The following is a 114,213-nucleotide window of genomic DNA, read 5'->3' on the forward strand; positions in this document are numbered from 1 at the left end:
GGTTGAATATTAAAAAAGAGAGAGATGAAAAAGATTTTATTTGTATGGATGCTGTGTTGCGGGCTGGCGGCTTGTAACCGGGATGATCAGGATACTCATGTTTCTTACAAGGATATGGAGTGGTACGTGGTGGAGGATAGCGATGACGAGTTGGACCATTTGATTTATGAGGTTTATAAGTCCACGGGGATTCCTCTTTTTTACAAGGATACGATTCGGAGCCGTACGGAGGTGAATGAATGGGGTGGGGAGTACACGCTTTACTCGATATTGAACCCGAATTACATGATAGAGAGTATGTCTAAGTTGTGGACATTCACGAAGTCGACGGACCGGGAAAAATTGAAGAAGGGGGTAGAGTTGTTCCGGGATAAGGTGTATCCCAAGCTCCCGAAGGGGTATCGCTCGGCGTGTTATCTTTTGGTGGACCAGTTGCGTCAAAAGGAGTTTTATACGGATGTCGTGGGAGCTCGCAAAGGGATGAATACGACGGTTATCGGCCGGGTGGCAGAAATGGATGCGATGTCCGAGGAGGAGCAGGAGCGTTTGGCTTGGGAGGTGGTTGCCGAGGAGGTGTATGATAGTATCCAAGCGTATTATCCCAAGGATTTGGATGCATTTTTCAACGTGAGTTTCGTGTTGTGTAAAAAGAAAGACGTGTATTCGGATCTTATCACGAAATTTAAGACGAATATCCCGAATTATAATGCCGGATCAAATGGTGCGGCTACGGACCCGAGGGAAGCCGGTTTCTTGCGCTGGTGGCAGAGTAAGAGGTATACCCCGGAGTACAAGGATGACGTGTGCGGTTACCTGATAGAGGTGTTGCTGGGCGATGACGAGGGATTCGCGGAGCGGAACGCGGGTTTCAACGGATGCCTCGAAAAATATGATATGATCAAGGCGATCGCCGTGGATATGGGGCTTAGGAGGTAAGTTTAGTCTATAAAGTTTGTAAGGTCCATAAGGTCGAAGGTCCATGGACTCCTGTGGCTTTATGGATCTTATAGACTTCCTGTATAAGAAATAATATGTTGTATGTAAATGAATTGTATGAAAAATCCAATTGTAAGAGTGGAACATTTATCTCATCGTTACGCGGTGCAGTGGGCGATAGAAGATATTAATTTTGAGATTGAAGCAGGGGGTATCGTGGGGTTGTTGGGATCGAACGGCGCGGGTAAGTCAACCACGATGAATATTATTTGCGGGGTATTGAATCAGACTCGCGGAGAGGTGTTCATCGACGGGGTTAATTTGAGGGAACATCCCGTGGAGGCGAAGAGGAATATCGGTTTTTTGCCTCAAAAACCGCCTCTTTACCCGGATTTGAATGTAGAGGAGTATTTGCGGTTTTGTGCGGATTTGCGGTTTGTCGCTAAAAAAGATATTCAATCGGCGGTGAACCGGGCGATGGCACGTTGCGGCATCACGCATTTCAAGGACCGTCTGATACGGAATTTATCCGGGGGTTACCAGCAAAGGGTGGGGATCGCGCAAGCTATCGTGCATGATCCTAAGTTTGTGATATTGGATGAGCCGACCAATGGTTTGGACCCGAACCAGATCGTGGAGGTCCGTAATTTGATTCGAGAGATCGCTTCGGACCGTACGGTTTTGCTTTCCACTCATATTTTGTCGGAGGTGCAGGCTACTTGCCGGGATATAAAGATGATCGAGTGCGGGCGTGTTGTTTTCTCCGGCACGGTGGATGATTTTGATAATTATATCAAGCCGAACACGCTTTTGGCGTGTTTCGGGCGTCCGCCTCTGGAGGAGGAGTTACTGGCAGTGGAGGGAATCACCCGGGTGAAGAAGGTGAACGAGAGGAGTTATCGCTTGTGGTTTGATGGCGGGCGGGATGCGTCCAAAGAGGTGGTGAAGAGCAGCGTGAAGCATGGCTGGGAGTTGGAAGAGATTCATTTCGAGAAGAGTTCTTTGGATGCGGTGTTCGCCAAATTGTCAAATAAAGAGATTCGTGAATTATAAAAAGTGGAAGGATGAAAACAATATATAAGATAGCGAAATTAGAGTTAGCTAACCTTTTCTATTCCCCGATAGCGTGGTTTATACTGATTATTTTTATGTTGCAGATGGGGATAAATTTCGGGGAGATGATGGGGTCGTTGGGACGCTTCCAGGAGTTGGGGCGGCATTTAACGAATTTGACGGCGAGGGTATATTACGGGGGAATGGGTGGTCTGTTGCGTGGGGTATCCAGTTCTTTGTATCTTTATATTCCTTTGTTGACGATGGGGTTGTTGAGCCAGGAGTTTAGCCGGGGTTCCGTGAAATTGCTTTTCTCTGCCCCGATCAGCAGTTGGCATATTGCGCTTGGGAAGTATGTCGGTATTATGATTTACGGGTTTATTTTGATACTTGTTCTCGGGGTGTATGTCAGTATCGGTTGGGTGACGATTGAAAATTTTGACTGGCGACCGGTGTTGATCGGGTTGTTGGGGTTGTATTTGTTGCTGGGCGCTTATGCGGCTATCGGGCTTTTTATGTCCTCGTTGACTTCGTACCAGATTGTTGCCGCTTTGGGTACTTTTGTCGTGTTCACCTTGTTGAATCTGGTCGGGAAGGTAGGACAGGATATCGAGTTCGTGCGGGATATCACGTATTGGCTTTCTCTTGGAGGCCGGGTGAGCACGTTCTTGCGAGGCATGGTTTGTAGCGAGGATGTGTTGTATTTCGTTATCGTGATCACGATGTTTCTTTCGTTTTGTTTTTTGAAAATCCAGTTGGGGCGAGCCCGTTATTCCGGTTTGTCCAAGATGGCGCGTTACGGGGGAGTGTTCGTGGTGGCGATGCTTGCCGGATACGTGACTTCCCGCCCGGTGTTGAAGGGGTATTATGACGGGACTTACACGAAGGCGAACACGATTTCCGAGGAGAGCCAGGATATCGTGAAACGGCTGGATGGAGGAATGACGATCACGACTTACGTGAATCTTTTGGATAATATTTATTCTTTTTCGAAGAAGGGTGTTTTGGGGGATATGGCTTTGTTCGAGAAGTATATCCGGTTTAAGCCGGATATCGAGATGAAGTATGTTTTTTATTATGACGAGGTGGATAACCCGAAACTGGAGCAGATGTATCCCGGTATGAGCGCCGAGGAGAAGGCGAAAAAGGTGGTGAAGGCGGCTAACCTGAATCTGGATGATTATTTGACCCCGGAGCAGATACGGGAACTCGTGGATCTCTCGGGGGAGGGCAATCATTTTGTCCGTATACTGGAAAGGGATAACGGTCAAACCGCTCGTTTAAGGATATTTAATGATATGCAGAAGCATCCTTCGGAGACGGAGGTTTCCGCAACGTTGAAGCGTATGGTGATGAAGTTGCCTAAAGTGGGTTTCTTGAAGGGGCACGGGGAGCGTTCTATCACGAAAAACAGGAATCGGGATTATTCTTTGTTCGCATACGGGCGATATTTCAGGTATGCGTTGTTGAACCAGGGGTTTGATGTGGTAGAGTCCGAGTTGCAGCCGGAAAAGGATAATTTGCGGGATATTGATATTCTCGTGATCGCCGACCCGTTGGAAGCGTTTGAGGAGTGGGAGCTGGAGCAGTTGTCGGATTATATTGACCGGGGGAATAATTTGATTGTAGCCGGGGAACCGAAGCACGATGAGCATTTGGCTCCGGTATTGGAGAAGTTCGGGCTTCGGTATGTTCCGGGTACTTTGGTGCAACCGATGGAGGAGTATCCTGCCGATTTGCTGGTGGTTCGCTCGACGTTGGCAGGAGCGAGGTTAAGCAGGGTGAATGCCGGTTGGCGGCGTATGATCTTTACCATGCCGGGAGCTATGGGGATTGATTCGGTGGCGGATAAGGGATTCCGGATGGTACCTTTGTTGGTATCCCGGGATTCCGGTTGCTGGAACGAATTGGAAACAAGTGATTTCGTGAATGAAACCGTGAGGTTGAATCCCGCGGCAGGGGAGAGGGAAGCCCAAATGGTGACGGCGATGGCCCTTGAAAGAGAGTGTAACGGGCGAAACCAACGGGTGTTGGTACTGGGTGATGCCGATTGTATTAGCATGGGTGAGCTTTCTGCAGCCCGGCGAGGTATTCGGGCTTCTAATTTTTCGTTGATTCAAGGGGCATTTTGTTGGTTGTCCGACGAGGAGTTGCCGGTAGATATACGGCACCCGAATCCGATAGACAATAAAGTGTATTTGGGAATCACTTCGGGGACGTGGGTGAAGGTGTCCGTGAAGTGGATTCTTCCCGCTGTTTTGTTGTTGTTCGGGATGATTTTGCTTTTGCGCAGGCAAAGGAAATAGAATTATTTTTTGAATTCCTTTCATGTTTTTTTGAAAAACGGGATTGAAAATAGAAGAGGTGATCTGATAGGTAAGACTTTTTCAGATCGCCTCTTTTTCTGTTTTACCCGGGAATCGGGGTTATTTTTTTGCCGTTACGGGTGTAGTTGCCGCTTCTTCTTGGGCTTGCTCATCTTCTGCCAGAACAAGGTTGATTTTGTACTGGTTTTTCCCGTTGTAAACGTTCAGGGCTTCCGGTTTCATCGTTTCTACCCGGAGGTTTGCCGCGGGTATTCCTTGGCTGATGAGGTATGCGGTGGCTTTTTGGTTTCTCAGGCTGATAAAGCGGTCGATTTGATCCTGTAAGGTTTGTGTCGGGACGAGAGTCAATGCTTTGTCGGTTACGGAATTGTTTTGATGTTCGGGGGCGACGATCCCGGAAAGATAGGTGTTCAGTCCCGGGTCTTTGGTTTCGATCTCCATGATCTTGGCGTAGTCGATTGCCACGAGGGTCGAGTCGCTTTTTTCCGGGTGCTGGGACAGGTAATATTTCTTTTTGGCGTTGAACAGAGCCAGTTCTTCCCGTGCTTGCGGGAGGTTGATCTGTTGCTCTAACACGAGGGTCATGGCGGGTTTGCTTTGGATGATTTTTGCCAGGTCGTTGAGCGTGGAGAATTGTTCGGAGGTAAATTCCCATTGGCAAGCTTCGAGCGGGATGGATTGCAATTTATCCGGGGATAATCCTAATGAATTTGCCATGAAGGTGACCGGGGAAACGGCTATTTTCACAAGCAGGTTGGTCAATGTCTTGAAGATCAGTTTCCGGTAGGAAAATTCCGGGGAGGTAATGTTACCTTTCACCGGGAGTTCCATGTTGATTTTGTCGTCCTTGTCCTTGATCAGGTAAAGGGCGGTTTTCATCGGGAGGTTATATTCCGGTTGCAATTCCTTGCGTTTGTTTTCCAATTCGAAACGGAAGGCGTCCGCCGTGTTGCGTCCTTCAAGCATATTGTTGTTGATGACGTTCACGCTGGTGAAGGCAAGTATCCCCTTGCGTATCGGGTAGGCGAAGTAGTCGAGGCAATACGGGTCGAAACCACGCAGGTCGACGTTCTTGATACTTAGCGTCAGCATCAGGTTGCTGATGTCGTCGAGTTTCCCTTTCCAGTTGAGGAATGCGTTTCCGCCTTGCCCCATGTCCATCTTCATCACGATGTGGTTCGTTCCGGATAATGTGACGGAATCCGCTTGCACGGAGATGTGTGTCATCGGGAAAGTGAACGGTTTCGTCAGGGTGTGGTCGTTGAACGTGAACGAGCAATCGGCGATGTCGAGTTTGCCCAATTTCAAGTGCATGGGTGTTTCCGGCACGGTGTCGGTAGCTGTCGTGTTTTGGGTGGTGTCGGCGGGAGATGCTTTCATGAGGTCGGTCAGGTTGTTGTGATCCTTGTACAGGTCGAACGAGGTCGATAGTCCTCGCAGAAGGAGGGTGTTGAAGTAGAAGATACTTGTCGACGGGTTGATCTCCTGTATATCGATCCCAATGGTATCGAGGGTGAGCACGTTCTTTTGGTATGTATCCGTAAGGGATAGGTTTTTCAGTCCGGTTTGTCCTTTGACGGAAAGGTCGAGAAGGTGGTTCACGTTGCCCGTGATATCCATGTCTGCGGATAGTAGCCCGTCGAGTTTGCTGATATTCAGATAATCGGTCAGGTAGGCTTGCAGGTTGTCAATGGCAAGGTCTTGGAGATTCAAGTGAACGAGGTAATCTCCGTCCGTCAGGTTGTACTCGGTTTGAGTTTGCAGGCTTCCGCCGTTGCTGAAATTCAAGTTGATACCCACGTTGGTGTTTTCCCCGCTGAAGTAAATGCCGGGAATATGGAGGTTCATGTCTTCCATGTCCCAAACGGATTGGCGTACCCGGTCTTCATAGTATACCCGCCCTTCCCGCAAGTTTATATTGTTGATGGCTATTGCCATCGGGGAGAAGGTGGTGGTGTCTTTCGGGACGGCGACTTCCGTGGTGTCGGATGAGGCTAGTGCCAGCAAGTCGTTGAAATTGAACGTGTCGCCCTTTTGCCATACCATGATTTGTGGGTGCACGAGGGTGATTTCATTTACCCGCAATTCATTGGCGAGCAGGCGATACAGGGATAAGTCGACCACAAGGGTGTCAAATGACACGAACGCCGTGCTGTCATCCGGTTCGTAGAGGGTAAAGTCCGTCATCCGGTTGTAGCCCGTGAAAAGGTTCGAGTAAAGCCCGTTGATCTGGATTTTCCTGCCAACGAGTTCTTTCCCGTGTTTGTTAATATAGTTTTTAGCGATAGGCGGTGCGATAATTGCACAAATTATAACTAAAAATGCAATAATTATCAACGTGATGCCTAGTATTTTAATAAACTTCTTCATGATTTTTTCTAAAATAAAATGTTCAATATATATAAGAGCAAAACTAGAGTAAAAAGGTGAAACCTTATCGGTTTTATATACGTATTTAACAGTGTTTACGTTACCATTTTCTCTGAATAAATGAAAAGAGGTCTAAAGGTTATAGATTTTTATTTAAGCGGGGTGTTTGGTTTCGTTTTGTAAGTAAAATAATTAATTCATGTTAAATATTAAGTTAAAATGCCGTTTAGAGTCACCCTTTTTGCCCTTTTGGGTGTTATAAGGATGTAGTTCAAATTAATGTATCAAGTAGTATGTTGAAAATTGTATTAATCGTAGGAGTTTTATTATTCAATCTTGTTGGAGTGCAAGCTCACGAGAAGGAGATGGATTCATTGGATAATTTAGTGAAGAGGTTCGAAGCGAATCCTGCGGACCCACAGACCACCATCAAGTTGTTGAAGGAGTTGAAGAGTCAGGGCAAACCGAGTGGTGACGTTGTGAACAAGTATTTTCAGACACAACAGGAAGCTGATTATCTGAAAGATTATAATTGGTCGATTATCCGTGACTTTGTGGATGACGTGAATGCGCCACAAATTAAATATGTGTTTAACAATCAATCAAAGTTTATACAGCGTTTTTCCAAAGACGATGTGTTCCAGAAACTGGATAACGTGTTCGTGGGGCACTTGGAACGGTATTATAACAGTAACCGGACGGAGTATAACAAGTACCTGGATTTCCTGAAGAACACGGGTTACGAGCATTATGACGTGGTTTCGGATTATTTTTACATCAAGCAGTTGCGTGCGGAACGGAAGTCTGAAGATTATTTCTACAAGGCTCGTAAGTTGTTTCGTTATTTCCCGGAAAACCGGAAAATGATTAAAGAGATCACCGATGGTGCTCTGGAGATCATGAATGACGTTTCCCGTTTGAAGGTTATCCAATTGTGGGCAGGCAAGACGGTGGAGTCTAAAAAGGATTTCGATGCCATTTATAACTATGTCTTGATTTCAAGCAAATGCGGGTTCGGCGATGTGGCAAAGAAATACGCTCAAATCGCAACTTCCGTGGCAGAGCAGTCTTCTAACCAGGTGTTGTTGGAGAAAGCAAAGAAGTTGTCGCAGATGATTAATTAGGATAAATCAAAATGAATTTGAAGGGCTGTCCGAAACTAACGGACAGCCTTTTTTCGTGTAAGTGATTATATTTTTCCTTTTAATATCTGTTTTAATAATTGCTCTTTACTTGTTTTTTCTTGTTTGTTCCCCTTTTCCCGTTTGTTTATTTTTTCCCACTTGATGGCGTCTGCGACGACTAAATGTTCCGGGTTGGACCCTTTGTCGTTCAGGATGACTTTTACTTCCCCTTTAAGTAAATTGAATTCTCCAATGGAAAACCAACCTCTAGGTTGGTTTTCCATATCGATTTCGATGTTTTCTTTCTGATGCCCGTGAATAACGGTGTAATGATAACGTGTATCTTTGGCATGGGTATTTATTTGTCCTATGGTCTTTTCTACTACATAGGCTTGTAGAAGATAAAGCCCCGAATCCGGGATATTTACACGCCATTCGGCTTCATAATTGCCTCTGTCACAGAATTTGTAAAAAGCACTTTTAATGGTATCCCCGTAGAGTATGTCGGAAATTAGTTTGCCCCAACCTGTTATTCCCGGTTGAATGTAGTTACTTGCTTGCCTGGTTTCCGTTCGTCCCCATAATTGTTGAAGCCAACCTATCGTTGCCCCTTTCAAATGAAAATTCGAGTTTTCGTTATCTACTATGATTATCTCTTTTTCGGAATTGAATTCGTCCGGCGAAATATCGAAAACACCACAAATACTGTCTTGCGTAATCTCGTGTGCGGTTCTCATGGAAGAGCTCCAACGGGCAGGAGTGATTATTCTAGGACGGTTGAGCGAGAGTCCCATGTGTATTTGACATTCGCTGTCCAGAAGTAATTTGATTTTTTTACTTGTCTTGGGAGGAATGTAATACGTGTATAGGTTGTAAAAGTCGCCAAGAGAGATGAAACCTCCGCAAGCTGACGGGTTGTATATTTTCACTGAACTTTTTATTCTTGGTTTTCCTTGAATTTTAATGAGTTTATTCTTGATATCTTTTACTAGAAATACAGGTAATTGTTTGGAGGTGTACCATTCTTCCAAGTAACCGGATAAATCGGCATGGAGGGTTGATTTTAGGTCTTGGTTGAATTCTTCAAAAGAAACTTCATGTGGGAAACGAAGGTAAAAATCTTCCATGTAGTTGGAAAAATTAGTCCACGTGATCCCTTGTGCCATAATGTAATTTCCTAATTCGAATCCTTTTTGCTTGATAATCTCGTTTAATAACCACGGGTCTAACCGGGAGTCCTTTACCGCATCCTCCAAGCTTCGTGTCGAGAGGTATTCGCATACTTCTTCGTGTTCGTGGCTGTTCATGGAAGCGGAACCTTCCTTCAGTAATCTTTTTAAGGCAATATTTAACACGGGATAGTGCGGGGAGTAGATACAACCCGTGGGTTCTCTGAAAATGGGATTGGAAGAAAGTAAGTTCCCTTCGCTTTTTCGGTTATGTGTTCGAAATAATGTTTGAATGAAGGGATTGCTTCGTGGAAATTCCCACACGTCATCCAAGTCGTCCACGAGTGATGCTAAATATCGTGCTTCTAAATCGGTAATACCTTGTTGGCTTTTGTTGTGTTTTTTTAAAAAGATGAAGTCAGATAGCCAGGGTAAATAACAACCGTATTCGGGATAAAACAATATTTCGGGTTGCACGTATTCGCTTTTCCCGCGAGCGACTCTGAAGTAAGAAGCGAAGGTTAGGGGTGTTTCTACAATGAGTAGTTTGTTTGCGGGGTAAAAGAAACTACCGCCAATACCAACTTGCTTTTCTATGGTTTCCCGAACAAGTGATGTGTCGAGATGCGAGAATGACGTCGTGAAAAAATCATGTCCTTTAAAATAGTATAACTCGATTTGGAAAGGAGATGTGATTTGTGTCTGGTCGTTGCTATACGTGTTTATTTGTCTATTTTTGAAAATGGTAAAATCACTTACCCGGATAGATTTTTTTTCGTAATGACCTATGCATACCGAGAGCCCTTCCATGTTTTTATTGCTGGAGAACGACCATTTGTTTCCCATGTGTGAACAGTCGCCTCGCGAAAGGACAATTTGTTCGTTTTGTGTTTCTACTTCCAGGTGAAACCGGGTGTAATCTCGATGAGGCATGATTGTTTCCGCTAGATTCACGGGAGGGATGAGAACCGGGTACCATAGGCATTCGGGGAGTAATAAGGTGAATTTTTCATCGGTAAAGATGTAACGGCGTCCGTAGCGATAGACGTCATCTCCTCTGGTCATATTGTAGTACTCGTCGTCGGTGATGTCTAGGTAACAAATGCGTTCGTCTATGCTGCCGGAATAGTCGATATTCAAGACGAGGGAGTCACCGGGAAGGATTTGTCGGTCGATCACGATGGCTTGGTGATCCCTGGTAAATGGGGCGGGGGTGTTGTTCACGGTTAACCGGGTGACCTGCAAGTCGGGGTTCAGGTATAGCGTATAGCGTGGGATGGCGTGGCTTTTTTCGTTTAGCAGTACTAGGCGATTGGAAAATTTTAGCGTGTTTTTTTCCCGAGTGAAGGTGATGTCGTGGGTCGGTATTTTTAATTCGTGTGTTTGTGTATGGTATTTTTGGTAAATAGAACGATAGGTTGCACGAACGGACTGCTCATGTCTGAAAGGAATTGCCCGTGTATTAAGAATACCTATTGCCGCAACAATGAATAAGAGTCCGGTAAGGTTGTATGAACGGTGGTCGGATAATGCATTGGAAAGACGCTTGTGAACTCGTGTCGCGAGGAATAAGCAACCTCCTGCTAATAGAATGTAAGCTAACCGATGTAAAAGATAAGTGTACAAATCCGCATGTCCATACATGGGTGAAAAAATATTGGCTTGATTTATAGCTAGATAATCGAAAGCATCCCAACGTATCCCGGGTAAATATTTGATTGTGCCGAAAAGAAAAATTAGTAAAAGAACAAGAGCCGGGAAACGGTGGCGGAAAAGGTGTAGAATTAAAATGGAAAAAGCCGTGATAAAAGCTATAGAAGGGATGATCCATGTAAAGTAGTAAAATATATAGAGGAAGAAGTTGAACGGGGCATTACTTGAAAATAGATTGATACATCCTCCCACGATGATACCTAACAAACTGAGCCCGAAGAATCCAAGGCATATTCCCAGATATTTGCCGAGCAGGTATTCCAGGTTACTTTCTGGACGCACGAGCATAACCTCCGTGGTATCATGTATTTTTCTCTGCACACGTTCAGTCATCGTGAATATTACGGTAAAAGATAGAACCAGACAGAGGAGAAAGGCGTTTACCCAGGGAATGGATGAAGCGAGGGCAACCATGCTCCAGCTGTAAACTCCATATGTGCTCTGTGTTGTTATGTGGAATAAAAATATGCTGCATATTGCAATGAACGCTAATACCCGAAACGTCCAACTTCGGTTCAATAATTTGAGTTCGTAATTCGCAATGTGAAATATGTAATGCCAGTTCATCTTCTTCCTGCTTTAGGTTAAGTGAGGGTTATTGAAGAGGGTTTTAGTGCGTCTCCGATATTTAAGCAAAGTAAATGATTGTATTGTGTGGAGGATGCGGGAGCTTCCCATGCATCCCAAGATATCATATCTATTTGGATCGGTTCGCATGGTATGATTTTTCCATTTTTATCTAATGGTGCATAGAAGTCAATGTGTTTTGATACATAACCAATACCATAGAACGTGACCGTGTATAATCCCGGTTGATCACATTCCATTTCAAAAGTTCCATTTCCGAAAATGATAGTGGCGTTCGCTCCCGGGGGAATATTCATGAATATTGTAGCTTGAATACCGGAAGGTGGTGTGATGGATGCTGTAAATTTGACCCAGTATCCAGTAGCCGCAAAACATAAATTTGTTGTTCCGATAAAAAATACCAAAAGTAATAATGATTTTATTCGAATTCGTTTCATAAATGTAAATTTAAAATGATAAATAAAATAAACCTGATGCCACTCACGCTTATTGTTGTTTGAGGGCATGATAGAGATTGCTTTCGGGTATTATTCTTTTAAGACGACGTATTCGAAATATCGCCTGAATTCGTCATCTAATAATTTTTTGATAGCGAGTATTTTGTCCAGTTCCAATTGGCGGAATTGTAATTCGGCTGCAACGAATTTGGTGATGAATTGCTCTTGCCCGAGATTTTCGATTAGCCGTAGTTTGCCGTCAAGTTCTTGGTTATAAATTTCTCTTAATTGATTTGTTCCCTGGGCATCTAATTTTAGAAGAATGGCTTGTGCTTTGACAATACTGTCTAGGTTCGCCTTGTTTTTCTTGATGTTTGTCAGCATCATTTCTCGTACGGTGGCATCATCTCCCAGTTGTTCTTTTAGGTTATTGACTTTTTTTAGTTGTTCTTCCGCGGGTATCTCTTTTTTAGATGCCATGGCTTCTTTCTCTTTGTTTAGTCCCTGGAGGTATCTCGTAAAAGATTCCGCTATTATTGGATCCAGAGGAAGATTTACCGCGTCAAGTTTACCGGCATACCAAACTCCCTGAGTTTTCCTGAAACGGACAGGTTTTCCGTTTATCATAGCAGGTTCCCACTTGGGATAATTTTTGACGGCGTTGAATAACAACGAATCTAGTGCCGGGTAAAAAGATTCAAGAAATGTGACGTTTGAGACAGAGCCATCTTTTTCTATAATAAAGGAAACAGTTACATTGCCTTTGAGGTTTTTTCCTGCCAAGTGACTAGGATACATCGTGCGTTTACTGATCCAACTTCGGTCGCCCGTGAAGCGAGGTTCCCGGTCTGCTTTTTCGTACACCGTGGTGTCCTCTTCCGGGAGGAGGTGACAAGAGTTTTTTGTCGTAAAGCAAAATGACGGACTTGTTAGAAATAGGTAACAAAGTATTATTCCAATTTTCATGAATATTGTTTGTCTTTTTCCGGAATGGTTAATTGTAGGTTTCATGATATCTTAAATTTATAGTATATAGCTTTTATTTTGCAATTCTAATTTAGAAATATGTCTTTAAGAGCAACTTGATAATAACAAAATTAAACAAAAATGAAATATACGTATCTTTTAAAATTTAATTGTTATATAATTTTAACACTTTATACTGGGATTGATTGTGTATTTTACTGTATGTTTAGTTGGTTGCTCTCTTTTTCTTTCTGCTTTATTCTTTCGTTTTTATTCTTATCTTTGTATGAAATCAATAAAGGGATGAATATGAAAAAAATTCTACTATTAGCAGTTTACTTGCTGACGTTGGGGAGTTTGACGGGTTTGAAAGCACAGGCAAAAGAGACGTTGGTGAAAGTAGGGGACGATGTTCCGGAGTTCGTGGTTGATATGTTCGACGGGAAGAAAATCAATATTAAGGATTTGAAAGGGAAGATCGTGTTGATTAATTTTTGGGCAACGTGGTGTCCGCCTTGCCAGGAAGAGTTGAAAAGGGTACAAAAAGAGATTATAGATAAGTTTAAGGGAAAAGATTTCGTTTTTTTGGCTATTTCCCGAGAGGAAACAAAAGAACAAGTGGCTAAATTCCGGGAGAAGAACGGGTATACTTTTCCCATGGGATTGGATCCGGAACGCAAGATATTCGAGAAATTTGCGACAGCTACTATTCCTCGCAGTTTTATTATCGATAAGAAGGGAATGATTGTGGCTATCGAAGTCGGATACACGAAAAAATCTTTTGATGAATTAATCAAGAAGATTGAGAAGTTGTTGGAATAGGAATTAGGTAGGGATTCGTCTACCTTGCGTATTGGATTCCCTAGACCATGAACGTTTTATAGACATAGTATCAACGGAGCATCAATAGTAATACTGTTTGTGTTCCGTTGTTATTTTGTAGACATTATAATTAAGGTGTAGGGTATCTATCGTGAAGCTTGAAGTCAGATGCTAAAAATTGATAATTAAGAATGTAGCAGATATTCGGAAAATGTAATATCTTTGTCTTGCAAGATATGAATAAAGGATCGTTTAAAAACACTCATAAAAATGGAAAATTATGAATGATTTCGTATGTTTTGAAAAAAGTAATTACTTAGATATAAGAATTATACACGATCTTCTCTTTTTCGAGGTAACACTATCACTAAACGATCGTTTATTTATATATAATGGCTAGTAATACAAAAATAGATATACGGCAAAAAGGTGTGTTTGATAAATGCTTTCGAGTTTATTATCAGACTCTTTGTTATTTCGCATATAATTATTTAAAGGAACAGGAGGGGGCGGAAGATGTTGTACAGGAAGTTTTTATAAAATTACTTGATACGACAGAAGAGTTTGAAAATGAGGAACATTTGAAGCATTATCTTTATAAGTCGGTTCGGAACGCTTGCTTGAATCAAGTAAAACTTTTGGGAATCCGGTCTGAAATTCTGAATAACATACAAAAAAATGTATCACAAGATGAGAATGATTTTTTTGTTAACGTAGTCCGGGCTGAGGTGTACGGGGAAATTATGGAAGCCGTGCGAGAGTTGCCAAACGAGTGTGGGCGTGTTTTTAAACTGGCATATATTGACGGGTATAATAACGAGGAGATTGCCGATCAATTGTCTATCAGCGTGAACACGGTAAAATCTCAAAAAAATAAAGCGAAGATCCAGTTACGGGAAAGATTAAAAGGATTATATCCCGTGTTATTGTTTTTCTTCAATATATAGATGATTTTTTCTTTCTTTTTATTTCGTTGAAAAATAGGTGTTTATAAAAAAGTGATGATTTTTTTTGAAAAAAATCCGATTTTGCGTAATCCTTTTTTTGAAGTTATTTGTAATAGGGCAAATTTAAAGAAAGAGATGAAGAATCCATTTGAGTTTGCAAAGAAACTATTACGGTATAGTCGGGAAGAACTTTCGGGTCAGGAAGGGGACGAGGTGGAGAATGTGCTGAAGGAAAATGAAGAGTTGGAGGTGTTAGCCCAAGGATTGAAAGATAGAGAGCGTATAAGTGAAGAATTGAAAACGCTCGGTATTTTTGATGTGGAGAAGGCATTGCAAAGGGTTAACCGGAAGCGAGGAAATGGTCGACGCTTATTTATACCTTGGGTGGCTGCCGCATCAGTTGTGTTCGTGGCAGGGATGATGGCTTTATTTTTATTGAATCGTACACCCCGGAACGTGATGGAGGGAATTTCTGTTGCGATAGTGGAACCAGGGAAAGCACAGGTTACTTTAGAGATGGCTTCCGGAGCCAGATTCGTGCTGGACACGTTGACCTCGACAATTCGTAATGATAAAGCTAACGTGGCATTTGAAAATAGCGAAGGAATGCTTCGGGTGGAAGAACAAACCGATACGTTGAAAGATAATATCACCGAGGAAGGGAATAATAAGATTATCGTACCTTATGGCGGCACGTATTCTTTAGCATTGGCAGACGGCACGAAGGTGTATTTGAATTCGGGTACGGAACTGGAGTTCCCTTCCCGCTTCAGTAAGGAAAAACGTCAGGTGGTTTTGAAGGGAGAGGCTTATTTTGAAGTGGTTCGGAATGAACATCAACCTTTCGTGGTACAAGTTGGCGAGATGGCGGTAAAGGTGTTGGGCACATCTTTTAACGTGAAGTCTTATGTCGACGAGCCGGGTGTGTACACGACATTGGTAGAAGGTAGTGTTGCTATTGTTCGCAAAGGGCAACCGGAGCAAAAAATTGTTCCGGGCGAGCAGGCTTACTATAACAAAGGTGTCGGGACATTGAGTGTTACTCCCGTGAACGTGGCGGAATTTATCGCGTGGAAGGATGGTTTCTTTTTCTTTAAGGATTTACCCTTGGAAGAAATATTACGTATCGTTTCCAGATGGTATGACCTGGAGGTGTTTTACGTGAATCAAGGTGCCAGAAGTGTTGTTTATAGCGGTAAGTTGCCAATGTATTCTTCGGTGGAAGATGTGTTGCGCAAGTTTGAAATCTCGGGAGAGGTTCGATTTGAATTGAAAGGTAGAACGTTGATGGTTTACGATAAATAAAAAACGGGATTGGGCAATCCCGTTTGGTTACTCACTCGTTGGGCAACGAGTAGAATAAATGTTTAATTTAAATATGATACAAATCTATGAAAAAAAATTGGGACTTGTTGCCAATAATATGGCAATATAGGAAATCTAAATTCTTTTTGTGTATGAGAATCTCGATGATTTTATTGCTGATCGGGTCATTGCACCTCTCGGCAAGCAGTTTTTCGCAAACAAGAGTGTCTTTAAACATGAAAGACGTTACTGTGCAGGAAGTTTTTTCCAATTTGGAAAAGATGACGGATTACACGTTCCTGTACAAGTTGGATCTGGTGGGCAAATGTGGAAAAGTGAACGTGGAAGCCACGAACAAGGACTTTAGCCTGTTGTTGGAGGATTTATTGAAACCGCTCGGGTTGTCTTTCAAGATAGATGACAAGGTGGTTGTGATCACGGTTGCACAGGCTAAAGATGAAAAAAAGATGATCACGATCAAAGGGCGTGTGTTTACGGCTGATAGTTCCGGTGTTGCCGGGGCAACGGTCATATTGAAGGGAACGACTACTGGCGTGATCACGAATATGGCGGGAGAATTTACACTAACCATTCCGGAAATGAAGGAGCCCGTGCTGATTTTTTCTTTTATGGGAATGAAAACACGAGAAGTGAAGTACACCGGTCAAAAGATGATGATGGTATTAATGGAAGAGGATACAAAGGCGATGGACGAGGTCGTTGTTACCGGGTATCAGAGCGTGAATCGGCGGGATATGGTTGGTGCGTACACAACAGTAAAGGCATCGGATATTATTATGCCAGCTTATAATTCTATTGACCAGATGTTACAAGGACGTGTTGCAGGAATGGTTGTAATGAATACTAGTTCTCGGGTAGGTACGAGTCCTAAAATTAAAATTCGGGGAACTACGACATTGGTTGGTAATCAATCTCCGCTGTGGGTTGTGGATGGAATTATTCAGGAAGATCCATTAGATTTGAATACAACAGACTTGTTTACCCAGGATTTTAAGGATATTATAGGTAATCAGGTTTCTTGGCTGAATCCCATGGATATAGAAACAATTACTGTATTGAAAGATGCTTCGGCTACCGCTGTTTATGGTTCTAAAGCTTCTAATGGTGTTATTGTTATTACGACCAAAAAAGGTAAAGTTGACCGCATGACGATTAACTACACGGGGAATATGTCTATAAACACGAAGCCGAACTACGGGATGTTTAATTACATGAATTCCAAAGAACGTATTATTTTTGCCCAAGAGGTGTTTAATGCAGGAGCTTCATACGTGAAAGAACCTATAAAGCAACCTTATACTTACGAAGGTGTAATGAGGATGTATTTAGATGGTGATATTAGTTATGATGATTTCATGAAAAAGAAACATTATTTTGAAACGATAAATACGGATTGGTTCGATTTGCTGACGCAGACAGCCGTGAGTCACAATCATAATTTGAGCGTTTCCGGTGGAACAGAAAAAATGACTTATAATGTTTCTTTAGGATATAATAATTCGGAAGGGCAAGAAATTGGTAATTCAAGTGAAAGAATGACAGGACGTGTTGGTGTTGGTATAAATTTACGCAAAAATGTGCGTGTGGATGCGAGTATCAGCGGAAGTACAACCACGAATAAGGGATTTGGGAAAGGCGTTAATCCGATGTCGTATGCGACCACTATGAATCGGGCTGTGCCTGCGTATGATGAAAATGGAGAGCCTGTTTTTTATCAAATTGCTGGTGGATATAAACACTCTAATGTAAGTTCGTTGGCTTATAATTTTATAAATGAACGGGATAATAGTGGTGCACGAGTTGAGGATACGCATTTGTCTGCTAATTTGAATTTTAGCTGGGATATTCTTGATTGGTTGAAATACGAATTTACAGGAGGATACACCCGCGTGCAAAATAATAATGAAACATGGAGTTTGGAGAAAACTTACTACATTGCATCGGAATATAGGGGATATGATTATGGAACAGTAGAACCGGGCAGTGCAGCATTTAAGTCTGCTATGTTGCCTTTTGGCGGAGTATTGGTAACTATGGATGGTTTGTCATCCTCGTATAATATACAAAATAAATTATTGATCTCTAAAAGTTTCAATGAAGAACATCGGCTGAATGTGATGTTGGGAATGGAACTTCGTTCGTCTTCAGTGAAAAATAATGAGAATCGAGTATTTGGGTATGTGCCGGATCGTGGAGAGAGTTTGGTAAAACCGACACCACCTAGTGATTTTGATCCGATAGATGGATCATTTGAGGATTGGGGAATTTTAAGTGGTTTATATTCGGGAGATTGGAGAAGGACAAAAAATACAGATAATTTTCTTTCGTATTTTGCGACGATTGCTTATTCCTTGAAAAATAGATATGTTTTTAATTTTTCTATTCGTAATGATGAGTCTAATCGGTTTGGACAAGATGCGAACAATCGTTTTGACCCGACTTATTCGTTTGGAGCTTCTTGGAGAGTTGTGGATGAACCGTGGATGGAAAGTATTGCGGGGTTAGTGAACTCACTGAATTTACGAGTTACTTATGGGATACAGGGAAATGCAGCAACCAAGTTAGGACCCGATTTGATTCTTAAACAACAAGGGGTTGCAAATGTATATAATCAATACTATTCTAATATAAGTAGATTGCCGAACCCTAATTTGTCATGGGAAAGGACAAAATCTTGGAATTTCGGTTTGGATATGCAGTTGATCGATATGTTTAATGTAGCATTGGATTATTACACGAGAAGTTCTAATGCAATTGTTTCGCAGGATATTCCATTTGAGTATGGTAGAACTTCAATGGATATAAATGGAGGAAAAATTCGTAATAGTGGAGTGGAGTTTACGGTTAGTTTTAGTCCGATACAAACAAAAGATTGGGCGTTGAGCGTTTCTTTAAATTCATCTAAAAACTGGAATAAGGCGGGAAATCAGCAATATACGGCTACTAGAGGAGAGTTGTTGGCTGGAGCTTCCGGGAAGATTTTGAAGAAAGGATATTCTGTTACTGGTTTTTGGTCTTATTCTTTTGCTGGTCTAAGTGCTGAAGACGGACATCCATTATTTAATTATCTTGATGTTCCGGAAGAGGAACGAGATTCGAAAGTGGATCCGACGACATTTTTGGTGTATTCCGGAGATAAAGAACCTTCATTTACCGGAGGATTGAGTTTGGGGCTGCGTTGGAAAGACTTTTCTCTGTCAACGAACTTTTCTTTGTTGCTTGGAGCTAAAAAACGTTTGACTTCACCTTATACAGGTTTTCCCAATGGAGGATTAAGTGTACCAGGAGAATTGGATAATTTGAGCAAGGATTTGAATAAACGATGGAAAAAGCCGGGCGATGAGAAAAAAACAAATATTCCGGGAGTTGTGGTTGCCGGACAAAATTATTCGCAAATTTTGCCGGATAATGGGTCTGATTATTGGATTTCCATGTGGGAAAATTCGGATGCGATGGTGGTTGATGCTTCGTTCTTGCGTTGTAATCAATTGTCCTTATCTTGGAATGTAAATCGGGAATGGTGTAAAAAAGTGGGATTAAAGACTCTTGGTGTGAATGCCGGAGTATCAAACTTGTTTGTTATTGCCAGCAAGCGTTTTAATGGTTTTGATCCGGAACTAGGCAATAGTGTACAACCGAAGAATTATTCATTTGGGATTAATATTGGATTTTAAATAGGAAGAAAAATGAAAAAGATATTAATAGTATTGTTTGCAGGAGTATTTGTGGCGTGTTCAGATTTTTTGGAACCGAAGTCGCAAAGTGAATATATACCCAAGGAAGCAACGGCTTTGAATGAAATGTTGCTGGGTGAAGCATATCCTATGTCATCTGGTTATGGAAAAGAGATTTTGGATATTGTTTCTATATTGGATGATGATGTGATGTGCACGAATACGCCCGGAGTAATTGATGCTTCTATAACTGAATCGAATACGGGAGATTTTTTAAAATTGCGGGCATTATATTCTTGGCAGCCAAATGTGAATGACATATTGAAGGATTATGGAGAATCGATTAATCGTTGGGCTAATTATTATGCTTATGTTTTGGGAGCGAATGCGGCATTGGATTATTTGGATGGTGTGTCCGGTACAGAAGATGAAAAAAATTTGGTAAAAGCACAGGCTTTAGCTTTACGTGGTTTCTATTATTTTTATATGGTAAATATATGGGGAGAAGCTTACAGTCAAAATAAGGCAGGTTTGGGTGTCCCTTTAAAATTAACGAGTGGAATGGAAGATCGGGATATCCCGAGAAATACGGTGGAAGAGGTATATGAACAGATATTGGAAGATTTGAATGAGGCAGAAAGGTTGTATGGGGAATTGCCTGAAAATTTGCGGTTTAAAAGAGATTATAGAACTAATTTACCTATGGTGCAATTATTGAAATCTCGTGTGTATTTGTACATGGAAGATTGGAAAAATGCGGTGATTTATGCTAAAAAAGTAATAGAGGATTGGAATTTTGCTTTGACGGATTTGAAAAGTTTATCTGGGGGAACGTATTATAATTTTGTATCCATGGATTGTCCTGAAGCAGTTTGGGTATTCGGATCGATAAGTAAATACATGACTTATTTAGATACTCACGTATATATAGAAGATCCTATGGATGAAGAGGAACATATTTCTGTTAAGTTTTTTAATGCATCAGATGAATTGCTAAAAGAGTATGTAGAGGGAGATTTAAGAAAAGAAAATTATGTATTGCTCGAAAAATATAAAGATTCATGGGGGAATCAGTATAATGGTAATTATTTGGCAGTAGGAAAGTTTGCAATTAATCCAGATCATAATGTCGCAGATAAGCAGGGATTTGGGCACGCATTTAGATTACCGGAAGCTTATTTGAATTTGGCGGAGGCTGCAGCGATGGATAAAGATGATGATACGGCATTGTGGGCATTGAACGAATTGCGAAAAACTCGTTTTACAGAAGAGAAATATAAGGCTGTTTCTGGAATTAGTGGAGAGGATTTGGTGGAAAGGATTCGTTTGGAAAGACGTTTGGAGCTTTGTTTTGAAGGACACCGTTGGTTTGATTTGAAACGTTATGGTACGACTTCTATTGAACACCAATGGAAAATAGAGGGAGAATTGGTTCAAGGATATGTATTGCCGGCGAACGATCCATTTTATGCAATGCCAATTTCTCGAGAGGTTTTGGAACAGAATACAAGTTTAGAGCAAAATAAATTGCCTAATCCTAGATAGTTGTTGAATATAAAAATGATAGATTATGAAATGGATATATATATTATATAGTATCATGGTCATTGGGGTGTTTACTTCTTGCTACGATGAAAAAGCATTGACACCTACAGAAGATGGGGAAGGAATGAGTCGATATGAATTTCCACAGGGGACAAATGCTTGGGATAAGGATATAGAAGAAATTTGGGAGAAATTTAACGTGTATTTGATATACAAGGATTTTAAACATGCTGATTTTAATCGTTCTTGGACGGGTGGTGGTTTAGGTCTTGAAAATGACGGGGTGGATTTGACTGATGAACAAGTAGAAAGGACAACTCGTTTTATGAAAGAACATATTTTTGCATACTTAAATGAGGAAATTGTACCTAAAGTCTTGCCAATGTATTGGTATATGACTTATGATTTTCATTCTTTTATGGAGTTGGATTTAGGGTTTATGGTTCTAAAGTATAAAACTCCGATGAAAACTGCTTATGACGGTTTGGATTTTTGGGTTGTTTGTTTAGAGGGAGAAGATCCGTCGCTTGAAAGTATGACAGAGGCTAGTGAGAAAATAAATTTTCCCGTGACCAAAAGGGACTTTTTTATAAGAAGAGGAGATATATTAGAGCATATATTGTTAACTTCTTTTGATAAAGGTAATATTGAAATACCCGCAAATTTTGAAACAGGATTTGATTATAAAACGGAAATTAAAAAAGAGGATTGGGAAATAGATGATGAGAATTACTATTTAACTCGAGGTTTCCCTGGTAGTTATAATGTTGCGGGTATTACATTCGGTTTTTCTCGCTTAGAAGGAATTGGCGACATAAGTAATAGTAAAAATTTCCAAAATTATATCAGGCTTTGTTTGTATTATTCTGTTGCAGAATTGGATGAGAAATATCCTCGTTCCAAGTATCCATTTTTAAGGGAAAAGAGAGATTTGGTTGCTAATTATTTTAAGATAACATATAATGTTGATTTTGATGCGATTGTTGAAGGTCCAGAGATCGGAGAATAATTAGAAAGTTGAGGAATAAAATCGGGAGGGATTTTCCTCCCGATAAAAAACAAATGGTATGTTTAAAATTGGGTATATACTTGTTATTTCGGTATTGATGAGTGTTACAACTCTAGCTCAATCGGGATTAAGGATTTCCGGTAAAGTTAGGCTATTGCAACCGACAGAGATCGCATTAAAGACGATTGAGGGAGAGGCGTTGGTGTCGGCTTCGGTAAAGAGTGGCGAAGAGTTTGCGATGGGACCATTGGAGATCGAGCCGGATGTTTACTTGATTTGTTTTGGGGAAACGAGTCAACCGATTTATTTGACGAATACCGAAGTTACGATAAAGGGATTTTATGATTGCAAGCATGTAGGGAATAGTTCTTTGAATTTCACGGGGATTGAAAAGTATCACGAGTTGTTGAAGTGGTTGCCGAAGGAGCAATTTTCACAGGATAAAACGATAGACCCGGGGGTGAAGGGAAAGTTGGAGGGGAATATGTATAGTGCTTTGGCGTATATTGCGGATATGTCGGCTTATGAGCCGAATAAGATCCTGTTGGATTGTATGTCGGAAGAGGCGTTGAAGACGGTTTCCGGGAGATGGTTGCAATATCGGTCAGATAGTTTGTATCATTATTCTATTGGGGCTCCGGCGTATGATTTTACTTTTCAGGATGCATCCGGGAAGAAGGTTAGTTTGAGTGATTTTCGGGGAAAGTTCGTGTTGGTTGATTTTTGGGCATCTTGGTGTGGTCCTTGTCGTCACGAGATGAAGAATTTGTTGCCGATATATAACGAGTTGAAGGGGGATGATCTTGAATTTATCAGTGTATCGTTGGATTCCAAGGAGGCGAATTGGCGGAAAATGTTGGAAGAGGAAAAGCTACCTTGGGTGATGTTGTGGGATGAGGAAGGTTTTGTTATCGGCAATAAGCCCAATAAGATTCAACGGGCGTATGGTTTTTATAGTATCCCGTTTATTGTCTTGATAGACAAGGAAGGACGTTTATTGGCGAAAGATTTGCGGGGGGAGAAAGTGAAGGAGGAGATTCTGAAAGCCAGAAAAAATTTATGATTTAAGATTTGAGATTTAAGATTGTAGTTTTGGATTAACGATTGGTGATTACGAGTCGTTTTGATATTGTATTGTAAAAAATAAAACTGTAAGAGATGAAAAAGTATTTTCTGTTATTGATGGCAAGTGCATGCATCAGTGTTGTAAATGCACAGTTGGTGAAACAGAACGATCAGGGAGAAAAGAAACAATCTGATTTGGATTGGTACAATTGCTCTTTTGATAAGGATAACGTGTATGGTGCGGAAGTGAATAAGGCGTATGATTTTTTGAAGGGAAAGAAAGTAAAGAAAAGACCGGTAGTTGCTTTAATCGGTTCCGGGATTGATGTTGAACACGAAGATTTGAAACAGGCAATTTGGTTTAACCCGAAAGAAAAAGCAGACGGGAAGGATAATGACAAGAATGGATTGGTGGATGACGTAAACGGTTGGAATTTCTTGGGCGGTAAGGATGGTCAGGTAATGGAGAGCACGATGCGTGAAGGTGACCGGGAATTTTTGCGGTTGAAAGATAAATACGCGGATTATGTATTTGACGGAAAGGATTACTATAAGGTTATTAACGAAAAGTTGACAAAAGTGGCGGCTCCGGAGAATGTAGACGAGTATAACTATTTTCGCTATCAGGTGTTACCGGAGTCTCCGATGGCGAGCACATACGGTGGTTGGCAACTTACTTACGTGATAAGGGATTATGCCGGCAAGTTTGATAAAATGATGAGGGAGCGTTTCCCGAATAAGGAATTGACACAGGAAGATTTCGGTATTTGTTATGACCCGAAAGCTCCCCGTGATTCTTTGGCTGAAGTTGCATTTATGATGTGTGCTTATGGTTTTACTGTTTACCAAACGGATAAGTGGGATGCTGTTTACGCTGGGATTAAGAGTGGAGCTCAAATTCAACAATCTCAAGCAGATTACGAGAGAAAAGTGAACCAGTTCGGTGCGGATGGACGAAAAGAGATCGTGGGAGATAATTATTTGGATATAAATGACAATAAGTACGGGAATAATGTATTATTGACGACGGATGCCGCTATTGGGACGATGGAAGCCGGTATTATTGCCGGTAAACGGGATAATGGTTTAGGAGGTAATGGCATTATGGATCAGGCTGAGATCATGACATTGCGGGTTGCTACTAACGGGGAACCTTATTTGAAAGATATTGCTTTGGCTATCCGTTATGCCGTGGATCATGGTGCGGATATTATTTTATTGCCGGTGCAAAACAGTCTTTATCCTGAAGACCAGAAAAAATGGATTAGTGAGGCATTGGAATATGCGGAGAGTAAAGGCGTGTTGGCAATAACTCCAGCATGGGAAGCTTCTCAGGATTTGTCTAAAGATATTTATTTCCCCAATCGCTGGATGACGGGTAAGAAGGAGTTGACTAATTTGATGGTTGTTTCTTCTTCTAATAAAGAAGGCAATCCTTTGATGGAGTCCAACTATGGTGCGAAGGAGGTAGATTTGTATGCCCCAGGTATTGATATATACTCCGCTTACACGGGTGATACTTATCAAACGGGAACCGGAATCGGATTTGCGGCAGCAACGACGGCAGGGGTGGCTGCTTTGTTGAAAGCGTATTATCCCGAGTTGACCGGAACTCAAATCCGGAATATTTTGCTGGAGTCTGTTACTTCCAGAAAGGATGTAGAGGTCGAGAAGGGAATTAGAGTGAACGGGCAATCAACGCAGGATTTGTTCTTGTTTGGAGATTTGTGTCTTTCCGGCGGTATATTGAATGCTCATCAGGCTGTAGTGGCTGCCGATAAGTTAGTAAAGTGATTGTAAATCAAGATATAGTCCCGGTAAACTCGGGACTATATCTTAAAAGGAATAAATTATGCAATTGATGGCGAGGATCATTTTTTTGCTACTATTTGGAATGGCGGTTTTCCAAAGCAATGGACAACAGATACGATCAAAGATGCCTTACCGGCTAGTCGGGGGAAAGATGATTGTTGAGATGAATGTAAACGGAACGCCTCGTTCGTTTATTTTTGACACGGGTGGGCGTACGGCGTTGACAGGGGAATTGTGTGAGGAATTGGGGTTGGTTGTAAAGGATTCGATGGTTGTTACCGATGTGAATGGTAACAAAGGGGGGTATCCTTTGGTGCGAATCAAGAGTTTGATGACTTTGGACGGAGTAATCAATTTTACTGATGTCCCGGCGATGAAACTAGCGGAACCTTCGCCGTTCGCATGTTTCCATGCCGATGGACTTATTGGCAGTGAACTTTTTGCCCAAATGCAGGCTATTGTAGAGATTGACGGTAAAACGAATACGATTACCATTACTTCCGCGGAGAGTCCTTCCACGATTTCTTTACGAAAGATGATCCCTTTTGCCCAGGGAGGCGGAATGCCGATTATTGCGATACAAGCTGGAATCGGCGAGGGAATAAAGGTTTTGTTCGATACGGGATGCCCCGGTTTTTTATCGTTGAAGGATACTGATTTCGAGAAATTGAAAGATAAAGGTGTTTGCTCGGTGTTGTCCGAAGGGTTTGGAGAAGGTTCAATCGGAGTGGCGGGAATGGCAGCAGCAGCAGAGTCCTATCGGGTTTTATTCCCGAGGGTTAATGTTGGTGCGACGAAATTTAATAACGTGACGGTAGAAACGTCAACGCCTCCTTTCACGTTGTTGGGTGTAAAATTATTGAATTATGGCAAGGTGACGATAGATTATCCCCGAGGACGTTTTTATTTTGAGGCTTATGAGCAGGAGAATGATCTCACGAGTAAGCATTACGATGTTAATCTTCGGGTGAAGGATGGAGATTTGGTCGTGTCAACCGTGTGGACAGCCATGAAAGGGCTGGTGGAAGTGGGAGACTTGGTTACGCATATAAATGGGAAGCCGACGGGGACTTATGATTTCTGCGAGAGTATTATCAATGGGATTCCCGAGTTGAAAGCGAAGAAAAAAACGAAATTGACAATCCGGACAGAGGATGGAGAGAAGGTGATTATTTACGAGAAAAAATAAGAAAGTATGTGCTGTAATCTGAGATTCTTATCCATTGTTATCGTGTTCCTCGTTGGCGGGAGCACTGTTTTTGCACAACAAAAAACGAAACGGGTTTGTGATACCATTCCTTATGAATATATTCACGATAAAATTGTTATTCCGGTGATCGTGAATGGGGTGAAAGTGAAATATATCGTGGATACCGGGGGACAGACAGGAACAATGTGGGAATATGCCCAAGAAATGGGTGCGAAGGCAACCGGGGCAACGACAAATATATCCGATTTGAATGGAGTGGGGCAGAATTTTCAAATGGCGACGGTGGAGAATGTCGAGTTAGGACCAAATTATAAATTGGCTGAACTTAAGACTATGGTATTGGGGATAGTCGGTTTTTTTGAAGATTTGGAAGTTGCCGGTATTTTGGGAGGAGATGCTTTTGCCCAGTCGGTGATCACGTTTGATTCCCGGAAGCAAATCATGGTAATTAATTACCCGTATCGTCCGGAAGGATTGAAAGTCACCGACGGGGTGGAAATGTTTACCGGTAACACGCATCATTCTATCGTGAATATGGATTTTGGTGGCGTGGAAAAGCAAGTGCTTTTTGATACGGGTGCCCAAGGTTTTTTGATTATCCCGAAGAATGATTTTCAAGATTTGCAACAACGGGGCGTGTGTGAAGAAGTTGCAAAGGCTTATGGTATAAGTGGTGTCGGATTGGCGGGATTAAGTGATCCCGGAGATATTTATAAGGGGAATATTCGGGAAATGACCTTTTTAGGAAAAAGGTTTTCTGATGTCGGGTGCGTTACTTCTATCGGAAGTACAACCATTATTGGCGTGGATCTACTTAAATACGGGAAGGTTGTTCTCGATTACATGAGAAAGCGTTTCTATTTTTTCCCGTTTGATGATTCCGTGCAAGATATGGGAGGAGCCCCTAAAACGTGGAACGTGGGTATTTTGCCTGCTAACGGGCGTTTCGAAGTCACCACTGTGTGGGAAAGTATGAAAGATGAAGTTTCCTTTGGAGATCAGGTTGTTGATATAAACGGGACAAGCCTTGCCAACTTGCCGATGAGCCAGTTGGAAATCGATAAGATCATGAACGCTATAGAAGGCGATACTGGGTATATTATCGTGGTGAAAGAGGGGAAAGAAAAAAAGATAGAAATTAGAAGAGAAAGATAATTATGAAGAATTTATTTGTATGGTTGTTTTTGTGTGTATTGCCGGTAGCGGCAAGTGCACAAGTAAAGAATACGGCGACAGAGGTGAAGGATTACCGGGTGAAAGACGGTAAGATTATTCTGGAGATGGTGGTGAATGGCGTGATTGCCGATTTCGTGCTGGATTTGGCCGGGCATAACGCAATATTGCCTGAGTATGTAGAGAAATTTAAGATAGATCCGAACGAGAGTGGTAGATTTAGTTATAATACTTTTCAATACAAGAAAGTGCCGACGAGCAAGAGCGTATCTATTGAAAGTATTTCATTTGGCAATAGTGTATTCGGAAATGGTGTCGGGGCGTTTGTGCTGGAAGATGAACCTTACTTGCGCAAATTGGGAGTTGCCGGAGTTGTGGGTGGATCGTTATTCCGCAATATTGTGTTGACGATAGACGGCAAGAGGAAAAGGATCACGATGAGTATGCCTTATCGTCCGAATTATATGAAGTTGGATCACCGGGCAGATATAGATTTAATTGTAGGTTCGGGTATCGTGTGCCCGATAGAAATAGATGGTGAAAAATATTCATTGCTGCTTGATACTTGGAATGATGGTGTGATTACGATGAACGAGGCTGACTTTGCCCGTTTGAAAGGTACGAATGGAGGGAATGCCAAAATGAGTGTCGGATATGGTGCTTCCGTACAAGGGGAACAGGCGAAGACGGTGAATCAATGTACCTTTGTTAAAAGTGATTTAGGGCAGATTACGGTTGTGGAAAATAAGACGCTTCCTCGTTCTGTATTGGGTAATGGTATTTTAGAGAAAGGATTGATTTCCGTGGATTACGGGAAGCAAAAAGTGTATTTCCAACCTTTTGATCTGGTGGAAGTGAAAGATGATATCGTGAAGGATGATGTCAAGATAGAACCCGGCAAGTTAAATCCGATTACCCGGGAGTATTTCTTGGAGCATGTGTATGATTATCGCACGAGTAAAGAATTTGTCTTAAAAGGGGATAAGCCTGTCGTGATTGACTTTTGGGCAACCTGGTGCGGACCGTGTATGCGGTTGATTCCGGAAATGGAAAAACTGGCAGAGAAGTATAAAGACCGGGTGATTTTCTATAAGGTGAACGCGGACAAGGAAAAGGAGTTATGCGGAATGTTTAATGTTGTTGCTTTGCCTACGTTGTTTTTTATTCCTGTCGGGGGAGAGCCGATTATTGAAGTCGGGGCTACTCCCGAGAAATTCGAGAAAATTATTGAAGAGCAATTACTGAAAAAATAGCGTTATGAAAGGAATAAAAGTATTGAGTGTTATTGTTTTTCTATTCTGTGTTTTGAGCGGACAAGCCCAGGTGGCAGATAGATTACAGGAGTACGTGTTAAAGGAATGGAATGATTTTCAAATGCCGAAAGAAAATGCGATAGGAGCGATTTTGGTTAAACAGAAAGAGATCGGGAAATATATAGCAACTCAAGACCGGGATGCCATTCTTGCCCAATTAGAAAATGGGAATCAGGTTATTTATCGGGTTGCAACTTTGTACAAAGAGGATAAAGACACGAAAATTAAAAAATCCATATTGAAAAAAGTACTAAACAATGTAGATTTAAAGCGACGAGAGGTGGTGCATTGTGATCGTATGGATTTCCTGATAGAGAATTATTATGGTTTGAAAGCCATTATGGAGGGGGCTCCGGTAGATGAGGCATGGGGAGGTATGTGGTTCAACACGTCGGTTGAGACGATCGGTAATGAATATGATTACGCGAGATACCGCCAAGTGTTCGAATTGAATAATCCGGAACTGACACAGGCATATATGTCTTGTTTAAGGTATGTATTCCGGTATAATGGTTACACGAAAGGTTTGGAGGAACTTCGACCGTTCTTTGAAAAATATATGCCGGAAGGGGATTTGAAGAATGAAATTGAAGGATTGTATAAAAGCTATTATCATCTGAGAGAAGGGGCCGAGGCTCCGGCTTTTACCTTAAAGGATTTCAAGGGGAAGGAACATTCGTTGGCTGATTATAAAGGAAAAGTGTTGGTCATTGACGTGTGGGCAACCTGGTGTGGCGGTTGTATCGCCAAGTTGCCGGTCTATATGTCCATGAGCCAAAAATATACAGATCGGGATGATATAGAGTTTATCACGATTTCAATAGACGACAAGGGGTCTTTTAATAGCTGGAAATATGCTTTGCCCCGGTTGAAATTGTTAGGTATAACTAATTTGTTAGCTTCCAAGGAAGAATGTACTTTCCAAAAAGATTATAATATCACAGGGATACCCCGTTATTTTTTGATTGATAAAGAAGGAAAGATCGTGTCCGTCTATGCACCTACTCCGGGAAAAGCGTTCGAGGCATTGATAAACAAGACACTAAATCGTAAATAAATAAGATATGAAGTCAATTGTATATTGTTTGGTACTGTGTCTTGTCGGGCTGGGACAATTTGCTAAAGCTCAAGGCAAGGTGACAGAACAACAGAAAACCGAGTTTGCTAAAGGAAATCAAGACCCGAAGTTTTTAAAGGAATATATTGAAGCTTTGAAAGCGGATGGGCGGGAAGATGCGCTAAATGAGGCTGTGGACCGTTATCTGATGGCACTGCCGTTAAACGAGCGGTATGCCGGCGAGAATCTGACTTATTTCTTGGAATATATTAACGGTTTGAATGCGAAGTCTTTCACGGATGTTATTGAACATTGGGGAGATATTCGTTTAACGGGAGAACAGGCAGAGAAAGTTACGGAAAAGATAAATGACGTGTGTAAGACAACGTTTTTTCAATCTCTGTTCCGGGAAAGAGAAGGAATTGAATGTCCGGATGTAGATTGCTCCTCGTTGGCGGCAGCCTTGAAAAAGTCCGCAATTCCGGTTCCGGGGGTGCGACGCCAGTTTATTGAAATGTGGCAAAGCTGGAAAGAGAAAAAGGTTGATGATATGATTTGTGCTTTTGAACAACTGTTTTCTTACCCGATTGTTACGGAGGCAAACGAAAAAAAGGAAGGTGCTTTTCAGTTTGATACAATGATGGACGGTGTCATCTTGGGAAATATGATGAATTATATTTTGGAAAGGTGTAATTTTGACCAATGTTCGAGCATGTTTAAAATTATAGACCAAGTTATCGAGAAGAATGGACGGGACGGATTTTGGAGCACGATCGGGAAATCAAGAGATAATTTTGAAGGAAAGAAAATGATGATGGAGATGGGGGAAGAATGATGATATTTATTAGCAATCGTGGAACATTAAAATGAACGAGATATGAGATTATTCATTGCTTTACTAGTGATTTGTTGTGTCGGGTGTACACAATCGTCACGTTACGCTTTTACCTTGAAGGGCGATCTGGATGGGGTGAAGTACGGGAAGGCTTTTTTGATCGCTCCCGGCGATAGTGCCAAGATTTTGTACACGGCAGAGATCGATGGGGGAAAATTTGAAATCAAGGGTGAATTGGATGAGCCGGGATCATATATCCTGAAAGTAAACCGTCGGCAATTCTATTTTTTCATGGACGGGAAAAATATGGAGGTCACGGGAGATTATTCAAAATTGGGAAACCGGAGCGTGAAAGGTTCTCCTGCCAATGATTTGGATGAGGAATATAATAAGATCGCACAAGTGCAGTTTTATGGCGTGCGAAATGATTTGCTGAACGAGTATAAAGTAGCGTTAGATGCCGGTGATCAGAAGTTGGCGGATGAAAAGATGACGGAAGCGTTGAAGGCGGAAGAGATTCAATATCGCTTGACGAAAGAGTTTGTCCAGAAATATCCGGATAATGTATATTCCGCTTATATTTCCGATGTGGTGAAAGGAGAAAGTTTCGAGAAGGGGAAAGAATTATACGATTTACTTTCTGCAAAAAATCAATCCTCTTGTTACGGGCGCTTATTAAAGAAGCACACGGATGACTTAGCTGTTTCGGCATTGGGTGTCCCTTGTCCGGATTTTACTGCCACGGATGAGTCTGGAAACAAAGTGACATTAGACTCCCAAAAAGGCAATATTCTGGTGTTGGATTTTTGGGCTTCCTGGTGTGGTCCTTGCCGGCAGGAAATGAAAAATTTGCGGGAACAATATGCCGAGTTTAAAGATCAAGGCGTACATTTCATGAGTATTTCCCTGGATGATTCCTTGGATAAATGGAAAAAGGCTTGCGAGGAAGAGCAGATCCCATGGATCAGCGTGAGGGACGATAACGGGTGGTCGAAGTCCGAGATTCGGAAATTGTTCGGGATACAGGCTATTCCTTTTATCGTGTTGTTGGATAAAGAGGGAAATATCGTTGCTAAGAATATCCGGAGAAATAGTTTACGGGAGAAAATTGTCGAATTGTTGCAAAAATGAAAGTTATGAGGACAAGAAATATTATTCTGGCTTGTATCATGTTGTGCAGTGGGGTATGTGCCGTGTTACCCGGTTATGCCCAGCAACAAAAGTCAAAAGATCAAATCGTGTTTGATAAAATATATAACGCTTATAACCGGATTCCCGGAGGATTGAATAAAGACGAACTGGTTCAAAAAGTAAATGAGGTTGAACGAGAGGTGAAGTTATGTATGGATTCGCTTTCAGGTAAAGAAGCACGGCAGAAGGCGGAATTGCTTTGCTATAACGGCGTGTTGTGGAGTATGGGTAGGCTGGCGATTGAAACGAAAGACGAGGCTTTGAAGAACGAGATCGCTCAACGGGTGAAAGGTTTGGATTTGGATTCCCCGTCATTGGAGTTACTGGCAGATGTGGAGAGAACAAATTTATTGAACGGGTATTTCCAGTTGTTTATGCCGGATCTTTCAGCGTTAAATCGGGCTACTTATGTCTTGTATAATATCAAGAGCGAGGAGGTGCGTAATCCTTATGTGTTGTCGACTTTGGTTACCGAGTTGAAGCAAAGGGGATACACGGATGAGGTGAATGCCTTGATGGAGGATATTGAACTGTGTTCCAAAACGGAAGCAACCCGCCGGCAAGCGATAGAATTGAAAGAGAGATACTATCCTGTGCGTGCAGGGGCTATGGCTCCGGATTTCGAGATGGAGGATGAAAACGGGAAAATGGTAAAGCTTTCGGATTTCAGGGGAAAAGCTGTTTTCATTGATGTATGGGCGACCTGGTGCGGTGGTTGCGTTGCCGGATTACCTGCGTTCATTGCGCTCAAGGAACAGTACAAAGATCAGAAAGATGTGGTATTCCTGACCATTTCGGATGACGGGATTGAGGCAAAAGCCCGTTGGAAAAATTTCTTAAAAGAGAAAAAATATTCCGGGATTGTACCACATTTGATTATTAATAAAGAAAAAGATCAGTTCACGGAAAATTATTGTATCACGGGAATTCCCCGCTATATCTTGATCGATAAGCGAGGAAAAATCGTGAACGCATGGCATTTCGGGGCTAATCATGAGTTTTTTCCATTCTTTTTTTCAATGGAATTGGAGGGGATGAACCGGGAATGAGGGCAATTCTTTTGTAATTACAAGGTAATCCTCCTGTGATCCGATCTCTACCCGGGTAGAGATCGGATCACAGGAGGATTACTTTTGGATTGCTTTGGAATATTTCATGCTGAAAAAAAAGATGAGTGTTGTATAAATTTTGTTTGTTTTCTAATTTTTAATACATATTTTTGTTTTTACTTTATAGGTCATCTGTATTATGGAGAAAACAAACAAGATTAACGACTTATTGTTGGAGCGTCTGCAACGAGGTGATGAGCGGGCTTTTCAGAGGTTATTTGAAGAATTTTATGCTTCCTTGTGTTTGTTTGCAACTCGTTATTTAGGTGACCGGGAAGAGGCTGCCGATGTTGTACAGGATGCATTTTTAAAATATTGGCATCGGCATACTGATTTTGATGATTTTCGAAAAATCAAGTCTTTTCTATACGTGGTGGTGCGCCATGCTTGTTTTAATTTACTTCGGAACAGAAATTTGCGTTTTCGTCTTTCGGATGAGTTGATTCGGGATTCGGAACAAGATTTCCAAAACCGGGTGATGGAGGAAGAAGTTCACCGTATTTTTAATCGGGCGATAGATAATTTGCCCATGCAAATGCGGACAGTTATTAATTATGCTTTGGACGGATTGAAAAATGCGGAGATTGCAGAAAAGATGCAAATATCCGAAGGTACTGTGCATGCTTATAAAAAGGAGGCTTACAAGAAGTTGAGAGTCAACCTGAAAGAGTATTATTACCTATTGCCTGTTGTTTTATTTCTCTCGGAGAAATGTTAATAAAGATTAAACATTTGATATCCGACACTCCCTAAAATTGCCTTTTTGTGTTCTAGTTAAAAATTAAAGAAAAACCGTATAACTAGAATACAATATGAATGACGATTTCTTTGATATTGCCGAATTGGTTAGTAAATATCTGACAGGAGATTTGACTGTCGCCGAGCAAAAGTGTTTGGACGATTGGTTGGGACTTGCTGAAGAGAATCGGGAGTGGTTTCGTTTGGTGACCAGTGAAGAATTCGTGAGTCGCAAACGACAGGAATTGAAATCGATAGACGTGCAAGCCGGGTGGAGGGCTCTTTCCCGAAAGCGTGCCCGGGGACATAAGCGGTCTTTGTGGATTGACTTTTTGAAGTATGCTTGTATGTTTATCCTCGTAGTATCCCCCGTAATTTACTTTTGTATGCAGAATACAAGTAATTGTGTGGATATTAATGCGATGCAAGTGGAAATTAATCCGGGGATTCCTAAAGCCATGTTGCATATGGCAGACGGTTCTATTGTGGATTTAGCTGTTCGTTCACGTGATACTTTGAAAGAGTTGGATGGTACGCTTATCGGTTTACACGGGGAGAGTATTGTTTATAAAAATATGGACGCATCAGAAAATACAGATACAGTTGGTAAGGTGAATTTGTATAACGAGCTTGTAGTTCCCCGGGGAGGTGAGTTTGTGTTGGAGCTTTCGGATGGAACTTCGGTATGCTTGAACGCGGGATCAAAGCTTAAGTTCCCGGTGAGGTTTTGTGGGGATAAGAGACAGGTGGAATTGGAAGGAGAGGGATATTTTCAAGTGGCACGAAACGAGAAGATGCCTTTCGTTGTACAGGCTTCCGGAATGGATATAACGGTGTTGGGTACGGAATTCAATATATCTAATTATCCGGAAAATGCGGAGGTTCAAACAACTTTGATCAAGGGTGCGGTGAAAGTAACTAATTTGAAAAATGAGGATAGTTTCGTGTTGAAACCGGGAGAACAGGCGGTTCTTAATAAACAAAACGGGAAAATGACGGTGGCAGAAGTAGATGTTTCTTATGCCATAGCGTGGAAAGAAGGATACCTTCGGTTCCGGGATCGTCCGTTGAAGGAGATCATGGACTTTATTGCCCGCTGGTATGATGTTGACGTGGTGTACGAGGATGAAGAGGTGAAAGACTATCTTTTCGGGTGTAATTTTGATCGGCAGGAAACGATTGAACCCTTGCTGGGATTCTTTGAACGTACCGGGACGGTACATTTCAGAATTCGTGACAGGCAAATTGTAGTAAGTAAATAAGTTGTAATTACATAAAAATAGCGAAGGATATGCGACTATCCCCCGCTAGTTGATAAGCCTCTTGCCGGAGGCATAACTTTAAACTTAAATCAATTTCAAAAGTATGAAAAAAAAACGTAGGTGTACTCATTTATGGGTGACAAAAGTGAAAAATTTGTTGCTTGGTGTGCAAGTGGCAGTTTGCTTATTCCTATCAGGAGGTCGAGTTGCACAGGCTATGACGGATGAGCCGTTGATCAATCTTTCGATGAAGGATGTGCCGGTAAAGGATGTCATTTGGGCTATCGAGAAACAGTCGAAACTGGTGTTCGTGTATAACACCAGGGATTTGGACCAAGCGGGTAAGATTGATATTGAGATCAAGGACAAAACGGTGCGGGAGGCTCTTGATATTTGTTTGAAAAACACGGGACTAGAGTATGAAATACAACAGAATACCGTGATTATTAAACGTAAACAAGAGAAAGCTCCGGAGATAGAGAAATTTGTGGTCAAAGGAAAGGTCGTGGATCGGGATAGCGTGCCCTTGCCGGGGGTAACGATTGTCTTGAAGGGAACCGCATTGGGCGTTGTTTCCGATAAAGACGGAAAGTTTAATTTCGAAATCCCGAAGATGGATCATCCGATACTTGTTTTTTCATTTGTCGGGATGCAGACACAAGAACATCAATACACGGGGAAGTCGGAGATCCGGATCACGATGATCGAGGATGTAAAGAGTATGGAAGAGGTCGTGGTAACCGGAATTTTTACCCGGAAAGCGGAGAGCTTTACCGGGGCGGCAAAAACATTCCGGAAAGACGAGTTAAAACGGGTTGGGAATACCAATATATTTCAAAGTTTGAAGAACTTGGATCCTTCTCTTAAAATTTTGGAAAACAGAACAATGGGCTCCGATCCGAATTCCTTACCGGATATGAGGTTGCGAGGAACTTCTTCTTTTCCTGCAGAAGGTGGTGATATTAATCTGAAAGGGAATTACCAGTCGCAGCCCAATCAGCCATTGTTTATCCTGGACGGTTTTGAAACGACGGTGGAAACCGTGTTCGACCTGGATATGAACCGGGTAGAGAGTATCACGATATTGAAAGATGCAGCTTCTAAAGCGATTTACGGTTCAAAAGCCGCTAATGGAGTGGTGGTTATCGAAACGGTGGGGCTCGGAGTAGAAGGAGTGCGGGTGACTTACACGGGCAATCTGGATTTGGAAATGCCCGATTTGACTAGTTATAATTTGTGTAATGCCGCAGAGAAACTGGAAGCCGAAAGGCTTGAAGGGAGTGTATACGGGGATTCGTATACCGGGATGAGCAAGTATTACGAACGATTGAAGCTTGTTAAGGAAGGTTTGGATGAGTATTGGTTGTCTAAACCTTTGCGTGTTGGCGTTGGACAGAAACATGCTCTCACGTTCGAAATGGGAAACAAGGAGATGAAAACGCTTTTTAACGTGGCGTATAGTAACGTGGAAGGTGTCATGAAAGAATCTTATCGCAATACTTTCTCGGGAACAGCACAAATATCTTATCGCAAATCGAATTTTTTGTTTCGGGATATAGCCACGATTACCCGAAATAAAACACAGGATTCACCTTACGGTACTTTCAGTGAATACGCAAAGGCTAATCCTTATTCCCCGGCATATGATGAAAAGGGTGAACCGATGGAAGATTATGCACGGGGTACTTATTCGGAAAAGTCTCCCTTGTATAATGCTAAAACGAATACTAAAGACCAGACTTCTTATTTGAGTTTCACGAATAATTTTTATATCGAGTGGACGATTATTGAGGGGCTGAAAGCGACGGGACGGGTAAGTTTTACGACAAAACGGAGTGATGCGGACGAGTATTATCCTTATAATCATACCAGTCAAAACAATTATAGCCGGGACGTGTATTACAAGAGAGGCGCTTATACCTTGAACACGGGAAAAAGCAACTCGGTATCGAGTGATATCTATTTGAATTTTTCAAGGACATGGGGTAAACATACTTTGTTTGCCAATGCGGGATGGAATATTTCGGAGAATGAGTATATGGAGATTATAAACGAAGCGCAGGGTTACAAGACAGGCAGTATGGACGAGTATATCTTCGGGATGATGTATAAAGAAGACGGTAAACCTTCCGGTAGCAGTTCTAAAAACAGGAATGTCGGGGTGTTGGGAGTTTTTGCCTATACTTATGACGATCGATTTTTATTGGATGCTACTTTGCGTGGAAGTGCGGCGTCTGTGTTCGGGACTGATAAGCCTTGGGCTACTTTCTGGAGTGTCGGGTTAGGTTGGAACCTGCATAACGAGAAGTTTATTCGGGATTGGGGGTTCTTGGAGCAATTTAAAGTAAGGGGTTCTATCGGTTACACGGGTAACCAGAATTTCCAGTCCAATAAAGCGGTGGCAACTTATAAATATTATATGAAGGAAAATTACAATTACTATTGGAGTGGTGCTTATTTGAGTAATATGGAAAATCCGGCGCTTCAATGGGAGTTGAAAAAAGATTATAACGTGGGACTTGATATGAAAATAAAAGGTGTTACGCTGACTTTTGATTGGTATACTTCCAACACGGAAAATCTTGTATCACAGATCACAATACCTGCTTCAACCGGATTTACTTCTGTTAGCGAGAACCTTGGGTTGGTGCAGAACCGGGGTGTGGAGATTTCATTGGGTGTTAACGTTATCAATCGTAGGGACTTCTTTTTGAATGTGAATGGTAATATAACCACGAATAATAATAAATTGAAGAAGTTGTCGGATGCGATGAAGACGTTCAACGAGAATCAGCGGGCTTTGGCTGCCAAGGAAGATCGAGTTACACCGGTGGAGATGTATTATGATGGGATGCACATGAATACGATTTGGGCTGTTCCTTCCCTGGGAATCGATCCGTCTGATGGTTATGAGATTTATTTGAACCGGGACGGACAGATGACAAAACAATGGAAAGCCGAAGATATGGTTGCAGCCGGGGTTGCTGATTCTAAATATAACGGTAATTTCGGTTTGAACGGCGAGTACAAAGGGGTTGGTTTGAGTGTCGTGTTCACTTTTCTCGGAGGAGGAGAACTTTACAATCAGACGTTGGTAGATCGGGTCGAAAATGTCAATATTACTTATAACGTGGATAAACGGGTTTTGTCGGGGAGATGGAAACAACGGGGAGATCAAACACAATTCCGGAGGATTAAGAATTTAGGTGATACATATATCATGGGAAATATGCAGGAATCGGATTATACGCGAGCCACGACTCGTTTCGTGCAGAAGGATAACGAGTTGAATTTATCTTCTTTGAGTGTGTATTATGATTTTCCGCGTGCATGGATGAAGCATATTGGGTTTGAGAGAGTGAGATTACAAGCCAATATGAATGATGTTTACAAGTGGTCATCGATTAAGATCGAACGGGGGACATCCTATCCGTTTGCTCGGACGTTGAGTTTTTCTTTAACAGCAACTTTTTAACGGGTAACCTTTATGAAAACGAGATTATTAATTTTATTGACAGTGTTCAGCCTTGTCTTTATTTCTTGCGAGGACTGGTTGAAAGTAGATTCCTCAACGGAAGTATCACAGGATGATATGTTTTCTTCGGACGAGGGTTTCCATGCAGCATTGACGGGCGTGTATATCGGGATGACTTCGAAGGATTTGTACGGAATGCATTTAAGCTGGCATATGTTGGATTATTTGGCGCATTATTATTGTTTGATTTCGGGAAGTAATGATATATACTTGCATAGCCATCAATACAAGAATGCCCGGGTGTACCCGTATGTAAAAAATGCGTGGAACGGTTTGTATAATTTGATAGCGAACTGTAACAATATTTTAGCCAAGTTGGAAGAGCATAAATCGGAGTTAGATCCGGTAAATTATCAGTTGGTAAAAGGTGAAGCATTGACCTTAAGAGCCTTTTTCCACTTCGATTTGATGAGGATGTTCGGGTACGGTAATTTGAGAAATCGGGATGTGTCCTCCAAGAAGGCAATTCCGTACGTGACTACGTTTAGTAAAGATGTTACGCCTCAGTTGTCTTATGCCGAAACGTTTAAGTTGCTGAAAGATGATTTGCTGGAAGCCATTGAGTTACTTTACGGGGAAGACGGAAAAAATTGTTACCGGATTACAGGGGATGATGATTTTTTTGATAATGGTCCGAATGGGAGTGACTACGGTTTCTTTAATTATTTTAGTTACCAAGACTCTCCCCGGGTGGATTATTATGTGGCAAAGGCTCTTTTGGCTCGTGTCTATATGTGGGAAGGAACAGACGAGGGATACGCCAAAGCCGTGGAGATTGCCGAAGAGTGGTTCTTGACAGAAGATGATTTAGGACAGGATAGTTGGGATTGGGTGTCTCGTTCCCGGGTGACGCATTCAAATGTGCTTTATCGAGATAGAACGTTTTCCCAAGAACATATTTGGCATCTTGCCGTGAACAAGTTGAATGATATTATGGGTCAATGGTTGGATGCATCGAACCCGAATGCGACATATGAACGCGTGTTTTTGACTCAGAATGTAGCATTTACTATTTTTGAAGTGGGGCAAGGGAATGACGTTGGCGTGGATGATTATCGTTATTCTTATTTGTTGCAGCCCCAGGGATCCGGTTTGAATAATTATGCCACGTTGAAGCTGGATCAATGTGACGGGGAAACGCAGTATGGGGAAATAATACCTTTGATCAGTACTCCGGAAATGTATTATATCTGTGCAGAAGTGTTTGCTGAACAAGGAAACCTGAAAAAGGCCATTGGTTATTTGAATACGGTACGGCAGGCACGGGGGATTATGCGGGATTTGGATGAAAATCTGAGTTATCAGGAAGTGAAAGAAGAAATACTGAAAGAGTACCGGAAAGAATTCGTGAGTTTGGGGCAACTTTTCTATTTCTATAAACGCTGGGGCGTGGAGAACGTTGTCGGGTATGCCAATCCGATGGGTGATTCCGAGTATATTCTGCCTTATCCTGACGAAGAGGTAATATCAGGAAATAGAGTACAGTTTTAACATTAAAAATGTATAATCATGAAATATTTGATAAAACAATATTTTGTCTTGTTTGTTATCACGTGCGTGGGGATATATGGATGTTCCGACAGTGATATCATGTATTACGAGGGTGGGAATGCCTTGCATTTCATGAAACTTCGACAGGGGTTGTCGTTTATGACGAACATGGAAGCCGAGAAGGATACGATGTTTATTAAAGTATTGCTCGTGGGGAATCCCGTGAATGTGGAACGGGAGTTCGCCGTGGAGGTGGTGAGTGATTCCAACACGACAGCAACATCCGACCAGTATCGCATCGTGAAGGCGACAGTACCAGCAAATGATACTATTGGTACTCTCGCCTTGGAAGTGTGTAATCCGGAATTTTTAAATATAGAGGAGTCGACGTTAAAGTTGAAATTGGCTGTGAAAGATAACGAGTATTTTAAAGCCGGAGGATGGTTGAATTATGTCACGATTCAATTAACATGGACCACAGATTTAGTACAACCTGAAACATGGAATGCGATGCGTTTCTTCTTTACTTCGAAATATTCTTCTAATGTTTATCGGGCTATTATAGCGTCTACGGGTTTGACGGAATTCTGGTATTATGATCCGGATCCAGAAACGGGTTACCGGTTAGATCAATACGAAGGATGGGTGTATGGGAAAAAATTTGCAGATTGGGTTCGGGAATACAATCGAACGCATGATGACGTGTATCGCCATGATGATGGTGCATATAAAGGTGAGGAAATTATACCTATATATTAATCTAAAAAATAGATGGATATGAAAAGATATTTATTATATATGCTGTTGATTCTTTGGAATGTGAGTTTCTTTACAGCGTGTTTTGATGATAAAAGTACGGATGCCGATCATCCGATTCCGGATATTGTGATAGATACTACTGGAATACCGGAAACATCTAAAGTCGTGCAATATGGGCGTTTGAGTATTCGACCGAAAGTTACACGGGATAATGGGGATAATTCTGATTTGTCATATAAATGGATGTTGAATACTATCGCGGATGATAATCTGAATTCGGGAGCAAAATCTCATTATATATGTATAGGGGAGAATGAAGTACTGGATACAACCATATTTTTAACACCTAACGAAACGTCTTATTTTTTGTGGTACCAAGTTACGGACAATAAAACACAATATCGGCGGGATATCTTGTGGAATGTACTTGTGCAGTCGGCTTATAACGAGGGAATATTAATTGTGGAAACGAAAGACGGGAGGAATACGGATTTCTCTTTGATTGAGGGGAAACAATTTACCGAGGGGTGGACTGCTGCAGATAGAATCAGTCATGATTTATATAGTTCTGTAAACGGTAGTACAATGGAAGGTTTGGTTAAACAGGTGTGCCATTCGTATAATACCAATAATCAGGTGAAATCAAAACGGTTGTATTGCATCGGGGATGATTTTTACACTTTGGTGGATGGTTTGGAATATGAACTTGTGGGACGGGATTTTGAGGTGATCTATGATAATACGCTTACCATGAAACCGAATCAGATATTTTATTGTGGCTCTAATGTGGTTTGGGTAAATGATGGAAATATTTATCCTTTTTCGGCTAATTTGGCTCGGGATTATCCGAATATACAGATTCCGATGAAGTATGCGGTGCAAGAGGGGGAAGCGCAGGTGATGAAAGTTTCCAGCGTGGATAAATGTATAGCATATACACATCAATCTTCCAGTTCTACTACGGCTTGGGGGGTGTGGTATGATAAGGAGGGTGGTCGATTCTTGTGCCAAAAGAGTAATCCTTATGTAAAAAGTAATATAGCGACTTTAGAATCCGATGCGGAAAGACCTTTTGATCCGAATAATGTACCAGGATTGGAAACCGCATATGCTGCCATTGGAGTGGATGATAATTTCTTTATGGTGATGAGGAACACAATCACAGGTGCTTATCAAATTTACGTGATTGAGCGAACTACTTCCAAGGCAAAATATCTTTATGATATTTCTGGAAATGAGATGGATGATGCCGTGGGGTATGTGGTGAGTGAAGATGGAAACGTGGTGTATTTTGCCACTTCAACACAGATTTACGCTATTGTGTTGGGAGGTGTGGCGCCACAAGTAAATTTGCTTTACACGGTGACTTCCGGTGAAATTACTCATTTCTCGATGTTCCGGCAGGCATGGTATCTTTTGGATCCTCGGAAGTATGTTTCCGGGGTCGGGTATAAAACGCCGATTGATACGCATGAGCATTTGTTGTTAGCGGGAGTGTGGAATGGTAACGAAGGGACTCTTTACACGATTCCGATCGTGAGTCCTAGTGGTGGAACGATAGATGCGAATGGTATTAAACCTTATACTGGGTTTGGAAAGATTTTAACGGTTGTTTCTCAACAGTAAAATTTGTAGTGTGTTTTGATTTAGACTGAATTCCCGTCGGTATTGACGGAAGGTGTTTTTGGGATTTTCCGAAAGACCGATGGGATTCTTTATTTTATACTCGTACCGGGTTTGACCGGTATGATATGGATGTATTGTGTTTGTGAATTACTAAAAAATTATGGAAAAAGCAATTGTAAAAGTAGAACACTTATCCCATCGCTATAGTGCGCAGTGGGCAATTCGGGATATTAATTTCGAAATCAGTCAAAAAGGTGTAGTCGGGCTATTAGGCTCTAATGGTGCGGGAAAATCGACCACGATGAATATTATTTGTGGCGTGTTGAATCAGACAGAAGGCGAGGTGTACATTAACGGAATCAGCTTGAGTGAACATCCGGTGGAAGCGAAGCAAAATATCGGATTCCTCCCGCAAAAGCCGCCTCTGTACGGAGATCTTAACGTGGACGAGTATTTGACGTATTGTGCCAATTTGAGATTGATGGACGAGAAACAGGTGAAACCGGCAGTGGAAGAAGCGAAACGGAGATGCGGAATTGCCCATTTCAGCCATCGTTTGATACGTAATTTGTCCGGGGGATACCAGCAACGCGTGGGAATAGCCCAAGCGATTGTTCATAATCCCGCCTTTGTCGTACTGGATGAGCCCACGAATGGTTTGGACCCGAATCAGATTGTAGAGATCCGGGAGTTGATTAAAGAGATCGCGAAAGACCGTTCCGTTTTGTTATCCACGCATATTCTTTCGGAGGTACAGGCTACTTGTAATTATATCCGCATGATTGAAAACGGGCAAGTCGTGTTTGCCGGTACAATAGACGAGTTTGATAATTACATCGAACCCGATACGTTTGTGGCGGAGTTTGAAAATAATCCTATTGCGGAAGAATTGGCTCGAGTGCCGGGAATCATTCGGGTAATTCCATTAACGGAAAGAAAATTCCGATTCCGTTTTGACGGGGGGCGTGATGTGATGCAACGTGTCATTGAGACAAGCGTGGCTAATGGATGGGGATTGAGTGAGATTACCTTGGAGAAGATTTCTCTAGACGAGATTTTTGCCCAGCTTTCCGGAAAGAGAGACAATAAATAATTTAGAAAGGAAGTGTATGAAAGTAATATTTAAAATAGCCAAGTCGGAATTGAGTATGTTGTTTTACTCTCCCGTGGCTTGGTTGATTCTGGTGATTTTTACTTTTCAGTCCAGTATGGCTTTTTCCAATTTGTTTAGTGATTTGGTTGTGGATCAGGCTGTCGGGAATCGTCTTTGGGATGTGACAGAAAAAGTATTTTCTAGTTTTCGGGGGCTTTTGTCCCAGGTGCAACAATACTTGTATCTTTATATTCCTTTGTTGACAATGGGGTTGATGAGTAAGGAGCGTAATAACGGATCAATTAAACTTTTGTTTTCTTCTCCGATCACGAACACACAGATTATACTCGGGAAGTATTTTGCCATGATGATTTATGCCCTGGTTTTGATTGCGATTTTGTTCGTGTATGCCATTTTCGGGATGTGTACAATAAAGGATATGGATGTGCCTTATGTTTTATCCGGTTTATTGGGGCTTTATTTGTTGATTTGTGCTTATGCAGCAATCGGGTTGTTCATGTCGAGTTTGACTTCTTACCAAGTGGTGGCAGCAATGTGTACGCTAGGTCTATTAGCCGTGTTGAATTTTATTGGAGGGGTAGGACAAGATATTCCTTTTGTGCGGGATGTAACGTATTGGTTGTCTATAAGAGGACGCTCCAATGAATTGATCGGTGGGTTGATCTGTAGTGAAGACGTGCTGTACTTTACCATTGTTGTGGTCCTTTTTTTGATGCTTTCTATATTGAAATTGAGGGGGGAGCGGAAAAAGGTTTCCCGGAAGATTGTTATCAGCCGTTATGTCGGGGTGGTTGCGCTTGCCGTGTTCTTGGGATATTTGTCTTCAATTCCGGTACTTATGGGATTTTATGATGCGACGGTTACCAAACAGAGAACATTGACTCCTAATAGCCAGAACGTGATGAGGCAATTGAACGGGGGACTGAAAATAACGACCTACGTCAATTTGTTGGAGCCAAATTACGCTTCGGGATTACCACAAAATCTGAATCAGGATAAACGGCTTTTCAGACAATATCTCCGTTTTAAGCCGGAATTGAAAATGAAGTATGTTTATTATTACGATAAAACAAAAAATGAATCTCTGGATCAGCGCTATCCTTTATTAAGTGACCGAGAGAGGGCGCAGGAGATCGCAAACGGGTTGGAATTGGATTTCAAAATGTTCTTGTCTCCGGAAGAACTTAAAAAGCAGATAGATTTGTCCGAAGAACGAAATCGTTTTGTTCGTCTTATAGAACGTGAAAATGGGCAGAAATCTTTTTTACGGATATTTGACGATATGTCTCGCCAACCGGCTGAAAAAGAAATCACAGCAGCCATGAAACGTATGGTTGTTCCGGCGATGCAGGTGGCATTTCTTGCCGGTCATGGTGAGAGGGACATTGACCGGAAAGGAGACCGAGGATATTATGTGATGTCACAGGATATTACTTATCGGGAAGCGTTAATTAATAACGGTTTCGATAGTTATAAATTGTTTTTGAATGACGGGCAGAAGATTCCGGAGAACACGAATATTTTGATTATTGCAGATGTAAGGCAACCTTTCGAGCAAGAGGAATTAGAGGAAATCCAACGTTATATCGATAGAGGTGGCAATTTAATTATTGCCGGGGAACCTGGAAAGCAGGATATAATGAATCCTTTATTGTCTTCTTTGGGTGTTCAGTTTATGCCAGGGCAGATGGTACAGGAGAGTGAGAATTTCACGCAGAATTTGGTTTTTGGGAAAATTACCCGGGAGGCGGCGGGGATATATTCCTGGTTCCGTTGGATGTTGCGCTGGAATTACCGGGTACCGATGCCTGATGCTGTTGGTTTGGAGTATTCTAAGGATGCCGGTTTTGACGTGATGCCCATACTGGAAACAGATACAACGGGATGCTGGAATGAGTTGGAAACGATTGATTTTGGTGAAGGTAAAGCTGAGCTTCATGCTGAAGCAGGGGAGAAGGAGCAAACGTATGCTTTGGCTCTTGCATTAAGCCGGAAAGTAGGAGAAAAAGAACAACGGATATTCGTTATGGGAGATGCCGATTGCTTTAGTAACGGAGAATTTTTCATGAAACGGAGAGGCGTGAATACGGAGAATCAAATCTTACCGCGTTATGTGTTCTTTTGGTTATCCGGTGGAGAATATCCGATAGATACAACTCGTCCCCATTCTCCGGATACGAAAATTTATATGGGATTGGAGGGAATCACCTGGATGAATATCGGACTTATGGGCTTATTCCCGCTCGCATTGGCAGTTTGTGGTATTGTAATATGGGCAAAAAGAAGGAGAAAATAATATGAAAACAATCTATAAAATAGCGAAGAACGAGCTGAGTATGCTGTTCTGTTCGCCGATAGCTTGGTTGATACTTGTGATTTTTATTTTTCAGGTCGGAATGGAGTATGCGGATGTGTTGACCTCGGACTTGCGGGCTAAGGCTACCGGATATAGTTTGATGGATGAAACTGCCAGTGTATTTTCCGGCATATGGGGGTTGTATTCTCGGGTACAAGGTTATCTTTATTTGTATATTCCTTTGCTGACGATGGGGATTATGAGCCGGGAATTCAGTACGGGGTCTATAAAATTACTGTTTTCTTCGCCTATCACGAATAAACAGATCGTGTTGGGAAAGTTTTATGCCTTGATGGTTTATGCATTATTTTTGATCGGAGGCTTGGTATTGACGGTCCTTTTCAGTTGTATCATTATAAAATCGATTGATTTTCCGTTGGTATTGTCCGGGTTGTTAGGATTGTATCTGTTGACTTGTGCCTATATTGCCATTGGACTTTTCATGTCGAGCCTGACTTCTTACCAGGTAGTTGCGGCAATGGGAACGCTTGCGGTGCTCGCCGTGTTGAACTTTATAGGGGGAGTGGGTCAGGAGATTGCATTAGTTAGGGATATTACCTATTGGCTGTCTATTTCTGGACGTTCAAAGGAAATGATTGACGGCTTGATATGTAGCGAGGATGTTTTATATTTTCTGATCGTGATTGTATTGTTTGTCATGTTGACAATTCTGCGATTGCGTTTTGACCGGAAAAGAGGTTCTCGGGCAGCACGTGTCGGATGGTATACCCTAGTAGTTGGTGGAGCCATGTTGTTGGGATACGTGAGTTCTCGCCCGGCTTGTATGACATATTATGATACGACAGCGATGAAATCGCAGACTTTAACTCTTAATAGCCAGTCGGTTATGGAGAAAATGAAAGGGGGGTTGACGATCACGACTTACGTGAATTTGTTGGATGATAATTATTGGTGTGCTTTGCCCCGTTCCGTGAATGATGATTTCAAGCGATTTAAGCAATACGTGCGGTTTAAGCCGGAGATAAAGATGAAATACGTTTATTATTACGATAAAACGGATAATCCGTCTTTAGATCAACGTTTCCCGGGATTAAGCGATAAGGAACGGGCACAGGAGATAGCCAAAGGAATCAGAATGAAGTTTGATAGATTGTTGTCCCCGGAAGAGGTGCGGAAACAGGTGGATTTGTCTTCCGAGGGAAACCGTTTCGTGAGGTTGGTAGAAAGAGAGAACGGGCAAAAGACTTTCTTGCGGATTTTTAACGATATGTCAAAGCATCCTTCCGAAAGTGAGATTACAGCCGCATTGAAAAGATTGGTTGAAGTTTCTCCAAAAGTCGCTTTTTTGACCGGTCATGGCGAGCGGGATGTTTACCGGGGAGGAGATGCCGATTATTCTACTTTCACGAAAAATCTGGCATTCCGTCACGCTTTGATTAATCAAGGGTTTGACACGGAAGCTCTTTCTTTGGCAGATGGCAGAACAATACCCGAGGAGATTAGTATATTGGTTATAGCCGATCCCCGGGAAAAGTTGACCGAATGGGAAAAGAGCGAAATTAACCGTTATATTGCTTCCGGACGGCATTTGTTAATTGCGGCTAAGCCGGGCAGACAAGCAATACTGAATGAAATAACGGAACCGCTTGGTGTTCATTTTACAGACGGAATTTTGGTTCATCCCAGTGAGGATTTTGCCCCGGATTTAATACAGGGACGTTTTACTCCTGATGCAGAAAGTTTTTCCGGTAATTTAGCTTATTTGAGCCGGAATAATTATAGAATTACCGCACCGGGAACAGCGGGTATTCTTTGTCATCTGCCGGAAGGTTTCGGAATGCTTCCTTTGGTCGTAACTGATAGTGTCGGGAACTGGAATGAAAAAGAAACAACCGATTTCGTGAATGAGGTTCTTGAATTCGCTCCAGAAAAGGGTGATGAAGAATGGAACGGACAACCCATTGTGTTAGCCATGGGGCGTCATATAGGAGGGAAGGAACAGAAAATCATGATATTGGGAAATGCAGATTGTTTGAGTAACGGGGAACTGGTAAGATCGAGAAAAGACGTGAAGTCTGCAAACTTTAATTTGATTCTTGAGATGTTTCGGTGGTTCACAAATGGGGAATATCCTGTAAATACCAGTCGTTCTTACGGACCGGATAATGACCTTCGCATGGAGTACAAGGATTTGATCTGGGTGAAGGTCGGTTTCATGGGGGTGTTGCCTTTGTTGTTGATAGCGGCGGGGATTGTCGTTTGGCTCAGACGTAGAGAAAAATAAGAAATAATAGGGATGTATTATATAAATCATGTAGTTTTATGAAAGAACCAATCGTGAAAGTCGAGAATCTATCTCATCGCTACAGTATTCAGTGGGCTATACGAGATATAAATTTTGAGATTAATCACCACGGGGTATATGGTTTGCTCGGATCAAACGGGGCGGGTAAATCAACCACCATGAATATCATGTGTGGCGTGTTGAAACAGACCAGCGGAAATGTTTTTATCAAGGGTATCGATTTGCGGAAAGATCCGGTGAAAGCTAAAATGCACGTGGGTTTTCTCCCTCAACAACCGCCTTTGCATACCGATCTGACGGTGGAAGAATATCTGGTGCATTGTGCTTTTCTGCGTCGTTTGTCGGGAAAAGAAGTGGACCATGCCGTGCGGGAGGTCATGGGAAAATGTGGTATCGCCCATTTTAGACGTCGTTTGGTACGTAATCTTTCCGGGGGATACCAGCAACGTCTTGGAATAGCCCAGGCGATTATTCATAATCCGGATTTTGTCGTTTTGGATGAACCTACGAACGGGTTGGATCCGAATCAGATTGTAGAGATTCGCCATCTGGTGAAGGAGATTGCACAGGAACGAACAGTGGTACTATCGACACATATCTTGCCGGAAGTACAAGCAACTTGTGACTATATTCAAATGATTGAAGAGGGACAAATGGTGTTTAGCGGGACGGTTGACGATTTTGATAACTATATTACGCCAAATTCTTTGATTGTATCTTTGGCTGCACCTCCAGTTCTGGATGAATTGAAAAATATTCCGGGCATTTGTGGGGCGGAAGAGTTAGGAGGGCATCGTTTCCGGCTTCAGTTTGTCGATGCGCAGGATATTACCGAGCGAGTTGTAGAAACTAGTATGGCAAGGGGATGGCGGTTGACGGAAATCAATATCGAACGCAGTTCCCTGGATGCCGTGTTTGCCGAGTTATCGAAAAAGTAGAACTTTATAAGAACGAAAGATATGAAGATGATATATAGAATTGCCCGGACGGAGATGCAAACTTTGTTTTATTCGCCCGTGGCTTGGTTGATTATCGTGATTTTCACCTTTCAGGTGGGGATGTATTTTTCCGATATATTCGGGGGAATGGTTCGGAATCAGGAATTGGGATACACGTTGCGGAGTGTAACGCTGAACGTGTTTTCCGGTCGGTTCGGGTTGTTCACGGCAGTGCAGCAATATCTCTATTTCTATATTCCTTTGTTGACCATGGGGTTGATGAGCCGGGAGTTAGGTAGTGGTTCCATTAGATTACTTTATTCTTCTCCGGTGACGAATATACAAATCATTTTGGGTAAATTTTTATCCATGATGTTCTATGGTTTGATATTGATGTTCATCCTTTTCATTTTTGGTCTTTATGGTGCATTCACGATTAAAATGGTTGATTTCCCAGTTATTCTTTCCGGAATATTGGGATTATATCTGTTAACATGCGCTTATGCGGCGATCGGGCTTTTCATGTCAAGCCTGACTTCTTACCAGGTGGTTGCGGCAATGGGAACGTTAGCGGTATTGGCAGTATTGAATTTTGTCGGGGGAATGTGGCAGGAGATAGAGTTTGTCCGTGATATAACCTATTGGTTGTCAATTAACGGTCGTGCTGCGGAATTTATCAACGGGTTGATCTGTAGTGAAGATGTTCTTTATTTTTTAATTGTAATCGCTCTTTTCCTTACGTTGGCCGTGTTGAGGTTGAAGTCTATCCGCCAAAAAAGTTCAGTTGTTATTTCTTTCGGGAGATATATGGGGGTAGTCTGTCTTGCTATGCTTTTGGGATATTTGAGTTCCCGTCCGAAGCTGATGGGATTTTATGATTCCACCCGTACAAAAGTAAGAACACTGACGCCTAACAGCCAGGAGATCGTGAATAAAATGGAAGGCGGGTTGACGATTACGACTTATACCAATTTGTTGGACGAATATTACACGGTTGCTTTACCTCGTTACGTGAATCAGGATTTGGACCGCTTTAAACAATACCGGAGATTCAAGCCTGAAATTAGAATGAAGTACGTGTATTATTACGATAAGGCGAATAATCCGCAACTGGACAGGCGCTTCCCGGAGTTGAGCGATCGGGAACGGATGGTAAAGACTGCCAATTCGTGGGATTTGGACACGAATATGTTTTTAACGCCGGAGCAGATTCGGGAACAGATAGATTTGCGTCCCGAGGGAAATCGTTTCGTGCGTCAATTGAAGCGGGATAATGGGCAGCAGACTTTCTTGCGGATATTTGATGATATGTATCGCCATCCTTTCGAGAGTGAAATCACGGCTGCTTTCAAGCGACTGGTGATGCGGCTTCCGGTTGTCGGGTTCATCAAGGGACACGGGGAGCGGGATTGTGTTCGGGAAGGTGACCGGGATTATAATCGTTTTGCCCAGGATAAACCGTTCCGGTATTCATTGATTAATCAGGGTTTTGATTTTGAGGAAATAACACTTGATAAGGATATCCCGGAACATTTGGCGATATTGGTGCTTGCCGATGTAAGGACTCCTTTCTCCGGGGAAGAAATGCAGCGACTGAACCGGTATATCGAGAAAGGCGGTAATATTTTGATCGCGGGGGAACCCCGCAGGCAGGAGATCATGAATCCGATTATCCGGTCTCTGGGGGTTCAATTTATGCCGGGGCGACTGGTGCGTCCGAGTGAGAATTTCCAGGCTGATTTTATCATGGCTTGCCCAACTCCCGAGGCGGGAGAATTGTCTTATATTTTTAAGGAGATGATTGACCGGGAAAGAGTGTTAACGATGCCCGGTTGTGCGGGATTGGAATACACGACAGACAAGGGTTTCCGGGTGACGCCGCTTTTTGTCAGTGATACTGTGGGATGTTGGAATGAAGTGGAAACAACGGATTTCGTCGATGACACAGTGCGGCTCAATCCCGCCGTCGGTGAAGTGGAACGGACGTACACGACAGCTTTGGCACTTTCCCGGAAGGTGGGAGATAAAGAACAAAAAATAGTTATCTTGGGAGATGCGGATTGCATCAGTAACGGGGAGATTAGCATTAGCCGCAAGAACGTCAGGGCGGCAAATTATTCGTTGATCAGCGGGGCATTCTTCTGGATGTCCGACGAAGAAGTGCCTATTGATGTCCGGCGTCCGACAGCTCCCGATAATGCCGTGAATATCGGGGACACGGGAATGTATATTTCCAAGATCGGTTTTATGGGATGTTTACCGGTAGCCTTGGCGATCTGGGCTATTTTTATCTGGGTGAGAAGACGGGGGCGTTAGGGTAAACTGAATCGAAATATTATCGTAGTGTGTCATTAAGCCTAGTGTTGCGTATAGGCTTATTTCTTGATAAGAATCGTATAAATATAAATTATTTACGCGATTCTTTTTTGATTATTACAAGTGGGAACCCGGAACGGTCAAAGGCAGAATCATTGTAAAGCAACAACCTTTTCCGACTTCGGAATTTACTTCTATGCGTCCTGCCAGCTTCTCGATGATAACTTGGCATATATGGTTTATCTGGTTGAATTGCTTATTATCTGCTTTTGAATTATTTTTATATTTATTAGGATGAGCTTGCAATATTTTCATGTTCATGGGCTTTTATCACTTGATAATTTTTTACAGATTAATTTGTTATCTTTGTAGGCGTATTGGGTATTTTAATAAAAGGAATATATGGAGATGTTCTTGAGTGCATTGCAAAAAGGGGATGAAAAAGCTTTCCGTTTGCTGTTCGATGAATTTTATATTGCACTTTGTTTGTTCGCAGAGCGTTTCTTGAAAGATCGGGAAGCGGCAGCAGATGTGGTGCAAGAGTCTTTTTTGAAATACTGGGATCGCCATGCAGACTTTGATAATTACTATAAAATAAAATCATTTCTTTATGTAGTGGTTCGTCACGCATGTTTGAATCAACTCCGGAACAAGCGAGTGAAGGTGGAGATAGAGGAAGATATGGCAATCGAATCGGATGAATTTTTTCAAGAACAAATGATGGAGGAAGAGGCTTATCGAGTGTTTTACAGATCCATAGAAGAGTTGCCCCAGCAGATGCGGAATGTAATTCATTATGCGTTGGAAGGATTGAAAAATTCGGAGATTGCGGAGAAGATGGGTGTTTCCGTTCATGCTGTCCATGCTTATAAAAAGGAAGCATATAAAAAATTGAAAGACAACATGAAAGGTCATTATTATTTGTTGGAAGTGATTCTTTGCATATTCTTGAATAGTTAATAAATAATAAAATTTCAAAGACTGACATACCCGATATTCTATTTCTTATGTTGTAAGAGTAAAGATAAAAAACTCTTTACAAGTAAAAAATGGATAAGGCTTATTTTGATATAGCAATTTTAGTCGGGAAGTATTTGGCAGGGAATTTGACAGGGGAGGAACGCATACGTTTGGATGATTGGTTGATTGCTTCCGAACGGCATCAGAAATGGTTCAGAAGAGTGACTTCAGATGCTTATAAGCAGGAAAAAGGAAAAGTTTCATGCTCCATAGACATAGATGCTGGATGGAAAGATTTGCAGGCAAAACGCTTTTCAAAGCGGCATAAGATGCGGTGGCTTCGTTTGGGAAAATATGCTGCTGTATTGTTGATCCCTTTATTGGTAGTCGGGGGGATGTATTGGCTGTTTTACGAGCATGAGTCAGGAACGGAGATCGTGGAAACCATAGTGGCAGGTACCCGTAAAGCTTATTTGATAATGGGCGACGGTACTTCTATATCCGTAGAAGATCAGCAGCAACGCTTGTTGGAAGAAAAAGACGGTACTAAAATTGATTTGCAGAAAGAACATATTACTTATAAAAATGCTGTCGATAATAAAAATGCTGATCTGATTTATAATGAATTAGTGATTCCGCGTGGCGGGGAGTTTTCATTAACCCTGTCTGATGGTACCATCGTTTTTTTAAATGCGGAATCAAAACTTCGTTTCCCGGTGAAATTTGATGCTAATAATCGAATTGTAGAACTTGAGGGAGAGGGATACTTTCAGGTAGCTCGTGATGAGAATGCCCCGTTTGTCGTGAAAACTTCCAAAGTGAATGTACAAGTTTTAGGAACAGAATTTAATGTAGCCGCTTATACTGAAGATACTGTAATTCAAACTACTTTGGTGAGTGGTTCCGTGCGGGTTTCCTTGGAGGATAGTGATAAAACAGTTGTTTTAAAACCGGGAGAACAAGTTGAATGTAGCCGTCGGGGAAATAGCTTACAAGTGAGTCATGTTGATGTGGCTAGCATTATTGCATGGAAAGATGGGCGGCTTCGTTTTGAAGAAAAATCTTTGTGTGAGGTTATGAAGATTGTAGCTCGTTGGTATGATGTGGAGGTCATATATTTGGATGAGGAGGTAAAGTGGTATCCTTTCGGGTGTAATTTTAATCGTCATTCTACCATTGAGCCTTTGCTGAAAGTATTTGAAGCCACGGGAACGGTGGAAACTCGTGTCGAGGGACGGAAGATATTTATAAAAAAACGAAAATAAAACGGAAGATGGTGGCACATCTCCCGTTCACGGCACTTCATGTTGAAGTGCTGTAATTTAAATAATAAACATTCAAAGTTATGAAAAAAAATCATTGGTTTCCCTATCCTTGGGGAATAAAAATGAAGTACGCGTTACTATTTTGTCGGGTAACCTTATTTCTATGTTTGTTTTGTCCTGGATTGATAATGGCACAAGATCAGAAAAGTGTTATTAATCTGTCCATGAAGGATGCAACCTTGAAAGAGGTCATTTGGAATATCGAGAAGCAATCCGGTTTTGTCTTTGCTTATAATGCTAATGATTTGGCAAGAGTGGGCAAAGTGAGTGTGAACATTAAAGAAAAAACTGTACTGGAAGCATTGAATATCTGTTTGAAAGGTACGGGACTATCTTATGTTGTGCAGGAAAACATCATCGTGATCAAGCAAAAGGAAACTAAGGCTTCCAAGATTGAAAAAGTTACGGTTCGAGGTAAGGTGGTGGATAAGGACGGTGCGCCTCTGCCCGGGGTGACTATTTTAATCAAGGGGACTACCGTGGGTGTTTCCACGAATGGGGACGGACAATATGCTATAAGTGTCGCGAAACAGGATAGTCTTGTCTTTGTGTTCTCGTTTATCGGGCTGAAGACCAAAGAAGTCAAGTGGAATGGACAGGAAGCATTGAATGTGGTGTTGGAGGAAGATTCCCAGGTTATGGATGAGGTGGTTGTATCGACGGGATATAATACAGTCAACCGCAGGGATATGGTAGGTTCCTACACAAGCGTAAAAGCCGCTGATATTATGATGCCGGCGTATAACTCGATAGACCAGATGTTGCAGGGGCAAATAGCCGGCATGGTCGTGATGAACACCAGTTCCCGGGTTGGGACGACACCGAAAATCAAGTTGAGAGGGACAACGACTATTTTTGGAAATCAATCCCCGTTGTGGGTGGTAGACGGTATTGTGCAGGAGGATCCTTTAGAATTGGAAACTGCAGACATTATGACTCAGGATCTGAAAGATATTGTCGGAAGTCAGATTTCTTGGTTGAATCCGATGGATATAGAAACGATTACTGTGCTAAAAGATGCTTCTGCCACGGCTGTTTATGGTTCAAAAGCTTCTAATGGAGTAATCGTGATTACCACGAAGAAAGGAAAAGTGGGGAGGTTAACCGTGAATTACACGGGCAATATGACTATCAATACCCGTCCTAATTATGGGATGTTCAATTACATGAATTCTAAGGAGCGGGTGCAGTTTTCGCAAGACGTGTATAATGCTGGGGTATATTATATGGAAGAACCTATATCTCAGCCGTATACTTATGAGGGAGCAATGAAAATGTATTTGGCTGGTGATTTAAGTTATGATGAATTCATGAAGAGAAAAACTTTTTTGTCGACGGTTAATACGGATTGGTTTGATTTATTGACCCGTTCGGCTGTCAGTCATAGTCATAATGTAAGTTTGGCTGGAGGTACGGAAGCGGTAACTTACAATGTTTCTTTGGGGTATAATAACACGTTGGGACAGGAGATCGGAAACTCCAACGAGAGAATGACCGGTCGGGTTGCGGTGAATGTTCGTTTACATGAGAAAGTGCGTTTGAATGCCAGCCTGAATGCAACTTCCAGTACTACGAAGGCTTTTGGCGAAGAAGTGAATCCGATGTCGTATGCCACGACAACAAGTCGTTCTATTCCGGCTTATGATGAAGAAGGAAATCCGGTATATTATCAAAAACGGAAGTCTTATTTATATAATAGAAATGTTCAAAGTTTGAGTTATAATTTTATCAATGAACGGAATAATAGTGGCTCTACCAACAAGAATTTGCATGTATCTGCTGCCCTTAATTTCAAATGGGATATATTGGATTGGTTGAGTTATGAATTTACCGGGGGATATACGGCCTCGAATACGAACGGGGAAACTTATAACACGGAGAGAACATTCCGTGTAGCTTGGAGGTATCGCGGGTATGATTATGGAGCGGCAGAACCGAATAGCACTTTATTTAAAGCGGCACTTTTGCCTTTTGGAGGTGTGATGTTCACTACCGATGCTTCACAACGTGCGTATAATATTCAGAATAAGATTTTGATTTCGAAATCCTTTAATGATGAGCATCGCTTGAATGCCATGCTGGCAATGGAACTTCGTTCCTCTGCTGTTGCCAACAATGCTAATAAAGTATGGGGATATATGCCTGACCGGGGAGAAACTTTGGTAAGACCTACGCCGCCGGATGAATTGCGGCCAATTAGTAATGCTGTTTCCGGTTGGGGAATACTGGATGAAATTTATGGAACAGGATGGAAGCGGACCAAAAATACGGATAATTACCTTTCTTTCTTTGCAACGGTTGCTTATTCGTTAAAAAATCGTTACGTGTTTAATTTCTCGATGCGAAATGACGAGTCCAATCGTTTCGGGCAGGACGTGAATAATCGGTTTGATCCGACATATTCTTTCGGTTTGTCTTGGAAAATGATGGATGAGCCATGGCTCGAGGGGATGAAAAAATGGCTGAATGCCTTTAACGTTCGTGCTACCTATGGAATACAAGGAAATGCGATGACTAAATTGGGACCGGATTTGACATTGAGGCAATATGGAATTCTTTCGGTTTATAATCAGCATTACTCGAAGATCTCTAGTTTGCCGAACCCGAATCTTTCTTGGGAAAAAACAAAGTCTTGGGATTGGGGAGTGGATATGACATTGTTTAATATATTTGATGTTGTCGTTGATTATTATAGAAGAAATTCGAACGTTATTGTTACCCAAGATTTGCCTTCCGAGTATGGGATATCAACAATGAATATGAATGGCGGGAAAATAACGAACGAAGGAGTTGAGTTTACGGTTAGTTTTACTCCGGTGAAGACTAAAGATTGGGCTTTAAGTATCTCATTGAACTCTTCTAAAAACTGGAATGAAACGGGAAAAGAAGAATACGAAGCCACTAGAGATGAGCTACTTGCTGGTAATAGCGAGAAGATTCTGAAGAAAGGCTATCCGGTTGGTGGTTTCTGGTCTTATTCTTTTGCCGGGTTAAGTAGTGAGGACGGTCGTCCATTGTTTAATTACTTTGATGTGCCGGAAGCAGATAGAAATTCTAGTGTAGATCCGACAACTTATCTGGTATATTCCGGTACGAAAGAACCGAATTTTACCGGGGGATTGAATTTCAGTTTGCGTTGGAAGACGTTGACCCTCTCATCCGGTTTTTCCCTATTGTTAGGATGCAAAAAACGTTTGCCTTCTCCATATGCCAATATACCTAATGGAGCGAAAATTCCGGATCCGGATGTGAATTTGAGTAAGGATTTAACCAAACGTTGGAAGAAACCGGGAGATGAGAATTACACGAAAATACCCGGATTGGTGACGACGCTGAGTAGTAATGTTGTTTTACCGAATGGTTCGGAGGAACAGTGGATGAGAGTATGGGAACAATCTGATGCTTTGGTTGCGGATGCTTCATTCTTGCGTTGCAGGCAATTGTCATTGTCTTGGCGGATTGGTGAAGATTGGTGCAAACGGATGGGGTTGAAGACGCTTTCCTTGAACGCTACGGTGTCAAATTTATTTGTTATAGCAAGTAAACGCTTTAATGGTTTTGATCCGGAATTGGGGGATAGCGTGCATCCGAAGAATTATTCCGTGGGAATTAATATTGGATTTTAAAAATGTAGGATGATGAAAAAGTTATTGATTGTATTATTTGCGGGTTTATTAGCCGCTTGTTCGGATTTCTTGGAACCCAAATCGCAAAGTGAATATATTCCTAGAGAAGCTACTGCTTTGAATGAGATGTTATTGGGGAATGCTTACATACAGGCGGCAGGAGGAGAAGAAGTTATGAATCTGTTGTTGATGTTTGACGATGATATCATGTGTTCGGATTCGTCGGGAGCTTTAAACACGATGACGATGACGGGGGATAATTTGCAGTTATTGGAAAAACTTTATGCATGGCAGCCGGATATATTCATCCAAGAGGGAACTTTGATGTATCAAACGCCTTGGGATTGGTTCTATTCTTATATTTTGGGGGCGAACGCGGCGTTGGATTACATTGATGGTGTTTCGGGAACCGATGATGAAAGAAATATCGTGAAAGCTCAGGCTTTCGCTTTACGTGCTTACTATTATTTTCAATTAGTAAATATGTGGGGGGCTCCTTATAATTATGACAAGAAAGCCTTGGGGGTACCCTTGAAAATAACCAGTGCGTTGGAAGCGAAAGAACTCCCGCGAAACACGGTTGAAGAAGTGTACGCTCAGATTGTGGCGGATTTGGATGAAGCCGAGAAAACATACGAGAAGTTGCCCAAGGAACAACAATACCGGAAGGATTACAGAACCAGTTTGCCCATGGTGCAACTATTGAAATCCAGGGTTTACTTGTACATGGAGGATTGGAAGAATGCGGCTATTTACGCACGGAAAGTGATTGATGATTGGGATTTCATGTTGACGGATTTGAATACCTTGCCCCAGAAAACGACAGCGCAACCGTACTACAATTTCATTTCGCAAGATTGTTCGGAAGTGATCTGGGTGTTCGGGAAGATAGCTAACTTCGTGAATTTAGTGAAGCAGGAGATGGTGTTCCCCGATCCTTATAAACCGGGACAAAACTTGGAAACTAATTTCTTTAATGCTTCTTCCGGGTTGCTTGAAGCCTTTAAAGCCGGGGATCTTCGCAAAGAAAATTATATCGTGCGTTCTCCCTATACCGATTCCGAAGGTAATGAGCATCTTGGCGGATACGCTCCTTACGGGAAATTTGCGGTGAACTATGCTCATGAACCTATTAGCAACACGAACTTCGCTCACGCGTTTCGGTTGCCGGAAGCTTATTTAAATTTGGCAGAGGCTGCCGCGCAGGATAAGGATGAGAAAACAGCTAAATGGGCATTGGAAACATTGTTGGAGAAGCGTTTTGTGCCGGGAACAGTTTCGGTGACGGAAACGGGAAGTGCTTTAGTTGAGCGTATCCGTCAGGAAAGGCGGTTGGAACTATGTTTCGAGGGGCATCGTTGGTTTGACTTGCGTCGTTACGGGATGCCATCCATCACTCACGAGTGGAAGAGCGATGGAAAGGTTATCAAGCGTTACACGCTGAAAGAAAAAGACCCGTTCTACACGTGGCCAATTCCACAGGATGTGATGGAAGAGAATAGAAAGTTGGTACAAAATCCGTTACCGGAAGTAAGAAATTAAAGAGAATATACTATGAAATGGAGATATTATTTATATAGTTTGCTAGGCTGCATGTTGTTTTTTGCTTGTTATAATGAAGATACATTGACAGCCGACGAGAGTGGCGAAGATTTAGTCCGCTTTGAATTCCCTCAAGGAACCAATTCATGGGATGATGACGTTGTGGCAATCAAGGAGAAATTCAATGTCTGTATTATTTATAAGGATTTTCAAGCGTCTGATTTAAATCGGACATGGACGGGAACTATTGGAAGTCAGACTTATTTTGGGGAAGGATTGAAGAATGATGAACAAGCCGAGTTCATGATTAGTTTTATGAAGAATTATGTTTTTGCCTATTTGAGCCCGGCGATTACTCAAAAAGTGTTGCCGATGTATTATTACATGGTTTATGATTGTCATGCTCCATTAGTGTTTGGACCTTACAATTTGAAAGCGCCCATGAAAAATATTTTTGACGGAATGGATTATTGGTCGCTTTGTATGTTCTACGGGGAATCGGATCCCATGTCGGATATGTTCTACGGTAAATTTGAAACTCCGGAAACACCGGAAGATTTTTGGGAGTGGAGAGGAGTTATTTTGTATGAAATTTTAGAGAAAGCGTATGAAAAGGGAAATATCGTTATGCCGGAAGAATTTCAAGCGGGGATTGACTATAAAACAGAGGTTGAATCCGATCCGGGTACAGAGGGAGATCCCAATTATTACGCGAAACGGGGTTTCCCGGGGGCATCGGTTAGTTACACGAGGTTGGATAAGTTGAAAAGGATTGGAAACACGAACCCGAGCAAGAACTTTTTCGCTTATATACATTTGGGTATGAGGTACACATCGGAAGCGTTGGAAGCACTGCATCCGAAAGCAAATAATCCCTTGTTGTGGGAGAAACGTCAATATGTTCTTAATTACATGAAGACTAAATACGATTTGGATCTGGAGGCAATAGCCAAGATTCCGACTATGAATTAATTATCAAAAGAAATGTTTTAAATAATGGAACTGTCTAATGCTTTTTGTTAGACAGTTCCCACTCTAATATTGATAAAAAAAATGTATTGTATGAATTATTGGTATGTAAATTTACTGGGATTACTCTTTTTTCTTTTCCCGAGTATTGGGAATGCTCAATCCCGGACTTCATTGCAAGATGAGGTAATCAAAGAATGGAATAACTACAGTCTTGAGGGAGCAACGGTAGAATCAATTTTAAAGCAGAAGGCAGCCATCGAGAAAATGATCCTTGCCCGTGACAAGAAAGATGAAATGGCACGTCTTGCCAATCAGGTTAAGGCAATAAATTCGATTGCCGATTATTATAGAGAGCACAAGAATGCTAGTGTGAATAAAAGTGCGTTGCGGAAGGTATTAAAAGGCGTGCGTTTTGATTCGCGGGAATTTTTGGCGCTTCCCAATCTTGAAAGAAATATAGATACTTATTTCAACGTGAAAGCCTTGGCGGACGGTTACGAGGCATCCCAGATTCTAGACGCTAAACGGGATGAAGTGGAGTACGAAAGATACAAACAAATACTGGAATCCCGAAATCCAGATTTGATATTGTCTTATTTTAAAGGAATCAGAAGTGATTTTATACTCAACTACACGGGGGCGTTGAAAAAAGCCCGTCCTCTATTCGAGCAATACATGCCGGAGGGAGAACTACGACAATTGGTAATGGACTTGTATGCCGCGAAGGAACGTTTAAGTCCGGGAAAGGACGCCCCTCTCTTTACTTTAATAGATTATAAAAAGCAAAAGCATTCTCTTCAAGACTTCAGGGGTAAAATATTAATAATCGACGTGTGGGCGACGTGGTGTGGAGGGTGTATCCGTAAATTACCTTATTTTATGAAAGTTGCGGAGAAGTATAAAGATCGCACGGATGTGGAATTTATCACGATATCCATCGACGAGGAGGGTAAATTTAATCATTGGAAGTACTCTTTGCCAAGGTACAAACTGTTAGGAGTTAAGAATTTGATCGCATTCCCGAAAACGACACCCTTCCAGGATGATTATGATGTACATGGTATACCCCGGTATATCATAATAGATAAAGACGGGAAAATAATTGATACCGATGTCCCCGGTCCGGGCGCTGGTTTCGAAGAATTTGTGGATAAGTTATTAGGTAGTTCAATTTAAGCGTACGAGATATGGATAATTGTATAAAGAAAGGCGTTTTGCTGGTTGTTGCTGTTTTTGCTTTCATGAGTGGCTGGGGACAAGCGAACGTGTTGGAACAGCAAAAGAAAGAATTCGAGCGGGGAAAACGTGATGTCGATTTTTTAGCGTCTTATATCGCTAATTTAAAAGAGAGTAAAGACCGTCAGGCACTGAGTCGGGCATTGGATTGTTATATCGTGCTTTTGCCCGGGGAACAACGGTACGCGGAACAAAGTGTACAGGACTTTATCAATTACATCGATTACCAGGAAAGTCAAGTTTGCCTGGATTATATAAAGAATTGGAATAAACTGAATTTGCGGGAAGAACAGGTGAAACAGATGAGTCCAAAAATGGAAGTGATGCTTTTATGGCCGGTATTTCATTGGATGACTTCTCCCGCCGAGGAAAAGCCGGCACAACCCGATTGTGAAGAAGTCGTGTTATTATTGGCAAATAATAACGTGGCAGCCGTCTCTCCGACTTGTAAGACCTTGTTGGAAATGTGGCAATTATACAAGCGGAAAGATGTCGATAAAATGGTGGAATTGTTCGTCGGGATGCTACAATCCGGGGGGACTGTAAGCGGGATCATAGACTTGGGTGTAATAGGTTATTTAGTGGATTACCTGCTGGAGGAAACCAGCGTGTCACAGGCACGGGAAATACAATCTGTCTTGGAAAACCTCTTGAAGGACGATTCGTTGGAAAAATCTAAAGCCGGCTTGCTAAAAGGATGGAATGATGATTTTACCGGTAAAATCTTACTAGAAGAGGAAGAATGAAAATAGGGATTATTTTTATCATGTTGGTGTGTATCGGGTGTTCCGGTGCACAGCAATATTCCTTCTCGATTCAGGGAAACGTGGAAGGAGCCAAGTACGGCAAAGCGTTCTTGTTAACCCCCAAGGAGGAAGTCATTTGTTCCACGAAAATAGAGGGAAGGGGATTTGAATTGAAGGGTATTTTAAAGGAACCCGGGCAATATGTGTTGAGAGTGAACCGGCGGCAATTCATGTTCTTCATGGATGGAAAGAGCATGAGAATAGAGTGCCCCTATCGTTCCTTTTCTTCCGGCTACTTGCAAGGATCTCCGGCAAACGATTTGTCCGTGGAGTATGGCCAACTCCAGGAGGACTACACGGCAAGGCGAGAGCGTTTTTTAAAAGAATACAAAAAAGCGATGGACGCCGGGGATCAAAAAGCGGCAGACGAGGCGATGACTCAAGTACTGTTAGTGGGAGAAGAGGAATTTGCCCTCACGCGGGAATTCGTGCGCGAGCATCCCGACAATATCTTTTCGGCTTACATCTCGGAGAAAGCGGGGAGAGAGAATTACGCGAAGGCAAAAGAATTGTACGGGTTGCTGACCCCGCGGGCACAACAATATTCATGGGGATGCCTCTTGAAACAGCACCTTGACGGTTTATCTGCGTCCGCCGAAGGAGTGATGTGCCCGGAGTTTACCGTGTCGGACGAGGAGGGGAATCCGGTTACCATGAGTTCCTTGAAGGGAGATATTCTCGTTCTCGACTTTTGGGCGTCCTGGTGTGGACCGTGTCGCCAGGAGATGAAAAGTTTGCGGGAACAGTACAAGGAGTTCAAGGACAAAGGCGTACGTTTCGTGAGTATCTCTTTGGATGCCTCGTCGGATAAATGGAAAGAAGCGTGCGAGGAAGAGAATATCCCTTGGCTCAGCACGTTGGCGGATGGCGGATGGGACGATTCCGAGGTGCGCGAACTGTTCGGCATACAATCCATCCCTCACATCGTGCTGGTTGGCAAAGACGGGAGGATCGTGGGTAAAAACGTGCGTCGCAATATTTTGCGGGATAAAATCATCGAGTTGTTAAACAAGTAAATGGTATTCCAAATGGGGAAAAAATTATTGATACAATTTATGATTGTATGGGGAATTTGCCTGTCCGCTCATGCACGGGAGCAACAAACCTCTGACACGAGTACGGTCGTGAAAACGAATCGCTTGAATGATCGCTTGATAAACGGGGATACGGATCTCGACACCCCGGGCTTGGAGTCGTTGCGGGAATCCGAAATCATTCGCCTCGTGAATCGCGTCTTGGATCTTAAGGAACCCAAGCTGGACGTGCTGGAACGTGCCACGTGGGTATTGTATAACATCCGGAGCGAGCGGGTGAGAGAATGCTACGTCATGTGGGCATTAGCTGAAAAATTGGATCGGGGGGAGAATACTTTTATCGATAATATATTCACGGACATGGATTTGTGTTCCGTCTCCGAGAGATTGAAAAACAGAGCCCGGGAATTGGTCGCCTGGTACGAACCTTTGCGGCCCGGGAAAGACGCCCCGGACTTTGAACTCGAGTCGAGCGATGGGACAACCGTTCGTTTGCACGATTTACAAGGGCAACCGTTATTCATAGAGGTATGGAAATTGGATTCCGCGAATTGCCGGGAAGATCTGGCACGCCTGGAAGAATTGAAGGCGGAGTATAAAAACGTACGGTTCGTGACGGTTGCCGTTGAACCGCTAGGCAGGAAAGAGGCATGGAAACAATTTTTAAGGGACAACGGTCACGAGGGCAAAGGCATTCATCTTTTTGCCGACGAGAACGCTGCTTTTCGCGAGAGCTATCGTGTCAAGACCATTCCCCGTTGTATATTGCTTGACGCGACAGGGAAATTCCTGATCCCGTGGAGTGTATCGCCGGGGCACGAGTATTTCCCCTATTTCCTTTCCATGCTGAAGCAACACCGGGAAAACGGGAATTGAGTAATTAACGTATTAAATAAATCGAGAGATGAAAAGAAAGAAATTATTCGGAATCGTATTATTCACGTGTGCCATGCTGGCGGCGGAAGCCCAGACCCGTGTCGACTGGCATTTATTGTCGCCTGCCCGGGACAGTGTTTACGGGGCGGGTATTCTAGAGGCTTACTGCGAGTTGGGGGACAACGCCCCCAGGCGAAAAGTGGTAGTGGCGGTAATTGACGCGGGGTTCGACGTGCAACACGAGGCTCTGGCTAACGTCCTATGGCGTAACGGGAAAGAAATCGCCGGGAACGCGAAAGACGACGACAAGAACGGCTACCCCGACGATTTGCACGGGTGGAATTTCCTCGCCTCCCCCGACGGTAAGTTGATCGAGAGAACTTCCGACGAAGCATTCCGCCAATTCTTGAAAGTGAAGGACCGTTTTGACGAACTCCACGGGAAGAAGAGAAGCGAGGAAGAGAACAACGAGTATATCGACTACCTTAAATGGGCGAAGAACAGTCCGTTAGTATCCTTGTACGTGGGGGCAAGTTTTAACTACAATTTGGCTAAAAGCGTCGAAGAACTAGATCGCCTGTTGCGGGAAAAATGTCCAGATCGTGAGCCCACGCAAGAAGATTTTGCCGCGTTGAACCCGATCGTGCAACAATCCGGGGACACGCTTCAGAAGATCGCCTACTATACTTACAGCATCGTGTGGAGCTTCGGGAATAAAAACAAGAAATGGGATGACTTGTATCGGAACCGTTACAGGAGCTGCGAGGCTCAGCGCCAGGAATGCGAGAAAGCGTGGGCGGCACTGGTCGACGAGAGAAGTTTGGTGAACGACGATCTCAACTCCTTGTCAGACCGCTATTACGGGAACCACGACTTCCTCTCCGCTGCCGCCGACGAGGGGACTGCCGTGGCGGGCATCATAGCCGCCGCGTCCGGTATCACCAGGGGGATAAAGGGAATCTCCGACCAGGTGGAACTGATGCTCCTCCGTGCTCTTCCCTCTTCCGGTGACGCGTACGATAAAGACATAGCCCTGGCTATCCGCTACGCGGTGGACCAAGGGGCGGATATCATCAACATGAGTTTCGGCAAATACGTGTTGGATAACCGCGAATGGATTGATGATGCCATCGCTTACGCCGAGAAACACGATGTATTGATCGTGCACGCTGCCGGCGATAACTACCGTGACACGGGGAAAGACCCCTATTTCCCCGTGAAACAAGGGCTGGGGCGCGAACGTGCGTTCACCAATATCATCACGGTCGGTGCCTCGGACATGGAGGGCAATCCTTATATTAACAGTAACCACGGGACGGGCAGTGTCGACCTCTTCGCGCCCGGCGTGCAATTGTACACGACGGTCTGCGGGGACAACTACAGGAAAGTGACTGGCACGAGAATCGCGGCTCCCGTGGTTGCCGGCATCGCCGCCATGTTGAAGTCTTATTACCCGTCGCTCGAGGCCTCGCGGATAAGGGATATTCTCGTCCGTACGGCCCGGCAGACACCCTCGGCAACCGTTCCCTTCCCGCGTGATCCGACCAATAGCGGGGGGGCGCCGACCGGGGGATACGACCAACTATGTGTATCGGGAGGTATTATTGATGCCGCCGCCGCTGTTAAGCTGGCGCATGAAATTTGCGAGGGAAAGTAATTAAAAACATTCAGTATGAAATTCAAACAATTGTATATTAGCTTGCTGGTCATTTGTTCCGCGGCCTTGCACCTCACGGCCAAGGCGGAAACACCGGCTTTTTACGTGGAAGTGCCATACACGACAGTCAATGGAAAGATAATCATTGAAGCGCGCGTGGAAGGCATCCCCGGGAAATTCATTTTCGACACGGGAGCCCCTACCTACATCACCCGTTCTTTGGCTCGACGTCTCGCCTTGCAATCCACTGGTAAGCAAGCGATTCTTGACGCCCACGATCAATCGATGACTTTGGAAAAAGCGCGATTGAAACGTTTGTCAATGGGCGTGGCCCCGGGAATTAATATCGAGGATATACCGGTCACGATCATGCCTGAAGGGCACCTGATCGAGCGATTCGGCGTGGTGGGGATGGTCGGTTGCGACTTGTTCCCGGGGGCTGTCGTGCGGATTGATTCCCGGCAAAAGAAGATTATTATAACCGACGGCATCGCCCCTTTTCATATTAACCCGAGGAATCGTCTGCCGCTGGTACGCGTGCAAGGGCAGATCCCTTTTATCGAGTTGAACGTGGGTGCGGGGGTGATAGAAACCGTCATGTTCGATAGCGGCTCGGGCGCTTTCTATGAAATGATCGAGGCGACTGCGGCGGAAGCCCTTCGCGAGGATGCGGCAGAATTATTAGCCAAGGGATACGGTAGTAGCGGCATCGGGATGGCTGGCGAAGCCTCTGCCAGGGAGCGTAGTCTGATCCGTTTGCGGGAATTGCGTGTCAGCACGGGACGTTTCCGGAATATCGTCACGGGATCCGTCTCTGCGCCTTATTCCCGCTTGGGCTCACGATTATTGGACTATGGCACGGTGACGCTTGATTACGCTTCAAACGCTTTTTACTTCGAGCCTTTTGAAACGGCTTCTCGTGATTTGCACGAGAAAAAGTGGAACGTGGACTTCACCGTGGCGGATGGTCATGTCGTGGTAGCTTGCGTGTGGGGGGATTTAGTGGGGAAGATTTTCCCGGGAGAACGTCTTTTAAAGATAGACGGGGAGCCTGTCGGAGAGGTAAATGTCGCCGATGCGTTACAATCTTCGCTCGTGAAAATCAAGAACGAGAAAGCCGTCATCACCGTCTTGCGGCGGGATGGCACTGAAGTAGAGGTCGCTATCGAGAAGAAGTAAACAGTTGATATGTTGTTAAAGTGAGGTTGCCGTGCAATCTCACTTTATTTATTATCCTTTAAATCTATTCCTCTGGAGATTGAGGGTTGAATATTTATTTTCTAACCGATCATCAAAATATTTCACTACATTTGAAGCCTTGTGTAACGTGTTTGTGTAATATGATTTGTATGAGGAAAGTATTTTGTTGTGTTTTGTTTAGTTGGCTATTTGCGAATGCTTATAGCCAACAGCCGGAAGATATTCGCTGGAATCCCTCGAACGGGATGAATTTCGTGGAATTTCTGGAAGCGTGGGAACCAGGTGTTCCCGTCAACGAAGATGACAACTTTTTTATATCCCGGGTGAAATTGAAGGAGCGGTTCGAGAACGCGAAGACGCAGGTGCACCCGGAGTTGAATACGGCACGGCAGTTGTGCTGGTGGACTCCCATGGGGGACGGGAAAAAGCAATGGAAGTCGTTTCCCCGCAACTGCTTCGAGGCGGATAACTTCAATATGTGGCAATACGTCGATATTCACGGGAATTGGGGTGACGGCTGGTTTCGTGTCCCGGGGGTGTTCAATGATGTGGCGCATAAGAATGGAGTCCGCACGGGATGCGTGTTGTTTATCAATTGGGGAGAACCCGTGAAGGCTCCCGGCGATCGGGTGTATGACCTTTTGTCCCGGTTGACGGCGAAGGACGAGTACGGTCGGTTCAAGTATGCCGGGAAATTGATTCGATTCTTGAAATATTACAGGATAGACGGTATCGGTATAAACCCGGAAGGAATATGGGATGCCGACATCGCCGCGGAAGTGCAGGATTTCTTTGCCGAGTTGCACGTGCAGGCGGAACGTTTGGGGTTGAAAGGCTTCCATGTCGATTGGTACGATAGCAATGGAAACCTCGGGCGTTTGAGTTTCGGGCAGAATGCCTTGCAAGACCGCAACCGGGATTGGTTCCAGAAGGAAAGCCGCGTGGTAACCAATATGTTCATGCTGAATTATAATATCGACACGTGGGGAGGCAACAACGACCCGATGGGCGAATCGGCACGTAACGCCGTTCGCTACGGGAGAAGTTCTTATGACGTGTACGCCGGATTCTACCTGAGAGGACGGGGGCTTTCCAGTTACGATGCGGAACCTCGCGCGGGGAAAGGCTGGGAAGTGTTGAAAGACAAGTCCGTGTCCGTCTGCCTGTGGGGTGAACATGACCGGAATAACATTCATAACGCCTCTTACGAGTACGGTAACGACCCGCTCACGGTGCAAAACACTTACCTGCGGAAGTTAGAGTACTTCTTCACGGGCGGGACGAGAAATCCCGCGAACGTGCCCGCCGTCACCAACACGATCACGACGGTCAACGAGAAAGATATGCGGCGTTTCCACGGGATTTCCACCTTTTTCCCTGCCAGAAGTACCATACAGGAGTTGCCTTTCGTTACCCGTTTTAACCTGGGCAACGGGCTTTTCTTTAATAAAGAAGGACAGTCTGTCAATAATTTGCCCTGGTACAACGTGGGAATGCAGGATTGGATGCCTTCTTGGCGCTGGTGGATCACGGGGCGGGACGGGCGTGTCCCGGCAGATGCCATAGCGTGTGATTTTGTCTTTGAAGATTCCTGGTTTGGTGGGTCGTGTTTGAAATTACACGGGGCTACCGGCTATTCCAAAGTGCGTCTGTTTAAAACAAATATTCCCGTGCACGGGAAAGTAGAACTAGCCTTTACCTATAAGGCAAATGATAACACTGGAAGCCGATTGAAAGTGCTGCTTTCGAAAGTCGGGACTGAGGATCAGTTTATAGAGATTCCGGTGGGGCAGGCTGTAAAACCGAATAAATGGCAGACCATGGAATGCAAGTTGGAGGATTGGGGAATACGGGAGGGTGACCGGATAGCCTGTCTCGGTCTGTTGGTCGAGAATACGACGGAAGATTACGAGATGTTTGTTGGCGAATTGTCTTTAGCCGACCCGCGGGTGCGGTATAAACCCGTGCGTCCGGGAATCTCGACGGCAAAGGTCATTCGGGAATATCGTGATTCTATGGACTTTAAACTGGTATGGAACGTGCTACCCCTTGTCAATCGGGAGAAGGATATGCCTGTGATGAACGAGGCGGTGGACACGTGGTATTTTGAAGTGTACGTGAAAGAGTCGCCCCGGGGGAAGCCTCGTCTGGTGGCGACCACCACTTCTTGGGCGGCTTACGTGTGTGGCGTGCCGGTAGCCCCGGGTGGCAACGTGCTTTGGTTGGGGGTACGGGCGATAGCCCCCGACGGGAAGCGGATGTCTAGGATGACGTGGGAAAAGATTGAACGTGTGCGGTGATTTTAACGTAAATTTAACCTATTCCATCGTGTAAAGAGAAGTATTGATGCTTACATTTGGAAATTAATTATTTTGTGTTTTATATATTATTTATTGCGAGATGAAACAAATTTACCGAGTATCAATTTTGTTGTGTTTACTGGTTTCGGTGATGCCGTCGTTTGCCCAAAAGAAAAAGGGGGACGGCAATGCCCGAAGCGAGTATGTTGTGTTGGCATCCCAAAGCGTGCAGAAAGATGCAGCGTGGATGCAAGTAGTGGATGCTTTGAAAAAGAAGCATAATGCCGAGGTCTTCTTTTACGAGAAAGCTCCCCGCGAAAATCTGGCAGACCTCCAGCGGGTGCGTCCCCGTTACGTGGCAATCGTGGAAAAGCCCGAGAACCTGGGACGGGATTACGTGATCGATATGCACCACGTGAGCCGTGAAGTGGATGGGGATATTTTTGCCGATTTCCTGTGGGGAATAATCACGGGATATGACGCGGAAGCGGCAATGAAGATGGTGAACAACAGCACGGAACCCCTGCTGGTGAAGGATGCCGTCGCCACGATCATGGAGTTGAACAGTGCCAAGTGGTTCGACAACTATGCCTGGGTGGACGACCATAACCGGGGATTGTGGGGCGAGAAGAAAGGTCGGGATGCCAAGATACAGACCGCCCAGATCGACCCGAAGACCGTCCTGAAGAAATTCACGGATATTTATGCCGAGTATAACCCGGATTTGGTTGTAACGGCAGCTCACGCCACGGAGAGAAACCTGGAAATGCCTTACTCGTTGGGTAATATTATGGCGAAGGATGGCAAGCTGTACGCGCGGGATCATTTTGCCAACACCACGTGGGATTTGAAAGAAAGCGGGAAACGCAAGGTGTATTTTGCCGTGGGCAATTGCCTGATCGGTAACGTGAACAACACCAAAGAGAGTATGGCTATCGCTTGGATGAACAGCGGGAACGCGGCCACGATGATCGGTTACGTGGTCACCACGTGGCACGGTCGTAACGGTTGGGGTGGTTTGAAGTATTGGGTGACCAACCCGGGACGCTACACCCTGGCGGAAGCGATCTACATGAACCAGCAGGATTTCCTGTACCAGCAAAACGAGTGGTATCCTTCTTTAATCAAGGAGAACTATAACTTTGACGGTAATGAGTTCCAGATTGCCGGGCAGAAGATCGCGAATGCGATAAAGGGACAACCCACCCAAGACCAGATCGGGTTCTGGCACGACCGTGACGTATTGGCTTATTACGGCGACCCGAAGTGGGAGGTACGTTTGCAGGAAGTGCCGGGAGAAACGGATTTCACGGTAACTTCCAAGGTAAAAGGCAAGAAATGTATCATCACGATCAACACGAAAGAGAATTTCAGCCTCGAACGCATGAAGGGCGACAAGTTCAAACAGGAGCACGTGTTGGATTTGCCTTTCAGCTATTTCTTCCCCACGCGCTTGAACAATCCCCGCCTGGCTGCCGGACAGGACTGGAAAGCGGCAGTGGACGAGAACTTCCTGATTATTTACAACCCGGAGTTCAAACCGAATTCAACGTACGAGATCGTGTTGGATATAGACAAGTAGCGTTGGGAATAATCTCATAAATCACCGGAAGTGGCAAAAGTAATCAGGCTTTTGCCACTTCTTTTTTCCCGAAGTTCGGGAACCCTTTTTCAGCGACGTATACCCCGCAGATGATCAACAAGGCGCCGCCGATGGCGATAAACGTGATATGCTCGTGCAGGACAATGGCGGAAGCGATAAGCGTGACAAGCGGGGTAAGATAGATGTAATTGTTTGCCCGGATGCCTCCCAGCACCTTCACGGTCTTGTTCCACGCGATGAAGCAGATAAAGGAAGCGATAATCCCCAGGAACAAGAGGTTACCCCATACTTGCGGCAAGGCAAAGAGTTCCGCGTTCCAGCGCAACGGGTAGAAGTGAAACATAGGCAATAACGTCACCAGCCCGTAGAAAAACACTTTGCGGGTAATAAACACGGTCGGGTAGGCGTCCAGCTTCTTCAGGATGATCGTGTAAAACGCCCAGCACAAGGCGGCGGCAAGTGTGAGCAAGTCCCCAATCGGCTTTACTTGCAAGACGATGCTTCCGTTGAACACGACAAGCACTACTCCCGCGAGAGCCACGAGTGAGCCCCAGACGAGTGATTTCTTTATCTTTTCCCCCCGGATAAACAGGCGGGACAGCAAGGCTGTCAGAATGGGAGCGGTACACAGGATGATCGACACGTTGGATGCCAGCGTGTAGTCGATAGCGATGTTCTCCGTGACGAAATAAAGGGAACCTCCCGTGATACCGGATGCAATGAATAATAATTCGTCTTTCATGCTGTTTGCCCACAAGCGGCGATGTTCCAGCAGGCAGAGGAGGAGGTACGCGATAGCGAAGCGGTATAGCATGATTTCCACCGGACTCATTCCGTTGTTTAATAATACTTTCGTGGACACGAAAGTGACTCCCCAAATGGAGATGATTAGAAAGGCGGATACATGGTATAACGTGTTGGAACCGGATTTTATTTGTTGCATAAATATTTGTTTAAAATGAATGCAAATGTATAAAAGAAAAATGTAATCAAGTCAACGTATGGATAGATTATTTTTCCGGCGGGAAGATCAAGGGTAGCGAGGCGCTACTCTCGGGGCAAATCCGGTAAGTTCTCGATAACTTCTCGACAAGTCTTCGATACAGCATCGAGAAGTTGTCAAGAAGTTATCGAAAATGAATGAATATTATATTAAATGTACATCCGCTCTGGTAGGAAGGTGCACCGGAAAAGAAGGGGATATATGCATTGATAATGAACATGTTATTCCGGTGGAGAGGTGCGGCGATATGTCGTGAATTAAGATTTTTATTTTCCACGTTTATGTAGCGTATAGTCGAAGAAATGATGCGTTTTATCGAAGAATCTCGTGCAAGTGGTTGTCTTGTAGATAGTTGCGAATGATAAAAATATTTAATTTCTATTTATTTGTTGTATTTTTCCCGGGTATCGCCAACTTTATCTATCTTTGAGAGATAAAATTAAAATACCATGAAACGAATTGTGTCTATCTGTTTACTTGTGCTGGTGTTGGGGGCTTGCGAGAGGGAGCATTTTATTACCGATCCGGCTTACCGGGCGATGGTGGAGGAAGATTTTCAAAGAAAGAGGGCGGTGTTCGGGGAGTCCGGGGCGGCTTTGTTTGGTGTGTTCGACAGCGTGATGACGCTCCCCGAGCGGGAGGCGTTGACTTTTCTTTACGCTTATTCCCCGCTGGTAGATATTTCCTTCTCGGGCGGGGAGTACCTGCTCGACAACGTGCGCTTGGCTTTCCGTGCGCGGGAGGAGATGCCGTGGGGGCTTTCCGTGCCGGAGAATATCTTCCGTCATTTCGTGCTTCCCGCGCGGGGAGGCAAGGAGTACTTGGACACGGCAAGGGCGGTCTTTTTCCGGGAATTGAAGGAGCGGGTTGCCGCTCGCGGGAACATGGAGCAGGCGGCGCTGGAAGTGAACCACTGGTGTCACGAGAACGTGATCTACAAGCCGACGAATGCACGTACGTCCTCGCCTCTTGCCACGAGGCTGCGGGCTTACGGGCGGTGTGGCGAGGAATCGGTGTTCACGCTGGCGGCATTGCGTGCCGTGGGCATTCCCGCCCGGCAGATATACACGCCCCGCTGGGCGCATTGCGACGACAATCACGCTTGGATAGAGGTCTGGATTGACGGCGAGTGGAAGTATCTTGGTGCTTGCGAGCCGGAACCCCGGTTGAATATAGCGTGGTTCACGCTGCCCGTGCAGCGGGCGATGTACGTGGAAGCGGAGGTGTTCGGGAAGTATGGTGGCGACGAGGAGATTGTCTTCACGAACGACAACGCCTTGGCGGTGAACGTGACCTCCCGTTATACCCGGACGAAACGGACGGTGGTACGGGTAACGGACTCGCTCGGGCGTCCCGCGGGGGGAGCCCGGGTGGAGTACAAGATATTTAATTACGGGGAATATTATCCTGTGGTGACGCTCGTTGCCGATGCCCGCGGGGAAACGGCGTTGACTCTCGGGGAGGGTGACATCATGGTGTGGGCAAGCGATGGCGGGTGCTTCGGGTTCGGGCGATTTCCCGTGGGGGAGCGAGATACGCTCGTGATAGCTTTGGACAAGGGGGCGGGTGACGCGTTCGCCACGGAGTTCGATCTGGTGCCTCCCGTGCAGCGGGATATAGAGGCATTGTCGACCGCGGGCGAAAGGGCGGCGAACGACCGCCGCCTCGTGTGCGAGGATTCGTTACGGAATGCTTACGCCGCCACGTTCATGACGGCAGAGGCAGCACGGGGCAGGGCGGTTGAGCTGGGCGTGGATACCGCTCGTTTCGCCCGTTACGTTCGTTTGGCGAGAGGTAATTACGCGGAGATCGAACGGTTGTTCCGAGAGGTCGGGGATAAGGAACGGGCAATGCAGCTGTTGGATGTGGTTGCCGAGAAGGATTTGCAGGATACTCCGGCGGAGGTGTGGCTGGATCACGTGGCGGGTACGCGGGATTTCCCGGACGGCGAGCTTTTCCGGGAATACGTGCTGAACCCGAGGGTGCAGAACGAGTTGATTACCGCTTTCCGGCAGCCTGTCCGCGAAGCCTTGTCGCGGGATAGCGTGCTTGTCGACGGGGAGCGTATCGCACCCCGTGAACTTGCCGAGCGGTTGTTGCGTTATATCGAGAAAGTACGGGTAGCGGACTACCCGGCAAAGGTGACAACTCCTCCTGTCGGCGTGCTTCGTGCGGGAGTGACCGACGCTCTTTCCCGGAATATCTTTTTCGTGGCGCTTTGCCGCACGGTAGGGCTTCCGGCGAGGTTGAATCCCGTTTCCGGCAAGCCGGAATGTTGCTTGGAAGATATGTGGTACACGGTGGATTTTGCCGCCCGACAAGCCGTGCCGAAAGGACAATTTATGCTCCATTACCCGGGGACACCTGTTGGTGACCCGAAATATTTCTTGAATTTCACGGTCGGGAAGATCGAGAACGGACAGGTGCGCACGATCGACCTCGGGAGTAACGCGGCGGTAGACATGGGGGCGGGTGCTTCCTACAGCCAGATATTCGCCGCTCCCGTCCTGTTGGAGGCGGGGGATTACGTTCTTTCTACCGGCAATCGCCGTGGTGACGGCGCGGTATTCGCCGGGATGACTTCTTTCCGCGTGGAAGCGGACGGGCAGACCGGCATGGAGTTGCGGGTACGTCCCGTGGAGGAACGGACGGAGATTGTCGGCAAAGTACGGTTGCCTTTGTCTTTCGTGCCGGAGGGCGCGGGGTCCCCGGTGAAAATCACTCTCCCGCGGGAGGGGTACACCGCTATCGCTATCGTGGAGGCGGAGAAAGAACCTACCAATCATCTTTTGCGCGACATGGGGAGCATGAAGGAGGAATTTGACCGGTTGGGCTTGCCGCTTTATTTCGTGTTCCAGGACAAGGATAACTCGCATAAATTCCACCGCTCGGACTTTCGTCCTTTCCCGTCGGGCGTGTGCTGGGGGTACGATCATGACGGGGTGCTGCTCGGGCAGTTGGCGGAGGATTTGCAATTCCGTGACACGAGCACGCTTCCATTGGTGGTGCTGCTCAACGGCGACGGTGAGGTGGCTTTCGTGTCAAGGGGCTACCGCGTGGGATTGGGGACGCAGATCATGAACGTGATGAGCCGGAAATGATGCAGACGATCATACGCCTTTTTGACGAACGGGACGCCGAAGCCGTGTCCCGTTTGATCCGGGATAACTTGTTGCACGTGAATAGCCGGGATTATGATGCTTCGGTCATCGATTATATGTGCCGTATGTTCACGCCCTCGTACTTGCGCGAAACCGCCGTGACCCGTACTATGTTCGTGGCAGAAATAAACGGGCAGGTAGTGGGTACCGTCGGTTTGGAGGGGGACGAGGTGTGTGCCCTTTACGTGTCCCCCGGGGAGCACGGGCAACGGATCGGCGAACGGCTGCTGCGCCACGTCGAGGATGTCGCCCTCGAGCGGAACATCCACTGGCTGCAACTGTCCGCCAGCCTCACGGCTGTCCGTTTTTACGAGAAGATGGGATACGTTGCCCGTGAACGCGAGGAATCCGAATACTTCGGACCCGCATACATAATGACGAAATTAATTAGATTGGAGTAGTTGAAGAAACTAACACAATTTTCTCTTTTAACTTTCAATGGAATTCCGTACATTGGCATCCTCTTTAGTTGTTTTGTGTTAAATTGTATATTATGAAAGAGAAGTCTACAAATGTAAAGGCTTTATTGCCTGTGTTATTCGGGTTTTTCATCATGGGATTTTGTGATGTGGTGGGAATATCCGTGGGTTTCGTGAAGAAAGATTTTCAATTGAGTGAAACGGTTGCCAATTTCCTGCCTTCCATGGTATTCCTGTGGTTTTTGCTGTTGGCGGTTCCGGCGGCGATATTCATGAATCGTGTGGGGCGGAAGAAGACGGTACTGGTGAGTATGCTCGTGACCATCGTGGGAATGCTGATTCCCTTTGTCGAGTACAACATGGTCACTTGTTTCGTGGCATTTGCCCTGCTGGGTATCGGTAACACGATTTTGCAAGTATCGCTGAACCCGCTCTTGACCAACGTGGTGAAGGGCAACGTGCTAGCGAGCTCGCTCACTGCCGGGCAGGTGTTGAAGGCGGTTTCCTCGTTTTGCGGTCCGTTCATCGCCGCTTTCGCCGCTTCCGTGCTGGGAAATTGGCAGTACTTGTTCCCGATATTCGCGGTGCTGACGTTGCTGTCCACGCTTTGGCTGATGTCCGCGCGTATCCATGAAGATGGCGCGGAGCCGGAAGTTTCCTCGTGGGGCGGGACGTTCGGGTTGTTGAAGGACAGGACGATCTTCTTGCTTTTTCTCGGCATCGTGTTCGTGGTCGGCGTGGACGTGGGGACGAACATGGTAGCTCCCAAGCTGTTGATCGAGCGGTGCGGGTTTACCGAGATCGAGTCGGCGGTGGGACCGAGTACCTATTTCGCCTTCCGCACGATCGGGGCGTTTATCGGGACATTTCTGCTTGCCCGCGTGTCGTGCCGGAAGTATTTCCAGGTGAATATTATGGTGGCTATCGCCGGGCTGCTGGCGTTGTTCTTCGTTGGCGGGCAATACGCTATTTTGGCGTTGGTCGCTCTCGTGGGGTTCACTTGTTCCAGCATTTTCTCGCTCGTTTTCTCCATGGCTATACAAGCCCGCCCGGAGAAAGCAAACGGCATATCCGGTCTGATGGTAACCGGTATATTCGGGGGAGCCGTCGTGCCGCCGCTGATGGGTTACCTTACCGATCTGCTTGGCAGCCAGGCGGGGTCGCTTCTGGTGATCCTCGGTTGCCTCTGTTACCTGCTTTACTGCTCCTTCGGGATCAAGGTGAAAGCGTGAATCGTCAATCTTAAATCATAAATATAGCATGTACCAGTTTGACAAAAGAATAGTGATGACGTTGGATGCCGGGGGAACGAATTTCGTGTTCTCGGCGATACAGTCCAACGAGGAGATCGTGGAACCGCTCACGTTGCCTTCCAACGGGAATGATCTTGAAAAATGCCTGGCGACGATGGTCACGGGCTTCTCGGCAATCCGCGAGAGGCTGGCGGACGCTCCCGTGGCGATCAGTTTCGCCTTTCCCGGTCCGGCGGATTACGTGAACGGGATTATCGGTGACTTGAAGAATCTGCCCGCTTTCCAGGGAGGCGTGGCGTTGAAGGCTTTCCTTGAACGGGAGTTCGGGATACCCGTGTTTATCAATAATGACGGCGACCTTTTCGCTTACGGCGAGGCGTTGGCGGGTGCACTGCCCGAGGTGAACCGGATGTTGCAGGAGGCGGGAAAAGGCAAGGTGTACAAGAATTTGATCGGCATCACGCTGGGCACGGGGTTCGGGGGCGGCGTGGTCCGTGATCGGGAACTGTTTCTCGGGGACAACGGGGTCGCCGCCGAGGTATGGGTGTTGCGCGACAAGCGGGAACCCCGCTACGGCGTGGAGGAAGGAATCTCTATCCGTGCCATCCGGCGTGGATATGCCCGGTTGTCGGGTGACGAGCGGGATTTGACACCGAGGGATATTTTCGATATAGCCGAGGGTACGCTCGACGGCGACCGGGAGGCGGCTCGCGAGGCTTTCGCCCGTGCCGGGGAGGTGCTGGGAGAGGCTATCGCCTCGATGAACGCCGTGGTGGACGGGGTCATCGTGATCGGTGGCGGCATCGTGGCGGCACATAAATACTTGATGCCCGCCGTGATGCGAGAGTTGAACGGCTCGTTGTGCATGTATGACGGCAGCCCGGTGGATCGCATGGAGATGAAAGCTTTCTTCCTCGACGACCCGCGTGACCGGGAAGCGTTTCTCGCCCCAACCACGAAACAAATCCTTATCCCCGGGACGACGGAAACTGTGGATTACGACCCCGTGAAACGTGCTGCCGTCCTCGTCACGCGGCTGGGCACGAGCAAGGCAATCGCTTTCGGGGCTTACGCCTTTGCGCTGAACGAGTTGGATAGAGGATAGCTTACATTTTACTCTAAACTTTAAATTTAAAACTTACTTGTATGAACTCGGATTATTCATTGAACCCGCACGTTTTGTCGCGTTACTTGCATAAGGAACCGAAGTATTTTACCAAAGAAGATATCATTCGTTACGTTAGAGAGAATGATATCGAGATGATTAATTTCCGTTATCCCGGGGCAGACGGGCGGTTGAAGACGCTGAATTTTATTATTAACAGTCTTGAGCATCTTGACAATATACTGACCTGCGGGGAACGGGTGGACGGGTCGAGCCTTTTCCCTTATATCGAGGCGGGATCGAGTGACCTTTACGTGTTGCCCCGTTATCGTACGGCATTCCTCAACCCGTTCAGCGATATCCCGGCGGTAGATATACTTTGCAGTTTTTACACGAAGGATGGCAAGCCTCTCGAGATGTCACCGGAGTACACGATGCGAAAGGCGCACGAGGCGTTGCGGCAGGTGACAGGGTTGGAATACGAGGTGATGGGCGAGTTGGAATACTACGTGGTTACCGATACGGAGCCGTTGTACGGGACTCCCGACCAGCGGGGATACCACGAGTCGACGCCATTCTGTAAGGGACAGGAGTTGCGCACGTTGGCGATGAAGTATATCGCTTCTACCGGGGGACTGATCAAATACGGGCATTCCGAGGTCGGTAATTTCACGTTGGACGCGCGATCGTTCGAGCAGAACGAGATTGAATTTCTACCCACGCGCATGGAGGACGCCGCCGACCAGTTGATGATTGCCAAATGGATTCTCCGCACGCTGGCGCACGAGTACGGGGTAGACCTGACGTTTGCCCCGAAGATCACCGTGGGCAAGGCGGGTAGCGGTATGCATATTCACACCCGCCTCACCCGTGACGGCAAGAACGTGCTGGTGGAGAACGGCAAGCTGACGGATACCGCCCTGAAGGCGATCGCCGGGTATCTCGACCTGGCTCCCTCGTTGACGGCTTTCGGCAACACGAACCCGTCGTCATATTTCCGTTTGGTTCCTCACCAGGAGGCTCCCACGAATATCTGCTGGGGTGACCGCAACCGTTCGGTGCTGGTGCGCGTGCCTCTCGGCTGGACGAGCGGGGCTGCCAATATGTTGCAGGATGCTAACCCGCGGGAACTGGTGGAAGAGCGTGATTATAGCAACAAGCAAACCGTGGAATTCCGTTGCCCGGACGGATCGGCGGATGTCTATCTGCTGATAGCGGGACTTGCCGTTGCCGCCCGCCACGGTTTCGAGATGGAGAACGCCTTGCAATACGCCCGTGACCGTTACGTGGACGTGAATATCTTCGATGATGCCAACAAGGCGGTTGCCGACCGGTTGAGCCATCTCCCTGCTTCCTGTCACGAGTCAGCCCTCTGCCTGGAACAACAGCGCGGCGTGTACGAGGAATACGACGTGTTCGCCCCCGGGTTGATTGACGGTGTTATCGCCATGCTCCGGAAATACAATGATGCTAATCTTCGTGAACAACTCAAGAATGAGGAGGTGGGGATGGAGGAACTCGTGGAGAGGTATTATTATTGCGGATGAAGCGATCGATGCTGTGATTTAGTGATTGCCGATTTGGTGATTTTAGATTAAAAAGATTACCGAAGCTGGAATACTCTCCGGCTTCGGTAATCTTTTTAATTTGCGTCTAAAAATTAATTCAGTCCGCTTCGTTCCAGTAACGCGTCGACGGTCGGTTCCTGTCCGCGGAAACGCTTGTAGAGCGTCATCGGGTTCTCGGAAGCGCCTTTCTCCAACACTTCATGGCGGAATGACTCGGCGGTTGCCCGGTCGAAAATACCGCGTTGTTTGAACAGCGAGAAGGCATCGGCATCGAGTACTTCCGCCCACTTGTAGCCATAGTAACCGGCGGCGTATCCCCCGGCAAAGATGTGCCCGAAGGCGGGCGAGAAGGCGGTGCCTTTCACGAGGGGCATGATCTCCGTGCGTCCCATGGCTCGTTGTTCGAAGTCAACGAGGGATTCGGTAACGGGAGCGGTGATCGTGTGCCATGCCATGTCCACCATGCCGAAGCTCAGCTGGCGGTCGCTGCCGTATCCCGCTTGGAAGTTGGACGAACGTTTGATCTTGTCGATGTACTCTTGCGGGATGGTTTCGCCCGTCTGGTAGTGGGTTGCCCACGTGTCCAGCCATTCTTTTTCGAGGGCGTAGTTTTCCATGAATTGCGAGGGCAATTCCACGAAGTCGCGGGACACGCCGTCCATCGAGGTTGAACCGTAGGTGCATTTACCGAAGATGCCGTGCAGGGCGTGACCGAACTCGTGGAGAAAGGTAGTTACCTCGCTGAACGTCAGTAACGACGGTTTCGTGTCGGTCGGTTTCGTGAAGTTCATCACGAGGGATACCAGCGGGCGTTGGTCTTTGCCGTCTACCATTTTTTGTCCCCGGAAAGCGGTCATCCACGCGCCCCCGCCCTTGCTCTCGCGCGGGAAGAAGTCGGTGTAAAGCACGGCGAGGAACGAACCGTCATTGTCGTAGACCTCGTAGGTTTTCACCTCGGGGTGGTACAGCGGGATGTTCGTCACTTCCTTGAAGGTGATGCCGTAGAGGCGCGTGGCAAGGTCGAACACGCCGCGTTGCGCGTTTTCCAGCTTGAAATAGGGGCGCAGCATCTCGTCGTCGAGGGCGTATTTTTCTTGCATCAGTTTATTGGAATAGTACGACCAGTCCCAACGTTGCAGTTCGCCCTTGAGTCCCTGTGCACGGGCGTATTTCTCCACTTCCGCCTTGTCCGCCAGGGCGTGGCGGTGCGATGCCTCGTGCAGTTGGTCGATGAAGTCGTTGACGATCTCGGGGGTATTCGCCATGCGGTCGGTCAGGGCGTAGTCGGCGTAGGTGGGGTATCCCAGCAATTTCGCCTTTTCGAGGCGCAGTGCCGTGATGCGTTTTACCACGCTTTCGTTGTTGTATTCATTGTCGCGGTACGCGCGGGAGGCGTTGGCACGGTACATTTGCTCGCGGAGGGCACGGTTGTCGGCGTATTTCATGAAGGGTGCCATGCTGGGGTAGTGGAGGGTGAACACCCATCCTTCTTTACCGCGTTGCTTGGCGGTCATCGCTGCCATTTCCTTCACTCCCTCGGGAAGTCCCGCGAGGTCTTTCTCGTCGGTGACGAGCATCTCGAAATCGTTCGTTTCCGCCAGTTCGTTCTTGTCGAACGTGAGGCTTAGTTTCGACAGTTCCACGGAGATTTCCTTGAAACGTTCCTTGGCGTCGCCCTCTAGGTTCGCCCCCCCGTCGATGAAGGATTTCCACGTGTTCTCGAGCAGGGTAGCCTGTTCCGTCGTGAGGTTCAGACCCTCTTTTTGCTCGTGTACTTGTTTCACGCGGGCGAATAATGCCGGGTTCATGTATATCGCGTTGCTGTAAGCGGTGAGCTTCGGCGACACGTTTTGCGCTATATCTTGCATCACGCTGTCCGTGAGGCAGGCGTTCAGGTTGAAAAATATACCTGCCACGTCGCCCAGACGTTTGCCGGCGCCGTCCAGTGCCGCGATGGTGTTGTCGAAAGTGGGTGTTTCCTTCGAGTTGGCGATAAGGTCGATTTCCCGTTGTGCTTCCTCGATGGCAGCATCAAAAGCAGGTTCGTAATGTTCCGCCTTGATCTTATCGAAAGGCGGCGTCTGGTGGGGAGTGGCGAAATCCGTCAGCAACGGGTTCTGCTCTGTCTTCCCGCAAGATGCCACAAGTAAAATAATTGCAGCCATAGATAATGTTTTTCTCATGTTATAATAATTTGTTATTACTCTAATTCGAGGTGCGAAGTTACGAAAAGTTTATAAAGTTACGAGGTTTGGCGGGTAATAGATTAAGGTTAGGCTATCTTTCCTCTATCTTATGGAGGAATCATGAACCAAGCATAAACGTAGCATAGACGATGATTTACGTTTATGCTACGTTTATGGTTCGAAGATGCCACGTTCATGGGGTAGGGAATGGGTAGCCCCGCCATGGGTGACAGGTAGGTTAACGATTTTTCTTTCCCTTGAACACGATCTTCGGTTCCACGACGAAGGGAATGATCGAAACCGTGGCATTTAAGTTCAGGCTGTCGTGTTGCACTTTTCCCTCGTGCGAGTAGGACATCTTGCGTGTGCCGACATTGACGTTGCCGCTGCCCTTGAGGCTAAAGGCGTCGCCGGAGGAGGTGGCGGTTGCTGATGCCGGGTCTACCGTGATGCCGCGCACGGGCATGGTGAAGTTCACCAGCTTGAGGGCGAGCGTGCCGTTCGAGTCCGCGGTGATCTCGATGCCGCAGGGGATGGGACCTTCCGGTATCATGCCTTTCGCCTCGGGGGGAACCATGGCTTTCACGTGGTCGGACAGCACGATGGTAGCTTCGCCGCGGTATACCCCGGGCAGTTTGTCTATGTCGCCCGCGTGGTGGTCGGAACAGCTGTTGCAGGAGGTGAATAAAACGGGTGCCGGCACGAAAACGAGAAGCAAGAGTGTAAAGAATAGGTTCTTGTTCATGAACTGTTGATTTATTTTTGTACTTTCGGGGGCTAAAAATAGAAACTTTTAGACGAAAAACCATCAAGTATATGAAAATTATAGGACAATTGCTTCTCGTTTTGCTTGTTACTGCCGGAATTGCCGGGGTGACCCGGGTGGAGGCGAAAGACAAGAAAGACCACGGGGCTGCCGTTTCCGGAACGTACAACGGGAAGGCTTATATCGAGATCATGCAGCGGGAAATGCCCTTGAAACTGGAATTGAAACGGACGCACCGGGATAGCGTGGAGGTGGTGGTGACCGATTTCGAGCTTCCCACGGGGCAAAAGTTCAGCTACCGTTCCGGCAGGGTGTCGGTAAAGCCGGAAGTGAAGGACGGCAAGACGGTGTACCGGTTGAATATTACCTTTACTTATAATTATAACAATATGCCGATGCGCGTGACCGCCACGGGGACGATTACCGACGGTCAGCTGGATTCCACGGTAAAGGCCACGATCATGGATGCCATGGAAACGAAGGTAACTTACAAGGCGAAAAAGGTTTAAGCATAATATTTTGATAAATAGTGTAGATAAAACAGGTTAAATCGAAAAGTTTAGCCTGTTTTATTATTGTGCCGTTTTTTTTTCTACATTCGCGGGTGTTACTTCGGGGAACGGCAAATGAAATATGAAGAAAAAGATATAATCAATCTCCTGAAAAAGGGAAACGTGGCGTGCGTGAAGATGCTATTTGATAACTATTACCAGATGCTGTGCGTGTTCGCCTTGCGTTTTTTGCACTCGTTCGAGGATGCGGAGGACGTGGTGCAGGATGTGTTTGTCGATTTCTGGGAGAAGAAGAAGGGAACGACATTCCGCGGGGCGTTGAAATCTTATCTATTCGGGGCGGTGCAGAAAGCTGCCTTGTATCACGAGCGGAGTGCGGGGCACATGGTGTTTGAAGAAATCGACTCGTATGCCGGTTTGCTGGCTGACGAGATTTCAGAGGAACGGGAAGAAGAACTGATAGCCCGAAAGGAGAAATTGTACAAGGAAATTCAACTTTTGCCCGAGAAATGCCGGGAAGTCTTCATGGCAATCGTGCTGGAAGGCTTGTCTTACAAGGAAACCGCCGAGAAACTGGATATTTCGGTCAACACGGTGAAGACTCATTATGCGCGAGCTTTGAAACAGTTGCGTGACAATCTGGATACGATTATTCTATTGTTCTTGCTTCACGGGAAAATCTCCCGGTCGTTCGTTCTGGCTGGTTAATGTGTTCAGCTCTTGTTTTTGGTTAAATTAACATTTAGTGGCATTCGTGTCAAAGATTGACGGGTAGATGAACTAATAACTTATCTACAATTATAGTAAAGTTATCGTGAAGTAATATTTTACTTGTTATAGCATTATCGTGTAGGACTCGTGTAGGGGGCGGCGGGGCATGGGAACATTTTCGGAAAAAATATCGTTTTCTTTTCACCCATTTCGATAAAACCTGCAATATGTAGGAAAATGAAGTTGCTATATGGATGAGAATATATTAAAATGGATTGCCGATTATAGCGAAGGATCAATCGGGGAAGAGGATTGGTTGCGCCTGAAACGGTGGGTGGAGGAGAAACCGGAGCACAGGGTCATTTTTGATGATTACCTGCGTGTCTACCGGAACGCTCACGAGATCGGGTTCATGGAAAAGATGGATGCCGAACGTTCGTGGAGAGCGCTGGAACGCAAGCTGAGGCGGGGACACCGGATGATGGTGGTGAGATGGATGGTCGCCGCCTCGGTCGTGTTTGGGGGAGCCGTGGGCGGGTGGTTGTTGCTCGCGAAGAATGGCGCAAGGGAGAATGTCCCGGTTGCCGAGGCTATCCCCGGGAAAGCAGCCGTGAAGTTGTTCATGGCAGACGGCAAGAGCGTCACGTTGAGCGAGAACCAATCACTCGACTTGATCGAGAAGGATGGGACAGAGATACGCAAGGATACTGCGAAAGGATTGGTGTACGGAGCCGAGAATGTAGTGGAAAAGAGTGTGTTGCACACGTTGGATGTGCCCGTGGGCGGGGAATTCGAGTTGACACTTGCGGACGGGAGCCGCGTGTGGTTGAATTCGATGACGAAGTTCAGGTACCCGACCCACTTCACGGGGACGACGCGGGAGGTGTTCGTCGAGGGGGAAGCTTTCTTCTCGGTGAAGAAAGATGCCGATCGCCCGTTTATCGTGCACACGGGCGGGGTGCGGGTGAAAGTGCTGGGGACGGAGTTCAACCTGTCTGCTTATCCGGGAGAAAAGACCGTGACCACGTTGGCGGCGGGGAAGGTGGAGGTAGCCGGGGAATCGGACAAAGTGTCTTTGCAGCCAGGTGAACAGGCGATATGGAACAACGATTTGAAGAATATTGAGGTGAAGGCGGTGGATGCGGCTCTTTACTCGTCGTGGATAAAAGGTGTTTTCGAGTTCGAGAATATTTCTTTGCTGGCTATTACCCGTCAGCTTTCCCGTTGGTACGGGGTGACGTTCCAGTTCGAGGACTGCAGTTGCGCGGAACGCTGTTTTACCGGGGGGATAAAGAAGTACGTGCCTTTGATACAGTCGTTGGAGATTATCGAGAAGACGACGAACGTGGTTTTCAAGATCACCGGGAAGAATATCATCGTGCGGTCGCGTTGAAAATGAAAGATGGAAGGGCGAAAAAAGCGGGAAATGGTACCAGCATTCCCCGCCACTGTGTAACTCATTCCAATAACCGATAAAAGTTAAAGTGGAATAACGTAAAATTGAAGTGCAAAGCTATGGAAAAAAAGCGAATGTTTCGCTATCTCTTGGGGCAAACTCGAGGTGGTAATTCTTTTTTGATTATGAAATTGACAGTTGTATTGACGATTATTTTTACGTTCAACGTGTTCGGGACGGCGAGTTCCCAGAACGTGAGTTTGAAATGTGAAAATGCTTCCTTGCGGGATGTTTTTCGCTCGTTGAAGCAACAGACGGGGTATTTGTTCGTGTTCAATGAGGAAGAGTTGAGCCGGGATACCCGGGTAAGCGTGGAAATCAGTAATTACACGCTGGCGAAGGCGTTGGACAAGGTGTTGTCCGGGCTACCTTACGGCTACGAGGTAATCGATGACATGGTGGTAATCAAGCCGATGCCGGTGAAGACGGTGGCGCGGGACACGGTGAAACCGAAAGTTATGGTGAAAGGCGTGGTGGTCGACTGCCAGGGTGAAACGCTCCCGGGAGTGTCTATCCTGATCAAGGGGACGATCACGGGAGTTGCCACGAACGTGGACGGGGAGTTTTCCATCATGCTGGAGCGAAAGAAACAGTCGTTGCTGTTCTCTTTCATTGGGATGAAGACGAAAGAGGTGGTATGGAACGGGGAGAAAACCTTGCGGGTGTTGCTGGATGACGATTGCGTGAACATGGACGAGGTGGTTGTGACAGGTTACCAGACGATCGACAAGAGGAAGCTGACCAGCTCGATTTCTTCCTTGACGGACAAGGATCTGGACTTCCGGGGAGCCTTGACGGTAGACCAGATGTTGGAAGGTAAAGTCCCGGGGTTGCTGGCGATGACGTTGAGTACGACGCCGGGAGCCGCCACGAAGATGCGCCTGCGCGGTTCCAGCACATTCACGGGGACGCGGGAGCCGTTGTGGGTGATCGACGGGATTATTTACGAGAACCCGGTGCCCCTCTCCGCTGACGAGATCAATAGCTGGGACAATATTAACCTGATCGGTAACGCCATCACGGGCTTGAACCCGCAGGATATCGAGCGTATCGACGTGTTGAAGGATGCCTCGGCGACGGCTATCTACGGAACCCGCGCTGCGAACGGCGTGATCGTGGTGACGACGAAGACGGGGAAGGTGGGCAAAACCTCTTTAAGTTATAATTTTAACGCGGGCTATATGCGCCGCCCGACATATGACGATTTCGAGTTGATGAATTCGAAGGAGCGCGTGGATGTATCGCGGGAGATCATGGACCGGGGGTTGTATTTCGAGTACACGCCCCAGCGCATGGGATACGAGGGGTTGATGATGGATTACTGGGACAAGAAGATTTCTTTCGCCGAATTCCAACAGGGCGTTTCCGAGATGGAAGGGCGCAACACGGATTGGTTCAAAGCGTTGTTCCGCGACTCGTTCAGCCAGTCACACGATATCAGCCTTTCCGGCGGTAACGAGAATACCCGGTATTATTTCTCTTTCGGTTATGCCAATAATAAAGGTGCCGAGCGGGGCGTCGACTTGTCGAGGTTGACGGCACGTATGAACTTGTCTACCCGCCTGCGCGAGAATATCATGGTGGACATACGCCTGAGCGGTTCGCTGCAAGACGCGGACTACAATCCCGGCGGGTACTCCGCCTTTGACGAGGCGTATTACACGAACCGTTCGATCCCGGTGCGGAATGCCGACGGGTCACTGTATTACGTGGACAAAGAAGTGAACGTGAATCGTACGGCAAACACGAAGGTGTATGCCGGGTATAATATCCTGAACGAGTTCGCCAACGGCGGGAGCAATATCGTGAATAAGAGCCTGAACCTGACGGCTTCCCTGAACTGGGAGATACTGCCGAACCTGCGCTACATGGGAACCGTGGGGTTGACGACGACGACGAACTTGACGGAGGATTGGATGGGCGAGAAGAGTTTTTACGTGGCGGATTTGCGCGGATGGGACTATGGCGACAGACCGGCGGGCGACGTTCCGGCAAAGGATATTATGGATGGTGGCGTGTATTCCCATGGCTCGATGAACCAGTATGACTGGACGGTGCGTAACCAGTTGAATTATAATTTCACGCTAAAGGAGATACACCATTTTAACGTGGATTTCGGGCAGGAAGCGAAGTCCACGATCTACAAGGGGACGTCGAGCGGGCAGTTCCCGGGATACATGAACGACCAGGGAAAGACATTCAGCCGTTTCCCCGTGGTGCAGAACGGGGTGGACTACGAGTACACGCAAGCCTTAAAATATTGGTTTTTGCAGAGTGGCGGCGTGTTTCCCACGATCACCGACCGGAGGGAGAATGCTTTGTCTTTCTACGCGACGATGACTTACACGTTTAAGAACTTGTACTCGCTGAACTTTAATATCCGTAACGACGGTTCCAACCGTTTCGGGCAATACAAGAACGAGAAGTTCAATCCCGTGTGGTCGGTTTCCGGTCGTTGGAACATCAACGACGAATCTTTCATGAACTGTTCGTGGATCGAGACGTTGGCTCTCCGCGGGTCATACGGTTACCGCGGGAACGTGCCGAACGAAAGTCCTTACTTAGTTATCGATACCCCGCGGAAACAAACGGCTTCCGGGGAATTGGGAGCGATGGTGAAATCCTTCCCGAATGCCAACTTGAAATGGGAGAAAACATCAACGATGAACGTGGGTTTGGATTGGTCGTTCTTGCGCGGGCGGATCAGCGGTGCCCTGGAGTATTATTACAGCAAATCGGTGGACTTGATCACGGATCGCCCGGTGTCGCTGGTGAACGGGATGACTTCCTTGAAGATTAATGACGGTTCGGCAACGAACAAGGGGATCGATTTCAATATTTCGACGAGAAATATTGACACGAAGGATTTTAAATGGCGGACTTCTTTGTCTTTCTCCCACACGAAAAACACCGTGACGCGTGGGGCAGAGGTGACGGAAGGGTATGTCAACACGTATAGCAATTACGTGAGCGGGTCGGTGGTGAAGAAGGGATCGTCGGTGGATGGGTTCTATTCTTACCAGTTTGACCGCCTGGATGAACACGGGTTGCCGCGCTTTAAGAATCTGACGGGTAACTTGTCGAACATGACGAAAGAGGATTTCCTGAGCCATATATTTACCTATTCTGGCACGCGCACGCCGTCGGCGTACGGTAGTTTTTCCACGGAATTTATGTACAAGCGGTTTTCCTTGCGGGCGGAGTTTTCCTACAAGTTCGGCTACAAGGTGCGTATGTTGAGGCTCTACAAGGATAACGGGAATATTTTGCCTTACCCGGAGGATAACATGAATAACGTGATGGCGAAACGCTGGAGAAATCCCGGTGATGAGGCGAACACGAATATCCCGGTGCTCTCGAACGAAACGTTAAGCGTCCCGGAGATGGACCTTATGCCGGGCGAGGCGGACGCGTACAAGTACACGATGGTCGACGCGGACTTCCGCGAAGTTGTCGGACCGCGAACGAACGCGGGATGGTATATGTATGACTACTCGGATTTGCGGGTGGCTAAGGGCGACCATATCCGTGTGCGGGCGCTGTCGTTGGGATATAGCTTGAAGGGCAACTGGATGGATAAAATGGGAATCAACGGTTTGAGGGTGGATTTTCAGGTACAGAATATCGGGATCATCGTGTTTGACAAGAAGCTGAAAGGACAAGACCCGGATCAGGTGCAATCCATCGGTATGCCGACTTTGCCGACGTATAATTTGAGCGTGAACGTGAATTTCTAACCGATAAAATGAGTTTATGAAAAGGATATATATTTTTTTATTGCTTGGGCTTCTTCCGGTCGCTTCTTGTAGTGATTTCTTGAAAGAGGAGGATAATGACCAGGTTATCCCGCGTACCGCGGATCATTTCTTGGAGGTGCTGCACCGGGAGGCTGTTATTCAGAATATGACGAATTACACGACGGAGTTCATGACCGACGATATAGAGGAAAACCGGAAGACGTCGACGAACGAGAAGAACTTGTACAAGAGCCTGTACACGTGGCAGAGAGATGTCGAGGTGGACGGAAACGGGGATAAGTCTACCGTGAATAAGTATTGGGAGATATTGTATCGCCTGGTGTTGGTCACCAATTACGTGATGGAGAATATCGACAAGGCGATAGGCGAGGATAACGCAAAGGCTTTCGTGCGGGGAGAGGCGTATTTCGTGCGGGCTCGTTCTTATTTCGAGTTGGTGAACCTGTATGCCAAGCATTACGATGCTGCTACTGCCGCATCTGAGCCCGGGGTGCCAAAGCGTTTGGGCACGGGAGTCGAGGAAACGTACACGCGAGCCTCTGTCGGCGAGATTTATAACTTGATCGAGTCGGATTTGAAAACCGCAATACAGGAGTTCGAGAAGAGCGGGTTGAAGAAGTCCTTGTGGCACCCGAATGCGGCGGCGGCAAAGTTGTTGTTGTCGAGGGTGTACCTCTACAAGTCCGATTGGGACAATTGCATCGAGTATGCCACGCGGGTCATCAACACGACGGGAGGAATGTTGTGGAACCTGAAGGAACACCAGGGTACTTTTGTGAACACGACGAATCCTGAGATTCTGCATGTTTACGGCGAAACGAGTTCTTTGGTCGGGTCGGGCGACTTGGCTACGCCTCATATTTATGGTTCCATGAATGTCACTTACGGCGTGTCTTCCGATATGCAGGCGGCATTCCTGAAAGGGGATTTGCGTGCCGACTTGTATGTCAAGACGGTGATGGGAATGGGTATTCCCGCCAAATGGCTGGGGTCTTTCACGGACTTGGGTGGTTTTAACTTCCGGGTGTCCGAGGCGTATTTGAATCGTGCCGAGGCGTATGCTGCCAAGGATATGGATGCCGAGGCTTATGCGGACGTGAAGAAATTGGTCGAGAACCGGGTGAAAGATATGAGCGTGATCTCGATACCTTCGAAGGGGGTGGATTTGAAACGGTTTATCTTCAACGAACGCCGCCGGGAGTTGTGCTACGAGGGACATCGCTGGTATGACTTGAAGCGGACAAAGTTGTTTGCCAAGCAGATCGACCATAAGTTCACGCTGGTGAATAGTACCGGGGGAATCACGGGTACGGAGATTTATATGCTGTCACCCAACGATCCCAATTACGTGTACCCGATTCCCCAGGGGGAGATGGATCGTAACGGGGCGATGGAGCAAAACGGGCGCGTGGATAAACTTCCGATAAAAGAGGATTATTAAACGGATAATTGAAAAGATGATGAAAAGATATAGCTTGTATTTATTGATCGGGATATTTTGTACGCTTTGGTCATGCAGCGATGACGAGGATGTCACGCCTTCGTTGAAAGACGAGGATCGGCTGGAAGCGTTAATTGATAAATCGAACGCCGGTGTTATGGCTTTCAAGGAAAAATACGGAACGTATATATTGTACCAGTTCGACCAGTTGAAGGACTTTGCTTACCAGTTCGAGCAGGCGGCTACCTGGCGCGAGGCGAAATTGACTTATCTGGAAAAAGAAGATGTGCCGGGTGCCATCACTTTCTTGGAGGAGTATATCTTCAATTGCTACGGGGATACGGTGAAGTTGAATATGTTGCCCCGTAAACTTTTGATATGCAGTAAGGTGTACGGAGAAATGTTAGGAGTGTCAAAACCGAACGGAGAGAAAACCGGTTTGCATGACGCTGTGGCGAACATGAATAGTTTCACGGTCGCCGGACTGGATCGGGCTACCTTGGCTACCATGTCCGCGGAACGTCGGGACGAGTTTGTCCGGCAGATACATTATATCTTCTTGGGTGGGTATATCGTGAACGTGCAACGGAATATCTTCGTGGAAGAGCTGTTCTTTGACCCCGCTTCTAAATTGTACGGGACGAAGATCGAGCGGGAAAAAGGAGAGATTCTTCCGGCTGAATATTACATGAGCCGCGGATTTTTCCCGATCACGGACAAAGAACAGTATTACTACCCGCTTCAAGTGGAGGATTTGAGTACGTTCGTGGAGCATCTGGTGAAGATGGATGAAGAAACGAGAGAGGCTGTCTGGAACCAGTCTGTCATGCGTACTAAAATGCAGTATGTTGCTAAAAGTTTAAAAGCTATGGGGGTGGATATCGCCAAGATAAACCCGCTGGCAGAGGATTTTTTGTAAAATAGAATACGTGTAACTTAATTAAAGTACCAATTTAAAATCAATGAATTATGAAAAAGTGGAAAAATTATTTGTTGTCAATTTTGGCTATCGCCGGTTTTGTTGCTTGTTCGGATGATGATCCCGGGATGGCTCCTGTTATTGATGGAAAAGACGTGAGTATCGAGATTAAAAGGGATACGGCAGATGTTTACAAGATCAGCTTGCCGATTACTTCAGAGGAAGGTTTGTCAAAAGTATCGTTGATTGATAATGCATCGAACAAGGCTATCGACGAGCAGACTTCTTTTTCAAATCCGAACAATCATACTTATACTTACGATTTCGACCTTACCCCGTACACGGACAACACGGTAGTGATGTTGACCTTGAAGATCGAGGATAAAGCCGGACAGGTCGTGAACAAGAAAATCTCGCTGACGGTGAAGAAGTTTTCGGAGCTGGACGTGCGGTTTGCGGCAGAGGGAACGATGAGTACTTGGTTCGAGAATTGTAATGTAAAATTAACCGTAGTACGCGGATTGATTCCGTTGAAAGAATTGCAAATATATGTAGGTGAAACGTTGTCTGGTACCTATGATTTAAGTCTTGATGCAGAGCAATCTAAATATGATTTAAATGTTCACGTGGAAGGATTGCAGGATGGGGATAATACGGTGAAAGTTGTCGTTATTGATAATAAAGATCAGAAGTTTGAGAAATCAATCACGATTAGTAGAACGGGACAGAAGACATGGAAGGATTTGGCTGCAGTGGGAGTAGGTGGACTGTCTCCTTATGGATCGCTTCCAATTAATTTTAATGCTCCAGATGATTTCATGGGTGAAGGAGGAGACTATCCGGAGGATGGAAGAGTATATAGAATTGGAATGATGGCTAGTAATATGATGAGTGGATATTATATTAATTTTGAATATGGAAATAATGATATGGTATCTAAAATAACTTATAATTATATGAATATGGCGGGAGCGGGAAGTTTTATTGAATATAATTATGAGTACAATAATAATGATGAAGTTACGAAAGTTACACGTTCAGAGGATGGTGGTAATTTAAGTGATTACGTTACGAATATTGTTTATGAGAGTGGATCAATTGTTAGTTATAAGATTGAAAATGAAGAATATATTCCCCAATATGTAGAAAAAGAGGGTGAAATGGTTCGGGTAGATTTATTAGATGCTGATTTATCAGGATATACTTGTGATTTTGCCACGAAGAGAGGAAATCCCTTGTATATGGATAAATTACCAGCTTTAATTCCTTTGGATTTTAATGGATTAGACTTTAGCTTATTCTTCTATAATCCCTATTTCTTTGAAGCAGTGAATGATGGAACAACTGTAAAACAGACTTATATTGTTTCAGATATTATTTATGATTCGGAAAAAGAAGTAAATAAACAAACGATTACCTGGATGAAAGATGAACAGGAATTGTCCTTTATTGTTTTCTATAATGAATAAATTAAAATCAGTTTTTCCGGTCAATAAAGACCGGAAAAACTGATTTCTTAATTTAATAAGAATTAATATGAAAAACCTATACTATTTATCGCTTCTTCTCCTTTGCGTGGCTTGCGGACCGAAAGCGCCTACAAACGAGCAATTGAAGGATTTATGCAGGAATGCGGCGTTTGCCGTGGCGGATCAGCAGGAAGAAGCAGGTAAAAACAAAGCCTTTCAGGAGGCTGTGGAGAAGAGTGCGAAAGAATTTGATATAAACAAGATTACAGCGGAACAGGTTCATTTTGTTTTTCAGGAAGGGAGTATTCCTTTGAATGGATACTTAAGGAATTGGTTGGCTCCGGTGTTGGATGAAAAAGCAAAGCAGGAGGGGAAGGAAGGTGCGGCGGCAACTTTTTATCGTTGGAAGTATTTGCCTTTAGCCGACGATTACAACGAGGGGAAAAGATTAGAGAAAGCAGCTTTTAAAGCGGTAGTGTTACACCCGATGATGAAAGATTTCCTGTTGGAGAACGGGGAAGCCATGACGGATGTGATCAACGGGTTAGCCCAAGTAAGAGGTGACGGATGGATGGAGTTAGGCATTTTAGAAAATGTAAAATCCTTGTTGGATTTGACCTTGCCCGAGGAAGCGGTATTTGCTTCGATGGGGGTATTTAATACGGCTTTCACGGCGGAGAACGTTCCGGCGGTAGAAAAAGATGGGATTCGGCAAAAAGTGTTGAAGCAATATACAACCTTGTTAGATAATGAGCGTTACGCTAAGGGAAAAAGACGGGAACGGGTGCAGGAAGGCATCGATTATCTGCAAGGTCCTTATGCAATGGGAACTTTGGTCGGCAATAAAGCCCCGGAACTGGATTTTATCTGGATCAGCAACGGGAAAGAGAAAAGTTTGGATGATTTCAAGGGTAAAATCGTCCTGCTTGATTTTTGGGCTACCAAATGTGCGCCTTGCTTGGGAATATTCCCGAACATGAGAGAATTGAAGAAGCGGTATGCTGGTTACCCGGTGGAGATTGTTGGGGTAACTTCTATCATGGGTTATCACGTGGATTCGAAGAACCATCGTACCGTTCCGACGGACGGGAAGCCCGAGTTGGAGATTGAGTTGATGCAGGGCTTCATGAAAGATATGGGCATGAATTGGCAGGTAGCTTTCGCCAAACAGAACGTGATGAACATGGATTACGGGGTGACGGCGATACCTCATATCGCGGTGCTCGATGCAAACGGGAACGTGCGGTATAATAATATCGACCCGTTCACGGCTCCATACCACAAGGCGGAGATTGTTGATGCCTTGTTGAAAGAGGCGGGTTTGCGTTGTCCTGCCGAACCCATGGAGAAAGTTGATTATAAGGAATAATAAAAAAGAATGATGATGAAAACGTATTTTTTGTATGTATTGTTGGTGTTGTTGGCGTGGGGGTGTGAATCGAACAAGGCAAAAAAAGTAGAATTGAAAGACTTGGTATTTCGTTGTACGGTCACGGAAGCGGAGAACGAGCCGTTGATCGTGGAAATTAACGGGAAAGAACAGGTATTTGAAGTACCGGCTGATGGCGTGGTGGAAATAAAGATTCCTCAAATTGCCCCGCAGTATTCCAATGTTACTTACGGGCGTAAGTTTTACCCGCTTTACCTGGCAGGCGGGGAGCCTGTTGAAATGACTTTTTCCGGTAACGTGGATGACTGGAAACGGATTTTCTCCGGCAATTGCAAGGAAATTAACGAGTATTTGTCTTCTTCCATCACTCCTTTTGAATCTTCTTTATTTTACAAGAACGAGGAAGCGTTGAAGGAAGAAACCGAGAAATTGATACAGATGAATACCCGTGCGCTGGAAAGCAAGAAGTTGTCGGCAGATTTCTCGGATATGGAGAAGGTACGCTTGCGTTATCTCGCCTATGCTTCGTGGAATACTTACCGGATGAATCATCGCTGGATGGCGGGTGTCGAGAATTTTGAACCGTCCGATTTGTACTATAACACGATGCAGGAATTAGCCGGGGAGAACGCCGATTGGGTGGGATTGAAAGAGTACCGCCGTTTCGTGCAGCGGGCAATCAAAACCCTTGCCACGAGAGGTACGGGGGAACAAACTCCGGAGCAGGTGATAGACAAAGAGATAGAGTATATCCTCGCGAACTATAAGGATTCCGTGTTATTGGGTGATTTAATGCACCATTTTATCCACGAGTATGCGACCGATCACGGCGTGGAAGGGAAAAAGGAACTGGTGGAGTATTACAAGCAATACGTGAAGGACCCGAAACAATTGCAGGATTTCGAAACCGTGTGCGCCACTTGGGGAAAAGTGCAACCCGGTTCTCTCTCTCCTTCATTCAATTTCCCGAACGCGAAGGGGGAGAATGTAGCCTTGGAATCTTTCCGCGGGAAATACGTGTATATTGATTTGTGGGCTTCGTGGTGTGGTCCGTGTCGTCGGGAGATTCCTTTCTTGAAAAAGTTGGAACAGAGGTTCAAGGGAAAAGATATTGTATTTGTAAGCATTTCCTGTGACCGGGAAGAAGAAGCCTGGCGTAAGGCTATGGAGGAAGAGAAAGTGTCGGGCATTCAGTTGTTCGTGAATGGCGACCTTGATTTTGCCAAATCCTACGTGGTTAGCGGTATTCCTCGCTTTATCCTGTTAGATAAGGAAGGGCGTATCGTTGATGCACATATGACGGCGCCTTCTGACCCGAAAACAGAAGAAATGCTTCGGGAACTTACCGGGCTGGAAGGTTGACGGGAAGTTCTATTCGTATAATTAGAGAATGAGTTATTTTGTATTCATTAAAAAATTGATTATGAGAAAATTATTTATTGGTTTATTGATCTCGTTGGTGTTTTGCGCGTGCCAGAAAAAGAAAGACGTGGCAGTTGAGGTCGTTGTGAAAGACAAGGCTTACGAGGGAGTGTCGTTTTATCTGACTAAAATGGATACCACTTTGCAGTTGAGTGCAGAGGGAAAAGCCTCCGTCGTGTTGCCTGTCGATGAACCGCAATATGGTATTGTTACTTATAAATGGAAGAATAAAGCGGTTTACCTGGAACCGGGCAAAGGGTTTACCCTGGTTTGGGATATGACCCCGTCCGGCTTGGAAATTGCTTTCGAGGGAGAAGATGCCGCAAAGAATAGTTACATCAGCGGGAAGGAATTACAGATTCCGGTGATGAGGGATTTTTCTTTGCCGGAAGATGAATTCCTCGCTAAGATGGACCAATACGTGGAGGACAACTACAAAGTGTTGGAAAGTAAAGGATTTGATAAAGCTTTTGTAGAGAAAGATAAATATCGTATCCGGTATGAAGTGTACGGTATTTTGTGGCAATATGCACGGGGACGTGATTGTTCCGAGGCATATTACGACAAAATGAAGAGTTTGATGGTCGAGGACGGATGGTTGTTGCAATTGAGCGGTTATACGAATTATATGCAAGGGGCTGTCGGGACGATCTCTAACCGGGGAGTTGACTTGGAGAGTGCGTCAAGAGAGGAGATCGTTATGAACGAGTTGAACTATATCTTGCAGAATATCAAAAACCCGAAAGTGAAAGAATTCCTGATCGGTACTTTTGCTATTGAGTATATCGATAGTGAAGGAATTGGCAGAGCGGACGAGGTAAAGAAGATATTTGAGGAAAATGTCACTGATCCGGTTATCAAACAGGCTTTTGCCCAAATATACGCGGAAGGGACGACTATCACGAAAGGGAAGAAAGCCCCGGACTTCAAGTATCTGGATATAAACGGGAAAGAAGTTAGCCTGTCGGATTTGAAAGGAAATCTGGTGTATATCGATATTTGGGCTACCTGGTGCGGTCCGTGCCGGGAGGAATTGCCCCACTTGCAGAAATTGGAAGAAGCGTTCAAGGGAACAAAGATTGCTTTTGTAAGTATTTCAACCGATAAAGACAAGGCAAAATGGGAACAGATGGTGAAAGATGAAAAAATGGGAGGTATCCAACTTCACACGGGAGGTGATGAGGCTTTCACGAATGCCTTCCGGGTAAATGGTATCCCGCATTTTATTCTGATCGACACAGAAGGAAAGATAATGGAAGCGAACATGAGTCGTCCTTCTGACCCGAAAACAGTGGAATATTTAAGTATGTATGCAGAACCGATAGAATAGTTTTTTCGTGATTATAGTGTGTGTGTTTGAGGGTGTGTCTATTTTGATGCACCCTCTTTATTTGTGAAATAAAAATTAAATAATATATTTGTGTTATTACTGGAATGGATACATGGTAAATGACGGACAAATTATCGAATTGTTAAAGGCGGGAAAACGAGAGGGCATGAATGTTTTGTTTGAACGCTATTATAAACCGTTAGTATTGTTTGCTGACGGGATGTTGCATGATTTGTCCGCGGCGGAGGATGTGGTTCAGGAGCAGTTGGTTAAGTTGTGGGAAGAGGCTCTTTACGAACGGATTCACGAGCGGGCGTTGAGCACCTTTCTTTTCACGATGGTAAAGAATAGTTGTACCAACCAGTTGTTGCGGCGAGGCATAAAGACCGAGCTGCTTGCCTTGCCTCATTATCAGATAGCCCAAGAGGAAGCACAGGAACTTGATCCCGAGGTGGTTCATATGGTGCGGAAAGCGTTGGATTCTCTTCCGGAGAAGACTCGCGGCGTGGTGGAATGTGTCATGTTGAGAGGGCGTATGTATAAAGAAGCGGCGGAGGAATTAGGTGTGTCGCTCAATACCGTGAAAACCTTATTAAAAATCGGGTTAAAAGAATTGCGCGTGCTGCTAAAGGAACAACGGGGAATGATATTTTTATTTATCTCTCGTTTTAGTAAGATTCTTTCTCGTTAGTTTAGTAGGTTCCAGAAAAAAAAATTATCTTTTTATTCACCCGCGAAAGAAAAAATCTTGTTTAACTAATAAAACAAACAAGAGAAAGCATGAGAATAGATGATGATATATTCCGGGATATTCTGGCTTGCTGGGGCGGAAACGCCACGGGAGAGCAGGTGAATCGAGTGCGGGAATGGATGGAGGAGAACGAGGAAAATCGACGGGAATACGAGCGTCTGTCCCGGCTTTATTACCGGTTGGGGTACGCGGAGCGTTGGGATAAAATTGATGTACAAACAGGGAAAAGCCGCTTGCTGGGACGTCTGTCAAGATCGGGAAAGCGGCGGATGGTACGTTACGTTTGGGGTGGAATCGCGGCGGCTTGCGTGATTATTGGCGTGATGGTTTTCCCGTGGGCAAGGGAAACGCCAGTGTCGAAATTGCCTTCCTTGAATTTAGCGGAGGTGTTATCCGGCAGTTCCAAGGCAACCTTGGTTCTGGATGACGGGCGAATGATCCCGTTGACGGCGGATACTTCTTTTCGGATGCAGGTGGAAGGGGCGATGGTGAAAGAAGACCTTGCCGCCGGGTTGAAATATGAGGTTTCGGATAGTTTGAAAGAAGTGCTGAAGCGTCAGCCCGTGGGATATAATAAATTGGTTGTTCCTCGTGGCGGGGAATACATCATGACCCTTGCCGACGGTACGCGGGTGTGGTTGAATGCCGAAACGGAAATGAGGTACCCGGTTGTTTTCGGAAAAGATACGCGGGAGGTTTACGTGAAAGGCGAGGCTTATTTCGAGGTGGCAAAGGATGCTTCGTGTCCTTTTATCGTGCACGCTTCGGGTGTGGCAACCCGAGTGTTGGGAACGTCTTTTAACGTGATGGCTTACGAGGGGGAAGAACGGGTGGAGGTTACTCTCGTGACCGGAAAAGTCGAGGTCGGGAACGCAGGGAATAAATGCTCGCTGGTGCCCGGGTGGCAGGCGGTGGTCGATCAGGAAACGCACCGGATCACCCGGAAGGAAGTAAATGTGGCGGCATATACCTCGTGGCGGAACGGGTTGTTCGATTTTGGGGAAATGACGCTGGAAGAGTTGGTCGTGAAGTTGAGCCGCTGGTATGACGTGGATTTCGTTTTCGAGAATGACAATGCACGGGGCAAGCGGTTCACGGGAGCTGTAAAGAGAAATAATACACTGGAATTCACGCTTCATTTTATAGAGAAGACTTCAAACGTGTACTTTAAGGTAGACGGGCGAACGATTCGAATTTATGAGAAATAAAAAAGACCGTCAGGTGTTCGTACCACCTTTCGGTCTGAATCAAGTTTGGTAACTTAAAATACAAATGTATGAAAAAAAATCCATTAATGGGGTTCGTTTTGTGGAAAAACGAACGCTGGAAATTATTCTTGGTTATGCGATTAGTTATTGTATTTCTGTTTTGCTTCATGTTAGGAGGATATGCTAGCAGCAATGCGCAATACCGCCTGAACGTGAAAATGGGAGAAACGACTTTTGACGAGTTGTTTCAGGAGATTCGTAAGCAAACCGGTTGCATCGTGGTGTATAACAGCGATGTGCTGGATAAGAACGCCAAGGTCGAGGCGAATTTCGGGGGAATAGAATTGACCGAGTTGTTGGAGAAGGTTTTGACCGGCAAGGGCTTGATTTTCGAGATCAACAAGGAGTTCGTGATTTTAATGAAAGCCCCGCAGAAAACCGAGGAGCAGAAGAAAATCACGATCACCGGAATCGTGAAGGATAAACGGGGAGAGCGGTTGATCGGGGTTACCGTGCTGGTGAAGGGGACGTCTATCGGGGTGGTGACGGATACGCTGGGTAAATACAAGATCACGTTGCCCGAACGTAAAGACCTTGTGCTGGTGTATTCTTTTATCGGGATGCAGAGCAAGGAAGTGAAGGTGACCGACCTGCGGGAGGTGAACGTGGTGTTGGAAGAGGAAAAGGTGAACTTGGAGGATGTTGTGGTGACGGGGTATGCCACGGTGAAGAAATCCAGTTTTACCGGTAATTCCGTGAAAGTGAATAAAGAAGATATCTTGAAGGTTTCTTCCAGCAATGTCGTGGATGTCTTGCAGGTGTTCGATCCTTCTTTGCGTATCATGCGTAACAACGAGATGGGATCGGACCCGAACACGCTGCCGGAGTTTTATATCCGCGGTCGTTCCGGTATCGGCGTGATGGAGTTGGACAAGGGGGATTTGTCGAAGTCCGCCTTGTCGAATAACCCGAATGCCCCTGTCTTTATTATGGATGGTTTCGAGGTGACAATGGAGAAAGTGTATGACCTCGACCCGAACCGCATCGAGAGCATCACGATATTGAAAGATGCGGCAGCCACGGCAATGTACGGTTCGCGGGGGGCAAACGGGGTGGTCGTGATCGAGACCGTAGCCCCGAAAGCCGGACGATTACAAGTGGATTATAGTTTCAACGGGGCGTTGACCGTGCCTGATTTGTCGGACTATAACCTGATGAATGCCTCGGAAAAACTGGAAGCCGAGCGCTTGGCGGGGTTGTTCGAGAGCGACGATATCGATAAGTATTACACGTTACAAAGCGAGTATCTCTCCAAGTTGAATAACGTGCTGAAAGGCGTGAATACTGATTGGATTTCGCAACCGTTGCGAAATGAGGTCAATCACAAACACAGCCTTTACGTGGTGGGGGGAAGCGAGAATATTCGTTTCGGTGTCGACCTGAAGTATGATAACCAGAACGGTGTCATGAAGGGGTCCGTGAGAAACCGGAAGGGGGCGGGGCTTTCGCTGGATTACCGGATTGGCGATTTCCAGATTCGGAATTATATCACGTATGACGTGGTGAAGGCGAAGAATTCTCCTTACGGGGTGTTCAGCGATTACACGAAGAAATTGCCGTATGACCCGATGAAGGACGAGGAGGGCAACTGGTTGAAAGCAACAAAGTTCTGGCATTCTGCGGCGACGAATTACGACAACCCGTTGTACGAGGCGGAATTATTGAAGAGTTTCGACAAGAACGGGTATGACGAGTTGATGAATAACTTGAGCCTGAATTGGTATGGGGCTAGTGGTTTGCAGGTGAAAGGGCAGTTTTCCGTGACGAAACGGGATTACTGGACGAAGACGTTTGTCGACCCGTTGTCGGCTAAATTCGGTGACGAGAGCGAAACGTTGCGGGGATCGTTGACCGAGTCAACGACGAAGGAGTTGTCGATGAACTTGAACTTGTTGTTTACTTACGTGAAGACGATCGATAAGCATAGCATGAATCTGACTTTGGGGTTGAATACCGTGGAAAACAAACGTAGTTATTTTACCGCTTCTTACTTGGGTTTTCCCTCGGGTACGCTGAATACGCCGAGTTACGCGGAACAGATCGTGTCGAAGCCTGGCGTGTCGGACAATCATACGCGTTTGTTCGGTTCATTTGCCACGTTGAATTATACTTATAATAATGTCTATCTTCTCGATGCTTCTTTTCGCCTGGATGGTTCTTCCGAGTTCGGTACGGACAAGAAATACGCTCCTTTCTATTCTATCGGGGTGGGTATGAATATCCATAATTACGAATTCATGAAAACCCAGGAGATCGTGAGCCAACTACGCCTGACGGCAACTCACGGGCAATTGGGAAAAACGAACTTTCCCCCGTATGCAGCCAAACATACTTACGGGGTGTCTGATAACTATTATATCACGGGAAACGGGATTTATCTTTATTACATGGGGAACGACAAGTTGAAATGGGAGAAGACGATCTCGAACGAGGTGAAGTTGGATTTGGGTTTTATGCAGGATGCTATTTTGTTGAAAGCGGCGTGGTATGACAAGAAAACGGTAGACCTGATTACCGATGTTACTTTACCGGCTTCTACCGGCTTCACCGTGTACAAGGATAACTTGGGCGAGGTGAGGAACCGGGGATTTGAACTCGACGTGAAGGCGGTTTTGTACAAGAGTAATGATATGTACGTTTCGGTATTCGGCAATCTGGCACACAATAGAAACAAGATTCTGAAGATTTCCGAGTCGTTGAAGGCTTATAACGACCGGGTTGACGAGAAATATGAAGGGTATAACGAGAGTGTATTCTCCCAACAAGACCCGCAATACAGCAAGCCGTTTATGAAATACGTGGAAGGGGGCTCGCTGACGTCCATCTTCGGGATGAAGTCTTTCGGTATCAACCCGAGTGACGGGCAGGAACTTTACTTGAAACGGGATGGGACGGTGACTTCGGAATGGGAGTCGCGGGAACAAGTGATTCTCGGCGACATGGAGGCAGACGCGCAGGGTGCTTTCGGGCTGAACGTGCAGTATAAGTCGTTCGCGTTGTTTACCTCTTTCCTTTATGAGTTCGGGGGGCAGGCATACAACTCCACGTTAGTGGAGAAAGTGGAAAACGTGGATGTTTACAACATGAATGCCGATAAGCGCGTGTTGACGGAGCGGTGGCAGAAACCGGGCGACGTGACCCGCTTGAAGGCGATACAGGATCGTTCGTTGACGACCCGTCCGACTTCCCGTTTCGTGCAGAATTATAACGTGTTGAACTTTAATTCACTGACAGTACAATATGATTTCAACACGTCGCTGGTTAGCAAAATCGGGCTTAGTATGCTGCGTTTGTCATTCAATATGAAGGATATTGCCAACTTTTCGAGCGTGAAACAGGAGCGGGGATTGAGTTATCCCTACGCGAGGACGTTTAACTTTACCTTAAATGCAAGTTTCTAAAACAGGTGATTATGAAAAAAGTAAGTTATATATTGTGGACATTCGTGCTGGCGGCGTGTTTGTCGGGCTGTAACAAATGGTTGGATATCGAACCGGAGAACCAGGCGAATGACGATAAGGTTTTCAAAGATTACGTGGGATTCCGCAACGCGTTGAACGGGATATACGAGATGTTGTCCCAGCAGGACTTGTACGGGCGGGAGATGACGTGGGGATTCGTGAGTGCTTTAGCTCAGACGTATGATGACACGGATTTGCAAAAATCGTACCCCGGGTTGGAAACTTATAACTACGGAATGGAAAAGAACAAGTCGGTGATTTCTACGATCTGGTCAAAAAGTTATAACGCGATAGCGAATTGTAATAAGCTGATTGCGGAGATTGAGCCGAAAGATTCTACCTTTTTCCCCAACGGGAGGATAGAGAAGAATATGATACTCGGGGAGGCGCTGGCGTTGCGTGGATTCCTGCATTTCGATATGTTGCGTTTGTTCGCTCCCGCGCCTTCGACGGGGGATGACGGGGCGTATATTCCTTATTTCAAGATATATCCCTCGAAGTACGAGGAGAAGAAAAAGACCAGCGAGATATTGGCGTTGGCGGAAGCGGATCTGAAACAGGCTCAACATCTGGTGGCGGAACTCGACACGTTGAAGAATGCGTTTGCCATGACGGGGACGATCCGGTTCGGTCTTTCCACCTCTGCCAGTATTGTAGACCGTTTCTTCGGGTACCGGGGATGCCGCATGAATTACCTTGCGGTGACGGGAATGCTGGCCCGCCTTTATATGTATGGCGGAAAAACGACAGATGCCATCCGGGAAGCCTCTATTGTCTACCGTTTTGCCACGCAAAAGAGTTTTGTCGCGTTCACGGACAGCTGGTATTTCTTCGCCCCGTACACGTACACGAAGTCTTGGGATGACATTCTTTTCGCGTTCCACGATCCGGAATTGATCGATAAGGTGGCAAAGTTCCGTTTGGGCACCGGACCCAAGATGTTGTTGAAAGGTGTGGACGCCATGTACGGCGACCGGCAGGATGGCGACGATTACCGCAAGGGGTTGATCGTCAGTGGTGACGGGGGACAAATTTCCCAGAAGTGGCTTGACGTGGGCGTGATTGCCGATTATGCCAAGCAGTATCCTTTGATTCCGGTGATACGGTTGAGTGAGATGTGTTACATTTTAAGTGAAGCATACTTGGAAAATAACGATAAAATAAATGCTATTTCCATGTTGAACTACGTGAGGGGCAAGCGGGGAGCCAAGCGGCAGATTGCCGCGGACGTGGACGCGGAGAACAACGAAGCTTTCAAGGCAAGGATACGGACGGATCTGATGTGGGAGGGAATGAAGGAATATTTGACGGAGGGACAAACCTTCTTCATGTTCAAGCGGATGAACAGCCCGATATTGAACGGTTCACAAGTGATCGTGATGGGAGGAAAATTTGTGCTCCCGTTGCCGGAGAATGAAGATATACATTAAAACCATGAGGAATATGAAAAATATTATATTATACTTGAGCATACTTTTCTTTTTCACAGCTTGTGACCGGGAGGATATCCCGACTTATGAAGCGGAAAACTACGTGCAATTCGTGTCGGCTTATCCCGATTCGGTAGAGATATCTTTCTTTTTTTACCCGGGGCAATTGAGCATGGAGATTCCTTTGGAGCTAAAATTGTTAGGACAATTGCTGCCGGAGGATTCCGATTTCAAGATCGAGGTCGTGAAAGAGGCGACTACCGCCGCCCCGGAATATTATACTTTGCCGGAGAACCCGATGTTCATCAAAAACAGCGTGTACGACGAGAAAAAGTTGGTTATTTATCATCCCGGTGAACAGAACTTGCGCCTGGTGGTGGAAATCAAGGGCGGAAGCAAATTGCTTCCAGGACAGACGATCTACACGCGTAAAGTGATTCGTTTCTCCAACGAGGTGTCCCGCCCGAAATGGTGGGATCAGGCGGTGGTGGAATCTTTCCTCGGCACGTATTCCCGGACGAAATTCGAGAAGCTGATCGAGGTGACCGGCGTGGGTGATTGGACGGATCTTACGCCCGACCAGCGGTTGTCACAAGCCCGTAAATTGTTGTACCATTTGCGGGAAATGGAAACGGCGGGAACTCCCGTCAAAGACGAAAACCAGTTGAATATGACCGTCACCGTGATGGGATAGTAATTTAAAATCGCGATGTAATGAAAAAGATATATATTTTTATAGTTCTGTTGACGATGGCAGGATTGTCTTCCTGCCTTGACGATAAGGGGAATTACGATTATAAAGAATCCCGTAAAATCATGATCTCTATTCAAGCTCAGACCGTGTACTTGAACGACGAGGCGACGTTTTCCCCGACCATCCGTTACGAGGAGGGTGCCGATACACTGGATTACTCTTTTGAATGGAAGGTGGATAAGGAAACGGTGTCCAAAGAAAGAGTATTGAAAATAAAAGCGGAGAAGATCGGGGGACGCAAGTTGCAACTCGTCGTGACGGACGATCGCAGCGGTGAAACGTATACGCAGATCACCACGATGACTGTTAATTCGCGGTTCCGGTCAGGGTTTGCCGTGTTGTACGAGAAGAACGGCAAATCATGTATCGCGCATATCAACCACACGGAACCAGTGAATGCCAGCACGGAATTTACCACTTACTACGAGTTGTACAAGGAAATGAACGGTGAAGATCTCGGCGAGTTACCCGTGAAGATGATCGAGCATTTTTATTTCGGAGGTTCTCCCGGTGAGATTTTAGTTATTCAGCGCGGGGGACAGGGAACGGTGGAAATCGACGGGAATAGTATGAAGAAAGCGATGTTGACTCGGGACGAGTTCCTTGATGGTAAAGCTCCTGCCAACCTTGAGGTGAAGACGGTGTCTTACCCGCAGTACACGAACGTGCTGTTGAACGGCGACGGGAAGATTTACACCCGTTTCTTCCGTGATCCCAATAAAACGGGATTCCACTCGGCGGCTTATAATAGTGATCCGGTTGTCCTGCCCGGCAAGCCCGACTATAAGATCGCGGCGATTATCGAATCGGCATGGCAATATGCCAAACATATATTGTTATATGACGAACTGAACGGTAGGATGATTCACTTGCACTGTAATTATTACAACAACACGGAAGATTATCACGTGCTATGGAGTGAATCGGATTACCCGAAGGGTTTCGTGCCGTTGCACGACATGGGCGACATGAAACTGGTGTACGGTTCATCGTTCAGCAACCAGTACCAGGGGAGTTGTCAGCATATGTTGTTGCTAAAGAATGACGCGGGCGACTATGTTTACCAGACTTTCACGGTGCCTTCCCCGACTTACGCGAAGGATAGGGGAAAAGTGACGATCAGTTCCAGTGACGGCGTTTTCGATTTCTCGGGAGGGCAATATATCACGGAGAAAAGCAAGTTCTGGCTGTTGAAAAGTTCCGCGGGACGTTATTTGTTTTTCACGGGAGGTGCCGATAATGATAAACTCTATTACCACGACCGCAGTACCGGGGTGATAAAAGTGTACGCGGATTTCAACGGTCGTTCGATAGCAGCCCTCCACCCGATAAAGAATAACCAGCAAATGGGGCTGGGGATGGAAGACGGGGAATTCCTGTTGTATGATGTGACGGACGCCACGTTCATATCCGGACAACCGAAATTGATTAAAAGCATTACCGGATTCGGCGACCGCATCGTGGACGTGATCTACCGTTACGGTGCCAGCAGTTGGGATATGTAAAATAATGGAAAATTGAAAATGGAAAATTGAGAATGAGCTTTTCGTGCGTTTTACTTTAAACGCTTCATTTTTTCAGTCCTTTTGGGTGCAACGAAGAATCTTTCTTTATTGTATTTAGAATGGCGTGTGTTTTCATTTTCCATTTTCAATCTTCAATTGTCTTGTATTGTATAGAACTAAAACAAAGTGTATGAGAAGAAAATTATTTTTCTGTGTGATTATGATGCTGCTTATTCCCTTGACCATGACGGCAAGAAAGAAGAAAACAACATCCGAAAGTAAAGAAGTTAAAAAAGAAACGGCTTACGAGAAGCTGTTTAAAGGTAAGGCATGTGAAACGAAGAAGGGGATGATTACCTTGCACAAAATGGAAGGGAAGATTTATTTTGAAATTCCCTTATCGTTGTTGGGAAAAGAGATGTTGATCGGTTCCACGATAACCGCTATAACCGATAATAATTTCGGCAGCGTGGGGGAGAAGCCTAAAATGCCGTTGCACGTGACCTTCATGAAAACGGATTCTGTCGTTAGTTTGTGTGAGTTGTCATCAGGTCATTATACACCGGATGCCAATATCGCCAAGCGGTTGGAAGAAAGCCATCGCCCGGCTATCATGCAGGTATTCCCGGTAAAGGCGTACTCGGCGGATAGTAGTGCCGTGGTGGTTGATATGACGGATTTTCTGCTTAGTGACGAGGAACGGTTGAACCCTTTTACCTACTGGGCTCCCGCGACAATTTATCCCCGTCAGTTGCAAAAAGTATTTCAAAAGAATAACTCACAGATCGAAAGCGTGAAGGCTTTTGACGATAATATCAGCGTGCAATCAGCATTGACTTATACGGTGTCGGTAAGGGACCAGATGCGGTTCTATTATTACCAGATGCCTTTCACGGTAGTTATGACTCGCAGTTTTATCCTGTTGCCGGAGGAAAAGATGCGTCCCCGTTTGGCTGATCCCCGGATTTCGATTTTTTACCAGGGAAAAATGGAGTTCGATACCCGGAACAGGGGAATGGAGGGACGCTATTACGCGCAGAGGTGGCGTTTGGAACCGGTGGATGAGGCGGCTTACCGGCAAGGGAAGCTCGTGGACGTGAAAGAGCCGATCGTCTTTTACGTGGACGACGCTTTCCCCGAGAACTGGAAACAGGCGATAAAAGAAGGGGTGGAAGTGTGGCAGGATGCTTTCGAGAAGATCGGCTTGAAAAATGCCATCGTGGCAAGAGATTTCCCGAAAGATGATCCGGAATTCGATCCCGATAATTTGAAATATTCCTGCATCCGTTATTCCCCCTCGTGGATAGCGAACGCGATGGGACCCTCGTGGACAGACCCCAGAACTGGGGAGATTATCAATGCTTCCGTGTACTTGTACCATAATCTGGTGAAATTGGTGCAGGATTGGCGTTTTATCCATACGGCAGCGGTAGACCCGGACGTCCGGCGTAAAGTGCTTGACCCGGAAACATTGCACGATTGCATTCGTTACGTTGTTTCGCACGAGGTCGGGCATTGTCTGAGTTTTATGCACAATATGTCGGCATCGGCGGCTATCCCGGTCGATTCGCTGCGTTCCCCTTCTTTCACGCAAAAGTACGGGACGACTTATTCCATCATGGATTATGCCCGTAACAATTACGTGGCTCAGCCCGGCGACAAGGAACGGGGAGTACGTCTGACTCCGCCTCGCCTCGGGGTGTATGATTATTACACGATAAAATGGTTATACACGCCGCTTCCGGATGCTAGGTCTTCGGAGGAAGAAGTGCCCACGCTGGATCGTTGGATCAGCGAGAAAGCGGGTGATCCGGCTTATCGTTACGGGATGCAGCAATTCGGCGGGCGACTGGACCCAAGCTCGTTCGAGGAAGATTTGGGGGACGATGCAATGAAAGCGGCAACGTATGGAATAAAGAATCTGAAATACATCCTGGCAAATTTGAATGAATGGGTGGCAGCGGACGATAAAGATTATACCTTCCGCCAGAATATTTACAACGAGTTGATATACCAGTATTTCCGTTATCTGAATCACGTTATATACAATATTGGCGGGATATACATCAATCAACGGTATGACGGTGATCCCCTGCCTTTTTACGAGCCGGTTTCCCGGGAGAAACAAGAACGGGCACTGCGTTTTATGCTGGCACAACTGAAAGATATGGACTGGCTGGATGCACCGGGAATGCAAAAGACCTTACCCTTGATGAAAAACATTTCGGGCGATCTGGAAAATGCTATATTCCAGGGAATCATGTCTAGAGTCGGCGCTTTATTCCTGTGTATGGAGAAGACTGACCGGGATCACTATACCCCCGGAATGTACATGAATCAGATATTTGACTTTGTCTTTGCCCCGACACGCCAGGGGAAAATCTTGACAGGAACGGATATGCGTTTGCAAACTAAATACTTGTCCCACCTGATCACGGGTTCTAAAGTTACCGTAAAAGGCATGGGGGGACAGTCTATGGCACTCGTGAACGGGCTGGCTTTGGAAGTTCCCGAGTATATAAAAGCGAAAAGCAGGGAGGTATATGGCGTCCTGCCGGTAAATAGCGTGGGAATTTTCACTAATCAGGAAGTGTCCGGCGAGGCTTTATTGCCGGAAGAGATTCAGGGATTTGGGGCGGCTTACACGACGGGACCCATGCAGACTTCCATGGAAGCAATTTATTTCGATATATTGAAAAAAGCCCGAGCCTTGTTGAAAAGCAAGATAAACACGGGGTCGGAAGAGACTCGTATCCATTATAAATTGTTGATTCATAAATTGGATCAAGCTTTGGAATCATAAACTTTAAGTTGTATAGCATGAGAAAAATAGCATATATATTGTGCTTGTTGCCTATTCTTGTCGGCGTGATGGGTGATGTTTACGCGGTAGGACGGAAGAAGAAAGAAAAGGAGCAAGCGAAAGAAGAAATGAAATCCGAATATCAGAAATTCTTTGAGAATAAAAATGCGGAGACGGTGAAAGGGTTGATGGTCGTTCACAAAATGAACGGCAAAGTGTACGTGGAATTTCCGCTTCGCCTGTTGAACCGGGAGATGTTGCTGGCATCGTCTATCGCGGACATCAGCGATAACGGGGAGGGAGTGGTCGGACAGTTTGCGGCAGAACCCCAGACCGTGATGTTTACCCGGAACGGGAACACGATCAATGCCCGGATGATTAAAGTCGCGAAGGTGGAGAACCAGCAAGATCGGGAGCCTGTAAAGAAAGCGATCGAGCAATCTGCCATGCCGGGTATCACGCATAGTCTTAAAATAGAGGTTTTCACCCCGGATAGCAGTGCTGTCGTTTTGGATATGACCCCGTTCTTTATGGAACATACCGTGCACACGAATCCTTTTTCTTCCTATGCGGCAAATTCGAAGTGGGGCTTCGTTTACCGGGATCATAAGTATCGCCCGGAGAGAGGTATGTTGCGTGGAATCAAGGCAAACGGCAATAGTATCGCGGTAACCTGCCAGTTGGGGTATGACGTGGATTATATCATTATCGGGATGTTTTTGGGATCACGGGATTTGAAAGTTTCAGCCACGATTGATAAAATGTTGCTTCTGTTGCCGGAAGAACCCATGATGCCTCGTTTGGCTGATTCCCGCGTGGGGGTGAGCTTTATACCGAGGGCGAGTTTTGAAGACGGGCAGCAAGGATTGCAACCGTTGTACCTGACCAAGCGTTGGCGCCTTGAACCGGAAAACCGGGATAAGTACGGTAAAGGCGAACTCGTTGCGCCGAAGAAGCCAATCGTGTTTTATATCGATTCACTCATGCCCGGAAAATGGAAAAAATATATTCGGGAAGGCGTGGAGGAATGGAATAAGGCTTTCGAGCGGATCGGGTTTAAGAATGCCGTTCAAGCGAAAGAATTTCCGAAAGATCCCGCCTTTGATGCGTTGGATATAAATCATTCCGTGATCCGGTATGCCCCCACCTCTTCCTGGATGTATAGTCCGCAAAATTCCATGCATGTCGATATACGTACGGGAGAGATATTGAATGCCTCCATTTATATGCACCACAATATGTTGAGCACTTTTTATCGACTTCGGGTTATCGCCACGATGGCAACCGATCCCGAGGTGCGGGCAACAGAACTGCCCGATCATGTCATGGGCGGAATGATCCGGAATTACATTACACGGGAAGTGGGTGTTTGCTTGGGGTTAGCCAATAATTATAAGGCATCGTCAGCTTATCCGGTGGATTCTTTACGTTCGGCATCGTTTACCCGGAAATACGGGTTGAGCCCTTCGGTCATGGATGATGTGCCGTGCAATTATGTTGCCCAGCCGGACGACGTGCGTGATGGTGCGTGTTTGACCCAGAACGGGATAGGTGAATATGATTATTTCTTGATAAAATGGTTGTATCAGCCGATTATGGATGCCAAGACGTCCCGGGACGAGCGTGCGACCTTGGATCATTGGATAAAGGAGTCGCGAGAGAATCCCTATTGCCGTTTTGGGCGTGATCCCTTTATAATTGCAAGTGTCGATCCCGGGATACTTCCGGGTGACCTGGGGGACGACCAGGTGAAAGTCATGAAATATAAAATCGCGAATTTGAAAATCGCTTACGCGAATTTTGACAAGTGGTTCGCGAAGAATGATAAGACACTTGATATGCGTAGTTACCTGTATAACTTGTTGTCGGTGAGCTTATCCGGGCAAGGCTTGAAGAATTTGGGCGCGTACATCGGGGGATTTTACGTGAACGAGGTGATGGCAGACGAGAATCTTCCCGCTTATCGCGTAGTGCCTAAAGCCAAACAGCGGGAAGTGATTCGTTTTCTGTTGGATCAGGCGAAAGATTTGTCCTGGATAGAGAGGAAAGATTTTATACGGCAGATCCCGATGCGGGCACCGCAAGTGAATGACGTGCGGGTGGATATTATAAACACGTTATTCTCCCGCACGCGTATGGTCGCCCTGAGCGCGGAAAAGTCAAAAGAAGGTTATCAGCCGGAAGAATACATGGATGAGTTGTACCGGATCGTGTGGGAGGGAACGTTGAAAAAGCGTCCGCTGGATAAGGTGGAACGTGATTTGCAGATGGTTTTTCTTGCCGCGGTCATCGCAACTTCAACGGTGGCAGACGAGGCTTCCGTGATTGATCCGTCGGCAAGAGCAAGTGCTTTGGTGTCTGTAGATTATGAAAGATTGAATCGTTTCTTGGAAGGGAAGAAGGAATTCATGCCAGAGCCCCCGAATGCGTTCGATAACAATTTATTACCATCTACCGTGGAAGGTTTTTATGCACAATATGGTTTTACTTCTAAGCCTTACCCGCAGGGACATCTGTTCTATCGGATGTTATTGAAAATAGAAACTTTGTTGAAAGAAACCGTATCTTCCAGTTCCGGAGATACCCGGTTGCATTACGAGTATTTGCTGTACAAGATTAAGAAATCGAAAGAAATTCAATAACGGGTTTTATGAATGACAATTCCCTCAAATACCCCTGTGCGGGAGTGGTTTGAGGGAATTGTTTTATTTTTATCGCAAGTCGATCACCTCAACTTCCGGGTGGGCTTCCTTGTCAAACCGGAAGAATTTCACATCGAGTTCCATCTCCGGTTTTTTCAGGCTCTTTATCATGATGATCACATCGTTGCCGTCTTTCCCGAAAGAGGTTACTTTCTCCACCATGTTCGTCTTTGTATTAATCCAAACCCCAATTCTGGAAATCTGTTTATGCTCTTTCTTCGGGGTCAGTTCGATATACGCTTTCCCGTCTTTCTCCTCGATCAATTTCTGGGTGAATTTTTGGTTATGGATGTCGAAAAGGATGGAAGGATTCAACATCTCTTCCTCGTTATTGTCCGGGTTTTTGATGTTTACTTCTTCCTGCTCGGGCATATAAGTGTATATCACTTCCCCGTCGAAGTAATTGATCACGTCCATGGCATCAATCCGGTACATTTTGTCTTTCATGTACGCTTTCCCGTGGTGCGTTTCCTGGATATTCTCTTCTTTATTAATCATCGAGAGGTCGAAGACCACCTCCACGGCAGGATATGACTTGATATTTTCAACCGTCTTGTCCAAAATCGTTTTTGCTTTTTCGTCCGTTTGTGCGGATGCGGATATGCCGGAGAGGGCGAGGATCATAAGTGTCAATATGTGCTTCATACTATTCATATTTTCGTGTGTAATTAATTGTATCGCGAATATAGAGAAAAAATTGCTACCTTCGTGCCGTTTTTTGAAAATAGGAGATGGATAAGGTAAAAGGAATCATATTCGCGGCGTTGTCTGCGGCTACTTTCGGGTTGATTCCGTTGTACGCCAACCAGGCGATCATCGACGGGGTAAATAATGAAACAATACTGGTATATCGATACGGGATCGCGGGCATCGTCTATGCTATATATTTGTTGATACGCCGCGTGGATATGCGGTTGTCCCGGGCGGAAACGAAAGAAGTCCTGCTGGCGGGCGTCGGGGGCTACGGGGTGACGGCTTTCTTCTTGATGTGGTCTTACCACTATATGCCCACGGGAGTGGCGACGGCAATTCACTTCTTTTACCCCGTTGTTGTGGCGATTCTGATGATGATATTTTACAAAGAACGCCTTCCCCTGGAAGTGCGGGCGGGCATAGTGCTCGCCATCTGCGGCGTTTACTTGCTATCGTGGACACCGGGAGACGTGAAATGGTGGGGATTATTCTTCGTGCTCATGTCCACGGTGACTTACGGTTGTTATATCACCGCATTGAACCGTCCCGTGCTGAAAGCGATGAAGCCCGACGTGTTGACCTGCTACGTGCTGTTATTCACGGCTGTTTTCTACGTGATCGTTGCCTTGCTACAAGGGAAACTCGAGTTTGTCACGCGTCCCCGCTTCCTGTTGGATATGACACAATTGGCGATATTGAGTACGATCGTGTCCGCCCGCTTGCTTGTTGCGGCAGTGAAATTGATCGGTTCCGTCCCCAGCTCCGTGCTCGGCACGCTGGAGCCGATTACCGCTATTGCCGTGGGGGGTGTCTATTTTAGGGAGCAATTGACTTATGTGAACTATATAGGTTTATTCATCGTGATAGCGGCAGTACTTGTTGTCGTCTGTCGGATGAAAAAGTAAGTCAAGAACAAACTTTATGAACGCGAGTGATTGTTTCTTTCGTATTTTAGTTAAATTTGCGGGAGAATTTGACCTTTTAAGAATGTAGATATGTTGTTATTTATATCGCTGAATTTTTCTGCAATAGCCGATATTTTGTTAGTTGCCTTTATATTTTACCAGGTTTACAAGTTGGTGAAGGGAACTGTCGCTATAAATATATTCGCCGGAATTTTCACTTTCTACGTGGCTTGGTTATTGGTCAAGGCATTGAACATGGAGTTGATGTCTGACATCCTGGGACAATTTATCGGGATGGGAGTGATCGCCTTGCTTATCGTGTTCCAGCAGGAAGTGCGGCGTTTTCTGCTCTTGATTGGTAGTAAATACAATCTGCAAAACATATTCAACCTGGAACGGCTTTTCACGAAAACTTCTATTAAAGACGAGGTGGCGGATGCTATCGTCCGGGCTTGTGATTATTTTTCGAAGACAAAGACGGGGGCTTTGATCGTGTTGTCCCAAAATTCGGAGTTGTTTAATTATGCCCAGACGGGTGTATTGCTCCGTTCTATCGTTACGGAAGAATTGCTTGAGAATATCTTTTTTAAAAACTCGCCATTGCATGACGGGGCTGTTATCATTGCCGACAACAAGATTCTTGCGGCGAGGTGTATTCTGCCCGTGTCTGATAATAATAATATACCGGGAAGTCTTGGGTTGCGTCATCGTGCAGCTATCGGGATGAGTGCCGCCACGGATGCCCATATCGTGGTGGTCAGCGAGGAAACCGGAAATATTACTTTCGTGAAGGATGGGCATTTTAAGGTCAGAATCACTCCACAGGAATTGAATAGTTTCCTGCATAATGATTTCTCGGGTTTTGTCGTGAATAAATAGTTGCCGGAAAATCTACAACGGGGTGTTCCCGGTGTAATCAGGGTGTAGTTTCGATGAAGATAGGGATCAAAGACGTTTCACCTTCGATACAAAGACGTTTCAAAGACGTTCGTGAACGTCTTTGAAACGTCTTTGTATTGTTTTTAAAACCTGTGTAATTCCTTTCTTTCCCGGAATTTCCCCGTGTTTATCCCGGGATCGTGTTACCCTGAAAAAAGTTTACTATAAACCGAAGTAAACCTATGTCAGAATTAATAAAATGTTTCGTTTTAATCTCGTTCAAAGATGACTTCATGAGGTAGGAATAACGGAAAAAACTTCACCCTCGCTTCATGATGATAAAAAGGTTGTTTTTTTAAGATATTGTTGTTGAGTTAGTTGTAAAAAAGTTACAAAAAAGTGGTCAAAATATTTGGAGAAGGCAATTTTATCGCGTTATCTTTGCACCCGCTTTCGAGAGAGAGAGTAAGTAACAAAAGATGCTGGAACAAGAGATTTGGAGGCTTTCAAAAAAAGTTTGAAAAAACTTTGAAAAAGATTTGGAAGTATGAAGAAAAACGATTTATCTTTGCATCCACTTTCGCTTCAAAAATGGAGTGATTGTGAAACAGAAAAGAAGAGTTCTTTAAGATATTGAAATGAACAACGTAGCGAGCGAGAATCGATAAACGGCGCGATGCCGTGATTCACACACATGACCCGGCCAGAATAATTTCTGAAAATAACTATTACAATGAAGAGTTTGATCCTGGCTCAGGATGAACGCTAGCGACAGGCTTAACACATGCAAGTCGAGGGGCAGCATGAGGTAGCAATACCTTGATGGCGACCGGCGCACGGGTGAGTAACACGTGTGCAACCAACCTCGTGCCGGGAGATAACCC

78 protein-coding genes and 1 rRNA gene (1 of these 79 only partly in view) are annotated in these 114,213 nt (G+C 45.4%); 71 read left to right on the top strand and 8 right to left on the bottom strand.

The window, feature by feature from the left end; all coding sequences use genetic code 11:
* The 4 genes from A3CY_RS0115085 to A3CY_RS0115100 all read left to right on the top strand — a co-directional run.
* On the top strand, nt 1-13 hold the final stretch of the coding sequence (locus A3CY_RS0115085; RefSeq protein WP_081619477.1) for a RagB/SusD family nutrient uptake outer membrane protein. 1,457 nt of this gene lie to the left of the window's left edge; the window shows 13 of its 1,470 coding nt (coding positions 1,458-1,470); its start codon lies off the left edge, out of view; its stop codon occupies nt 11-13.
* A gap of 11 nt (nt 14-24) precedes the next feature.
* Nucleotides 25-936, top strand: coding sequence for a single stranded DNA-binding domain-containing protein (locus A3CY_RS0115090; RefSeq protein WP_026207725.1), 912 nt, complete (start codon nt 25-27; stop codon nt 934-936).
* A 117-nt stretch (nt 937-1,053) separates the two neighbouring features.
* A complete protein-coding gene (locus A3CY_RS0115095) occupies nt 1,054-1,989 on the top strand; it encodes an ABC transporter ATP-binding protein (protein ID WP_026207726.1) in 936 nt (311 codons plus the stop codon).
* 11 nt (nt 1,990-2,000) lie between these two features.
* A complete protein-coding gene (locus A3CY_RS0115100) occupies nt 2,001-4,295 on the top strand; it encodes a Gldg family protein (protein ID WP_018338773.1) in 2,295 nt (764 codons plus the stop codon).
* Nucleotides 4,296-4,415: 120 nt separating this feature from the next.
* Here A3CY_RS0115100 and A3CY_RS0115105 read toward each other — a convergent pair whose 3' ends face one another.
* Nucleotides 4,416-6,686 (bottom strand): AsmA family protein, encoded by a 2,271-nt coding sequence (locus tag A3CY_RS0115105; RefSeq protein WP_018338774.1) that lies wholly within the window; start codon nt 6,684-6,686, stop codon nt 4,416-4,418.
* A gap of 293 nt (nt 6,687-6,979) precedes the next feature.
* Between A3CY_RS0115105 and A3CY_RS0115110 the strand changes: the two genes are divergently transcribed.
* On the top strand, nt 6,980-7,810 hold the full coding sequence (locus A3CY_RS0115110; RefSeq protein WP_018338775.1) for a hypothetical protein: 831 nt from the start codon (nt 6,980-6,982) through the stop codon (nt 7,808-7,810).
* A gap of 65 nt (nt 7,811-7,875) precedes the next feature.
* Here the strand turns inward: A3CY_RS0115110 and A3CY_RS0115115 are convergent, their stop codons facing one another.
* The 3 genes from A3CY_RS0115115 to A3CY_RS22165 form a co-directional block, all read right to left on the bottom strand.
* Entirely contained in the window at nt 7,876-11,025 is a 3,150-nt protein-coding gene (locus tag A3CY_RS0115115; RefSeq protein WP_155828374.1) for a golvesin C-terminal-like domain-containing protein, read from the bottom strand.
* 251 nt (nt 11,026-11,276) lie between these two features.
* Nucleotides 11,277-11,717 (bottom strand): hypothetical protein, encoded by a 441-nt coding sequence (locus A3CY_RS0115120; protein ID WP_155828376.1) that lies wholly within the window; start codon nt 11,715-11,717, stop codon nt 11,277-11,279.
* Between the two features lie 90 nt (nt 11,718-11,807).
* Complete coding sequence (locus A3CY_RS22165; RefSeq protein ID WP_018338778.1) at nt 11,808-12,728, bottom strand: energy transducer TonB; 921 nt, start codon at nt 12,726-12,728, stop codon at nt 11,808-11,810.
* A gap of 258 nt (nt 12,729-12,986) precedes the next feature.
* On the opposite strand from A3CY_RS22165, the gene A3CY_RS0115130 reads away from it, so the two are divergent.
* The 26 genes from A3CY_RS0115130 (at nt 12,987) to A3CY_RS0115255 (ending at nt 51,172) form a co-directional block, all read left to right on the top strand.
* On the top strand, nt 12,987-13,505 hold the full coding sequence (locus A3CY_RS0115130; protein WP_018338779.1) for a TlpA family protein disulfide reductase: 519 nt from the start codon (nt 12,987-12,989) through the stop codon (nt 13,503-13,505).
* Between the two features lie 392 nt (nt 13,506-13,897).
* Nucleotides 13,898-14,452: an RNA polymerase sigma factor gene (locus tag A3CY_RS0115135; protein ID WP_018338780.1), complete on the top strand. Its 555-nt coding sequence runs from the start codon at nt 13,898-13,900 to the stop codon at nt 14,450-14,452.
* Between the two features lie 135 nt (nt 14,453-14,587).
* Nucleotides 14,588-15,757, top strand: coding sequence for a FecR family protein (locus A3CY_RS0115140; protein WP_169503677.1), 1,170 nt, complete (start codon nt 14,588-14,590; stop codon nt 15,755-15,757).
* 164 nt (nt 15,758-15,921) lie between these two features.
* The gene (locus A3CY_RS0115145) at nt 15,922-19,452 is read left to right on the top strand and encodes a SusC/RagA family TonB-linked outer membrane protein (RefSeq protein WP_018338782.1); all 3,531 of its coding nucleotides are present in this window, start codon (nt 15,922-15,924) and stop codon (nt 19,450-19,452) included.
* Nucleotides 19,453-19,464: 12 nt separating this feature from the next.
* Complete coding sequence (locus tag A3CY_RS0115150) at nt 19,465-20,997, top strand: RagB/SusD family nutrient uptake outer membrane protein (RefSeq protein WP_018338783.1); 1,533 nt, start codon at nt 19,465-19,467, stop codon at nt 20,995-20,997.
* A 25-nt stretch (nt 20,998-21,022) separates the two neighbouring features.
* Nucleotides 21,023-22,006 carry a hypothetical protein gene (locus A3CY_RS21225; RefSeq protein ID WP_018338784.1) on the top strand — a complete coding sequence of 328 codons (984 nt, stop codon included), beginning with the start codon at nt 21,023-21,025 and terminating at the stop codon, nt 22,004-22,006.
* A 58-nt stretch (nt 22,007-22,064) separates the two neighbouring features.
* Nucleotides 22,065-23,069, top strand: a complete 1,005-nt coding sequence (locus tag A3CY_RS0115160) for a peroxiredoxin family protein (RefSeq protein WP_018338785.1) — start codon at nt 22,065-22,067, stop codon at nt 23,067-23,069.
* Nucleotides 23,070-23,164: 95 nt separating this feature from the next.
* Nucleotides 23,165-24,865: a S8 family serine peptidase gene (locus A3CY_RS0115165; RefSeq protein WP_018338786.1), complete on the top strand. Its 1,701-nt coding sequence runs from the start codon at nt 23,165-23,167 to the stop codon at nt 24,863-24,865.
* A gap of 58 nt (nt 24,866-24,923) precedes the next feature.
* Nucleotides 24,924-26,072: an aspartyl protease family protein gene (locus A3CY_RS0115170; RefSeq protein WP_018338787.1), complete on the top strand. Its 1,149-nt coding sequence runs from the start codon at nt 24,924-24,926 to the stop codon at nt 26,070-26,072.
* Nucleotides 26,073-26,078: 6 nt separating this feature from the next.
* Nucleotides 26,079-27,248, top strand: coding sequence for an aspartyl protease family protein (locus A3CY_RS0115175; protein ID WP_018338788.1), 1,170 nt, complete (start codon nt 26,079-26,081; stop codon nt 27,246-27,248).
* Nucleotides 27,249-27,250: 2 nt separating this feature from the next.
* Nucleotides 27,251-28,519 carry a thioredoxin domain-containing protein gene (locus tag A3CY_RS0115180; RefSeq protein WP_018338789.1) on the top strand — a complete coding sequence of 423 codons (1,269 nt, stop codon included), beginning with the start codon at nt 27,251-27,253 and terminating at the stop codon, nt 28,517-28,519.
* A 4-nt stretch (nt 28,520-28,523) separates the two neighbouring features.
* On the top strand, nt 28,524-29,636 hold the full coding sequence (locus tag A3CY_RS22170; RefSeq protein ID WP_018338790.1) for a TlpA family protein disulfide reductase: 1,113 nt from the start codon (nt 28,524-28,526) through the stop codon (nt 29,634-29,636).
* Nucleotides 29,637-29,643: 7 nt separating this feature from the next.
* Nucleotides 29,644-30,471, top strand: a complete 828-nt coding sequence (locus A3CY_RS0115190) for a hypothetical protein (RefSeq protein WP_018338791.1) — start codon at nt 29,644-29,646, stop codon at nt 30,469-30,471.
* Nucleotides 30,472-30,513: 42 nt separating this feature from the next.
* Nucleotides 30,514-31,602, top strand: a complete 1,089-nt coding sequence (locus A3CY_RS22175) for a TlpA disulfide reductase family protein (protein ID WP_018338792.1) — start codon at nt 30,514-30,516, stop codon at nt 31,600-31,602.
* Between the two features lie 5 nt (nt 31,603-31,607).
* A complete protein-coding gene (locus A3CY_RS22180) occupies nt 31,608-32,711 on the top strand; it encodes a TlpA family protein disulfide reductase (protein ID WP_018338793.1) in 1,104 nt (367 codons plus the stop codon).
* Between the two features lie 199 nt (nt 32,712-32,910).
* Nucleotides 32,911-33,489: an RNA polymerase sigma factor gene (locus A3CY_RS0115205; protein ID WP_018338794.1), complete on the top strand. Its 579-nt coding sequence runs from the start codon at nt 32,911-32,913 to the stop codon at nt 33,487-33,489.
* A gap of 94 nt (nt 33,490-33,583) precedes the next feature.
* Nucleotides 33,584-34,771, top strand: coding sequence for a FecR family protein (locus tag A3CY_RS21245; RefSeq protein ID WP_018338795.1), 1,188 nt, complete (start codon nt 33,584-33,586; stop codon nt 34,769-34,771).
* A 103-nt stretch (nt 34,772-34,874) separates the two neighbouring features.
* Complete coding sequence (locus A3CY_RS0115215; protein WP_026207729.1) at nt 34,875-38,246, top strand: SusC/RagA family TonB-linked outer membrane protein; 3,372 nt, start codon at nt 34,875-34,877, stop codon at nt 38,244-38,246.
* Nucleotides 38,247-38,258: 12 nt separating this feature from the next.
* Nucleotides 38,259-39,797: a RagB/SusD family nutrient uptake outer membrane protein gene (locus tag A3CY_RS0115220; protein ID WP_026207730.1), complete on the top strand. Its 1,539-nt coding sequence runs from the start codon at nt 38,259-38,261 to the stop codon at nt 39,795-39,797.
* 18 nt (nt 39,798-39,815) lie between these two features.
* The gene (locus A3CY_RS0115225; RefSeq protein WP_018338798.1) at nt 39,816-40,556 is read left to right on the top strand and encodes a DUF4843 domain-containing protein; all 741 of its coding nucleotides are present in this window, start codon (nt 39,816-39,818) and stop codon (nt 40,554-40,556) included.
* 18 nt (nt 40,557-40,574) lie between these two features.
* Complete coding sequence (locus A3CY_RS0115230) at nt 40,575-42,182, top strand: PKD-like family lipoprotein (RefSeq protein ID WP_169503679.1); 1,608 nt, start codon at nt 40,575-40,577, stop codon at nt 42,180-42,182.
* Nucleotides 42,183-42,342: 160 nt separating this feature from the next.
* Nucleotides 42,343-43,275, top strand: a complete 933-nt coding sequence (locus A3CY_RS0115235; protein WP_018338800.1) for an ABC transporter ATP-binding protein — start codon at nt 42,343-42,345, stop codon at nt 43,273-43,275.
* 16 nt (nt 43,276-43,291) lie between these two features.
* On the top strand, nt 43,292-45,592 hold the full coding sequence (locus A3CY_RS0115240) for a Gldg family protein (RefSeq protein ID WP_026207731.1): 2,301 nt from the start codon (nt 43,292-43,294) through the stop codon (nt 45,590-45,592).
* A gap of 1 nt (nt 45,593) precedes the next feature.
* The gene (locus A3CY_RS0115245) at nt 45,594-47,897 is read left to right on the top strand and encodes a Gldg family protein (RefSeq protein WP_026207732.1); all 2,304 of its coding nucleotides are present in this window, start codon (nt 45,594-45,596) and stop codon (nt 47,895-47,897) included.
* Nucleotides 47,898-47,935: 38 nt separating this feature from the next.
* Nucleotides 47,936-48,856, top strand: a complete 921-nt coding sequence (locus tag A3CY_RS0115250) for an ABC transporter ATP-binding protein (RefSeq protein WP_018338803.1) — start codon at nt 47,936-47,938, stop codon at nt 48,854-48,856.
* Between the two features lie 21 nt (nt 48,857-48,877).
* The gene (locus A3CY_RS0115255) at nt 48,878-51,172 is read left to right on the top strand and encodes a Gldg family protein (protein ID WP_018338804.1); all 2,295 of its coding nucleotides are present in this window, start codon (nt 48,878-48,880) and stop codon (nt 51,170-51,172) included.
* Between the two features lie 117 nt (nt 51,173-51,289).
* Here A3CY_RS0115255 and A3CY_RS0115260 read toward each other — a convergent pair whose 3' ends face one another.
* Complete coding sequence (locus A3CY_RS0115260; protein WP_155828380.1) at nt 51,290-51,487, bottom strand: hypothetical protein; 198 nt, start codon at nt 51,485-51,487, stop codon at nt 51,290-51,292.
* Between the two features lie 87 nt (nt 51,488-51,574).
* On the opposite strand from A3CY_RS0115260, the gene A3CY_RS0115265 reads away from it, so the two are divergent.
* The 13 genes from A3CY_RS0115265 to A3CY_RS0115325 all read left to right on the top strand — a co-directional run bounded on the left by A3CY_RS0115265 (nt 51,575) and on the right by A3CY_RS0115325 (nt 70,288).
* Nucleotides 51,575-52,132, top strand: a complete 558-nt coding sequence (locus A3CY_RS0115265; protein WP_018338806.1) for an RNA polymerase sigma factor — start codon at nt 51,575-51,577, stop codon at nt 52,130-52,132.
* Nucleotides 52,133-52,221: 89 nt separating this feature from the next.
* Nucleotides 52,222-53,397 carry a FecR family protein gene (locus A3CY_RS21250; protein WP_018338807.1) on the top strand — a complete coding sequence of 392 codons (1,176 nt, stop codon included), beginning with the start codon at nt 52,222-52,224 and terminating at the stop codon, nt 53,395-53,397.
* A 224-nt stretch (nt 53,398-53,621) separates the two neighbouring features.
* A complete protein-coding gene (locus A3CY_RS0115275) occupies nt 53,622-57,083 on the top strand; it encodes a SusC/RagA family TonB-linked outer membrane protein (protein WP_018338808.1) in 3,462 nt (1,153 codons plus the stop codon).
* Nucleotides 57,084-57,095: 12 nt separating this feature from the next.
* Nucleotides 57,096-58,625 (top strand): RagB/SusD family nutrient uptake outer membrane protein, encoded by a 1,530-nt coding sequence (locus tag A3CY_RS0115280; protein WP_018338809.1) that lies wholly within the window; start codon nt 57,096-57,098, stop codon nt 58,623-58,625.
* A 12-nt stretch (nt 58,626-58,637) separates the two neighbouring features.
* Nucleotides 58,638-59,597: a hypothetical protein gene (locus A3CY_RS21255; RefSeq protein ID WP_155828382.1), complete on the top strand. Its 960-nt coding sequence runs from the start codon at nt 58,638-58,640 to the stop codon at nt 59,595-59,597.
* A 90-nt stretch (nt 59,598-59,687) separates the two neighbouring features.
* Nucleotides 59,688-60,773 (top strand): TlpA family protein disulfide reductase, encoded by a 1,086-nt coding sequence (locus tag A3CY_RS0115290; protein WP_018338811.1) that lies wholly within the window; start codon nt 59,688-59,690, stop codon nt 60,771-60,773.
* 11 nt (nt 60,774-60,784) lie between these two features.
* Nucleotides 60,785-61,579 (top strand): hypothetical protein, encoded by a 795-nt coding sequence (locus tag A3CY_RS0115295; protein WP_026207734.1) that lies wholly within the window; start codon nt 60,785-60,787, stop codon nt 61,577-61,579.
* Nucleotides 61,576-62,655 carry a TlpA disulfide reductase family protein gene (locus tag A3CY_RS22185; protein ID WP_018338813.1) on the top strand — a complete coding sequence of 360 codons (1,080 nt, stop codon included), beginning with the start codon at nt 61,576-61,578 and terminating at the stop codon, nt 62,653-62,655. The genes A3CY_RS0115295 and A3CY_RS22185 overlap by 4 nt, the downstream gene beginning before the upstream one ends.
* Before the next feature lie 12 nt (nt 62,656-62,667).
* On the top strand, nt 62,668-63,549 hold the full coding sequence (locus tag A3CY_RS0115305; RefSeq protein WP_169503681.1) for a TlpA family protein disulfide reductase: 882 nt from the start codon (nt 62,668-62,670) through the stop codon (nt 63,547-63,549).
* A 28-nt stretch (nt 63,550-63,577) separates the two neighbouring features.
* Nucleotides 63,578-65,206, top strand: a complete 1,629-nt coding sequence (locus A3CY_RS0115310) for a S8 family serine peptidase (protein WP_018338815.1) — start codon at nt 63,578-63,580, stop codon at nt 65,204-65,206.
* Nucleotides 65,207-65,221: 15 nt separating this feature from the next.
* Nucleotides 65,222-66,385 (top strand): retropepsin-like aspartic protease, encoded by a 1,164-nt coding sequence (locus tag A3CY_RS0115315; RefSeq protein ID WP_018338816.1) that lies wholly within the window; start codon nt 65,222-65,224, stop codon nt 66,383-66,385.
* 170 nt (nt 66,386-66,555) lie between these two features.
* Nucleotides 66,556-68,706, top strand: a complete 2,151-nt coding sequence (locus tag A3CY_RS21265; RefSeq protein ID WP_051082740.1) for an endo-beta-N-acetylglucosaminidase — start codon at nt 66,556-66,558, stop codon at nt 68,704-68,706.
* Between the two features lie 100 nt (nt 68,707-68,806).
* Complete coding sequence (locus A3CY_RS0115325; RefSeq protein WP_205619919.1) at nt 68,807-70,288, top strand: hypothetical protein; 1,482 nt, start codon at nt 68,807-68,809, stop codon at nt 70,286-70,288.
* A gap of 43 nt (nt 70,289-70,331) precedes the next feature.
* Here the strand turns inward: A3CY_RS0115325 and A3CY_RS0115330 are convergent, their stop codons facing one another.
* Nucleotides 70,332-71,252, bottom strand: coding sequence for a DMT family transporter (locus A3CY_RS0115330; protein WP_018338819.1), 921 nt, complete (start codon nt 71,250-71,252; stop codon nt 70,332-70,334).
* Nucleotides 71,253-71,761: 509 nt separating this feature from the next.
* Between A3CY_RS0115330 and A3CY_RS0115335 the strand changes: the two genes are divergently transcribed.
* The 5 genes from A3CY_RS0115335 (at nt 71,762) to A3CY_RS0115355 (ending at nt 78,797) form a co-directional block, all read left to right on the top strand.
* Nucleotides 71,762-74,413 (top strand): transglutaminase-like domain-containing protein, encoded by a 2,652-nt coding sequence (locus A3CY_RS0115335; protein ID WP_018338820.1) that lies wholly within the window; start codon nt 71,762-71,764, stop codon nt 74,411-74,413.
* Nucleotides 74,410-74,874, top strand: coding sequence for a GNAT family N-acetyltransferase (locus tag A3CY_RS21270; protein ID WP_018338821.1), 465 nt, complete (start codon nt 74,410-74,412; stop codon nt 74,872-74,874). The genes A3CY_RS0115335 and A3CY_RS21270 overlap by 4 nt, the downstream gene beginning before the upstream one ends.
* Nucleotides 74,875-74,966: 92 nt before the next feature.
* Nucleotides 74,967-76,124: an MFS transporter gene (locus A3CY_RS0115345; RefSeq protein WP_018338822.1), complete on the top strand. Its 1,158-nt coding sequence runs from the start codon at nt 74,967-74,969 to the stop codon at nt 76,122-76,124.
* Nucleotides 76,125-76,152: 28 nt separating this feature from the next.
* Nucleotides 76,153-77,250: an ROK family protein gene (locus tag A3CY_RS0115350; RefSeq protein WP_018338823.1), complete on the top strand. Its 1,098-nt coding sequence runs from the start codon at nt 76,153-76,155 to the stop codon at nt 77,248-77,250.
* A 41-nt stretch (nt 77,251-77,291) separates the two neighbouring features.
* Entirely contained in the window at nt 77,292-78,797 is a 1,506-nt protein-coding gene (locus A3CY_RS0115355) for a glutamine synthetase family protein (RefSeq protein WP_018338824.1), read from the top strand.
* Nucleotides 78,798-78,910: 113 nt separating this feature from the next.
* On the opposite strand, the gene A3CY_RS0115360 is transcribed toward A3CY_RS0115355, so the two are convergent.
* Nucleotides 78,911-80,983, bottom strand: a complete 2,073-nt coding sequence (locus A3CY_RS0115360) for a M3 family metallopeptidase (protein ID WP_018338825.1) — start codon at nt 80,981-80,983, stop codon at nt 78,911-78,913.
* 386 nt (nt 80,984-81,369) lie between these two features.
* Here A3CY_RS0115360 and A3CY_RS23015 point away from each other — a divergent pair, with 386 nt between their 5' ends.
* The 19 genes from A3CY_RS23015 to A3CY_RS0115455 all read left to right on the top strand — a co-directional run bounded on the left by A3CY_RS23015 (nt 81,370) and on the right by A3CY_RS0115455 (nt 110,792).
* On the top strand, nt 81,370-81,759 hold the full coding sequence (locus tag A3CY_RS23015; protein WP_155828385.1) for a hypothetical protein: 390 nt from the start codon (nt 81,370-81,372) through the stop codon (nt 81,757-81,759).
* Between the two features lie 61 nt (nt 81,760-81,820).
* On the top strand, nt 81,821-82,279 hold the full coding sequence (locus A3CY_RS0115370) for a hypothetical protein (protein WP_018338827.1): 459 nt from the start codon (nt 81,821-81,823) through the stop codon (nt 82,277-82,279).
* Between the two features lie 117 nt (nt 82,280-82,396).
* Entirely contained in the window at nt 82,397-82,990 is a 594-nt protein-coding gene (locus A3CY_RS0115375) for an RNA polymerase sigma factor (protein WP_071596005.1), read from the top strand.
* Nucleotides 82,991-83,243: 253 nt separating this feature from the next.
* Nucleotides 83,244-84,386: a FecR family protein gene (locus A3CY_RS0115380; RefSeq protein WP_018338829.1), complete on the top strand. Its 1,143-nt coding sequence runs from the start codon at nt 83,244-83,246 to the stop codon at nt 84,384-84,386.
* A 188-nt stretch (nt 84,387-84,574) separates the two neighbouring features.
* Entirely contained in the window at nt 84,575-88,186 is a 3,612-nt protein-coding gene (locus A3CY_RS0115385) for a SusC/RagA family TonB-linked outer membrane protein (protein WP_169503683.1), read from the top strand.
* Nucleotides 88,187-88,202: 16 nt separating this feature from the next.
* Nucleotides 88,203-89,648, top strand: coding sequence for a RagB/SusD family nutrient uptake outer membrane protein (locus A3CY_RS0115390; protein ID WP_018338831.1), 1,446 nt, complete (start codon nt 88,203-88,205; stop codon nt 89,646-89,648).
* Nucleotides 89,649-89,664: 16 nt separating this feature from the next.
* On the top strand, nt 89,665-90,567 hold the full coding sequence (locus tag A3CY_RS0115395; protein ID WP_018338832.1) for a hypothetical protein: 903 nt from the start codon (nt 89,665-89,667) through the stop codon (nt 90,565-90,567).
* Nucleotides 90,568-90,617: 50 nt separating this feature from the next.
* Nucleotides 90,618-92,036, top strand: coding sequence for a hypothetical protein (locus A3CY_RS0115400; RefSeq protein ID WP_018338833.1), 1,419 nt, complete (start codon nt 90,618-90,620; stop codon nt 92,034-92,036).
* Between the two features lie 67 nt (nt 92,037-92,103).
* Nucleotides 92,104-93,405, top strand: coding sequence for a TlpA family protein disulfide reductase (locus A3CY_RS0115405; RefSeq protein ID WP_026207736.1), 1,302 nt, complete (start codon nt 92,104-92,106; stop codon nt 93,403-93,405).
* A 15-nt stretch (nt 93,406-93,420) separates the two neighbouring features.
* Nucleotides 93,421-94,788, top strand: a complete 1,368-nt coding sequence (locus A3CY_RS0115410; RefSeq protein WP_169503685.1) for a TlpA family protein disulfide reductase — start codon at nt 93,421-93,423, stop codon at nt 94,786-94,788.
* A 61-nt stretch (nt 94,789-94,849) separates the two neighbouring features.
* Nucleotides 94,850-96,178 (top strand): TlpA family protein disulfide reductase, encoded by a 1,329-nt coding sequence (locus A3CY_RS23360; RefSeq protein ID WP_040371877.1) that lies wholly within the window; start codon nt 94,850-94,852, stop codon nt 96,176-96,178.
* 88 nt (nt 96,179-96,266) lie between these two features.
* Nucleotides 96,267-96,869 carry an RNA polymerase sigma factor gene (locus A3CY_RS0115420; RefSeq protein WP_240388169.1) on the top strand — a complete coding sequence of 201 codons (603 nt, stop codon included), beginning with the start codon at nt 96,267-96,269 and terminating at the stop codon, nt 96,867-96,869.
* Nucleotides 96,870-96,958: 89 nt separating this feature from the next.
* Nucleotides 96,959-98,137 (top strand): FecR family protein, encoded by a 1,179-nt coding sequence (locus tag A3CY_RS22190; protein ID WP_018338838.1) that lies wholly within the window; start codon nt 96,959-96,961, stop codon nt 98,135-98,137.
* 86 nt (nt 98,138-98,223) lie between these two features.
* Nucleotides 98,224-101,598, top strand: a complete 3,375-nt coding sequence (locus tag A3CY_RS0115430; RefSeq protein ID WP_018338839.1) for a SusC/RagA family TonB-linked outer membrane protein — start codon at nt 98,224-98,226, stop codon at nt 101,596-101,598.
* An 11-nt stretch (nt 101,599-101,609) separates the two neighbouring features.
* Nucleotides 101,610-103,088, top strand: a complete 1,479-nt coding sequence (locus A3CY_RS0115435; protein ID WP_018338840.1) for a RagB/SusD family nutrient uptake outer membrane protein — start codon at nt 101,610-101,612, stop codon at nt 103,086-103,088.
* Nucleotides 103,089-103,101: 13 nt separating this feature from the next.
* The gene (locus tag A3CY_RS0115440) at nt 103,102-103,782 is read left to right on the top strand and encodes a DUF4843 domain-containing protein (protein WP_026207738.1); all 681 of its coding nucleotides are present in this window, start codon (nt 103,102-103,104) and stop codon (nt 103,780-103,782) included.
* A 20-nt stretch (nt 103,783-103,802) separates the two neighbouring features.
* Nucleotides 103,803-105,347, top strand: a complete 1,545-nt coding sequence (locus tag A3CY_RS0115445; protein WP_018338842.1) for a PKD-like family lipoprotein — start codon at nt 103,803-103,805, stop codon at nt 105,345-105,347.
* Between the two features lie 190 nt (nt 105,348-105,537).
* Nucleotides 105,538-108,150: a zinc-dependent metalloprotease gene (locus A3CY_RS0115450; RefSeq protein WP_026207739.1), complete on the top strand. Its 2,613-nt coding sequence runs from the start codon at nt 105,538-105,540 to the stop codon at nt 108,148-108,150.
* Between the two features lie 17 nt (nt 108,151-108,167).
* Nucleotides 108,168-110,792 carry a zinc-dependent metalloprotease gene (locus tag A3CY_RS0115455; protein ID WP_018338844.1) on the top strand — a complete coding sequence of 875 codons (2,625 nt, stop codon included), beginning with the start codon at nt 108,168-108,170 and terminating at the stop codon, nt 110,790-110,792.
* A gap of 69 nt (nt 110,793-110,861) precedes the next feature.
* Here A3CY_RS0115455 and A3CY_RS0115460 read toward each other — a convergent pair whose 3' ends face one another.
* A complete protein-coding gene (locus A3CY_RS0115460) occupies nt 110,862-111,497 on the bottom strand; it encodes a LolA family protein (RefSeq protein ID WP_018338845.1) in 636 nt (211 codons plus the stop codon).
* Between the two features lie 86 nt (nt 111,498-111,583).
* On the opposite strand from A3CY_RS0115460, the gene A3CY_RS0115465 reads away from it, so the two are divergent.
* The 3 genes from A3CY_RS0115465 to A3CY_RS0115480 form a co-directional block, all read left to right on the top strand.
* Complete coding sequence (locus A3CY_RS0115465) at nt 111,584-112,450, top strand: DMT family transporter (protein ID WP_018338846.1); 867 nt, start codon at nt 111,584-111,586, stop codon at nt 112,448-112,450.
* 90 nt (nt 112,451-112,540) lie between these two features.
* Nucleotides 112,541-113,329, top strand: a complete 789-nt coding sequence (gene cdaA, locus A3CY_RS0115470; protein WP_018338847.1) for a diadenylate cyclase CdaA — start codon at nt 112,541-112,543, stop codon at nt 113,327-113,329.
* A 730-nt stretch (nt 113,330-114,059) separates the two neighbouring features.
* A 16S ribosomal RNA gene (locus tag A3CY_RS0115480) occupies nt 114,060-114,213 on the top strand; the annotation flags it as partial.

Source organism: Butyricimonas synergistica DSM 23225, assembly GCF_000379665.1.
GTDB classification, from domain to species: Bacteria; Bacteroidota; Bacteroidia; order Bacteroidales; family Marinifilaceae; genus Butyricimonas; species Butyricimonas synergistica.

Excerpts from the sequence above, each read along its gene's own strand:
- A3CY_RS0115275 (WP_018338808.1), top strand. The coding sequence starts at position 53,622 with ATGAAGGATGCAACCTTGAAAGAGGTCATTTGGAATATCGAGAAGCAA.
- A3CY_RS21250 (WP_018338807.1), top strand. The coding sequence starts at position 52,222 with ATGGATAAGGCTTATTTTGATATAGCAATTTTAGTCGGGAAGTATTTG.
- A3CY_RS0115295 (WP_026207734.1), top strand. The coding sequence starts at position 60,785 with ATGGATAATTGTATAAAGAAAGGCGTTTTGCTGGTTGTTGCTGTTTTT.
- A3CY_RS0115445 (WP_018338842.1), top strand. The coding sequence starts at position 103,803 with ATGAAAAAGATATATATTTTTATAGTTCTGTTGACGATGGCAGGATTG.
- A3CY_RS0115335 (WP_018338820.1), top strand. The coding sequence starts at position 71,762 with ATGAAACGAATTGTGTCTATCTGTTTACTTGTGCTGGTGTTGGGGGCT.
- A3CY_RS0115250 (WP_018338803.1), top strand. The coding sequence starts at position 47,936 with ATGAAAGAACCAATCGTGAAAGTCGAGAATCTATCTCATCGCTACAGT.
- A3CY_RS22170 (WP_018338790.1), top strand. The coding sequence starts at position 28,524 with ATGAAAGGAATAAAAGTATTGAGTGTTATTGTTTTTCTATTCTGTGTT.
- A3CY_RS0115430 (WP_018338839.1), top strand. The coding sequence starts at position 98,224 with ATGGGGTTCGTTTTGTGGAAAAACGAACGCTGGAAATTATTCTTGGTT.
- A3CY_RS0115130 (WP_018338779.1), top strand. The coding sequence starts at position 12,987 with ATGAATATGAAAAAAATTCTACTATTAGCAGTTTACTTGCTGACGTTG.
- A3CY_RS0115315 (WP_018338816.1), top strand. The coding sequence starts at position 65,222 with ATGAAATTCAAACAATTGTATATTAGCTTGCTGGTCATTTGTTCCGCG.
- A3CY_RS0115145 (WP_018338782.1), top strand. The coding sequence starts at position 15,922 with ATGATTTTATTGCTGATCGGGTCATTGCACCTCTCGGCAAGCAGTTTT.
- A3CY_RS0115380 (WP_018338829.1), top strand. The coding sequence starts at position 83,244 with ATGGATGAGAATATATTAAAATGGATTGCCGATTATAGCGAAGGATCA.
- A3CY_RS0115205 (WP_018338794.1), top strand. The coding sequence starts at position 32,911 with ATGGAGAAAACAAACAAGATTAACGACTTATTGTTGGAGCGTCTGCAA.
- A3CY_RS0115215 (WP_026207729.1), top strand. The coding sequence starts at position 34,875 with ATGAAAAAAAAACGTAGGTGTACTCATTTATGGGTGACAAAAGTGAAA.
- A3CY_RS0115110 (WP_018338775.1), top strand. The coding sequence starts at position 6,980 with ATGTTGAAAATTGTATTAATCGTAGGAGTTTTATTATTCAATCTTGTT.
- A3CY_RS0115330 (WP_018338819.1), bottom strand. The coding sequence starts at position 71,252 with ATGCAACAAATAAAATCCGGTTCCAACACGTTATACCATGTATCCGCC.
- A3CY_RS0115225 (WP_018338798.1), top strand. The coding sequence starts at position 39,816 with ATGAAATATTTGATAAAACAATATTTTGTCTTGTTTGTTATCACGTGC.
- A3CY_RS0115280 (WP_018338809.1), top strand. The coding sequence starts at position 57,096 with ATGAAAAAGTTATTGATTGTATTATTTGCGGGTTTATTAGCCGCTTGT.
- A3CY_RS0115370 (WP_018338827.1), top strand. The coding sequence starts at position 81,821 with ATGAAAATTATAGGACAATTGCTTCTCGTTTTGCTTGTTACTGCCGGA.
- cdaA (WP_018338847.1), top strand. The coding sequence starts at position 112,541 with ATGTTGTTATTTATATCGCTGAATTTTTCTGCAATAGCCGATATTTTG.
- A3CY_RS0115305 (WP_169503681.1), top strand. The coding sequence starts at position 62,668 with ATGGGGAAAAAATTATTGATACAATTTATGATTGTATGGGGAATTTGC.
- A3CY_RS0115265 (WP_018338806.1), top strand. The coding sequence starts at position 51,575 with ATGGAGATGTTCTTGAGTGCATTGCAAAAAGGGGATGAAAAAGCTTTC.
- A3CY_RS0115095 (WP_026207726.1), top strand. The coding sequence starts at position 1,054 with ATGAAAAATCCAATTGTAAGAGTGGAACATTTATCTCATCGTTACGCG.
- A3CY_RS0115105 (WP_018338774.1), bottom strand. The coding sequence starts at position 6,686 with ATGAAGAAGTTTATTAAAATACTAGGCATCACGTTGATAATTATTGCA.
- A3CY_RS22190 (WP_018338838.1), top strand. The coding sequence starts at position 96,959 with ATGAGAATAGATGATGATATATTCCGGGATATTCTGGCTTGCTGGGGC.
- A3CY_RS0115170 (WP_018338787.1), top strand. The coding sequence starts at position 24,924 with ATGCAATTGATGGCGAGGATCATTTTTTTGCTACTATTTGGAATGGCG.
- A3CY_RS22165 (WP_018338778.1), bottom strand. The coding sequence starts at position 12,728 with ATGAAACCTACAATTAACCATTCCGGAAAAAGACAAACAATATTCATG.
- A3CY_RS0115465 (WP_018338846.1), top strand. The coding sequence starts at position 111,584 with ATGGATAAGGTAAAAGGAATCATATTCGCGGCGTTGTCTGCGGCTACT.
- A3CY_RS0115405 (WP_026207736.1), top strand. The coding sequence starts at position 92,104 with ATGAAAAACCTATACTATTTATCGCTTCTTCTCCTTTGCGTGGCTTGC.
- A3CY_RS0115090 (WP_026207725.1), top strand. The coding sequence starts at position 25 with ATGAAAAAGATTTTATTTGTATGGATGCTGTGTTGCGGGCTGGCGGCT.
- A3CY_RS0115450 (WP_026207739.1), top strand. The coding sequence starts at position 105,538 with ATGAGAAGAAAATTATTTTTCTGTGTGATTATGATGCTGCTTATTCCC.
- A3CY_RS0115440 (WP_026207738.1), top strand. The coding sequence starts at position 103,102 with ATGAAAAATATTATATTATACTTGAGCATACTTTTCTTTTTCACAGCT.
- A3CY_RS0115360 (WP_018338825.1), bottom strand. The coding sequence starts at position 80,983 with ATGGCTGCAATTATTTTACTTGTGGCATCTTGCGGGAAGACAGAGCAG.
- A3CY_RS0115435 (WP_018338840.1), top strand. The coding sequence starts at position 101,610 with ATGAAAAAAGTAAGTTATATATTGTGGACATTCGTGCTGGCGGCGTGT.
- A3CY_RS23360 (WP_040371877.1), top strand. The coding sequence starts at position 94,850 with ATGAGAAAATTATTTATTGGTTTATTGATCTCGTTGGTGTTTTGCGCG.
- A3CY_RS0115230 (WP_169503679.1), top strand. The coding sequence starts at position 40,575 with ATGAAAAGATATTTATTATATATGCTGTTGATTCTTTGGAATGTGAGT.
- A3CY_RS0115395 (WP_018338832.1), top strand. The coding sequence starts at position 89,665 with ATGATGAAAAGATATAGCTTGTATTTATTGATCGGGATATTTTGTACG.
- A3CY_RS0115150 (WP_018338783.1), top strand. The coding sequence starts at position 19,465 with ATGAAAAAGATATTAATAGTATTGTTTGCAGGAGTATTTGTGGCGTGT.
- A3CY_RS0115410 (WP_169503685.1), top strand. The coding sequence starts at position 93,421 with ATGAAAACGTATTTTTTGTATGTATTGTTGGTGTTGTTGGCGTGGGGG.
- A3CY_RS0115325 (WP_205619919.1), top strand. The coding sequence starts at position 68,807 with ATGAAACAAATTTACCGAGTATCAATTTTGTTGTGTTTACTGGTTTCG.
- A3CY_RS0115220 (WP_026207730.1), top strand. The coding sequence starts at position 38,259 with ATGAAAACGAGATTATTAATTTTATTGACAGTGTTCAGCCTTGTCTTT.
- A3CY_RS0115165 (WP_018338786.1), top strand. The coding sequence starts at position 23,165 with ATGAAAAAGTATTTTCTGTTATTGATGGCAAGTGCATGCATCAGTGTT.
- A3CY_RS21245 (WP_018338795.1), top strand. The coding sequence starts at position 33,584 with ATGAATGACGATTTCTTTGATATTGCCGAATTGGTTAGTAAATATCTG.
- A3CY_RS0115390 (WP_018338831.1), top strand. The coding sequence starts at position 88,203 with ATGAAAAGGATATATATTTTTTTATTGCTTGGGCTTCTTCCGGTCGCT.
- A3CY_RS21265 (WP_051082740.1), top strand. The coding sequence starts at position 66,556 with ATGAGGAAAGTATTTTGTTGTGTTTTGTTTAGTTGGCTATTTGCGAAT.
- A3CY_RS0115355 (WP_018338824.1), top strand. The coding sequence starts at position 77,292 with ATGAACTCGGATTATTCATTGAACCCGCACGTTTTGTCGCGTTACTTG.
- A3CY_RS21255 (WP_155828382.1), top strand. The coding sequence starts at position 58,638 with ATGAAATGGAGATATTATTTATATAGTTTGCTAGGCTGCATGTTGTTT.
- A3CY_RS22185 (WP_018338813.1), top strand. The coding sequence starts at position 61,576 with ATGAAAATAGGGATTATTTTTATCATGTTGGTGTGTATCGGGTGTTCC.
- A3CY_RS0115290 (WP_018338811.1), top strand. The coding sequence starts at position 59,688 with ATGAATTATTGGTATGTAAATTTACTGGGATTACTCTTTTTTCTTTTC.
- A3CY_RS0115120 (WP_155828376.1), bottom strand. The coding sequence starts at position 11,717 with ATGAAACGAATTCGAATAAAATCATTATTACTTTTGGTATTTTTTATC.
- A3CY_RS0115260 (WP_155828380.1), bottom strand. The coding sequence starts at position 51,487 with ATGAAAATATTGCAAGCTCATCCTAATAAATATAAAAATAATTCAAAA.
- A3CY_RS0115455 (WP_018338844.1), top strand. The coding sequence starts at position 108,168 with ATGAGAAAAATAGCATATATATTGTGCTTGTTGCCTATTCTTGTCGGC.
- A3CY_RS0115255 (WP_018338804.1), top strand. The coding sequence starts at position 48,878 with ATGAAGATGATATATAGAATTGCCCGGACGGAGATGCAAACTTTGTTT.
- A3CY_RS0115140 (WP_169503677.1), top strand. The coding sequence starts at position 14,588 with ATGAAGAATCCATTTGAGTTTGCAAAGAAACTATTACGGTATAGTCGG.
- A3CY_RS0115400 (WP_018338833.1), top strand. The coding sequence starts at position 90,618 with ATGAAAAAGTGGAAAAATTATTTGTTGTCAATTTTGGCTATCGCCGGT.
- A3CY_RS0115175 (WP_018338788.1), top strand. The coding sequence starts at position 26,079 with ATGTGCTGTAATCTGAGATTCTTATCCATTGTTATCGTGTTCCTCGTT.
- A3CY_RS0115240 (WP_026207731.1), top strand. The coding sequence starts at position 43,292 with ATGAAAGTAATATTTAAAATAGCCAAGTCGGAATTGAGTATGTTGTTT.
- A3CY_RS0115135 (WP_018338780.1), top strand. The coding sequence starts at position 13,898 with ATGGCTAGTAATACAAAAATAGATATACGGCAAAAAGGTGTGTTTGAT.
- A3CY_RS0115115 (WP_155828374.1), bottom strand. The coding sequence starts at position 11,025 with ATGACTGAACGTGTGCAGAGAAAAATACATGATACCACGGAGGTTATG.
- A3CY_RS0115160 (WP_018338785.1), top strand. The coding sequence starts at position 22,065 with ATGTTTAAAATTGGGTATATACTTGTTATTTCGGTATTGATGAGTGTT.
- A3CY_RS0115385 (WP_169503683.1), top strand. The coding sequence starts at position 84,575 with ATGAAATTGACAGTTGTATTGACGATTATTTTTACGTTCAACGTGTTC.
- A3CY_RS0115345 (WP_018338822.1), top strand. The coding sequence starts at position 74,967 with ATGAAAGAGAAGTCTACAAATGTAAAGGCTTTATTGCCTGTGTTATTC.
- A3CY_RS0115310 (WP_018338815.1), top strand. The coding sequence starts at position 63,578 with ATGAAAAGAAAGAAATTATTCGGAATCGTATTATTCACGTGTGCCATG.
- A3CY_RS21225 (WP_018338784.1), top strand. The coding sequence starts at position 21,023 with ATGAAATGGATATATATATTATATAGTATCATGGTCATTGGGGTGTTT.
- A3CY_RS0115100 (WP_018338773.1), top strand. The coding sequence starts at position 2,001 with ATGAAAACAATATATAAGATAGCGAAATTAGAGTTAGCTAACCTTTTC.
- A3CY_RS0115375 (WP_071596005.1), top strand. The coding sequence starts at position 82,397 with ATGAAATATGAAGAAAAAGATATAATCAATCTCCTGAAAAAGGGAAAC.
- A3CY_RS22175 (WP_018338792.1), top strand. The coding sequence starts at position 30,514 with ATGAGATTATTCATTGCTTTACTAGTGATTTGTTGTGTCGGGTGTACA.
- A3CY_RS0115235 (WP_018338800.1), top strand. The coding sequence starts at position 42,343 with ATGGAAAAAGCAATTGTAAAAGTAGAACACTTATCCCATCGCTATAGT.
- A3CY_RS22180 (WP_018338793.1), top strand. The coding sequence starts at position 31,608 with ATGAGGACAAGAAATATTATTCTGGCTTGTATCATGTTGTGCAGTGGG.
- A3CY_RS0115190 (WP_018338791.1), top strand. The coding sequence starts at position 29,644 with ATGAAGTCAATTGTATATTGTTTGGTACTGTGTCTTGTCGGGCTGGGA.
- A3CY_RS0115180 (WP_018338789.1), top strand. The coding sequence starts at position 27,251 with ATGAAGAATTTATTTGTATGGTTGTTTTTGTGTGTATTGCCGGTAGCG.
- A3CY_RS21270 (WP_018338821.1), top strand. The coding sequence starts at position 74,410 with ATGATGCAGACGATCATACGCCTTTTTGACGAACGGGACGCCGAAGCC.
- A3CY_RS0115245 (WP_026207732.1), top strand. The coding sequence starts at position 45,594 with ATGAAAACAATCTATAAAATAGCGAAGAACGAGCTGAGTATGCTGTTC.
- A3CY_RS0115460 (WP_018338845.1), bottom strand. The coding sequence starts at position 111,497 with ATGAAGCACATATTGACACTTATGATCCTCGCCCTCTCCGGCATATCC.
- A3CY_RS0115350 (WP_018338823.1), top strand. The coding sequence starts at position 76,153 with ATGTACCAGTTTGACAAAAGAATAGTGATGACGTTGGATGCCGGGGGA.